The organism is Lactobacillus leichmannii (assembly GCF_024701915.1).
In the GTDB taxonomy this organism is placed as follows: Bacteria; Bacillota; Bacilli; order Lactobacillales; family Lactobacillaceae; genus Lactobacillus; species Lactobacillus delbrueckii.
In genome coordinates this window covers 1-112,113 of record NZ_QOCY01000018.1, presented here as the reverse complement: position 1 = coordinate 112,113, position 112,113 = coordinate 1, and the positions used below count along the sequence as shown (strand labels likewise).

The window sequence follows — 112,113 nt, the reverse complement described above, 5'->3', positions numbered from 1 at the left end:
AAAATAAACAATGTCCCCGAACCTGCGCAGCTTGAACTGATCGTTGTTGACATTACGCAAATAAACGATCAAGCTGGTCCGGCTAGCAATCTCCTGATCAGCTAATTCTTGGTTAATACTCATCCTCTGCTTGCACCTCCTGTCTGATTTTTTCTTCCGCGGTAACATTTAAGACCAGGCCGATCGCTGCCGACAAGACCCAGAGTGAGGAACCCCCGTAAGAGATAAAGGGCAGGGTTACCCCGGTGATCGGCATGAGGCCTAAGACCGCGCCAACATTAAATAAAGTCTGGAAAAAGATAATCGCGGTCACCCCGAAGCAGATCAAGGTGGAGTACTGGGACTGGGCCTTGACCCCCCGCTCCATGATCAAAATCATCAGGTAAAAAAGCAGGCCCAAGACTACTAATGCGCCAAGAGAGCCAACTTCTTCGGCAATGATCGACAAAATAAAGTCGGTGTAAGGTTCCGGCAGATAGCCCCGCTTCTGGATACTGTTGCCCAGGCCTAAGCCAAAAAGGCCCCCGTTATGGATAGCATAATATGAATTGACCAGCTGGGCCCCTTCATTGGCAGCCGTCTTAAATGGGTGCAGGAAGGCAATAAAACGCTTGTAGACGTAAACATCCTGCAAGAAGCTCGGGTTCCAGGCCACGATCAAGCTGAAGCCCCCGACCACCAGAACGGTGATGCCGATGATACTCAAGAGGACGTAGCCGGTCGGGATCCCGGAAACTGAATACATGATCAGGACCAGGCAAAAAAGGATGGCTGTCCCCCCGAAGTCAGGTTCGATCAAAACCAGGATCATTAGTACACCCGCGATGATTGCCGTAGGCAAAAGCTGGGAGATGATATGTCCGCGCACTAACCGCCCGTCGGCCTTAGCCAGCATCCGGGCCAGATACAAAGTCAAGACCAGCTTGGCTAATTCCAAGGGCTGGATGTTGATTGGGCCCAGGTTGATCCAGCCCTTGGCCCCGTTGACCGCCTGGCCAAAGAGGCGGACATAGACCAATAAGTCGGCCACAATTACCAGCAGCCACAAGAGCAGCTTGCCCCGCCTTAAGTAGTCCAGGTTGATGCTGTAGCAGACCAGGCAGATCAATACCCCGAAAAAGGCGTAGAGCAGCTGCTTTTGCCCGTAAACCGTAGCCTTGAAGCCGTGGATCAGCAGGATTTCTGAACTGGCCGAATAGACCGCGATCACCCCGATCGTCATTAAAAGCAAGTAGACGATGAAGATCCGGTAGTCGAAATATTGGAATGTCTCTTTTATTTTGGCGGCCGTGGCAGCACCTTTATTTTTCTTCACGTTTTTCCCCTTCTAAAAATAATCGTCGCTTTTCATTATAAAACAAAAAAGCCCCTCCTCCTATAAGTAGGGGGGAGAGACTTACCAAAAAACTAACAATTAGTTGGTCTTGGCCTTCTTCTTGTCAAACTTTTGCCGTTCTGAAGTGTTCAAGATCTTCTTCCGCAGGCGCAGGCTTTCTGGAGTTACTTCACAGTATTCGTCATCGTTCAAGAATTCGATTGATTCTTCCAGAGTCAAAGTCTTTGGCGTTCTGATGGCCGCAGCGTGGTCCTTACCGGAAGCACGGGTGTTGGTTAGGTTCTTGCCCTTGGTTACGTTAACAGCGATGTCACGGTCACGGGAAGATACACCAACGATCATCCCTTCGTAAACTTGCACGCCGGCACCGATGAAGAGCTGGCCGCGTTGTTCAACTGACTGCAGGGAGTAAGTAGTTGACTGCCCCTGGTTGATGGAAACCAAAGCACCGTTGCGCCGGCCTGGGTTCCAGTTCTTAACGACTGGCTTGTATTCGCTGAAAGTGTGGTTCATGATCCCGTAACCACCAGTTGCGGACATGAATTCGTTGTTGTAGCCGATCAAGCCACGGGAAGGAACTGAGAATTCCAACCGGGTCTGGCCGTTGCCCTTGGAAACCATGTTCTGCATTTCACCCTTGCGTTGGGACAAGCCGTCGATAACTGAGCCAACATATTCGTCCGGCACGTCAACTTGGACAGCTTCATATGGTTCGCACATTTGCCCGTCAACTTCCCGGTAGATAACCTTTGGCCGGGACAGTTGCAGTTCGAAGCCTTCCCGGCGCATTTCTTCAACCAGGATGGACAAGTGCAGTTCCCCACGGCCTGAAACAGTCCAGGCGTTTAATTGGTCAGTTGGTTCAACCTTCAGGGAAACGTCAGTCCGGGTTTGCCGCAAAAGCCGTTCTTCCAGCTTGGCTGGAGTAACCTGGCTGCCTTCCCGGCCAGCAAATGGTGAGTCGTTGGCCACGAAGTCCATTTGCAGAGTCGGCGGGTCAATCCGCAGAATTGGCAAGGCTTCTGGTTTTTCCTTGGAAGCAATGGTTTCACCGACGAAGATGTCGTTGATCCCACTGATGGCGATAATGTCGCCTGCCTTGGCTTCCTTGATTTCGTTTCTCTTCAAACCGAAGTAACCAAAGAGCTTGGTCACGCGGAAGTTTTGCTTGGAGCCGTCAAGCTTCATGACAGTAACTTCGTCGCCGACCTTGATCTTGCCCCGGTAAACGCGACCGACGCCGATCCGGCCAACGTAGTCGTCCCAATCAAGCATGGTAATTTGGAACTGCAAAGGTTCGTCTTCGTTGTCAAGTGGAGCCGGAATGGCCTTGATGACCGTGTCGAAGACCGGGTCCATGGTTTCTTCCTGGTCAGCCGGGTCGTCTGAGTAGCTGGAAGTACCATTCAAGGCAGAAGCGTAAACAACTGGGAATTCAAGCTGTTCGTCGTTGGCGCCAAGTTCGATGAAGAGTTCCAGAACTTCATCCAGAACTTCAGCTGGACGGGAACCAGGACGGTCGATCTTGTTCACGACAACAACTGGCTTAACGCCGGCTTCCAGCGCCTTTTGCAAAACAAAGCGGGTCTGCGGCATTGGGCCTTCGTAAGCGTCGACCAGAAGCAGGACACCGTCAACCATGTGCATGATCCGTTCAACTTCCCCACCGAAGTCGGCGTGGCCTGGGGTGTCCAGGATGTTGATGGTCGTGCCCTTGTAGCTGACCGCGGTGTTCTTTGACAGAATCGTGATCCCACGTTCACGTTCAATGGCGTTGGAGTCCATTGCCCGGTCTTCCAGGTTCATGTGTTCTGGTAAAGTGTCTGACTGCTTAAGCAGCTGGTTAACCAGGGTAGTCTTACCGTGGTCGACGTGCGCGATGATCGCGATGTCTCTGATGTTTTCTCTTCTCTTTTGATCTGCCAAAAATGTTTCCTCCCCGTTCCTCATAAAAAGAACTGTGACAAAAGCACAGTTCCCTTTAGCCTTAGATAGCAGGCTGGCCGAAGTAATGTTTATACTTTTTTTACAATCATCTATTGTACAACCACTCTTGGGCCTGGTCAACAAATTTGCTTTAGTTTACATAAGCTTTTCAGAGAATGTTTAACCATAGCAGGCCTTTTTGTGGTAAAAATATATTAGCGATTATTTTAAAAGGAGAACCCACATTGATCTTAATGAAAGATATTGTCCGCGACGGGGATCCCGTTTTGCGGCAAGTTGCGCAAAAATTGACTTTTCCCTTGTCAGACCACTACCGCAAGCTGGCCGATGACATGATGGAATACCTGGTAAACTCACAAGATCCAAAGATTGCCGCCAAGCACCAGCTCCGCGCCGGGGTCGGTCTGGCTGCCCCGCAGGTTGGTGAGGGCGTGTCTATGGCTGCCCTGCTTGTGCCAGACGACAAGGGTGAAATCATCTTTAAGGAAGTTTACGTTAACCCGGAAATCATTTCTGAATCCGTCCGCAAGACCTGCCTGGGCGAAGGCGAAGGCTGCCTAAGCGTTGACAAGGTCATCGACGGCTACGTTCCGCGGCCAAACAAGGTTACGGTTCACTACTGGACCGTTGACGGCGAGGAAAAGACCATCCGCCTCAAGGGCTACCCAGCCATCGTCTCCGGCCACGAAATCGACCACTTGAACGGACACCTCTTCTACGACCGGATCAACAAGGAAAACCCATTTGCCCTGGATGAAGACACCATCGTCATCTACTAGGCTCAATAGTCCAAGCCATCCCGCTTCGTCCTGGCTTGGGCTTTTTTGCCTCCTTAGATCAAGTATGTTTCTATACTTGCTTTTCTAATTATGCTAAACTTTAATTAGCTATTGAGTATTTTTGGCAAAATTTCTCAAACAGAGATCAAATTACAATTAAACAATAAGGAGATTTTTTATGATCTACAAAGTTTTATATCAAAAGGACAAGATCGTTAACCCACGCAGAGAAACGACCCAGACTCTCTACATGGAAGCCGACAACGTTGTCCAAGCCAGAGCCCTCGTTGAACAAAACACCCCCTACAACATTGAGCTCATCCAAGAATTAACCGGCAACTCCTTGAAGTACGAACAAGAACACGCCGACTTCAAGCTGACTGCCTTTGGACAAACTAACAGTGAAGATTAAGCAAAACGAAGTAGCCGTTTTCGCGATCGGGGGATTACACGAAATCGGCCGTAACATGTACTGTGTCCAGTACCAAGACGAAATCGTCATCATGGACTGCGGCATCAAGTTCCCGGAAGATGATCTGCTGGGGATCAACTATGTTATCTCCGACTACTCTTACTTGGTCAAGAACCGGGAGAAGATCAAGGCCCTGGTTGTCAGCCACGGCCACGAAGACCACATCGGCGGGATTCCCTTCCTGCTGGAAAAGATTCCGGAAATTCCAGTCTACGCCACGCCTTTTGCCCTGGCCTTGATCAAGAGCAAGTGTGAAGAACACGGGATCCTGGACCGGACCGAGCTGCATGAAGAGCACGAAGACACGGTTTTGACTTTTGACAAGCTGAAAGTGACCTTCTTCAGAACCACCCACTCAATCCCCGACACTTTGGGGATTGCCGTCCACACTCCGCTGGGCGCGGTCGTCTTTACTGGCGACTTTAAGTTCGACTTGACCCCGGTCATGAACCAGCCGGCCCCTAACTTCCAGAGAATGGCCCATCTGGGCGAAGAAGGCGTTTTGGCCCTCTTGAGTGACTCAACCAACGCCGAAGTGCCGCAGTTTACCAAGTCTGAACGCTTCGTTGCCAGCTCTTTGCACAACATCATCACCGGCATTAAAGGCCGGATCATCTTTGCCACTTTCGCTTCCAACCTTTACCGGGTGTCAACCGCCATTCAAGCCGCGATCGACACCGGCCGCAAGGTGGCGATTTTTGGCCGGAGCATGGAGAACGGGATCCAAAACGGGATCGACCTGGGCTATCTGGATGTGCCGGAAGGCTTGATTGTCGATGCTGAAGCAATCAACTCCCTGCCGCCGGAAAAGGTCATGCTCCTCTGTACCGGTTCCCAGGGTGAACCCCTGGCTGCTCTCTCCCGGATTGCCAACGGCACCCACCGGCAGATCAAGTTGAAGCCGCATGACACTGTGATCTTCTCTTCCAACCCGATTCCAGGCAACACCCTGAGCGTTAACCAGCTGATCAACAAGCTGATGGAAGGCGGGGCCAACGTGGTCCACGGCCGGGTCAACAATGTCCACACTTCCGGCCACGGCGGCCAGGAAGAACTGAAGCTGATGGTCGAACTGACCAAGCCGAAGTACATGATCCCGGTGCACGGTGAATACCGGATGCAGGTTGTCCACGCCCACCTGGCCCAGCAAGCGGGCGTACCGGCAGAGAACACCTTCGTCTTGAAGAACGGTGAAGTGGTCTGCTTCAGCCCTGAAGGGGCCAGAATCGCCGGCGACATCCACGTCAAGGACGTCTTCGTCGACACTTCCGGTGCTGCTGATGTCGGCAACATCGTGGTCCGCGACCGGCAGATCCTGTCTGAAGAAGGGCTGGTAGTAGCCGTAGCCACGGTTGACTACAAGCACAAGCAGGTTTTGGCAGGCCCTGACATCCTCAGCCGGGGCTTTGTCTACATGCGTGAATCCCAGGACTTGATCAACGCGGCCCAGAAGCTCGTCTACCATGTCTTGAAGACGGAAATGGCCAAGAGCGACAAGCCTAAGGACAGCGAAATCCGCAAGGCGATCATCGAGAGCCTGCAGGACTTCCTATACTCCCGGACTGAAAGACGGCCAATGATTCTGCCAATGCTGGTCGAAAAGAAATAAAGCTTGATAGCAAAAAAGAACTCCTTCCGGAGTTCTTTTTTTATTGCTTGAAGAGGTCATTAAAAGCCTCGCTCATGGTCGGGTGGGTGTAGATCTGGTCACGCAGGAAGCTGTAAGGCAGCTTGGCCTTCATGGCCAGGGCGATCTGGTTGATCAGTTCATGGGATTCCAGGCCATACAGGCTGGCCCCCAGGATCTGCCCGCTTGCCGGGTCAACCAGGGCCTTGAACAAGCCCCGGCTGTCCTTGGCGACTTTGGCCTTGGGAATGGCGGCAACTGGCAGCTTGAAGAGCTGGTAGTCAAGCCCAGCCTTTTGGGCGGCTTTTTCATTAAGGCCAACAGCTGACAGAGGCGGGGTGATGAAGACGCTGGTCGGCAGGATTTGCCGGTCACTGACTCTTCGCTTGTCTTCGCCAAAAAGCTGGTCCTTGACAATTCTGAAGTCATCCAGGGAGACATAGGTAAATTGCGGTCCGCCCTTGACATCGCCCAGGGCCCAGACCTGGTCAGCACTTGTTCTTAAGCGATCATCAACCTTGATATTGCCCCGGTCGTCAGTTTCAATCCCGGCTGCTGGCAAATTAAGATCAGCCGTGTTGGCCCGCCGGCCGGCAGCGACCAAGACTTTGTCAGCAGCAGCCGTCAATTTTTCTTCGCCTAATTTGTAGTCAATTACGACCTGGTCAGCTTCGTCGCTGACTTTTTCAACATCTGCGCCTAAGATGAATTTAACCCCGGCTCTTTCCAGGTCAGCCTTGACGGCGGCTTTAATATCGTCATCTTCTCTTGGCAAAAATTCCGGGCTATGGTCCAAAACAGTCACCTGGCTGCCATAATTGGCAAACATGCCTGCAAATTCCAGGCCGATGTAACCGGCCCCCAGGATCAAGAGCTCTTTTGGCAGGCTGGTCAAGTCCATGGCCTGGGTGGAATCCAGCCGCTTCTTGCTCTCTTTTAAACCAGGAACAGGCGGCAAGACCGGGCTAGCCCCGGTGTTGATGAAGATCCGGTCGCTCTTAAAAATCTGCTTGCCAGCCGGCCCCGTGACTTCGATTTCTTTTTCGCCAATAAAGCGGGCCTGGCCGTCAAGGACAGTCACCGTCTCTTCTTGCGCCAACATCTGGTAGTTTTTCTCCCGCAACTGGGCCGTCATCTCATTTTTGCCAGCGACTGCTTCCGAAAAATCGCTACCGGCTGCCCCTTCCAAAATCAGGCGCTTGGACGGCAGGCAGGCGATGTTGATGCAGGTGCCCCCGTACATTTTGGCTGACTTTTCCACCAGGAGGACTTCTTCGCCCTGCTGGCCCAGGAACTTGGCCAGGGTCTTGCCCCCCTTGCCAAAACCGATGATGATGTTTTTGACTGTCTTCTTTGTTTCTTTTTCTGTCATTTTTTACCAAACTTTCTCAAAGGTTAACTAACTTTTTGTAAGTTAATTTTAGTATACCCCATTGCCTTCCTTTTGTCAGCACTTTACTTACAAAAAGTAACTTTCTTAATTTTGGGGTGAAAAAGAAAGACCAAGCTAAGTGGTCTTTCTGTCAAAAACTTTATTAAGTTAGGCTCCTGGCCCCTTGGTCCGGACGATTTCCGCCAGATTCTTGCATCCCTGAACCAGGTCCTCCATGCCGACCATGGGGGAAATCTCCGCCCGGCTGATCCGGGCCCCGGTCAAGATGTAGTCTTCGGCTTTTTCTTCTTTATCCAGAGTATTCTCTGTAGAGTCACTACTCTCTTGCTTACTTTGTTCTTCTGGCTTAAAGCGGTCCTTCAAGAGCCAAACCAGGTTGGTCCGCCGCTCATTGCCCTTGACCCGCATGGCCTGGGCAAAAGCCTGCTCTTCTCCGACCATGACCAGCTTCTGGGAAGCCCGAGTGATGGCCGTATACAAAAGATTGCGCTTGAGCATGATATAGTTCTGCATGGTTAAGCAGAGAATGACCAAAGGAAATTCTGACCCCTGGGACTTGTGGATGGTGATGGCATAAGCCCGGGTCAGGTTATTCAAGTCTGCCTGCGTGTAAGCCACTTCTTTGCCGTCAAAATTGACCAAAAGCTTGACTTCGTCATCCTCGTCTTCCAGCATTTCCGGGTCAACGGCCACGACCTTTCCAATCTCGCCGTTGTAGATCCCCCGCTCCGGGTCATTTTGCAGCTGCAGGACCCGGTCATGCAGGCGGAAGTTCTCACCATGGGCCTCAACTGCTTTATCATTGCCCTTTTCCGGGTTGATCACCCGCTGAAGGGTGTCATTCAAACTGTTGATCCCCCCGTCGCCCCGGTACATAGCCCCTAGAACCTGGATGTCGTCAGCCGCAAAGCCACTCTTTAAGGCTGCCTGGGTGATCTGCTCGACGGCGCTAGGCACGGCATGGGGCTGGCAAGGAATAAAGGAGTAGCTGGCCGTCTTTTGCAAGAGAACAGCCGGGTTGGCTCCTTCGTTGACCGCGTGGGCCAGGGGAATGATCGTTGAATCGTCCTTTTGCCGGTGGACCACCTGCAACTGGCAGGTCGGAATGAAGTCCGCCTCGATCAAGTCAGCGAAAACCTTCCCCGCCCCGACGGATGGCAATTGGTCCTTGTCACCGACAAAGACCAGGTGGTGAACATTGCTGATGGAGCTGAGCAGCTTTTCAAAGAGGTAGATGTCGACCATGGACATTTCGTCGACGATCAAGATCTCCCCTTCCAAATCATTCAGCTCCATTTCCTCGCTGTTGTCGATCCCCAGGCCCAAGAGGCGGTGGATGGTCTTGGCGGGATAGCCGGTGACTTCCCCCATCCGCTTGGCTGCCCGGCCGGTTGGCGCGGCCAGGAGAATCGCTTCTTCAGCTTCTTCTTCGTCCATGTCGACCAGGTCCTTTAAGACCAGCAAGATCCCGTCAATGATGGTCGTCTTCCCGCTCCCGGGTCCCCCAGTCAGGATGGAGACCGGACTGGTTACCGCGTTTTTGATGGCCTGCTTTTGCTCAGGGTCATAGCTGATCCCCAGCTTCCTTTCGGCCCGCTTGATGGCCTGGTCCAAGTCCTTTTCCCGGTAGTCCGCTTCCTTGCCCTTGGCTAAAAGGTCTTCCAGGTCGGTCACGATCTCGCTTTCCACTTGAAATGGGGCCAGCAGGCTGGCCCGGCCTCTTTCCACGACGACCTTCTTCTTGTCCTGCAGGTCGTTAACTGCTTCTGCCAGGCGGTCAAAATTTATATTTGTCAGTTCCTTGGCGGCTGGCAAAAGTTCTTCCAGTTCCAGGTAGGTTTCCCCCTCCATGGTCAAGGCCTGGAGCAAAACCGCCAGGATACTGCCATCAGCCCGCTCCAGACTGTCAAGGGCAATTCCAAAGCCAATTCCCAAGTGGTCGGCCTGCTTGAAGGAATAGCCGGTCACTTCGCCTAAAGGCAGGTAGGGATCGGCCTGCAGTTTTTTCAAGGTCTGGTCATGGTACTTCTGGTAAAGGCGGCCGGCCACCTTGCGGGGAATCCCGTAACTGGCCAAAGTCATAGCCAGGTCGTCAAAGGAATCCATCTGGGCCAGGCCGGACAAGAGGCTGTCTTTTTGCTTTTGGGAAAGATCCAGCTTGGCGATCAAGGCTGGATCAGCCTGCAAGCTCTTTAAGCCCCCGCTGCCCAGCTGGTCAACGATTTTTTCCGCAGTCTTGGGCCCGATGCCAGGGAACTTGTCAGAAGACAGGTACTTGACCACCCCGCCAGTCTCTTTCGGCAGGGCCGGCTGGCAGCCAGTCGCTTGAAACTGCAAGCCGTACTTGGGGTGGGTGACCAAGTCACCGGTAAAGTTGTATTCCTGGCCAAGCTCCAGGTCCCCGAAGGTCCCCGTCACCTTGATTTCATCATCGTCATAACCGGCCAGAGGCTGACTTACGGCGACTAGCAAGATCTTGTACATGTTTTGCGCGTTTTCATAAATAACGCTCTTTACTTCACCGCTAAACTCGGTCATTTCCCGCTCCTTATTATTCTTTCCCAGCCCCTGCCTTTCCCTGGCTCAGCAGCTTCAGCAGGGACTCATACTGGTCTTTGGCTTTTTGGTAATATTTGGGATCCTGCTTTTTAGACTTGGCAAAAAATTCTTCCGCCTGCTCCCGGTCCTGGCTGAAATAAGTGAGGCCCAGCAAAAAGTTCAGCTTGCTGCTTCTCTGCCCTTCAGCAATTTCCAGGTAGCTGGCCCGGGCTGCTTCCAGCTCTCCTAAAGCCAGCCAGATGTCCCCGATGAGCTCTTTTACCCGGTCGTCACTTTCTTTGATCGACAGGGCATAAGCCAGGGCCTTCTGGCTCTGGCCCAGCTTGAGGTAGACCAGGGCCTTTTGGTACATGGTCATGTCATCATCCGGAATCTGGGCCAAGCGGGCCAGGGCCTGATCAAAGTCGCCCAGGGCGTAGTCACAAACCGCCAGGTCATAGACCAAGGCCTGGGGATCTTCCGCGATCCCCCGGGCCTTGGTCAAGAGCTCCCGGGCTTGCTCAGCGCTGCCCTGGTCCAGGAGGTAAGTGGCCAGCTGCAGGTAGTTGGCAGTTTCCCGGGGATTATGGTCGATTTTCTCAATCAAGGCATGAATCGCCTGGTCGACTTTTCCTTCTTCATAAAGCTGATTGATCTTCTGATCCATTACAAACCATCCGTTTCTGACATCTTGTGCTCTAAAGGAGTAACGTCTGACCACTTGACCAGCTTGAAGGCAGGGCCCTTTTCCTGGCTTGCCAAGACTGAAACACTGGTATTGTAGATAACCCCGTTTTGTCTGAGATTGGCCAGGTCATAGCCTAAAAGCGCCCCCATGATGGCTGATAGAACTGCCCCGTGGCTGACCACCAGGACCTTGTCGCTGTCTTTGGGGTATTTTTCGGCCATTTCCCGGCCGAAATCCAGCCCCCTGGCCATGGCATGCTCATAGCTTTCCCCCTCTACGACAGTATTGTCGTATTTGTCCGGGTGATGCCAAAAATTGTCGATTTCCTGGGGATAGAGCTTTTCCGCCTCAGCGTACTTCATTCCTTCTAGCTTGCCCAGGTTCATTTCCCGCAAACGTTCATCGATGTGTAAGGGCAGGCGGATCCCGGCCACGCCAATCAGCCCTTGGGCAGTCATTCTCGCCCGGTCCAGGGGGCTGGCGTAAACCGCCTTAAAATGCTTCCCTTGTAAATAACGTCCCAGCTTCTCAATGTCGGCCAAACTTTCCGGCAATAATTTTGAATCGCCTTGCCCGCCCTGGAAACGCTGCTCCAGGTTCCACTGTGTCTTGCCATGTCTTACAAAATATATTTCCATGATTTTTATCGCCTCTCGTAACTATCACTATTTATTATAGCAAAAGACGGCCCCGCTAAACACGAACAAGGCCAAGTCCGCCGGGACTTGGCCTTGCCGTTAAACTAATTGCAGCTTTTTGTCATCCTTGAAGGCAGCGTCAATGTTTCCGCCGCCCAGGCATTCCTCGCCATTATATAAAACCAAAGCCTGGCCCGGGGTAACTGCCCGGGCTGGCTCGTCAAAGTAGACATCAGCAGTCTTGCTGGCTGCGTGGTACTTGACCGTAACGCCAACATCGCACTGCCGGTAGCGGAACTTGGCGGTTGCCTTGAATTCCGTGTCCTCCTCAGGGTTGCCGGTAAAGAAAGTCATGCCGGAAGCCTGCAGGCGGTCAGCGTAAAGGCGGGGGCTGTCATAGCCCTGCTCCACGATCAGCTGGTTCTTTTCCAGGTCCTTGCCCACGACAAACCAGGGAGCGGTTGACTCCTTGGTTGAACCCAGGCCCAGGCCCTGCCGCTGACCGATCGTATAGTACATGAGACCGGCATGATGACCGACAACCTTCCCGTCCGGGGTTACCATGTCCCCGCCTTGGGCTGGCAGGAATTCGCTGAGGAAGTGCTTGAAGTTTCTTTCCCCAATGAAGCAGATGCCAGTTGAGTCCTTCTTCTTGGCGTTGACCAGGCCGGCTTCTTCGGCAATCCGCCGCACTTCCGGCTTGGTCAGGTCTTGCAGGGGGAACATGACCCGCTTGATCTGCTCTTGGGTCAATTGACTCAGGAAGTAAGTCTGGTCCTTGTTGCCGTCCTTTGGCCGCATCATGTGGGTTACCCCGTTTTCATCGACCATGGTCTTGGCATAGTGGCCCATGGCCAGGTAGTCCGCGTCCAGGTCCAGGGCATATTCCAGGAAGGACTTGAACTTGATTTCGGTGTTACACATGATGTCGGGGTTAGGCGTGCGCCCAGCCTTGTATTCCTTCAAAAAGTACTGGAAGACCCGCTCCCAGTATTCTTTTTCGAAGTTGATCGAATAGTAAGGGATGCCGATCTTGTCGGCTACCTTTTTGACGTCTTCGTAGTCTTCAGTTGCCGTGCAGACACCATCATCATTGGTGTCGTCCCAGTTCTTCATAAAAACGCCGACGACGTCGTAGCCCTGCTGCTTGAGCAAGAGGGCCGAAACTGAGGAGTCAACCCCGCCGCTCATGCCGACAACGACTCTGATCTTGCTATTGTCAACCATTAAATCAATCCTTCACTTCGCTTAAAATCTTCCGCTCCTCCAGGTCCTTCAAGATGTAGTCCAAAAGTTCAACCGTCGGAGCCAGCTGCTTGTTTTTAAAAATGTTTACCTTCTTCAGGCCGCTTGGATCCGTAACGACCATAGTCAAGCTGGTCAAGTCGCTCTTGATGGTCATCTTCAGCTTGGTCGTCGCGTTGTAAGGCGATTCGTTGTAAAGCGGGTGCTCATAGACAAAGTTGCCCCGGGGGGTCTTCTGGAAGCCGGCGTCAATCAACGCATACAGCTTCACGTCTGGGTTAAGCATAAACTTCCGCTTGTCGCCATTGATCATCACAGTATTAGCCATAAAGTAAAACCTCGCTTATTAATTGTAAGTACATTCCCTTGAAAAAGCAACTATTTAGTCTTCCCGCTTCCGGTCTTGCAGCTTGCGGGCCACCTTCACCAGGGCAGCCGCGAAAGCTTCCACTTCTTCAACCGTGTTGTAGCGGCCAAAAGAAATCCTGATCGATTCGCTGACCTTTGGTGAATCCTGGCCAAACATGGCCGTCAAAACGTGGGACGGGGTCAGGCTGCCGGCCGTGCAGGCCGACCCGCCTGAAACAGCGAAGCCAGCCAGGTCCAGGTTGGCCAAAAGGACATAAGTGGACAAACCGTTTAAACGGAGATTCAAGACATGGTGGGAAACCAAACCGGTCAAGGGGCTGTTGACCTCATAGGCCACCCCGCTCTCATCCAGCCGGCTCAAGATGATTTTCTGGAAATCAGTGTATTTGGCCTGCAGGTCAGCCTTGCTTTCTGCCTGAACTTCCGCTACAGCCTGGCCAAAGCCGGCAATCCCCGGCACGTTTTCCGTACCAGCCCGCCGCTTCAGTTCCTGGTCGCCGCCGTAAATCCGGTTTGGCAGACGGATCCCGTCTCTTTCATACAGGAAGCCCAGGAATTTCGGCCCGTTGATCTTGTGGGCTGAAGTCGACATAAAGTCGATTTCCATTTCTTTCACGTCCAGGTCAATGTTGCCCAGGCCCTGGACAGCGTCAACATGGAAGAAGGCCTGGCTGTCTTTGACGATTTGGCCGATATCCTTGAGGGGGTTGATGCTGCCGACTTCGTTGTTGACAGCCATGACTGAGACCAGAATCGTGTCTGGTCTGATGGCCTCGCGGAGCTGGTCAAGGGAAATATGCCCGTCTCTGTCCACGTCCAGGTAGGTCACCTCATAGCCCAGCTCCTCCAGGTGCTGCATGGACTTTAAAACTGATTCATGTTCGATCTTGGTCGTAATCAAGTGCCGGCCAACTGCTTTTTGCATTTCCGCCACGCCAAAAATTACCGTATTGTTGCTTTCAGAACCGCCGGAGGTAAAAATAATCTCCTGGTCTTTGGCATTGATTGCCTGGGCGATGGTGTGCCGGGCCGTTTCCATGCTGTTGCGGGCCTTCCGGCCCAGGGTGTGGGTGCTGGAGGCATTGCCGAAGTCATTGGCCATTTCATCCGTGATCACGTCAATGACGGTCGGTGACATGGGCGTGGTTGCCGCGTTGTCAAGATATACCTGCTTCATTAAAAATCATTCTCCCTTAAGTATTCCACGATCAGTTCTGCCGCCTGGGCACCGACCTTTCTGACAAAGGCTGCAAAATCGTTGTCAGCATCTTCATCCCCATTGTCGGAGATGGCCCGCAAGGCGATCAGCGGAACGTTAAAGTGGTAGGCCACTTGGGCAAAGGCTGCCCCCTCCATTTCCACGCACAGGGCGGTTGGGAAATTGCCCAGAATTTCGTCTTTTTGTGCCTGAGAGGAGATGAAGGAATCCCCGGTCACGACCAAGCCTTCCTTGTAGGCCACGCCCTTTTTGCCCAAAAAGTCCTTGAACTTGTCTCTTTCCGCGCAGTCCAGCTTAAAGCGGGCCGGTTCCTGCGGGATCTGTCCTTCGACATAGTTGCCCGCTGAAGTGTTGTGGGCATCGTGGTAGGCGAATTCGCTTGGTAAAACCAGGTCCATCCGCTGAACTTCTTTTTGCAAGGACCCTGCCGACCCGGTCATGATGACCAGGTCGATCTTTTCCTTGGCCAGGAGGCTGGTCAGGTTCATGGCCGCCTGGACCTTGCCGATCCCGGTCAAGCCCAGGTAAAGATCGTTGCCGGCAACGGAAAAATGTTCGAATTCCGTTGAACCGAACATTTCTTTTTTACCTGAGGAAAAGTATTGATGATAAAATTCAGCTTCTTCAGCCATTGGAACAACGATTGCAATTTTCATCGGTAATCCTCAATTCAGTTTAAAATTTCAATAAAATCACCCAAACCAGGATGATCAAGAGGCACACGACCAGGATAGCAAAATTCAGCCTTTTTTTCAGCCTTTCTGCCTTTAAGGTCTTCTGGTCCTGGTCCTGCTTAAAAGCAGGAAAAGCAGCTGAATCAGCTGCTTCCTGTCTATTTGCCTTTTCTGCTTGCTCTGCCTGGCGGCGGCGGTAATCGGAACGTTTTTCTGTCATAGTCTAACCTTCTGAACCGGTCAGCAGCATGTTTTCCCATACGGAAATAGCATAAATGGTCTTTGCGTCGACAATTTTGCCCTCTGTCAACAGGTTCTTTAACTCTTCAAGGCTGTACCATTCTGCCGTCAAAAATTCATCCTCGTCCAGGTCCAGTTTGTTAGCCACTGGGCTGAGCGTGTCACAGTAGAAAAGGTGCAGCTTTTCATTGGAAAATCCCGGTGAAGTGTAGAATTCGGCAACCTTTTCCCAGTATTCGGCTTTCAGGCCGCCTTCTTCATTTAACTCCCGCTTCATTGCATCCAAGGGACTCACGTCGCTAGCATCAATCATTCCAGCTGGAATTTCGAGAGTCAGTTGCTTGATCGCTTCCCGCCATTGCGTAACCAGGAGCATCTTCTTTTCATCGTTGATGCAGATGGCCGCGGCAGCAGGCCGGTGGTCGACCAGCTCTCTGGAGGCGGTTTTCCCGTTTGGCAGCATCACGGTTTCAACATGCAGGTTGATGAAGCCGCCGTGGAAAGCCTCCTTCGTTGAAATTTCAGTTTCCTTTAAATCCATATGTCATTCCTTTGCTTAGTCTTTGGCCAAGTAAACGTTGATGCACTGCAGTCCGTGTTTACCCTGGGCAAGCTGGTATCTCACCCGCTGGCCGACTTCAAGCCTCTTATAGCCCTCCTCCTTGATGGCAGTATAAAAGACAAAATATAATTTGTGATTTTGGTCGTCTTCGATAAAGCCGAAACTTGCTTTTTCGGCAAATTGTTTTACAAGTCCGGTTCGCATTAGTCTTCCAGGCCTTCTTCAAGTATTTCCGGGTGGTCGCCGGCCACGATAGATGCGCAGCGGCCGCACAGCTGCGGCAAACGGCTGTCAGCGCCCAGGTCAGTCCGATACATCCGGCAGCGTAGGCAGACTTCGCCTTCGGCCCGGCGGACAAGTACGCTGGCCTGGTCAAATTGCTTGGCTTCAGCCGGTACTTCCCCTTGGCCCATGACCAGGTTGGACACGATCAAGATTTCCCGGAAGTCTTCCCCAGCCAGCTTGTCCAAGGCAGCCTTGGCTGCTTCGCCTGGGTAAACCGTTACGCTGGCTTCAAAGGACTTCCCGATCAGCTTTTGGTCCCGGGCTTCTTCCAGAGCCTTCAAAACATCGTCGCGGAGCTTCATGAATTCGCCCCAGCTTTCCTTCAAGTCGTCAGCGTCAGCGTAGTCTTCGATTTCAGGGAAGTTGGACAGGTAGACGTCTTCTTCCTTTTCCTTCAAGTAGCCCCAAACTTCGCCCATGGTGTGCGGCAAAATTGGTGCCAGGATCTTGGCCAGCTTGACAGCGGCATCGTAGATCACCGTCTGCATTGACCGGCGGGCGTGGCTGTCCTTGCCTTCGATGTAAAGGACATCCTTGGCAAAGTCCAGGTAGAAGGCGGACAGGTCGTTGGTGATGAACTTGAAGACCAGCTTGTAGACGTCAGCGAAGTCATACTTGTCGTAGTTGACAATGCTTTCGGCAACTAAGTCGTTAAGCTTGACTTCCAGGTACTGGTCGATCTTGCGCAGGTCCTTGTAAGCTACCCGGTCCTTTTCCGGATCAAAGTCAGCCGTGTTGGCCAGCATGTAGCGGAAGGTGTTTCTGATCTTCCGGTAGCCTTCTGAAACCTGGCGCAGGATGTCCATTGACACGCCGACGTCGCCGGAAGCGTCAACGGAAGCAACCCAGAGGCGGATGATTTCGGCCCCCATTTGCTTGATGACATCGTTAGGAGCGATCGTGTTACCCAATGACTTGGACATCTTCCGTCCTTGCCCGTCCAAAGTAAAGCCTTGAGACAGGACTGACTTGTAAGGAGATACCCCGTTGGTAGCCACGCTGGTGATCAAACTGGAGTTGAACCAGCCCCGGTATTGGTCACTGCCTTCCAGGTACATGGAAGTCGGGTAGTGAACGTCTCTGCCCAGAGCCTGGACCCCGCTCCAGGATGACCCGGAGTCAAACCAAACGTCCAGGATGTCAGTTTCCTTGGTGAACTTGCCATTTGGTGAGTGTTCTGAAGTAAAGCCTTCTGGCAAAAGTTCTTCAACCGGGTGGGTGAACCAGGCGTTGGAGCCTTCCTTGGCAAAGAGGTCAGCCACGTGTTCGATGGTTTCATGCGTCACGATGGCGGTGCCGTCTTCAGCGTAGAAGATTGGCAAAGGCACGCCCCAGGCACGTTGGCGGGAAATCACCCAATCGCCCCGGTCCTTGATCATGTTGTAAAGGCGGGTCTTGCCCCAGGCCGGGTAGAAGGTGGTCTTTTCAATCTGGTCCAGGATCTGGTCTCTGAACTTGGAGATTGAGGCAAACCATTGCGTGGTTGCCCGGTAGACTACCGGCTTCTTGGTCCGCCAGTCGTGAGCGGCGGAGTGGACAAAGGTGCTGTAGTGCAAAAGGTTGCCGGCAGCCGTCAGCTTGTCCTTGACGATTTCGTTGGTGTCAGTGTAGAACTTGCCCACCAGGTCCGGGTCAGGGATTTCTTCAGTGAAGCAGCCCTTGTTGTCCATTGGGGACAAAACGTCAAAGCCGTAGCGCATGGCAGTGTTGTAGTCGTCTTCACCAAAGCCGGAAGCGGTGTGGACCAGGCCGGTACCATCATCGTCAGTAACGTAGACAGCTTCCATCAAAAGGCTGTCGCGGCCTTCGATGTAAGGGTGCTTGGCCACCATGTATTCCATGTCCGTCCCCTTAAGGTGCTGAACAGTCTTGTAGCTGTCCCAGCCCAAGATTTCGGCTACGGCACTCAAGCGGTCAGTACCGACAACGTAACGGCGGTCGCCAACTTCAACAACTGAGTAGTCAAACTTCGGGTTAACGGCAATCCCTTGGTTGGAAGGAATAGTCCATGGCGTGGTCGTCCAGATCAGGAAGTAGGTGTTTTCTTCACTCAGCTTGCCCTTGCCGTCCTTGACCGGGAAGGAAATGTAAATTGATGGTGATTCCACGTCGTGGTATTCGACTTCGGCTTCCGCCAAAGTTGATTCACTGGACCAGGACCAGTAAACCGGCTTCTTGCCTTGGTAGATGTAGCCATTTTCGTACATCTTGCCGAAGATCCGGATTTCTGCGGCTTCAAATTCCGGCAAAAGGGTGATGTAAGGGTGGTCCCAGTCGCCCATAACGCCCAGGCGCTTGAAGTCGGTCCGCTGCTTTTCAACCTGCTCCATGGCAAACTTCCGGCACAATTCCCGGTAAGCAGCCCGGTCCATGGTCTTGCGGTCAACGCCCTGCTTGGTCAATTGCTGCTCAATTGGCAGGCCGTGGGTATCCCAGCCCGGAACGTAAGGAGCGTAGTAGCCTTCCATGTTCTTGCTCCGGACGATGATGTCCTTGGTGATCTTGTTCAAGGCGTGGCCCATGTGAATGTTGCCGTTGGCAAATGGAGGTCCGTCGTGAAGGTCAAATCTTTCATGGCCTTCGTTAAGCTTCAAGCGTCTTTCATAAAACTTCTGGTCTTCCCAGTTCTTTTCCCATTCTGCTTCCCGCTTGGGCAGGTTGCCCCGCATTGGGAACTTGGTCTTGCCCAGGTTCAGCGTATCCTTAACTCGCATATAAAAAATCCTTTCGCTAAAATAAAAAGCCTCATCCTAAAATAGGACGAGACTATCGTGGTACCACCTAAATTGAGCCCCGAAGAGCCCCACTCCTGCTGGCTTATCGTGCCGGCCCCCGCTCAGACCAATCGGCAGCTGATCGCTCGCCGGCTTGTGTTAATCTTCCACCATCATTAACTCGCTAAGGTCGCCTTTAAGCAGGACTGTCAGTCTGATTTATTAATCGTAATTATGTAAGAGATAAAAAACAATAAAAAAGTTCTCTATCTACAGTAAAAGAGTTTAAGGCATCAACCAGCCCTTTGTCAAATATTTATTGCCTTTTTGCTGGCCAAAACTGGCCTTCCACCCGCAGGCGGCCTTTTTTGCTGGGCTGGACAGACAAGAGCTTGACCCGGCCAAAGCGGCGCAGGCTCAAGATGTCGCCAACTTTCAGCAGGCTTTCACCTTTTTCTTCTTCATGCCAGTTTAAGCGGACCTCGCCGGCCTCCAGGGCCTCTTTAACCTGGCTGCGGGACTTATTGCTTAGAGCCGCTAAAACCGCGTCCAGGCGCATGGAGGAAGCTACAGCGGTAATGATCTCGGAATTGTCTTCTGCTTCCAGGCGGTCTTTTAAGGGCTTCTCTTCCAGGCGGACCTTGACTGGCCCCATCCGGTCGATTTGACTGGCAAAAAAGCCAGCCAGTTCTTTTTCCGCGAAAAACTGCCACCGGCCTTGCCCGTCCGTGATGATGTCGCCAAAAGTATCTGTTTTTACCCCGGAATTGGCCAGGCTGCCCAGAATCTGGCTGTGGCGGAGACTGGCAAATTTTTGCGGGTATTCAATTTCAAAAAGCTGAACGTGGTAGTCATCTGGGCGCAGGTTCTCCCATTCCAGGCTGATGTAGAGCCGGCACTTTTCCGCTTCTTCATAGCCGCCAAAAGCCTGCACGATGGCTTCCTCGCCGGCGATCGTCTCCATGATCTGCCTTTGCCGGGGGTCCAGGAAGTCCGTCAAAAAGGCCTGGCCGGTAAACAAGAGGCGATTAAAAAGACCAACAAATTGGTCAATTGTTGGTCTTTCTTCAATTGCAAAATATGGGTAAAAGCTGCTGGCCTGGCGCTTGTCCATCACAGGAAGATCCTCCCTAAAATGCTAAAGAGCCAGCCCAAGGCAACGCTTTGGACAAAGTAGATCACAAACAGTGCAATCATTGGTGAAATGTCGATGCCAGTCGCGTAGATCAAGCGCAGGATCGGCCCCTGCCGGAAAAGGTTGACGAAGGGGTTGACGATCCGGTCGATCCAGCGGCCGGCCGCTGATTCGCTGATGGCCGGAATCCAAGACATAAAGGCATCAATAATGATCAAGAGGCTGTAAGCTTCACAGATGAAGTAGAGCAGCCGGTACAAAAAAACCAAAAATGTTTGCATTAACCTAAAGTATCTTTCTTATCAAGCAGTTCAGTGATCTTGCCGTCAGTTTCAAACTTCGGCGGAGTAGCCAGGAAGATCTTGTCGCCGACGCGCTGGATTTCACCATTGAGGGCGTAAACTGTCCCGGTGATGAAGTCGACTACCCGACGGGCAGAAGCGTCGTCCATCCGGCTGAAGTTGATGATGATCGCCCTTTGGTTGAGCAGGTTCTGGGCTACTTCCTTAGCGTCAGAATATACCCGCGGTTCGTAAAGGACGATCTTGCTTGGCCCGCTGCCAGCCTGGCCGGCCTTAATGGACACGACATTGCTGTCACGGCTGTTAGTTGGCCGGTTGCTATTTTGCATTTCTTCTTGTTCGTCGTAATGTTCCTCGTAGGCGTCTCTTTCCTCATAGGAATCGTTGTCGCCGAAGCCGAAAAAGTCCTTAAATTTGTTGTTCATTTACTCTGCCTCCTTTACCGGTCCCGGCGGTGCTTGAAGAACGGAATATCGTCGTCATCATCGTCGTCGTAATCGGTGTTGATGTCAATTTGGGAAATGGCGCTGCTTGGGTCAGCATCCGAAGCCGCTTCCTTTTCTTCAGCCTGCCGCTTTTGTTCTTCCGGGTTTTGCCGTCTTGAGTAGTCATCGTCGTTGAGGCCCCAAACGCTGATCGGGTCCATCATGGCTGGCTTCTCTTCCTTGACCGGGCTGGTCGGCTTAGCTGCTTCAGCTTGAACTGGCGCTTCTTGTACTGGAGCAGCTGGAGCAGCTTCTTCCGGAGTCAAGATCTTAGGCGCAGCTGGCTTTTCTCTAGGCGCACTCACTTGGTGGCCGCGGCCTGGCAATTGCTTGGAAGCAGCTGCTTCAGCTTCGTCATCAATCCCGGTAGCGATCACCGTAACCACGACTTCATCGCCCAGGTTAGGGTTGATGGCCGTACCGAAGATGATGTTGACATCTTCGCCGGCAGCCGTTGAAACGATTTCTGAAGCATCCTGAGCTTCAAACAGGGTCAAGTCCGGACCGCCAGTGATGTTCAAGAGGACCTGCTTGGCCCCGTCGATGGAAACTTCCAAAAGCGGTGAGGAAATCGCCATCTTGGTTGCTTCCACCGTCCGGTTTTCGCCGCTGGCCCGGCCGATCCCCATCAAGGCTGCCCCCTGGTTTTCCATGACCGTCTTGACGTCAGCAAAGTCCAGGTTCACGTAGTCAGTTGAAGTGATCAAGTCGGAAATGCCCTGGACACCCTGCTTGAGGACGTTGTCGGCTTCCTTGAATGCTTCCATCATCGGTGTCTTCTTGTCAACGATTTCCAAAAGCCGGTTGTTGGCAACGATGACCAGGGTGTCAACGTATTCCTTCAGCTTGGCAATTCCCTCAGCGGCGTTCTTGGACCGCTTAGGGCCTTCAAAGCTGAATGGACGGGTAACCACCCCAACCGTCAAAGCACCGGTTTCCCGGGCAATTTTGGCGATTACCGGGGCTGCCCCGGTACCAGTACCACCGCCCATGCCGGCAGTGATGAAAATCATGTCAGCACCCTTAAGTGCGTCTTCAATCGTTTCTTCGCTTTCTTCAGCGGCCTTTTGCCCGGTTTCAGGATGTGAACCTGCCCCCAAGCCCCTGGTCAGTTTCGGCCCCAGCTGAATCTTAACTTCAGCGTTGTTGCTGTTCAAAGCCTGTACATCAGTGTTGGCCGCGATAAAAGAGACGCCTTGAACGCCGTCTTCAATCATCCGGTTGACGGCATTGCCGCCTGCCCCGCCAACACCAATTACTTTGATAACTGCGTTGTTGTTGTCATCTGAATCAAAAGTAAAATCCAAAGCCATCTACGTTTACCACCCTTAATCAAAGAACTTTCTGAGAAATGCAGCTAAGCCCTTGTTTTTATTTTCGTTATTATTAGTCTTTTCTTCATGCCGGGTTTCAGTGTCTACTTCCCCATCAAGCTTAGTCTTATTATAAGCTAATTCAGTATTATTTTCAGCTTTCTTCGTCACTCTTTTAGCATTTTTTTGACTATTTCCGGCACTGGTCGGCCGCTCGTTTGAAGCAAGAGCTGAATCATGATAAATCACGGTGTTGGCCAGGTAGCCGATATCGCTTAGGTTGTTGGCATAGTTGACGATCCCGTAGGCCACTGAATAAACCGGATTGCGCAGGCCAATCTGGGCTGGCTGGTAGATCTTGGCCTTAACGTCATAGTCAGCCGCTACCAGGTCATCAATCCCGGCCAAAAGAGCGCTGCCCCCGGTAATAATAACCCCGGCCGGCAAAGACAGGGCATCATGGTTGTAAAGGCCCCGGCCCACCCGGCGCAGGATCTGCTGCAGACGGGCATTGATGATCTCACTGAGATACTTCTCGCTGACCAGGTTGTTTTCGTCCTTGCCTACAGCCTTGACCGCGAATTTTTCATTTTCTGAAGCCAGGTCCGGGTCGGCATAGCCATAATCCCGCTTCAAAGCTTCAGCATCGCTCATTGTCGTTGACAAAACCACGGAAATGTCGTGGGTAATGTCGGCCGCCCCCTTCAAGTCGACGGTAGCGTACTTGATCTGGCCATCGCGGATGACCGTGGCGGTCGTGCTGCCGCCGCCCATGTCCAGCAGAATTGCCCCGAAGGTTCTCTCTGCCTCATCCAGGGCTACGCTGGAAAAAGCCATCGGTGCCGGAACAAAGAAGTTGTTCTGGATGTCAGCGTGCTTTAAGACCGTGTTGATGTTGTGAATCTCCGCTGACGGCGCCGTCATTACCAGCCCCTGGACGAGAAGGGAGCGGGCAATCATGGTCCGCGGGTCGTCAACGTCCTTTTCCCCGTCGATCAAAAAGCGGCTGGGGAAGAAGGCCACTACCTGCCGGTCCTTTTTCTTGGCAGCCTTGGTAGCCGCGTACATGACCCGCTGGACGTCTTCATTAGCTACTTCCTTGCCGGAATCAGAAATATTGACCAGGCCGGTTGTACTTTCCAGCTGCAGCATGCTGACTGGCAAGGCAGTCACTACCCGGTTGATCTTGCTATTGGTCTTCTCGCTGACCTGCTGGATAGCGTTTTTGACAGATTCAGCAACTTGATCGATATCAACGATCTTGCCATGCCGCATCCCCCGCGTAGGAGCGGCAACTGCCCCGTAAACCTGCAGCTCTTGATGAGCGGCGTCGGCAACAACGACTTTGATGCTCGTGGTCCCAATGTCCAAACCAACTAACAAAGTTGAATTATCCAAGTTTCCTTACCCCAATTCTAATATATAGATAATATCATAATTATTTAAAGATACAAAATTAAGACAAGCCGTAAGCCTTTTTTTCCGCGCTAGTCAAAGGGCGGGTAAAGGCACCGACTTCCATGTCAATGACACTGTTGGTTGTCAAATCCTGTTTAATCGAGTTATAGTACTTAACCTTGGATTTTATCGTCTCAGTGTTGCCGATTATCACATTGCCATCTTTCATGACCAGAACCATCTGGGTTTTGCGCCTGGTATTGCCAGACAGCATCTTGACTTGCTTTTTGAAATATTCAGGAAAAGAGTTAAAAATTTTAAGGTTGGTCTTCAAGGCCACCTGCTTGCTGTAGCCGATAAAAAGCGGCTTGTCATGGTCGACCTCGCTCCAGGCCAGGCTCTTGGTGCCCAGTTCCCCGTTGGCGAGAATTTTCCGGTAGCTGGACCCGTCTTTAATATAGCCGATCACTTTCCGCTCATGCACCTGCATGTTCAAGGTGTTCAGCCCCTTGACCGATAAAGTGACCGAAGCCACTTCAGGGTATTTAGCGGCCAGCTTCTTGCTGATCTTCTTTTGCCCCCGCAAGGCATCAACGACCTTGTCAGAAGCCTTGATCTGGGCTACTTCAACCATGCTTTTGCCATCTAGGTCATCAGCTCCGAGCACCCTGACCGTTGATACGTCGGCTAAAGGCGAGACGTAGTAGGTTAAAAAAGCGATAGCCAAAAGGCAGACGGCCATGATCGAACCCAGCCGGGTAAGCAGGCCCCGCCGGCGTTCTTTCTTAAGCGAAGTAAGCTGGCTCGACAATTTGCGCGTTTCCTGCCCCTGTCCAGGTTCGTGGCGTAAGAATTTAGAGAGCTCCTCTTCTGGGTCTCTGCGGGTTATCCGTTTGCGAGCCATTGCTTCCTCCTAATCGTTTATTATCAGTTCTTCTTGGCAATTTCCTTCATGACCTTGATGACCTGGTCAGATGCATCGGGCACGCCCAAGGCCTTGGAAGCCTGCCGCATTTTTTCGGCATAGCTCTGGTCCAAAAGCAGGTGGTCAATGGAGGACACGAAGGTGTTTTCGTTCAGATCATCTTCCGCAATCACCAAAGCCGCCCCGGCCTTTTCCAGGTCCATGGCATTCTTCATCTGGTGGTTGTGGGTCACGTTAGGACTGGGAATCAAGATGACTGGCACGCCCAAGGCCGTGAACTCAGCCAGGCTGGTTGCCCCGGACCGAGAAACAACGCAGGTCATTTCCGGCAAAAGGCCCGGCATGTTGGCGATATACGGCACGACCTTGATGGAGTCGCCGTAGTCAACATCAGCCAGCTTTTTCTCAATCGCGTCATAGTAGTAAGTCCCGGTTGCCCAGATCACTTGGTAAGGCTTCTTCTTCAGCTCCATCAAAGACTTGAGCATGACCCGGTTGATGGCCAAGGCGCCCCGTGAACCCCCGAAGACCAGGACAGTCGGAATCTGGGGGTTAAGGCCCAAATCGCCTGCCAGGTCAACTGGCTTGGCATTTAAGCTCAAAACCTGCTGGGAACGCGGGTTGCCGGTCTTGACCAGCTTCTTTTTTTCCGAAAATTCCTTGGCCGCGTCGTCAAAAGTATAGCAGATCTTGTCCACGTAGTGGCCTAAGAACTTGTTGGCCACCCCGACCACGGAGTTGGACTCGTGGATCATGGTCGGAATCTTCATCTTGCTGGCTTCGTAGACAATCGCCCCGCTGACGTAGCCGCCAGTGCCCAGGACAACGTCCGGCTGAAAGTCAGCCAAAATTTCCTTGGCCCGCTTAGTCGCCTTTAAAAAGAGATGGATGGTCTTAACATTGTTCAACAGGTGCTTTCTGTCAAAGCCTTGGATGTCGATGGTCTTAAAGTTGACCCCGGCGGCAGGCACGATCTTGGATTCCAGCCCCTTCTTGGTGCCGACGAACAAAATCTCATCGTCTTGGCAAATGCCTTCTTCCTTCAGGCGTTCAATCAAGGCCATGATGGGATAAATGTGGCCGCCAGTGCCGCCACCAGAAAAAATAACTCTCATTTTATTTCTCTTCCAATTCTTTTACATACTTGACAAAATATTCGCCGCGTTCTTCAAAGGTCTTGAACTGGTCCCAGGAAGCGCAGGCCGGTGAAAAGAGCAGGACGTCGCCGGCTTCAGCCAGCTTGGATGCTGCCTTAACCCCTTCGTGCAGGTTGTCAACGACCACGATGGTCTTGATTCCGGCCTTTCTGGCCGCGTCCGCCAGCAGGTAACGGGTTTCCCCGTAAGTTACGATGGCCTTGACGTGCTTTTTAAGCAGATCAACCAGGGAATCAAAGACAAAGCCCCGGTCCAGGCCCCCGGCCAAAAGGACTTCCGGCTGCTTGAAGGACTGGATGGCCACGGTGGCTGCTTCAATGTTGGTTGACTTGGAGTCATTGTAGACCTTGACCCCGTCAAGGGTGGTCACGTACTGCAGGCGGTGTTCAGCCCCGGTGAAGGTGGACAAAACGGCCGCGATGTCGTCCTTGCCCGCCCCCATCAGGCTGCTGATGCCGATGGCAACCAGGGAGTTTTGCAAATTGTGGATCCCCGGCAGCTTGATGTCGGCAATCTTCATCATCTTTTCTTCGCCATGCATCAAGTAGTCCTGGCCAATGTAGAAGTCTGCAGCTGGATCATTTTCACTGAAGGTCAGAATCTTGGCCTTAGTTGCCTTTTCTTCTCTAGTCAGGATATCCTTTTGGTCAAAGTTGGCCAGGAAGTAGTCGCTGGCCTTTTGGAAGCGGCCAACGTTCAGCTTGGCGTCAACATAGTTATCAAAAGTCTTGTGGTAGTCCAGGTGGACATTGTTATAGATGTCAACGATGGCGGCTACCTTTGGCTCAATGTCGGTTACCCCCATCAGCTGGAAGCTGGACATTTCCACGACCAGCAGGTCGTCTGGGCCGGCCTGGTTTAAAACTACTTCAGAAATCGGCCAGCCGATGTTGCCGACCGCGTAAGCGTGGTGGCCCTGCTTTTGCAGGTAGTGATCCATGATCTGCTGGGTCAGCATGACCGTGGTGGTCTTGCCGTTTGAACCAGTGACGCAGACATAAGGCGACTCACTGGCGCTTAAAGCAACTTCAGGTTCAGTGATGATCGGAACCCCTTTTTCGCTGGCCTTAGCCACCATCGGGTTCTCGTAAGGGATGCCGGGGTTTTTAACCAGGTAGTCAAACTTTTCTTGGTCAAACAGGTCAACCGGGTGGCTGCCGCCAATTACTCTGACGCCCAGGTCAGCTAACTGCTTAGCCTTCGGGTCAGCAGCCAAGTCGGCCTTGTCGTTTAAAGTCAAACGCGCGCCCAGCTTAAGGAGCAGCTTGCTGACCGCAAAGCCGCTCCGGCCCAGACCTAAAACAAGAATGTTTTTACCAGCATATTTATCGATTTCTTTCATCGTTAATTATCCCCAAATCATCAAGTAAATTCCGCTGCCAACCAGCCCGACCAGCCAGAAGACCAGGTCGACCTTCCATTCAGACCAGCCCAGCATTTCAAAGTGGTGGTGGATTGGCGTCATCTTAAAAATCCGCTTGCCAGTCGTCTTAAATGAGGCAACCTGCAAGATAACGCTGGCCGTTTCGCAGACAAAGACAATCCCGACCAACAGCAAGGACCATGGCCGGCCCAAAAAGATGCTGACTGCCGCCAAACCGCCCCCGAGGGCCAGGGAACCGGCATCCCCCATGAAAATCTTGGCCGGCTTGTGGTTGAACATGAAGAAGGCTGCCAGGCCCCCCATTACCGCCATACAGAAGACCAGAACGCCGAAGTTCTGGCTCTTAAAGGCCAGCCAGGCGTAAGTGCTGTAAGCGATAAAGGACAGACCGGTTGCCAGGCCGTCCAGACCATCAGACAGGTTGACGGCATTTGAAAAGCCAACCAGCCAGAAGACTTCAAACAAGGTAAAGAGGGCCACGTTCTTGACCACCCCGGCAAAAGGCAGGTAAAGAGGGAAGTCAAAGTTGTCACTGGCTGCCAGCAAAACGATACCAGCAGCAGCGACGAGCAGCTGCAGGGCCATTTTTTGCCAGGCTCTCAGGCCCAGGTTCCGCTTGAAAAACAGCTTCAAGCCGTCATCCAAAAAGCCGATGATCCCGTAGCCCAAAAGGGCAACTAACAAAATCCAGACTGTCTTAGACAGCTGGCCCTTGTAAGCACAGATGGCAACCGTTGCGACCGCGGCTGAAAGCACGAAGACCGTGCCCCCCATGGTCGGGGTTCCCGACTTCTTTTCATGCCATTTCGGCCCTTCATCCCGGATCTGCTGGCCTTCGTCGTGGCTTCTCATCCAGATGATCAGCCATGGCAAAAGCAAGGCGCTCAGTACCAGTGAAATCATAAAAGCAATCAAACTTGCTTGCATCGATCTATTACTCCTTTAACTCTACTTTCAATTTCGTCCCTGATTTAACTACCGTCCCCTGGGCCAGGCTCTGTGACTTGACCTTGCCGCTGCCTGACAGCTGCAGCTTGATGCCAGCCAGGGAGGCGTAGGCCTCAATCTGGCTTTCACTCCAGCCGGTCAAATCCGGCAGGCTGATCTTGCCGCTAGTCAAGGCAAAGACGGTGCTGCCAACGGATACCGTTTCACCGGCCCCTGCCTTTTGGCTGAGGACCTTGGAACCAGTCCCCAGACGAACCAGGGAAAGACCATTTAAGGTCGCGGCCTTTTTCGCCTTGGCATAGGTCATGCCGGTAAACTTCGGCACCTTGACCACGGCCGAAGCTGACTTGTCCCCCTTGTTCAAAAGAACCAGCCGGCTCATCATCGGCTTAAAGATCTGGGCCAGGATGGTTTCGGCCCCGCTGCCCAGCTTGCTTGGCTGCTTCATGGTCAAATAGATGCAGTAGCGGGGATTGGCAGTTGGGGTAATCCCCACGACTGAGAAGACATAGTCCCGGTCCCCGGTCATGTAGCCGCCGGTTGACTTGGCAATCTGAGCCGTCCCGGTCTTGATCCCGAAGTCCTTCCCCTTCATGTAGTAGATGTGGCCGGTCCCGATTTCCTTGTCCAAAACCTTCTTCATGTTCTGCATGACTACTTTTCTGGTCTGGGCAGTAAAAATCTTCTTGCCAACCTTCTGGACCTTGTAGCTCTTGATTGTCTTGCCCGAAGAATCGGTGATTTTTTCCACCAGTTGCGGCTTAACCATCTGCCCGTTGTTGGCCAGGGCACTGTAAACCTGCATCATCTGCATGACATTGACCGTGACCCCTTGGCCAAAGGAAGTTACCGCCTGGTCAACCGGACTTGAGAAGGACAAGCTGCCGGAAACTTCACCTGGCAGGGTAATCCCGGTCTTGTGGGTGATGCGGAACATCTTGAGGTACTTGCGCCAGAGCTTGGCTCCGATCTTCTTTTCCAGGTAGACCATCCCGACATTGCTGGAGCGCGGGAAGGCCTGGGAGAACGGGATCGTCCCCCAGCCGGACTTCTGCCAGTCATAGATAGTGGAGCCGGAAACGGTGATTGACCCTGACCGGTAGTAGGACTTAGGGTTGTAGTTGCCGCTGTTGACCGCGGCGGCCAGAGACAGGATCTTGAAAACAGAACCCGGCTCATAGCTGGACTGGACCAGGAGGTTGCTGCCGGCCTTGCTGATTCCAGCCTTGGTCTGAGAGTTGAAGGTCGGCCGCTGGGAGGCTGCCAGGATCTTCCCTGTCTTCAAGTCCTCAATGACCGCTGTCATAGCTTTCGGCTTGTAGTTCTTCTGCACCTTGCTCATATAGGTTTCTAGGGCGCTCTGGAGCTGGGAGTCAATCGTCAAATATAGATTGTCCCCGTCTTTAGCCGCCTTATAGGAGTGGGATCCGCTTGGCAGCTGGTTTTCTGAAGAGTCGACCATGCTGGTCTCATAGCCGTTGGTCCCCTTGAGGATCTTATTGAAGTAGGCTTCAAGCCCGGTCACCCCTTCCAGTTCCGTCGTCTGCGTCTTGGAATTGGTTTGAGAAACCGTATAGCCGACCACGTTAGAGGCGAAAACCCCGTTTGGATACAAGCGCGACGGCGTTTCCATGAACTTAATCCCGGTCAGGTGCATGGCCTGGATCTTCTTTTTCTCAGTCAGGGTCAGACCGGACCCGGCTGTCCCGAACTGAACCTGGAAGGTGTTTTTATTTTTCGGGTTCAGATACTTGAGGATTTTTGCCTTGGAAAGGGGCAAAACCGTGGCCAGCTTATCAGCCGTTTTCTCCTTGTCTTGAACATAGAGTGGTTTCTTCTTGGAGTCAACATAAGTCTTGTCCAAAATCGCGTAGACCGTGTAGGTGTGGGAATCCTGGGCAATGATCAAGCCGTTCTTGTCATAAATCGTGCCCCGGTTAGCGGTCAATACGGTGTTGCGGCGGTAGATCGCGGCAGTTCTCTTGCTGATGTCCTGGCCATCAATCGTTTTTGAAATCGACAAATAAAGCATGCGGCCGGCAAAAAAAAGAAAAACCAAAGCAACGACTAGCTCTAGAATTCTCCCAACTGTAAAGCGATAGCCGTGTGCTCTGGATTTTATTTTTCTTAAATTAGTGGTCTTCTTCATTAGCGAATTGTCCTAATGTTATTTTCACGCAACTTCAGTCCTTGACTTTGGGCGATCTTGTTCAGGCGGGTATTTGATGACAGCTCACCGATTTCCTGCTGCAAGTCAGCTGTTGCGTTCTTTTGCTTGGTAATTGATTCCTTGACGTTGGTCAGCTGCCGCTGGGCGTAAGTCGCCGAAACGCTAGCCGACACGTTCAAGGTAATCAAGGCAACTGCCCCAAGCAGGCCCAAGACTGCCAGCAGCTTTTCAAAAGCTGAGTATGACACCTTCTGCGGATCAACCACCAAACGAGGACTTTTCCGGGCTTCCTCTTCTGGTTCGTAATTGTATTTTCTAACTGTGTTTCCAGCCATTGTGGTCCTCTTTATAACTTCTCTGCTACTCTTAACTTTGCACTGTGTGATCGGTTGTTTTCCGCCAGTTCTTCCTCGCTGGCCGTAATCGGCTTGCGGTTGACCAGGCGTAAAGTTGGCTTGATCCCCTCGGGCACAACCGGCATCCCGCGGGGAATTTCAACTTCTGAATACTTCTTGAAGGTCTGCTTGACGATCTTGTCTTCCAAAGACTGGAAGGTGATGACGGAGATCCGGCCGCCGGGATTGAGCAGGCTGATGGCTTCTTCCAAAGATGCCCGCAAAACGTCCAGCTCGTGGTTGACTTCCACCCGGATGGCCTGGAAGCTCTTCTTGGCTGGGTGGCCGCCGCTGCGGCGGGCTGCTGCCGGAATTGCTTCCTTAATGATCTCCACTAACTCAAAAGTAGTTTCAATCGGCTTGACCCGTCTTCTTTCAACGATCTTTCTGGCGATCTGCCGGGAAAACTTCTCATCGCCGTAGCGGTAAAGGACGTCAGCCAGCTGCTTTTGGTCATACTGGTTGACCAGCTGGTAAGCATCAAAGTCCTGGCTCTGGTCCATCCGCATGTCCAGCCTTGCGTCAAAACGGTAGGAAAAACCACGTTCAGCCTGGTCCAATTGCGGAGATGAAACACCCAAGTCGTAGTAGATGCCGTCAATGCCGCTAATCCCCAGCTTGGCCAGCTCCTCTTTTAAGTGGCTGAAGTTGTTGTGAACCAGCTGCAGGCGGGGCTGGCTGTCTTCTTTTAAAAAGGCAGCAAAATTGCTCTGGGCGGTGTCAATCGCGTACTGGTCCTGGTCGAAACCGATTAGATTTCCTTTGTCCAGCTTACTAAGCAGGTATCTTGCATGCCCGCCCCCGCCGAAGGTGGCATCCACATATGTGCCGCCGCTTTGTGGGGCCAGGTTGTCGATTGTTTCGTGCAATAACACGCTAGTATGCTTAAATTCCATCTTTATAACTCGATATCGTCCAAATCTTCCGCAATTTCATCATAACTTTCGTTGGCTTCGTCAGAATACTCTTCCCAGCGCTCCTTAGCCCAGATTTCAATCCGGTTGGAGACGCCGACAATGACGCATTCCTTGACCAGGCCGGCGTGCTTCTTCAAGGTGGGGGACAAGTTGATTCTCCCCTGCCTGTCGAATTCGCCTTCCATAGCGCCGGAATAAAACATCCGGGTAAAGCTCCGCGCGTTCTTCTTCGTCAAGGGAAGCTTGGCCAGTTTGGCCTCGATCTTGGCCCATTCCGTCAAAGGATAGCCAAAAATGCAGCCTTCCATGCCCCGGGTCAAAACCATGGCTGGCCCAATCTGTTCACGCAGCTTGGCCGGGATAATCAAACGGCCTTTGGCGTCCAAATTGTGCTGGTATTCGCCCATGAACATGGCAGGCTCCTCCCTTCTGTTAACAATTTACCACAAATCCCCACTTTAAACCACAATATCTGAAAAGCACAAGCAGATTTCCGAAAAAATTAAAAAACTGCCAGCCGCGCTAAGCGGCTGACAGTAATTTGTCAGATCATAACGACCAAAAGCAATCCGCAATACCAAAAGAAACTGCAGGCATCCAGGTAGGACCAGAACTGGCGGAACATCTTCCCTAAGGAAATGTTCTTGTTGATCATGGCCCATCTGATGGCGGCCAGCAATATCAATATGAAGTAAAGCAAAAAGCCGGCCGGTAAAAAGGATGGCACGCCCTTTAAGTTGGTCATCAGCTGGCAGGCGTAGATCAAAAAGAAAGGCATGACGTCATAGCCTTTAAAGGCGGCTTTAGGCCAGATCAGGTTGACCAGGTAGGCGCAAGCCAGGCCAAAGGCCGGCAATAAGAATATCATCAGCATAATTTTCCTCCATCTGCTAGCTAGTTTAGCACATTTTTATTTTTCTCTTAAAGTGCAGCAAGGAAATTGCAAATCGCCGCCAAAAAGGTTATAATCACTCTCATATAGGAGGCTTCTATGGCACGTAAAAAGAAAAAGTCAACATTTCAAAAAATTGAGAATTTCATGATAGTCTTGATGGCTTTGATCACGCTCTTTGGCGTGGCAGCCTCTGTTCTTTACTACTTAACTGCCCAATAAATCTGCAATACGCTCAAAAGCGGTCAGCTTCACGCTGGCCGCTTTTTTATTGCTCATTAATACCGGTAATTGTCCAGGTCAACCAGGAAAGGATAAGATCTGGCCAGCTTGGCCCAAAGCCAGTAAGTTGCCAGGCTGATCCCGGTCGTCCATCCGGCCGTGTATAAGAGGCTGAAGCCGATGGCCTTCAAGGTCAAATCAGTCCAGCCGATCAAACGGAAAACCAGCCAGGTGTAAAGGCAGCTGACGGTAATGGCCACGATGTTGCCCAGCAGGCGGAAAACGAAGAGTTCTGGAAAGACCCGGGCATACCAGCGGCCAAAAGCCGACAGGGCCGGCAGGATAAAGGTGTAGATCCCGATGATCCCCCAGAAGTAGAGGTCGGCAACTACCCCGACCGCCAGGGCCAGCCAGATTTCCTTCTCGTTTCTTTCGTCTTCATAGGCGATGATCAAAACGGCGATTGGCAGGAGCAAGAACCCCGCCCGGCCGTGCTGGTAAGTCAAGGCCGGCTGCAGGTAAACGGACAGGGTCCCCTCCATAACTAGAGCCAGGTAAAGGGCGATGGCCAAAACCCATTGCTTGAAAATCCGCATTAGCCAGCCACGCTCCTTTTGACGACCGTTACCACGGACGCGTCGCTCAAATTGCCGGCCGGCTTGATCTTGATCAAGTCAGACAGGCCAAAGCTGTCCTTGGTGGTTTCCGCCACCGTCCCGATCAAAAGCCCCTTCGGTGAAGTCCCGCCTAGGCCGCTGGTGTAAACCTTGGTTCCCTTCTTCAGCTTGCTTGAGCTGGAGGCCTGGGTAAAGGTCAAAGTGCCGTTTGACTGGACGGTGATGATCCCGTGCAAAACCTTGCCCGTGTCTGTCGTGGCTTGCACGGCAAAACGGTTGGCTGAGCTGTCAGTCGTGGTGATCAGTTCTACCTTGCTGGTGGCCGCGTCGACTTCCAGGATCCGGCCAATCACGCCGCCGCCGGACATGACCGCCATGTCCTTCTTCAAGCCGGAGCTCTTGCCCTTGTCAATGGTCAAGACTTCTGACCAGCTGTCGCTGGAGCGGGAAATTACTGAAGCAGTCGTGGTCGTGTAGCCGGTCAAGGTCTTTTTAATTCCAGCGGCAGCTTTCAGCTGCTTGTTTTCCTTTTCCAGGGCAGCATTTCTGGCTTCGACCTGGGCCAGCTCAGCCACCTTCTTTTTTAAGTGACTGTTTTCATCAGCCGCGTTCTGCAAGTCCTTGACGCTGTCAATTCCGTCAGTAAACCAGGAAACCGGCACGCTCACGATTCTTGAGCCCACGGAGACGATGTCATTGCCCAGGCGCTGGATCAAAAGCGGCGCGCTCAGGTTGTTTCTCAGCATCACCGTTGAGCCCAGCAGGGCTGCCAAAACCGCCACGGTCCCGAAAGCCGCCAGCATTTTTCTGTTTTGAAAAAAATTCTTCATAAACACCCATCCAATATAAAAACCGGCTCGGAGGCCGGTTTTCTTATTTCTTATCTGCTAGTCTTCCGCATTACGTCCAGGTGCTTCAAAGATTCACCGGTACCGATTGCTACACAGTCAAGCGGATCTTGAGCGATGAAGACAGGCACCTTGGTCGCGTCAGAGATGACTTCTGGCAAGTTCTTGAGCAGGGCACCACCACCGGTCAGGACGATACCATGGTCAATTACGTCTGCGGCAATTTCAGGAGAAGTCAATTCCAAGGTTTCCTTGATCGCAACAATGATGTCTTGAACAACGTCTTGAATAGCAGTTGCAACGTCAACGGCACTGATTTCCAATGACTTTGGCAAGCCTGACACCAGGTCCCGGCCGCGGATGGTCTTTGATTCGATTTCCTTGGCTGCTTCAACAGAAGCTGAACCAATTTGGATCTTGATGTCTTCAGCGGTTCTTTCACCGATCAGCAAGTTGTACTTACTGTGCACAAAGTTGGTGATTGCTTGGTTGAACTTGTCACCAGCCTGGCGAATGGAAGTTGAAGAAACAATCCCGCCCAGGGAAATAGTGGCTACGTCAGTCGTACCACCACCAATGTCAACGACCATGGAACCAGTTGGTTCCATAACCGGCAAACCGGCACCAACAGCTGCGGCGAATGGTTCTTCAATCACGTAAGCTTCTCTGGCCCCTGCCACCCGGGCAGCTTCGATAACAGCGCGCTTTTCAACTTCAGTAACGCCTGAAGGCACGCAGATCATGACTGAAGGCTTGGAATTGCCGACCGTCTTGCCCATAAAGTACTTAAGCATAGCCGCGGTCGTGTCATAGTCAGCGATAACCCCGTCCTTCATCGGGCGGATAGCCACGATTGAGCCTGGAGTTCTGCCGATCATTTCCTTGGCTTCTGAACCTACTGCAATAACTTCGCCAGTCTTGGTATTCTTGGCAACAACTGAAGGTTCACGCAAAACGATGCCTTTGCCTTCAACGTAGACCAGGGTGTTGGCGGTACCCAGGTCAATACCGATATTCTTTGAACCTAATCCAAACACGGATATCTCTCCTTATTTACTCGCTTAATCTTGCTTAATTATAGCATAATACCCGTGAAAGTCATGGATTGGCGGAAAATTAAGCTAATTTTAAAACAATTCCCGCTCCCGCAGGCTCAAATATTCACCCCCGCCGATGATGAAGTGGTCCAAAAAGGTGATCTTCATGATCTTGCTGGCTTTTTTCAAGCCCTTGGTCAATTCCAGGTCATTGTCTGACGGGGTCAGCGCCCCGCTGGGATGGTTGTGGGCCACGATGATGCTGGCGCAGCCGTAGACCACCGCCCAGCGGAAGATTTCTCTGGGGTGAACCCAGGACCGGTCCAGGGTGCCTTGGAAAAGCATTTTTTCCCCCAGGAGATTCTGCTGCTGGTCAAAATAGAGGACCCAGAACTGCTCCTGCTTTTGCCCCAGCAGTTTATTAGCCAGGTAGTTGCCAATCTTAGAGCTGCTGGCCCAGTCAGAGCTGCGCCGCATGTCAGTCCGCCGCAATCGGTCCATGGCCACCTCGATGGTCAAGGCCAGATCATTGGGGCAGTCCGGTCCTGACGTGTAGTCCAAGATGTCCTTGAAGCTGGCAATGTGCTTTTGATCCAGTAGCTGCAACAGGTCTTCCAGACTCTGGCAGGGCAGCTGGTCAAAGAGCAGCTTGAGCAGGTCGCGGTCACTTTCAACATAATAGTAGTTTTGCGTAGTTTCGGTCATTTGCATTTCCTCCTTATTTTTACGCTCTACTACTAATTACGCCAAAAACTAAGAAATTTTTTTCAAAAAGTCAAAAAAGTCTGGGCAAATCAGCTGGGCTCTGGCCCGGTCTTCGGCTGAAGCGGGCTTGATGTCGGGAATCATGACGCAGTCAATCCCAGCATTTTCCGCCGCTTCGACCCCCATGCTGGAGTCTTCAAAGATCAAGAGCTGGTCTTTACCCAGGCCGCTGCGCTCTTGGGCAGCCAGATAGAGGTCCGGGAAAGGCTTGGACCGGAGCTTTTTCTCAGCAACTTCGTCATGGGTGACGATAAAGTCAAAGCTGTTCCGGCAGCCGGTCACCCAGAGATTGTGGTCAACCACGCTCTTATAGTTGTTGCTGGCGATCCCGACGGTTAAGCCCAGGTCATTAAAGTGCTCCAGAGCCTCCTTGACCCCGGCCTTCAGCTTCAGCTTGCCCTGGTCGGTCCATTCCCAGACCAGGTCGTCGGTCCGCTTTACAAAAGCCTGGCGGACCTCATCGCTTGGAAAATATTTTTCATAAAAGGCATCCATGGCCTTGACGCTGGCTCCAACCAGGTCCAGGTAAGCATCATCGCTGATGCCCAGCTTGTATTCCCGGGCGGCCTGGATATTGGCCTGCCAGTAGAGCTCTTCGGAGTTGACCAGGAGGCCGTCCATGTCAAAAATGACCCCCTGCTTGTCCGCCTTTAAACCTGCAACACGCATATTTTCCCCCTTCATGCTCAGGCACTCTGCAGAAGCTGCAAGACCGCGCTGACCAAGTAAAATGAACCCGTAACCAAGATCAAGTCCCGGTCTCCAGCTTCCGCCATCACTTGCTTTAATGCCTGGCCCAAATCGCCCTCATAGGCAAATTTTTCCTGGACCCAGGCCGGGAAGTCAGCTTTTTTAGCTGCCCGCGGGTAAGCCAGGCTGGTCAAGGTGACTTTTTCATTTTTCAGCAGAGTCAGAAAGTCACTCAAGTCCTTGTCCTTCATCATGCCAGCTAAGACCAAAAGCCGGCCGCCTTTATCCTTGGCCAGGCGGCGGGCATATGGCAAAAGTTCGCTTCCAGCCTGGACATTGTGGGCCCCATCCAGTAAAAAGCTGCATCCCGCCTTTTCCAGGCGTTGGTAGCGGCCAGGAACCGCGGTCTGGGTTAAGGCGGCTTCAGCTGCCTTTTCACTTAAAGTAAGCGGCAAAAGGGCAAAAGCCGCCAAGGCCATGGCCGCGTCTTTAGCTTCTGGCCGGGGCCAGGCCGGCAACTGGTAATTTTGCCCGGCAACTGCAAGCTCATAGCCTGCTTTTTCTTCCTTGACCTGGAAGTCCCGGCCCAGCCAGTAAGAAGGACTAGCTGATTTAGTTATTTTTTCTTCAACGATTCCCTTTACGCTGGCTGGGATGTCACCGAGGATGACCGGGACAGCCGGCTTGATGATCCCGCTCTTTTCTTTGGCAATATCAGCCAAAGTCGGTCCGATGATCTGCTCATGGTCAAGGCCGATAGTGGTAATCAAGCTGACTACTGGCGTCATCACATTGGTCTTGTCATGCTCGGCCCCGATGCCGACTTCAATAACCGCGTAATCACATTTTTGCTTGGCAAAAAAGAGGAAGGCCATGGCAACTTCATATTCAAAGGTCACCAGGGCAAAATCTGCCTCTTCTTCCCGCAAGTGGCCGACTGCGGCTTCAACTTCATTTGCCACTTCCAGCAGGTCCTCATCCGCGATTGCCTGCCCGTTCAGCTGGATCCGCTCGTTAAAGCGGATGATAAAGGGCGAAACAAAAAGGCCAGTCTGCTGACCGGCCTTTTGGAGCAGATTGCTCAGGTAATATGCAGTTGAGCCCTTGCCGTTGGTTCCAGTAATGTGGCAGCACTTGACCTTGTCCTGGGGATCCCCCAGAGCCTTGAGCACCCTTTTGACATAGGTCAGGTCGCTCTTTTCGTGCAAGCGCGGCAAATGATAGAGGTAAGCGGTAAGTTCATTAACTGTCCTAAATTTCACGTCTTTAACGACTTTCTTTCAATTCCTTGATGCGGTCGCGCACGCCGGCCAGCTGGCTTTCATATTCGGCCAGCTTGCCCTTTTCCTTTTCAACCACGGCAGCTGGCGCGTGGTCAACAAAGCCCTTGTTGGCCAGCTTCTTGCTTGCCCGGTCAACTTCAGCTTCCAGGCGGGCTTCTTCCTTGCCCATCTTGGCGATTTCTTCGTCCAGGTCAACCAGTTCTGACAGTGGAACGAAGATCTGGGCCCCGGCGATCACAGCCGTCTTAGCTAACTTCGGCGCCTTGATCTTGCCGGAGATTTCCAGCTTCTTCGGGTGCAGGAAGTTTTCCACGTATTCCATGTTGTCCCGCAGAATTGCTTCATTCTTTTCGTCATCCAGCTGGATCAAGATGTCGATGGCGCTGGACATTGGAGCGTTCACTTCCATCCGGATGGTCCGGACAGCCTTGATGATTTCGATCAAGAAGGCCATGTCTTCGTCAGCCTTGGCATTGTCAAACTCAGCGTGGGCTTCCGGGTAAGCAGCGGTCATGATGGACTTGCCTTCATGCGGCATGGACAGCCAGAGCTTTTCCGTCACGAATGGCATGATTGGGTGGATCAGGCGGAGAATCTGGTCCAGAATCCAGGTCAAGTTGGCCTGCTTTCTGGCCTTCAGTTCTGCGTCGTCGCCGTAGAGGGCAACCTTGGAGATTTCGATGTACCAGTCACAGAAGTCGTTCCAGATGAAGTTGTACATTTCCCGGCCGGCTTCCCCGAATTGGAATTCGTCAAAGAGGCGGTTAGTTTCCTTAACGGTGTGGTTCAAGCGGTCAAAAATCCAGGCGTCAGCCAGGTCAAACTTGCTGGTATCTGGCTTTTGGGCTGGCTTGGCATCTTCCGGCAGGTTCATGATGACGAAACGGCTGGCATTCCAGAGCTTGTTGATAAAGTTCCAGGCAGCGTCCATCTTGGTGTAGCTGAAGCGGGTGTCCTGGCCAGGCGCGGTCCCGTTCAACAGGAACCAGCGCAAAGCGTCAGCGCCGTACTTGTCGATGACGTCCATTGGGTCGATCCCGTTGCCTAGGGACTTGGACATCTTCCGCCCCTGCTCGTCTCTGATCAAGCCGTGCAAAACGACATTGTCAAATGGCCGCTCGCCGGTGAAGTGCAAGCTTTGGAAGATCATCCGGGAAACCCAGAAGAAGATGATGTCGTAGCCAGTTACCAGGGCGTTGGTTGGGAAGTAGCGCTTGAAGTCAGCTGAGTCTTCATCCGGCCAGCCCAAAGTTGAGAATGGCCAGAGGGCACTGGAGAACCAGGTGTCCAAAACGTCCTGGTCCTGGTCCCAATTTTCAATGTCTGCTGGCGCTTCTTCACCGACGTACATTTCCCCGGTCTGCTTGTTGTACCAGGCAGGAATCCGGTGGCCCCACCAGAGCTGGCGGGAGATGACCCAGTCGTGGACGTTTTCCATCCACCGCTCCAAAGTGCCTTCAAAGCGGTCAGGCACGAAGTTAACTCTGCCTTCACCCTTTTGATTTTCCAAAACCTTGTCAGCCAGTGGCTTCATCTTGACGAACCATTGGGTGGACAGGCGGGGTTCAACTTGCACGCCGGAGCGTTCAGAGTGGCCAACTGAGTGAACGATTGGTTCAACCTTGATCAAGTAGCCTTCAGCCTTGAGGTCTTCAACCAGCTGCTTACGGCAGTCAAAGCGGTCCATGCCGGCGTACTTGCCCGCCTTGTCGTTCATGGTCCCGTCATCGTTCATCACGTTGATCCGCGGCAGGTCATGCCGGTTGCCAACTTCAAAGTCGTTCGGGTCGTGGGCGGGAGTGATCTTCACCAAACCGGTCCCGAATTCCGGGTCGACGTGTTGGTCTTCAATGATCGGGATTTCCCGGCCAACCAGCGGCAGAATTAGCTTCTTGCCCACCAGGTCCTTGTAGCGTTCATCCCCTGGGGCAACAGCCACGGCCGTGTCACCAAACATGGTTTCCGGCCGGGTAGTAGCAATTTCCACGCTGCCAGAGCCGTCAGCCAGCGGGTAGTTGATGTGGTAGAAGGCCCCTTGGTCATCCTGGTGGACAACTTCGATGTCAGACAAAGCCGTCCGCAGCTTCGGGTCCCAGTTGATGATATATTCGCCCCGGTAGATCAAGCCTTCATTATAGAGCTGAACGAAAACCCGGCGGACAGCCTTGGACAGGCCCTTGTCAAGAGTGAAGCGTTCCCGGCTGTAGTCCAGGGACAGACCCAGCTTTTGCCACTGGCTCTTGATGATGTTGGCGTATTCGTCCTTCCATTCCCAGACCTTTTCCACGAAGTTTTCCCGGCCCAGGTCATAGCGGCTGACCCCTTGTTCACGCAGGCGGGCTTCAACCTTGGCCTGGGTGGCGATGCCGGCGTGGTCCATGCCTGGCAGGTAAAGGGTGTCGTAGCCCTGCATCCGCTTGTAGCGGATCAAGGTATCTTGAATTGCCGTGTCCCAGGCGTGGCCCAGGTGCAGCTTGCCAGTAACGTTTGGCGGCGGGATAACGATTGAGTAAGGCTTGGCCTTCTTGTCACCGGACGGCTTGAACAAGTCCTCGTCCAGCCATTCTTGATAGCGGCCAGCTTCAACCTCTTGCGGGTTGTATTTTGGTGCTAATTCTGTCATAAATTTCCTCCAAAAAAAAGTCCCAGACAAGTAAATGTCTAGGACGATATATAACCGCGGTACCACCTAAATTGAGCATAATGCTCCGCTTAAACGCGGTAACGGCGCGGGTACCGGACCGGCTTACTCCTGGTTCAGCCGGCCAGCGAATCAAGCTACCAGGCGCCTTCCGGTCTCTCAGCTTAAATGACCTTTCTCTGTCATGAAGCGCCACCTCTTGATCTTGGCTTTGTCACAAAGTATAGCATAATTTTTTCAGCCATTAAAGGGCAACTTGCTTTAAGGCCGCCAGCTCTTCTTCTGTCAAAGGCCGGTAAGAGCCAGGAGCTAAATCAGCCGGCAAAGTCAAAGGCCCCATGCTCAGCCGCTTAAGCTTTAAGACCTTCATCCCCTGGGAGGCAAACATCCGCTTGACCTGGTGGTATTTGCCTTCGGTAATGGTGATCTCGATTTCTGACTGCTCCTGGTCCTTGTCTTGCCGCAAGATCTTCAGCTGGCCCGGCTTTAATTCCGTTCCATCTTTTAAAGTGAGGCCCGCCGCAATTGCCTTGGCCGTTTCTTCGTCGGCTACTCCGGCCAAAAGCGCGTAATAGGTCTTAGGCACATGGTATTCCGGAGCCAGGAGCTGGTGGGCCAATTGGCCGTCATTGGTCAAAAGCAAGAGGCCGGTCGTGTCCTTGTCCAAGCGGCCCACTGGAGCGATTTTCTGATAACGGTCCTGGTCTTTTAGCAGGTCCAGGACGGTCTTTTGCCGGGAGTCTTCTGTTGCCGACAAGACGCCAGCTGGCTTATTGAGCAAAAAGTAGTGGTATTGCTGGTAGATAACTGCCTGGCCATTAACCAGAACTTCCGCATCCTCTTTCACCTTCTGCTTGGCTGACCGGCAGACCTTCCCGTTGACCGTCACCTGGCCGGCCTTAATGATCTCATGAACCTGGGACCTGGAGCCCACCTTCATGTTGGCCAAAAATTTGTCCAGGCGCAGCATTAAAGCAGGTCCGCGTCTTCTTCAGCCAGGTCGTCAAGGAAGCTCTGGCCCGGGTAGATCGGAGTAACCTTGACCCCGGCTAAGGCCCGCTCAATCAAGCCGTCAACGTCCAGGCGGCTTTCATATTCCCGGGCCTTGTCGATCTTTGGCTTGGTCTTTGGCCGCGGCGGGGCAAAGATGGTGCAGCAGTCTTCAAATGGCTGGATGGACAAGTCAAAGGTCCCGATTTCTTCGGCCTTGGCGATGATTTCAGTCTTGTCCATGGTGGCAACTGGCCGCAATACTGGAGTGGTCGTCACGTCATTGATGGCTGCCATGGATTCCAAGGTTTGGGAAGCCACCTGGCCAACTGATTCCCCGTTGAAGATGGCCAAAGCGTGCCGCTTTTCCCTGATAATATCGGCCAGACGCAGCATGAAGCGGCGCTGAACAGTCATCAAGTAGCCCTCAGGCAGCTTTTCCTTGATCGTTTCCTGGATTTCAGCAAAAGGTACTTCGATGAAGTTGATCCGGCCGCTGTACTTGGCCAGAACGCTGGTCAGTTCCTTGGCCTTGGCCAGGGCCTTTTCAGAAGTGTACGGCGGTGAGAAGAAGTGGACCATTTCGATGTTCACGCCCCGCTTCATGGCCAGGTAGGAAGCTACCGGAGAGTCGATCCCGCCGGACAGCATCATCACTGCCTTGCCGGCCGTGCCAACTGGCATCCCGCCTGCCCCATGCAGAAGCTGGTTGGAGATGTAGGCTCCGTCCTGGCGGATTTCCAAAAGCAGGACCATGTCCGGGTGCTTCATTTCCGCCTGCAGGCCTTCCATGTGGTTATAAAGGTAGTCAGCCACCATTTGGGTCAATTGGTTAGTGTCGTAGATAAACTTGTGGTCGCTTCTTCTGGTATTGACCTTGAAGGTCATGCCGGCCTTGTAAGTTGCCTGCATCAGTTCCAGGGCAGTTTTTTCAATGGCTTCCAGGCTCTTTTCAGTCTTGATGACTGGGGAATAGGTCTGGATCCCGAAAACGACCTTTAAGCGGTCATTGACCGGCTCAAAAGGGGTCCCGTTCAAAAGGATGTGCATCCGGTCGTGGTGGGTCTGGATCTTCAGATCCGGGAAGTCGTGCAAAACCTTCTGGACATTGCTGGCAAGACGGTTGATAAAGTCCTTCCGGTTCTTGCCCTTGGTGGACAGTTCGCCGTAGCGAATCATGATTTCTGTGTATTGCAAATTTATTCTCCTAAGTGGTTGATCTTGGCAAAGTGCTGGTAAATCTCGTCAAAAGCCGCGATGAATTCGTCTGCTTCTTCTAAAGTATTGCTTTCGTCAAAGCTAAGCCGGACGGCACTGGTGGCGATCGCATCTGGCGTCTTCATCGCCACCAAAGTGCTGGCTTCGTCCGCCTTCTTTGAGGCGCAGGCAGAAGTGGTGGAAATGTAGATGTCCTGGTCTTCCAAAGTGTGGACCAGGGTCTCGCCCCGGATCCCCTCTAAAGCAAAGCAGAGGATGTGGGGGGCAAAGTTTGCCTTCAAAGGAGAGAAGATATGGATGCCCGGCTTACCTGTCAAGTACTTGCTGATCTTTTCCTTAATGGCGTATTCTCTGTCCGCCTTTTCCTTTTCGTCCGTCAAAAGCAAGCGGGCTGCCTTGGCCATGGCCGCGATGGCTGCCAGGTTTTCCGTCCCGCTTCTCAAGCCCTTCTCCTGGCCGCCGCCTTCACACAAAGGCATCAGCATCCGGCCGCGCTTTTTGTACAAAATGCCGATACCGCGCGGGCCATGGAACTTGTGGGAAGAAAAGCTCATCATGTCGACCCGGGAGGTGAAGACCTGGTCCCAGATCCCCTTGCCCAGAGCCTGGACATTATCAACATGGAAGTGGATGTTCGGGTAGTCTGCCAGGATTTCAGAAATTTCCTTGATCGGCTGGATGGTCCCGATTTCGTTATTGACGCCCATAATGGAGACCAAGGTCGTATCCTTGTCCAAGGCCGCTTTCAAGTCTTCCGGATTAACCCGGCCTTCCTTGTCAACTGGCAGGCGGGTAACCCGGAAGCCCAGGTTTTCCAGTTCGGTAAAAGTATTAGCCACTGAGGCATGCTCAACGGATGAGGTAATGATGTGCTTGCCAAATTCCCGCTTGGCCCAGGCCGTCCCCTTGATGGCCGTGTTGTTGGATTCCGTCCCGCCGGAAGTAAAGTAGATCTCGTCGGTATTTACTCCCAGCAAGTCTGCAACCTGCTTGCGGGAAGCTTCCAGCAGGCCATGGGCCCGGTCACCCAGCTTGTGCAGGCTGGAAGGGTTGCCCCAGATCTTGGTCACCACCTGGCTGTAGGTCTCTAATGCTTCAGGCGCCATCTTGGTCGTGGCACTGTTGTCAAAATAAATCACGCTTCTTGCTCCTTAAAAAAGCAGCCATTTTAATGACCGCTTAATTACAAATGATATTCTATTTTAGTCCAAAATCCGCTTGGATTCAATCAATAAGTTCTTTTTGCTCTTGATAATAGGCATTTTCAATCCGCTGGTAGCTGCCTGGCTCAGCCCGCTCCACCGCCGTGGCGATCGTGTCCAGGGCATCCTTGTAGTTGTAGTCCCGGTCATACAGCTTCATGGCATTTCTGCGGGCCCGGACGACAGTTTCATTGTCCAGGAACTTGTTGGAATACTGCATGGTCAGTTCAAAAAGATTGGCTGAACTGATAATGTCTTCCGCTTCTCTTTGCAGGCGATCAACGTCATCTGAGATTTGCACCAGTTCTTCAGAGATCTTCTCCATGTTGATCCGGACCTGGTTGAGCTCCCCGCTGGTCTTGCTGATTTCATTAATGACCAGGGTGTACATTTGCAAAAAACCTTCCGGAATCCCCGGCAGATTCTGCCGGCTGAGGTGGCGGTAAACCAAAGAGACCTGCTGCTTGAATTCCTTGATTGACCGCTGAGCCACTTCTTCCGCCTCATAGAGGCCGTCAACTGCTTCCGACAATTCCTGCTGGCGCTTGCCAATCTCCTGCAGGCGGCCCAGGATCTTGATCCAGTCGTCCTGGACTTCAGAGTAGACGGCCCGGCCGTCAGCGATCCGCTGGCTGGCCCGGATGTAGTCAGAATCCATCTTGTGGACTTCTCTTTCAAGCTCCCGGCTTTCGTCCAGTTCCCCGTGGGTCAGTTCATAGCTTTCGTCGATATGGCGCAGTTTCTTGATCAGCTGCTGGCTGACGGTCTGCTGGTGAGTCAAGAGCCGCTGCAGCTTGTCCTGGTTCTTTTCCACAAAAGGCCGGGCCTTGTATTCTTTCTCCAGGATTCCGTAGAGGGTCTTGATTTCCTTTTCGACCTTCTTCATCCCCTTGCTGGTCTCTTCTAAGTCCAGCTGGGCCAAAGCCGCCAGGGACCGGTCGATCTGGTCGTTGCTTTTCCTGATTTCCAGCATAACGTCCAGGCTGCCGAAGCCGTACTTGGCATCCCGCATTTCCTTATAGCCAGCCGCGATTTCATCCAGCTGGTCAGCAAAAACGGTCTGCAGGTCGTGCTGATCCTCTTTAACTTCTGGCAGCTTGGTCTTTAAGGCCGTGAGGTCCGCCCGGATCTTTGACAAGACCCGCTTAGCCTCGACATGGTCGCCCTGGGCTGACAGATTCTTGGCCTGGGCAAAATCTTCCTCCATGGCTGACAGGCGGTTTTCGATTTCTTCCAGGGCCACGCTGTAGTCAAAGGAATCGGCCAGAATTTCTTTGCGGATTTCCCGGTAGCTCTGCATCAATTCGTCATATTGGGCCTTGTTTTCCCGGTTTGATTCCAAAAGCTGGGTGAAGACGTCGGATGAATTCTTGACATCTTCAGAAACAGAGTCAACCAGTTCTCTGGCCTGCTTAATGCTTTGGTGGGACTTGACCAGGCGGTAGCGGGCATTTTCGTCCGCCCCGTCTTCAATCAAGCGCTGGATTTCCGGAAAAAGCTCAGCCGCCTTCTGGTAGCTCTTCTTCCAGGTATTGAGGGTAGCCAGGCTTTCCCCAGCCAGTTCCATTTGGTCCAGCTTGCCAATCGCCCGCTCCAGGTGCAGGTCTTCCATATTGCCCAGCTCATTATCGAGCTCTTCAATATCGCGCAATTGCCGGCGGTTGATCAAAAGCATGGCCATGACCACTACGATGATCGTGATAATTAAAGTGATGAGTAGTAGAGATTGTGTTGATGACATATCTTTCTCCTCCGAACTAAAGTTAATTATACCAAACTAGCCCCCGAAACATTTCTACTTTGCCAGACTTTCTGCGTTTTTTTCTTGCTTTCCGGGCCTAAAGCCCTTATAATGGTCAACGTGTAAAATATTTGCAGCCGTAAGCGACAAGAACGTCAACATCCCGGGACGTTTAGTGAACGAGTAACCCACGCTGCACGGGCGAAAATGTAAACTCGGGATGCACGAATGTTGAGCTTATATTGTGATTATTTTACTCCAACAATTTTTATTGTTTTTATTGGAGGAATTTTTATATGTCAAGATACACTGGTCCAAGTTGGAAGCGGTCAAGAAGATTGGGTATTTCTTTGTCAGGCACTGGCAAGGAACTTGCTCGTCGTTCATACGTTCCAGGTCAACACGGTCCTAACCACCGCGGCCGTCTTTCAGAATACGGCATGCAATTGCACGAAAAGCAAAAGCTGCGCTGGATGTTCGGTTTGAGCGAACGCCAATTCCGTACTTTGTTTGTCCGCGCCGGTAAGATCCGTGAAGGCCAACACGGTATCAACTTCATGATCTTGCTTGAACGTCGTTTGGACAACGTTGTTTACCGTCTCGGCTTGGCTACTACCCGTGAACAAGCCCGTCAATTGGTAAACCACGGCCACATCACTGTTGATGGCAAGCGCGTTGACATTCCTTCATACGAAGTTAAAGTTGGTCAAACCATTAGCTTGAAGGAAAAGTCAAAGAACCTGCAACAAGTTAAGGACGCTTTGGAAGCTGTTGCTTCACGTCCATCATTTGTTTCATTTGACGAAGACAAGATGGAAGGTCAATTGGTTCGCTTCCCAGAACGTGACGAAATGGAACCAGAAATTGACGAAGCCCTGGTTGTTGAATACTACAACAAGTTGCTGTAATATCAATTCGGCTTCAAAGTCTTTCCCAGTTTTGGGAAAGGCTTTTTTCTTGCCCAAAAAGTTCAGTTATAATATGCTTTAGAGCCAGAAAAAGACAGTATTAATTTTTAGAAAGGATCAAGCCATGACTGAAGATTTAACCAAAAGAGTCGAAAACGCCGCGAATGGCATTACTCCGCAGACCAGGCCCGATGAGCGGCGGCGCTTTTTGGGTTCTTTAAGGGAGCGGGTTTTCGTGCGCATGACCATCAAGGACTGTGAAGACGCCAAGTTGACCAAACTCTTCATGGACCACTTTGCCGACTACAAGGGCTACACCATTTTGATCAACGCCAACACCCCCAACCCGACCTTTGTCGGCCAGATTGAAAGCCGGGCCAGCAAGGAGCAGGTTCCCTTCTGCCTGGTCAATGACGAAAGTGCCAGAAAAGGCGATGATGATTCCGCCATCCTGGTCGTCAGCAAGGAGGCCATCAACCGGATGCGGATCGAATTGACCCAGGTCTACGCCCCGCCCCTGCCGGCTGAGAAATTGCCTGCTCCAAAGAAAAAGGGCTTTTTGGCCAGATTCTTCGGGGGCAATAAATGAAGCCCTTAGCCTACCGGATGCGGCCCCAGTCCATCGACCAGGTCGTCGGCCAGCAGCACCTGGTCGGTCCTAAGAAGATCATCCGCCGGATGGTTGAGGCCCGGCAGCTCTCGTCCATGATCCTGTACGGCCCGCCCGGCATTGGCAAGACCAGCATCGCCAGCGCGATTGCTGGCAGTAGCAAGTATGCCTTCCGCCAGCTCAACGCGGCGACTGACGGGCAAAAGGAACTCTCCCAGGTCGCCGCTGAAGGCAAGATGAGCGGGACGGTCGTTCTGCTGCTGGATGAAATTCACCGGCTCAACAAGGTCAAGCAGGACTTTCTTTTGCCGCTGCTTGAATCCGGCCAGGTGATTATGATCGGGGCAACCACGGAAAATCCCTACCTGGCCATCTCCCCGGCCATCCGGTCCCGCTGCCAGATTTTTGAACTAAAGCCGTTGACTGAGGAAGAGATCCTGACGGCTGTTGACCGAGCCCTAACCGATGAAGAAAGAGGTCTGGGCAAATACCATGCCAAGCTGACGAAAGAAGCAGGAGAATTTTTGGCGCAAAAGGGCAACGGAGACCTGCGGGCCACTTTAAACAGCCTGGAGCTGGCAGTCCTGTCGACCAAGCAGGAACTGGAAGCTGAGGGCAAAGATGCCTTCTCCTTCACGGTCACCCTGGATGACATGGCGGATTCCTTGCAAATGAAGATCCAGAACTTTGACGCTGACGGGGACGGCCACTACGACCTCTTATCCGCCTTTCAAAAGTCCATCCGGGGCTCAGATACTGACGCGGGCCTGCACTACCTGGGCCGGCTTCTAGAATCAGGTGACCTGGTCTCAATCTGCCGCCGCCTCAGCGTGATTGCCTACGAAGACATCGGCCTGGCCAATCCCCCGGCCTGTGAGCGGGCTATTTTGGCCGTACAGGCGGCCCAGCAGCTGGGCCTGCCGGAAGCCCGGATCCCCCTGGCCAACGCTGTTATCGAGCTCTGCTTGTCTCCTAAGAGCAATTCTGCGATGACGGCCATTGACGCGGCTTTAGCCGACATCCGCCAAAGCAATGTCGGCCAGATTCCCGACCAGTTGAAAGACGCCCACTACAAGGGGGCCAGCAAGCTGGGCCACGGGACTGGCTACCTCTACCCCCACGACTATCCGGGCGACTGGGTGGCCCAGGCTTATCTGCCTGACCGCATGCAAGGCAAGCAGTATTTTGCCCCTAAGGGCGAGAGCAAATTTGAAGCGGCTTTTAAGAGCCAGTACCAGCGCCTGCATGACCTGCAGAAAGCAGGCCTTAAGGGTAAATGAAAGCGCTATAATTTTACTTGACAAAGGCTGCTGGGTTCTATATTATAATAAGTGATCTGAGTTGATCGTCAGAAAGCTTATTTGTAATTAGTTGACCGATCAAACTTAAGGACGTGGTGGCCTGTCAGTAACTACTGAATCGGAATGCTGCTCACGCAGAATCCATATTCACTGCGCGACGGGCCGGATTTTGTGAATTCTTTACGGGATCAACAGCGCCATTTATGCTTTGGTCAACTCGGATTTTCTTAGACAATAACAGCGGTCCTTCGGGCCGCTTCTTTTGTTTATTCCTGCCACTAGCTTACTCAGTGTGTTTTCACTTCCTGTGAAAACTAGAAAGTTTAACCGATGCTCTACATCCGTATTTTCATGATTATTTTTATCGCCTGCCTGCTGCTGACCGCCTGGTACCTCTGGCACCGGAGAAACGGCGCCTTCCTGGTCTTCGACGTCTCCAGCTCCCCGGAGCTCCATAGCTTGATGACCATCTGCTCGTGGACGCTCCTGGCGATCAGCGTCTTGGGAATCGTCCTGCTCTTCTTTGACAACAAGTATCTCAACTTGATCACCCTCTTTTTAGGCTCAGCGACGATTTTTATCTTCGCCCTCCTGCTTTCGCAAAACAATCAGTAAATTTATTAAAATGCTTTCATTTTTTTGGTAAAATAGAGACAGGAAGAGGTGGCAAAAATGACTAAACAATACCAATACAAACATATCCAAGTTGCCGTTGACGGTTCCAAGGAAGCTGACCTGGCTTTCAAGAAGGCCGTAACGGTTGCCAAGCACATGAACGCCAGCCTGGAAATTCTCCACGTTATCGACACGCGGTCCTTCCAGAACGTTTCCAGCTTTGACTCAGCCATGGTTGAGCAGGTTTCCAACGACGCCAAGAAGAAGATGGAAAAGTACTACCAGTCTGCCCAAGACAGCGGCGTCAAGGAAGTCCACTACTCCATCGAATTCGGCTCACCAAAGGCCATCATCAGCCGGGAATTCCCGAAGAAGCATGACATCGACCTGATCGTCATCGGCGCGACCGGCTTGAACGCCGTTGAACGCCTGCTCATCGGCAGCGTGACTGAATACGTCACCAGAACTGCTGACTGCGACATCCTGGTCGTTCGGCACAACAAGGCTGGCTTGGACTAAGTCCAGTAAAATAAATAAAACCGCCCCGGTCGATTGACCGAGGCGGTTTTCGTATGCTCTCAAAAATTCAGTTAAAAGTCGCCAGCCGTGCTAAACATGTAGTCCTTATTGTGCCACTTCATCGAGAGGATCAAGCCAATCCCGATCATATTCCCGATCAAAGCTGACCCACCCTGTGAAACAAATGGCAGGGGCACCCCGGTAAGGGGCAGTAAATCAATGCTCATGCCGATATTTTCAAAGACGTGGAACAAAATCATCATAATAATCCCTGTGGACACATATGAATAGAAGGCGTTCTTGGTCGAGAAAGTGATCTTGACCATCTGCACGATCAAGACGAAGTAAATTCCGATCAAGGCCACCCCGCCGACAAAGCCGAAGCTTTCGCCGACCACGGAGAAGATCATGTCTGAGTTCCGGACTGGCACGTAGACTTTGATATTGTTAAAGCCATTGCCAAAAATCTGCCCGGACCCGATCGCCTTCATGCTCTGCCAGAGCTGGTAGGCGCTGTTGGAGTTGTCCCCTGACGGGTCACTCCAGGACTTGATTCTTTCCAGCTGATAGGTCTTGAAGTAGTGGCGCAGAATCGTCTGCCCTTCACTGGTAAAGACCAGGAGGATGACAGCGACGCCCACGACCACCATGAGCAGAAAGACCGGGATGATGATTTTCCAGGAAATCCCTGAAACCAGGAGAATCCCCGCGGTAATCGCGACAAAGACCAGGGTGGTCCCAAAGTCAGGCTGCAGCATAAGCAGCATGGCCACCGGCAGGAACCAGGCCATGACCTTGCCGATCAAGAGCCAGTCATTTCTGAGGTTGTGGGCATAGCGCGCATTGTGCTCTCTGACGACCCGGGCCAGCTGCAAGATAAAGGCCGGCTTCATGACTTCTGAGGGCTGGAAGCTGACAGGTCCGACGACGAACCAGCTCTTGGCCCCGCTGCTGGCAGCCGTTGTCCGGTCATACAGGAAGAGGACCGCGACCAGCATGAGTATCCCCAAGCCATACAGATAGGGGGCCAGCTTAAAGATCTGCTCGGCGTCAAAGCGGACGATGAAGGCCACCATCAGCCAGGAAACCGTGTACCAGACAATCTGCATGGCCACTGTTCTAGTTGGCGTCCCATAGGTCGAGTCATTGACTGACGCGTTGTAAATTGAATAGAAACTGACGAATGACAGCAAGACCACGGGAATGATAACTCCCCAGGCGATGCGGTCATACCATTTGCTTTCTTCTTGAACTTTTGCCATTAACTATCACTTTATTCGTAAAAATTATTTTTCGTGCAAGGTGAAGTAGGCCAGCAGATCGTTGATGCCGGCATCAATGCTCTTGGCAAACATCACGTTCTTGGACTTGCTGCTGGTTACCCGGAACTTGCCGTCAACCTGCTCGATCAAGCCGATCTGGCGCTTCTTTGGAATGACTACTTCCCAAGTCGGTACCCGGCGGCCAGACAGTTCGTTGACCTCGATCCCGATGTTTTCTTGATTTCTTGACATATTCCCTCCTCGTTAGTGACTGTGGAATTTTCTGGCAATAATTTCGTCCTCATATTCTTCTGGGTGGGGATTGCGCAAAAGGGTAAACTTGTCCGGTACTGGATCCACCCCGCCGCGGTTAAAAGGATTGCAGCGCAGGATCCTTGCCAGGCCCATCAGCAGTCCCAAAAGCGGACCATGCTTTTCCAAAGCAGTGATCATATAGCTGGAGCAGGTCGGGTAGAAACGGCAGCTGTCCGGCAAAATTGGTGAGATTGCCCGCTGGTAAAAGCGGACTAGAAGAATCATTATTTGACGCATTATTAGTGACGTTCGTGCTTTTCAATATGCTGCAGCAGGATGCCAGTGCCCAAAGCAACTGATTCAAGCGGTGATTCAGCAATCAAAACCGGAACCTGCAGGCTGTCGGCAATCAGCTTGTCGATGTTCTTCAGCAAGGCGCCACCACCGGTGATCATAATCCCGCGGTCGATGATGTCAGCGGACAATTCCGGCAGCGTTTCCTGCAGAACCTGCTTGGTAGTGTCAATGATGCTTTGCAGGCCCTCTTGCAGGGCCTCAGTTACTTCAGAGCTGTTTACCTTGATCTGCTTTGGCAGGCCGTCAATCGTGTCGCGGCCGCGGACATTCATGCTTGCGTCCGGGTCTGGATCAGTAGCGGTACCAATTTCAATCTTGATGGCTTCCGCCGTCCGCATCCCGATCAAGAGCTGGTGGTTAGCCTTGATGTAGTTGACGATGGCCTGGTTCATCCGGTCCCCGGCATAGCGCAGGGACTTGGAAGTCACGATTTCGCCCATGGACAGGATGGCGATGTCAGTCGTCCCCCCGCCGATGTCGATGACCATGTTACCTTGCGGCTTGAAAATGTCCAGGCCGGCACCAACGGCAGCTACCTTTGGCTCATAGTCCAGGTAGACCTTGCCGCCGCCTGACTTTTCCGCGGCTTGGATGATGGCCTTTTGCTCAATTGAAGTTACGCCAGTCGGGGCGCAGACCAGAATGTTCGGCTTGCTCATGAAGCCCTTGACGTTCAGCTTCTCAATAAAGTAGCTCAGCATGGCTTCAGTAATGTCGAAATCAGCAATTACCCCGTCCTTCAAAGGCCGGATAACGCGGATGTTGCCAGGAGTACGGCCAACCATTTCATAAGCTTCAGTGCCGACAGCGACCACCTTGTTGGTGTTCGTATCCACGGCAACAACAGATGGCTCGTCGATCACAATGCCCTTGCCGGAAACGTTGATCAAAACGTTCGCGGTCCCCAAATCAATACCAATATCTTTTGACACGTCTATTTCCTCCATAACATATTAATTTTAATTGTACCATAAAAGCGCTCTGTATAGCGGCTTCCGCTTAGCTTTAACCTATTCTTTAAAACAGGTTAGACAATTGTAATGAAGTATCTATCAAGGCGATCAAAAATTGGCCGACCGTATAGCCCAGGGCAATCGCCGTAAAAATCAAGAAGACCTGGGCTTCAAATACCCGGCTGGTCCGAATGATTTTCTCAATTCTGACGGCTTTGATCGCCTGAAAGGCTAAGGCAATGCAAACAAAGTAGATCACCAAGCTGATGATTGCGTGAATTCCAAGTTGTCTCATAATAAAATCTACCATAAAAAAAGAGCGGAATAAATCCGCTCTTTTCCCTTATTTCTGCAGCTCGTCGTAAACGTGAATCCGGTTTACAGCCCGCCGCAAAGCAATTTGAGCCCGCTCCAATAACTGCTCGTCGTGCTTTTCCTTGGCTTCCTTGATGAGCGCCTCGGCCCGCTGCTTGGCAGCTTCAGCCCGACTGAGGTCAATGTTGCGCGCGCGTTCTGCGTTGTCAGCAATAATCGTTGCCACATTGTTGGCGAATTCGATGATCCCCCCGCTGACGGCGATGTGATCAACCTTGTGGTCGACATCGGCGCCGCGTTGAACCCGGACTTCACCAATTGTCAGCGGAGTTAAAATCGGCAGGTGGTTGTACAAAATCTGCCGGTCGCCGTCAATAGCCCGCATTGAGACGGAGCTGCCACGGTGAGAATAGATTAACCCGTTTGGCGTAACGATATTGATCTTAAACAGTTTCTCTGCTTCTGCCATGATGCATCAACCTACTTTTCTAATAAGGCTTTTGCTTCCGGATCGCTTGGGGTAACCCCCATCTTTTGCGCCTTCTTCAAAACGTCTTCGATCGGGCCAACGCCTCTGAAGGCATCTTCAGGCAAGTCGTCAAGATGGCCGTCGAGGATCATCTTGAAGCCCTTGATCGTTTCCTTGATTGGAACGTATGAGCCTGGAACGCCGGTAAAGACTTCGGCAACGAAGAAGTTTTGTGACAGGAAGAACTGAATCCTACGTGCCCGGGCAACGATCAGCTTTTCTTCATCTGACAATTCATCCATACCCAAAACGGAGATGATGTCTTGCAGTTCGCGGTAACGTTGCAGGATGTGCTGAACCCGGGTCGCAACGTCGTAGTGTTCCTGGCCGACAACTTCAGGGTCCAGGGCACTGGAAGTTGATTCAAGTGGGTCAACGGCCGGGTAGATACCTTGTTCTACCAGGCTACGTTCCAAGTTGGTCGTCGCGTCCAGGTGGGCGAAAGTAGTCGCTGGCGCAGGGTCAGTGTAGTCGTCGGCTGGAACGTAAACGGCTTGGATAGAGGTGATTGACCCCTTCTTAGTGGAAGTGATTCTTTCTTGCAATTGACCCATTTCCGTTGCCAAAGTTGGCTGGTAACCAACGGCACTAGGGATCCGGCCCAGCAAGGCAGAAACTTCAGAACCGGCCTGGGTAAACCGGAAGATATTGTCGATGAAGAGCAGCACGTCCTGGCCTTCAACGTCTCTGAAGTATTCAGCGATCGTCAAACCGGTCAAAGCGACCCGCATTCTGGCACCAGGCGGCTCGTTCATCTGCCCGAAGACCATGGCGGTCTTGTCTAAAACGCCAGATGCCTTCATTTCGAAGTAAAGGTCGTTACCTTCACGGGTTCTTTCCCCGACACCGGTGAAGACGGAAATACCGTTGTGTTCCTGGGCAATGTTGTGAATCAATTCCTGGATGATCGTGGTCTTGCCGACCCCGGCACCACCGAAAAGACCGACCTTACCACCACGAAGATATGGTTCCAACAAGTCGATAACTTTGATCCCGGTTTCCAGGATTTCACGGCTAGTAGTTAATTCATCATACTTAGGTGCTTCTTTGTGGATCCCGGAGCGAGGGTGGTCAGCTGGAAATTCTGAACCACCATCAATCGGTTGACCTAAAACGTTGAAGACCCGGCCCAAGGTATCCGGACCAACTGGCACGGAAATTGAGCTCCCAGTATCTTCAACCTTCATCCCACGACGAAGGCCATCGGTAGATTCCATCGCGATGCAGCGCAAAACGCCATCGCCTTGTTCAAGAGTAACTTCAAGGATAATCGAGTCGTCGTCTGACTTGATAACCTTCAAGGCATTGTTGATGTCTGGCAGGTCTTTGCCAATTGGAAACTTGACGTCGACAACAGGGCCGATTACTTGAACGATTTCACCTTGACTCAAACTTCTACCTCCTTTTCTCTTATTCAAGTGCATTCGCACCACTGACGATTTCAGTCAATTCAGTAGTGATTTGTGCTTGTCTTGCACGGTTCATTTGCAAACTAAGACTAGAAACAAGGTCCTTGGCATTGTCCGTGGCACTCTTCATGGCCGTCATAGAACTTGCGTGTTCGGCGGTCTTGGCGTCCAAAATGGCGCCATAGATTTCCGCCCGCGCGAATTGCGGCAGTAAGGTTGCCAAAACGCTGTCAATGTCAGGGGCAACTTCGAATTCAATCTTCTTGCTTTCCTTGGCTTCCATGGTCCCGATGTCAAGGTCGACGATCGGCAGCATCTTTTCGGCCCGGAAGGCTGAGGACAAAGAATTCACGTGGTGGGTGTAGCAAACATACAGTTCGTCATAAACGCCGTTCAAGTACATCTTGATCGCCGTTGAGACGATTGGCAGGGTTTCCTTGAAGGTTGGCACGTCTGAAACGCCGCCTTTTTCGTAGACAACGTTCAGGTTGTTCTTCTTGAAGAACTGGGAGCCAACGCTGCCGACTGACAGGATCTTGGACTCTCTGCCCTGCAGCTTGTCGTCAGCTACCAGGCTCATCATCTGCTTGATGACTGAGCTGTTGTAGGAGCCGACCAGACCACGGTCACCAGTAACTACCAGGTAGCCCACGGAGTGAATTTCCTCACGGGGCTTGATCATGTCAGAAATGATCCCTACCCCAAAGACATCATCGTAGTCGATGGAGTCAATGTTGTCTTGCGTCAGGCGGTAATTAGCCTTGTTCAAGTGGTCGATCACGCTGGCACTCATCAGCCGGGACACGGTTTGGTGCAGCAGCTGGTTGTATTCCTGGTAGCCCTTGTCTCTTTTTTCAGTCTGATTCAGTTTAGCTGCTGAAACCATGTGCATGGCTTCAGTAATCTTACTCGTTTGCTTGACAGAAGCAATTCTCTTCTTCAATTCAAGTAAAGATGCAGGCATAGTCTACCTCCTATTTGTTACTTGATGAAAAGCTGGATGCAAATTGTTGAAGAGCTTCTTGAAGCTTGTTTTCATCTGGCAATTTGCCAGTTGACTTGATTTCAGCTAACAGATCAGCATGGTTGGCGTCAAAGTCGGTGTAAAGTTCTTGTTCAAAGCGAGCAATATCATCGACTGGCACCGCGTCCATAAAGCCATGGGTCAAAGCGTAAAGCAGGACAACCTGCTTTTCAACGGCAACCAGCTTGTGCAGCGGCTGCTTCAATACTTCGACGGTCCGCCGGCCGCGGGCCAGCTTGGCTTGCGTTGCCTGGTCCAGGTCACTGCCGAACTGGGCAAAGCTTTCCAGTTCCCGGTATGAAGCCAGGTCGGTCCGCAAAGTACCAGCAACCTTCTTCATGGCTGGGATCTGCGCGGCCCCGCCGACACGGGAAACAGAAGCCCCGGCGTCGATGGCTGGGCGCGTACCGGAGAAGAACAGGTCACTTTGCAAGAAGATCTGTCCGTCAGTGATGGAAATAACGTTGGTTGGAATGTAGGCGGAGATGTCCCCGGCTTCAGTCTGAATGAATGGCAGGGCAGTCAATGAGCCGCCGCCCAGTTCCTTGCTCAGCTTGGCACTCCGTTCCAACAAACGTGAGTGCAGGTAGAAGACGTCACCTGGGTAGGCTTCACGGCCAGGTGGCCGGCGAAGCAGCAGGGAAAGTTCACGGTAGGCAACCGCCTGCTTGGACAAGTCGTCAAAGACAACCAGGACGTCCTTGCCGGCGTACATGAATTCTTCCCCCATCGCGGTCCCGGAATATGGCGCGATGTAAAGCATTGGTGCCGGTTCTGAAGGACCAGCTTCAACCACGATGGTGTAGTCCATCGCCCCAAGCTTCTTCAAGGTTTCAACTTGTGCTCTGACAGTTGATTCCTTTTGACCAATTGAGACGTAAATACAAATTACGTCCTGCCCTTTTTGGTTCAAAATGGTGTCGATCGCTAAACTGGTCTTACCAGTCTTACGGTCACCAATGACCAGCTCACGCTGACCACGGCCAATTGGCACCAACGCATCAATGGCCTTAATACCAGTTTGCAAAGGCTGGTTAACTGACTGACGCTGCATAACGCCTGGCGCCTTTGACTCGATTGGCCGAGTCTTGTCAGTCTTGATTTCGCCTAAGCCGTCAACTGGCTGGCCAAGTGGATTCACAACCCGGCCAATCAAAGCATCCCCAACTGGAACTTCCATAATCCGGCCAGTTCGCTTCACGCGGTCGCCTTCACGGATGTCGTCAAACTTGCCCAGAATGATGATACCGACATCATTGCTTTCCAAGTTTTGGGCGATACCGTAGGCACCATTGTCGAACTGCAAAAGCTCACTTGACAAGACATTGTTCAAGCCGTGAGCGCGGGCGATACCATCGCCGACGTAAGTTACGACACCGACTTCCTCGATGTCCAGCTTATCGTCGTAGTGTTCAAGTTGCTGCTTGATTAAAGAGCTGATTTCTTCCGCTTTAATGCTCAATGGTTTCACCTCTTTATAATACTTACTTTGTTAACATGGCGCGGATTTTCTCCAATCGATGCTTTACTGAGCCATCGATCACGCGGCCTTCAACCTCAAGGACCACGCCGCCGATAATTTCTGGATCAACTTCATTTTCAAGATGAAGTGCCTGCAAGCCATATTTCTTGGCATAGCTGTCCGCAAGGCGCTGCAGCTGATCTTCATCTGGCTTCAATGCAGTCTTAGCGACACCCGTTCCGATGTGGTTGGCAGCATTGTACAGGTGAATGTAGTAGTCAATGATGTCAACCAAGTTGTCAAAACGATCATAGCTAAGCAAGAAGTTTAAAACTTCTTGAAGCTCTGCAGAAAAGCCCTGTTCAACCGCCGTCAAAAGACTTTCCTTTTGCTTGGCGTCCAAAACAGGATTGCTCAGAACCTGGACAAAACGGGGCTCTGCTTGAACTGCCTTCTTCAATTCAGTCAGTTCGCTGTACATGAGCTCAGTCTTGCCGCTGTCTTTGGCAAAATCAAAGATCGCTGTTCCGTAGCGTCTTGCCGTTTCTTCTCTACTTAAGGCCATTAATCGTTCAACCCCTTAATGAACTGATCAACTAAATCTTTTTGATCAGCAGCAGATAAGTTCTTAGCAATTACCTTTTCCGCAATCGTCACAGAAAGATCAGCAACTTCGTCGCGGGCTTCGTTCAAGGCGTCAGTCTTAGCTTGCGCTGCGTCAGCCTTGGCCTTTTCCCGGATAGCGGAAGCTTCAGCGTTGGCTTCGCTGACGATTTGCTTGCCGATCTTTTGCGCATTACTCTTGGCATCAGAGAGGATCTGGGTTGCTTCTTGTCTTGAATTCTTCAAGGCTGCTTCCCGTTCATTGGCCAAAATTTCAGCCTTCTTGCGGTCGCTAGCAGCTTGATCCAAGTCATCAATGACTTTCTGACGGCGCTTCTCCATCATGTCCTTTACCGGGCCCCAGGCATAATGCTTGACGGCCAGCAAAAGGATACTGAATACTATTAAATACCAAAGGGTATTAATGATTGAGATTTCAGCGCCGGCGAATACTGGTTGAAATTCCATCAACAATCCTTCTCTCTCAATTTAGTAACTAATGTAATTTAACGACTGGTTAATTACAGGAACAAAATCAAGAAAGCGATAACGATAGCCAGGATTGGAACGGCTTCGATCAAACCAACACCGATGAACATAGTTGCTCTCAAGTTACCAGCACTTTCTGGTTGGCGGGCGATGCTTTCGATCGTATTTGAGATAACCTTACCGTTCCCCCATGAAGCAGCCAAAGCAGCCATACCAGCAACAAGTGCAGCAGCTAAATCCTTTAAACCTGTAGTCATAATAAAACCTCCGAAAAATTATTCTTGTGTAACCTTCTTGCCAATATAAACCATAGAAAGGGTTACAAAAACATACGCCTGGATAGAGCCAATGAAGACAGAGAAACCTTGCCAGATCATTGCGAGCGGCGCAGCCAGGATTCTGGTTACAATCCCCATGCTTGGCCCCAGCTGGTTCCCGATCAGGGTCAGCAGGACTTCACCCGCAAAGATATTACCGTAGAGACGCAGCGATAACGTCAAGAAGTTGGTAAATTCTTCAATGATGTTAATCGGCAAAAGAAAACCGACAGGACGTGCATAGTTCTGCAGGTAGCCCTTCGTGCCAAATTTCTGAATCCCGAAGGTAAATGACAGAAGCAAGGTCATCATCGCGAACGACATCGTCGTCACTGGATCAGCAGTTGGTGATTTGATGACCATATAGTCACCGACTTTCACTTCCAAGAACAACCCTAGTTGATTCATGCAGAAGATGAAAAGGAACAAAACAAAGGCGTAAAGAGACAGATGTTTTTGCGCAGCCGGGTCTTCGACGTTATCCTTGACAATCCCGTCGGTAAAATCGATCAGGTATTCCAGGACATTTTGTTTCTTGTTCGGTTTCATTTCAACTTTACGTGAAAGAGCGTAACAAATGGCAAAAACCACAATTGCCATCAAGGTCGAACCGATAATGCCGACCAAGTCGACATTCAGTCCGGTACCGTTAATATTGAAGACAAGTGATTTCTCCAATTCTTCGTGACCTCCCTTCTTGTGTTGAATTCTTCGAACACGTCATCTATTGTACACCAATAAAAATTAATTGGAACTTTTGCAATCGCTTTTATAGCGACTTTTTTAATTATTTAGTCCCAAAGATCCGGTCACCTGCATCCCCTAAACCTGGGAAGATGTAGCCGTTTGGCAGCAGCTTGTCGTCAAGGGCAGCCGCGTAAATGTCAACGTCCGGGTGTTCATCTTGCACCGCCTTGACGCCTTCCGGCGCAGCAACCAGGACGGCCAGCTTAATGTCGGTCACGCCCCGCTTCTTCAAAGCTTCGATAGCCAGGTTGGCGGAACCGCCAGTAGCCAACATCGGGTCAACGACCAGGCATTCACGTTCAGTAACATCCTTAGGAACCTTGAAGAAGTATTCTACCGGCTTCAAGGTTTCTTCGTCGCGGTACATGCCAACGACGCCGACCTTGGCTGACGGAATCATTTCCAAAACCCCGTTGACCATGCCCATGCCGGCACGCAGGATCGGCACGATAGTCAATTTCTTGCCGGCCAGTTCCTTTTGCACCGTCTTGCCCATTGGCGTTTCGATTTCAACGTCTTGCAAAGGCAGGTCGCGGGTGATTTCGTAGGTCATCAAACCGGCGATTTCGCCAACGATTCTCCGAAATTCATTTGATCCAGTTTCCTTGCGGCGAATGATCGTCAGCTTGTGCTGAATCAATGGATGGTTTAACACAGTGAACTTTCCCATATAGTTCCTCCATTCAAAAATACCATGTCGTCTCTATTATAAATAAAAAAAGAAATGGTTTAAAGCAATTTCTTTTTTTAAAACATGAAATCGTCCAGATTAGACATGATGACCGCCGGCAGCCTTGTTTAAACGGTTCATGTAGGCCAGACTTTCCTCACCCTGGTCAAAGCCCTCTACATAAATACTTTTAATTTCTGGCCGGTCGTCAAAATAGCGCAGGCCGGCAAACAGGTTGTGGTCAGCCTCCGTCAGATTTTTGCCTAAATTGAACTTATTTTCCTCAGGTACAGGTAAGTTTTCCAAAAGGTCACTAGTTGCCATGACTCCGCAGGAAACATCCAGGTCCAGCTTAGCAAAAGTTTCCGCCTGGTCGACCACGTAAACCTGGGCACTTGGCGCGTAGTGGCGGTATTTCATCCCTGGCGCCTTCGGCACGTCCTTGTCACTTACCTGGCCCCGGTTGATCAAAACTTCTTCGCCCAAGACCTGGCTGATCTCTTCTGGCGTAATCTTGCCCGGCCGCAAAACAACTGCTGGGTTAACCGACAGGTCAACGATGGTTGATTCCAGGCCCACTTCAGTCTCGCCGCCATCAACGATTCCAGCGATCTTGCCCTTTAAGTCGTGGTAGACGTGCTGGGCCGTGGTTGGGCTCGGCTTAGTCGAGGTGTTGGCGGAAGGCCCGACGATCGGGTAGCCAAGCTTGGCGATCAAGTCATGAGTCAGCTGGTCATCCGGGCAGCGGAAGGCAACCGTTGGCAGGCCCCCGGTTGCAGATTCCGGCAGGGCCCCTTCTTTAGATAAAAGCAGGATGGTCAAGGGACCTGGCCAAAAGTGCTTGATCAACTTCTCCGCCCGCTCCGGCACTTCCTTAGCGTAAGGGCGCATCATGGCTTCGTCAGCCACGGTCACGATCAAGGGGTTGTCGCTAGGCCGACCTTTGGCCGCGTAGACCTTTTTGACTGAATCGTCCCGGGTGGCCAAAGCCCCCAGGCCATAGACAGTTTCAGTCGGAAAGGCAACTAATTCCCCTTTCCTAAGCAGGCTGACTGCTTCATCCAATTGTTCCCGTTTAAAAATCTTGGTTTCCATTATTTCTTCCACTCCCCAAACAGCATCCGCGGCTTGCCGGCCATGTCCCGGCGGAATTCCACCTTAAAGTCCGGCAATTTTTCGGCAAACAGGGCCTTCAGCTCATCTTCCTCGCTAAAGCCGAATTCCATGAAGAAGCGGCCGCCCGAGTTTAAGTGGTCTCTAACTTCTTCAGCGAACTTACGGTAAAAGGCCAGGCCATCCTGGCCGCCAAACAGGGCTTCTTCCGGCTCATTGGCCAGAACGCCCTTGTCCATCACGTTCTTCTCGCTGGGCTTGATATAAGGCGGGTTGGAAATGATCAAGTCAAACTTACCCAGGCCCAGCAAAACATTGGCCTTGCGGGTGGTTACGTCCAGGCCGTAGTCCAAAAAGTTCTCTTCACTGATTCTGAGCGGGGTGTCCTTAACGTCACTGGCGTAAAAATGCAGGTCCTTGATCCCCTTGCTTTCAGCTTCCTTGGCCAGGGCCACCGTAATATTGCCTGACCCAGTCCCCAGGTCAAGGACAGTGTCGCCGTCTTGTAAGTGCGCTAGGGCCCATTCAACCAGTTCCTCAGTTTCAAAGCGGGGAATAAGCACGCCTTTGGCCACCCGCAAGCGGTAGCCTAAAAACCAGGCATAGCCCAGGATATACTGGGGTGAGTCCCCTTTAGCCAGGCGCTTCATGTCCTTTCTGGCCTGCTTGACTTCAGCGTCAGACAATTCCATGTCTTGCTTAAGCTGAAACTGGCTTGGCGTCAGGCCCAGCCGCTCAGCCAAAAGAAAGTCGATTTCCTCGCTCCGTGCGCTTTCAGCCAGTTCACTGGCCTCAATCCGCATTTCTCGTAAACTCTTATGCATTTTCTGCCAGCTCCTCTAATTGCTTGGTTTGGTAGTAAACCGTCAAAGCATCGATGACTTCGTCCAGTTCCCCGTTCATGATCCGGTCCAATTTGTTCAAAGTGAGGCCGATCCGGTGGTCAGTCACCCGGTTTTGCGGGTAGTTGTAGGTTCTGATTCTTTCTGACCGGTCACCGGTGCCGACCGCGTTCTTCCGCTTGGCGTCGTACTTGTCCCGGTTCTGGCTTTCGTAGTAGTCGTAAACCCGGGACTTCAAAATTTCCATAGCCTTGGCCCGGTTTTGCTGCTGGGACCGCTGGTCCTGCATGGCAACCACGATACCGGTTGGCAAGTGGGTCATTCTGACGGCACTGGAAGTCTTGTTGATGTGCTGACCGCCCGCACCGGATGACCGGTAGACGTCCACCCGGATTTCCTTTGGATCAAGGTCAATGTCAACCTGTTCATATTCTGGCATGACGGCAACGGTAGCAGTTGAAGTGTGCACCCGGCCGGCTGATTCAGTTACTGGGATCCGCTGCACCCGGTGGGCCCCGTTTTCATATTTCAGCTTGGAGTAGACCTTGTTACCAGTAATCATGATAGCCACCCGCTTGTAGCCGCCAACTTCAGTTTGTTCGCTGTCGACGATAGAAACTTTCCAGCCCTGGTTTTCCGCGTACTTTTCATACATCCGCAGCAGGTCGCCCGCGAACAGGGAAGCTTCATCCCCGCCGGCTGCCCCCCGGATTTCCATGATGATGTCCTTGTCATCGTTAGGGTCCTTTGGCAGCATCAAGATCTTGATTTCATCTTCCAGCTGGCTGATTTCATCTTCCAGCTCAGAGTTTTCCATCTTGGCCATTTCAACCAGCTCAGGGTCTGAACCGTCAGCGATGATTTCCTTGTTGCCGGCAATTTCTTCCTTGTCGGCCTTGAACTTGCGGAACTTCTGCACGACTTCCCGCATGTCAGCTTCTTCCTTGGTAATTTCCATGTAGCGCTTGGTATCAGCGATGACTTCCGGGTCGGCCATCATTTCCTGAATTTCTTCATAGCGCACTTCCAAGCTTTCCAGCTGTGCCATTACATTATCCATTTAATCAATCCTTCCAATAAAAACTAGTCTCTTGCCTGATCGGGGTGGAAATAGTGGAAGCGGCAGACCGGGTAGTAAGCCTCGTCGCCGCCAATCTGCACCTGCTCACCCTCATAGACGGGCAAACCGTCCTTGTAGCGCAGGGCCATGGTTGCCTTGTGCCCGCAAAAGTGGCAAATTGTCTTCATCTCTTCTATTTTATCAGCATAAAGCAAAAGATACTCACTGCCTTCAAAAAGATGGTTCTGAAAATCATTCTTCAGGCCAAAGGCCATCACCGGAATGTGCAAGTCGTCCACGACCCGGGCACACTGGATGACCTGGGCCTTTTTTAAGAACTGGGCCTCATCGATCAAGACCGCCGCTAAGGGGTGGCCGTCAGACTCCTGCTCTTGCTGGTTCAAAGCCGTGATATAGTCAAAGAGGTCCAGGTCCGGCTCAATCGGCTGGGCGCTGCGGCTGAGCCCGATCCGGGAAGCCACCACGCCGCGGCCGGACCGGGTGTCAACGCTGCTAGTCAATAAAGCCACCTTGCGTCCTTGAATCTCGTAGTTGTGGGCAACCTTCAAGATTTCAATCGTCTTGCCGCTGCCCATCGCTCCGTATTCGAAAAAAAACTGTGCCATATTCTCCACCTTTGTATTAATCTCGCTCAAATAAGTATAGTGTATTTTGCAAAAGTTTAAAAGCTACGCATTTTAGCCGCTAAACTTTCCGTCTTATGGTAAGATTTATCATAGTTTTAATGCAGAATAGGAAGTTAATCATGAGTTTTAAATCCAACATCGCAACTTTTGCCGGCAAGTCCTCTTACTGGTTCCTGCACAATGTCTTAAAGGGCGGGACCAGCTTTCCCGGCAAGCTAGCCATGAAGCTTGACCCAGATGTCCTTGAGCAACTGGGCAAGGACTACGAGACCATTATCGTTACGGGGACCAACGGCAAGACCATGACCACGGCCCTCATCACCCAGACCTTGAAAGAAAAATACGGCGATATTTTGACCAACCCATCCGGGTCCAACATGGCCCAGGGGATCGTAACTGCCTTTTTGGCTCATGGCCAGAAAAAAAGCAGCCGGAAACTGGCCGTTTTGGAAGTCGATGAAGCCAACGTCAAGGCCGTAACCCAGTTGGTCCACCCCAAGGCCTTTGTTCTGACCAACATTTTCAGAGACCAGATGGACCGCTACGGGGAGATCTACACGACCTATGAAAAGATCGTCGCCGGCATCAAGCTGGCGCCAGATGCAACCATCATCGCTAACGGGGACGCCAGCATCTTCTCTTCAGTCGACCTGCCGAATCCAAAAGTCTTTTTTGGCTTTGAAACTGACCAGGACAAACCGCAAAATGACTTCAAGGCTGACGTCAACACTGACGGGGTACTCTGCCCTAAGTGCGAGCATATCCTGCACTACCACGCAATTTCCTATGCCAACCTGGGTGACTTCTTCTGCCCGAACTGCGGCTACAAGCGGCCGGATTTGACCTACAAGCTGGAAGAAATCAGCGAGCAGACCCCGAGCCGGATCAAGTTTACCATTGAAGGCAAGGAATTCGCCATCAACATCGGCGGCACCTACAATATCTACAATGCCCTGGCCGCCTTTGCCTGCGCCAGAGAATTCGGCGTTTCCGCCAATGAAATCGCGGCGGCTTTTGCCAAAAACAAGCGGATCTTCGGTCGCCAGGAACTGATTCACTACCAGGGCAAGCAGATCAACATCATCTTGGTCAAGAACCCGGTTGGCTTAAACGAAGTCCTCAGCCTCCTGGACACGGAAAAGAACCACTACAGCCTGGCTGCCCTCTTAAACGCCCACCACGCTGACGGCATCGACACCAGCTGGATCTGGGACGGGAACTTTGAAAGCCTGGACCGGGACAAGATCGACCAGGTCATCGTCGGCGGCGAGCGGCACAAGGACATGGCCTTCCGCCTGGAAGTTGCCGGTTTTGACCCGGACAAGATGATCATTGAAAGCGACTTTGACCAGCTGTTGGCCGCTTTTGCAAAGGCGCCGACTGACAAGATCTACATTCTCTCAACCTACACGGCCATGCTGCACCTGCGGCAGGTCTTTGCCGACAAGGGCGTCTTGAAGAGAAGAATCAACTAGCATACGCAAAGCAAGTAAGTAAAAGAGTAAATAAAAATCCCGCGGTCAGCCGCGGGATTTTTTAAATTGCCGTAGTTAAGACGGCGACTACGTTGATCAAGGCAACCAAGCCGGCAAAAAAGGCAACCGCCTTGTATGTCGCGTTCTTGCTAAAGGCAAAAAGCAGGCCCTCGATTAGGGCCACGGCAAATGCCGTGATAGCGGTGATGGCATAATAAGGCGACATCCGGCTGTTAAAACGGCCCAGGATGATGATGACCAGGCCGTAGACGGCTAAAAGCAGCCAGCCCTTTTGCTTATTGCTTAATTTCATGTGATTTTGCTCCTCTTTCTAGCTAGCGGTTTTCCTGCAAAAAAGCGTTGATGATCCGGCTGCGCATAGTCAAAAAGATCTGATTGTGCCGAGAAGGGTGAACCCGGTTGGTCAAAAGAATCAAGCCGGACTGCTTGACCTGGTCAAACAAGACCAAAGTGCCGGTAAAACCGGTGTGGTAGATGATGGGATAGTTTTCCTTAGGGTCAAAGACCAGGTTCCAGCCCCAGGACCGGGCTTTTAAACCCGCCGGAGTCTTGACCTGGTAGAGATCTTGGATTGTTTCTTTCTTTAATGGCAAAATGTCACTGACCCCCATATAGCCCTGGCCCATTTTGACCAGGTCGCTGACGGTACTAAACAGGCCAGCTGACCCGCACCGCCGGCCTAATTGCTGGCCCTTGGGGTCATGAACGAAGCCTTGAATGACCTGGCCGTCAACTAGTTCCGTTGGCACGCACTCCTCTTTTGGCGGAGCAAAAGTCGTTTCAGTCAAGCCAGCTGGCTGGAAGATCCGCTCGCTGGCCAGGTCCTGGACTGCTTTGCCCGTGATCCGCTCTAAAACCAGGCCTAAAAGGACGAAGTTGGTGTCTGCATAGCGGACCACCCGGTTAAACTCGCTGGTCACTGGCAAGCCCACGATCGCCCTCATTAATTCCGGGCCGGACAAGGCATTCCGGTTTTCGATCCAGCCCCGGATGCCAGATGTGTGGGTCAAAAGGTGGCTTAGGCGGACCCGGCCGTCCTTAAATTCCGGCACGTATTTTTGCAAGGGGTCAGCAAAGTCGACCTTTCCCTCTTCCCTCAGCTGCAAGAAAGCAGCCGTCGTGGCCAAAACCTTGCTGCAGCTGGCCAAGTCATAGTAGGCAAAAGGGCTCAGCTGGCTTTTAGCCGGATAAATGCTGGCAAAGCCCAAAGTCGAGGCAAAGACCTGGTCACCTTTTAAGAGTGCGTAGTTGACTCCAGGAACAATTCTTTCAGAAACCATGCTTTCAATCAGCAGCTGGGTTTTAGGAAAATTAAGCAAGCGGTGACTCCTTTCTAAAAGGCCCGTACGGGCAATTAGCTATATTATACGGCAGTTTTCAGCCTTTCCAAGCTAGCCTGAAAAAATTTTAGACTTTTTTTGCCGAGAGCCTTGACTTTTTCTTGCAAAGAAAGCATAATAATGAATGTCGGTAATTCGAACACAAACTTCACCCGTTGGTCAAGTGGTTAAGACGCTACCCTCTCAAGGTGGAGTCATGAGTTCAATTCTCGTACGGGTGATTTACTGCGATGTAGCCAAATTGGTAAGGCAGTGGACTCTGAATCCATAATGTTCCGGTTCGAGCCCGGACATCGCAATAATACCGAAAGGCAAGCTCCTCTGGAGCTTGCCTTTTTTCTTCTTTTCAAATCACATTACTTAGTCACATAGGCTTCCTTAAAGTTCCACTCGCTCCGCTTGCAGATCCAGCCCTTGGCATTTGACCGGATCAGCCAGGCATCGTCCTCATAGTAAAGCGGGATGACCCCGGTATCGTCAAGCAGGATGCTTTCCGCCTCACTCATATCCTTGAGCCGCTTTTCCTGGTTATTGGTGTTCTTGGAAGCAGCAATCAGCTTGTCATACTGGCTGTTTTTCCAGGAGCCATAGTTGGAACTGTTCTTGCTGGTCAGAAGTTCCAGGAAGGAAATCGGGTCAGCGAAGTCAGCGATCCAGTCTGACCCGCAGATCTGGAACTCGCAGTTTTCCCGCCGGGCCAGGCGGGTCTTGAAGGGAACACTGGTGACCGTCAATTTCAGCCCTGGCAGCTGGGTTTCCAGCATGCTCTGCAGGGCCTCGCCGGTCTTCTTACCCCCGTCGCTGTCACTGGTCCGCAGCTTCAAGATCAAGCTGGACTTGCCGAGTTCACTCAGGCCCTTTTGCCAGTACTCCTTGGCCTTGCTTGGCTGTGTAAGTATTGGCCACCTGGTTGTTGCCGCCTAAAATCCGGATCAGGTTCTCCCGGTTGATGGCCAGGGAGATGGCCTTGCGGATGTTGCTGTTGGCCAGGTTCGGGTTCTTTTCGTTAAGTTCCAGATAGTAGGTCCCCCGTTGGAGAGGCTATAGTAGTTCTTCTTGCCCTTGAACTGCTTGGTCAAATTGGAGTCCAGGCCCAGGGCATCTATTTTGTTTGACTGGTAGAGGTTGTAGGCGATAGTCGCCGTCTTGTTGACCGTGAAGCTGATCTGGTCAAGCTTGACGCTCTGCTTGTCCCCGTATTTCTTGACGTCTTTTTCCTCCTGCGGGAAAAAGACTGGGAAGGCCATTAGGTCCTTAAAATAGGCCATCCGCTTCTCTAAAGTGACGACCAGCTTATACTTGCCCTCGGCCTTGATCCCCAGGCTGGAAACCGGCTTTTTGCCGTTTTGGATGGCATCGGCGTTCTTGATCCCGGAAAAAAGATACTAGTACTCGGCCTCAGTCTTGGGATTGACGGTCCGCCGCCAGGAGTAGACAAAGTCTTGGGCAGTTACGAGCGTGCCATCATTCCACTTGGACTTGCGCAAGTTGAAAGTATAAATCAGCCCGTCCTTGGAAACCTGGGCGCTAGTGGCCAGGCCCGGACTTTGCCCGTCCTTGCTGTTTCTGTAGAGCCCTTCCATTGAATTGATCATCTGGCTGAAGCTGACCACGTCCGTGGCCTTGGACGGGTCCATCGTGATGATTTCCCCGCCGACTGACCAGTTCAAATCCTGCTCCTTTTGACTGCTCTCCTGCTTGCTGCAGGCTGTTAACGTTAAAGCAGCTAAAGCAAGTCCGGTCAAGGCAATTTTTCTTGATGGCATCTTCCTTTACCCCCTCTTACTAAAGCGGTAACATAGGCAATACTCTCTTTGCTCCCCTTAAATTGCAGCACTTAATGTATTTTTTATCATCTTTGGCCCAAAAAATATCAAATTGAACAAAAAAGAGCAAGATCCGCGGATCTTGCTCTTCTTAGTTTCATTTACGAAAGATTACAGGCGGCTTGCCAGTTCGTCGTGCAAGTCTTCGTAGCCCGGCTTGTTCAAAAGACCGAACATGTTGCGCTTGTAAGCTTCAACCCCTGGCTGGTTGAATGGGTTGATCCCGTTCAAGTAGCCGGAGATAGCAACTGACAGTTCGAACCAGTAGATCAAGTAGCCCAAAGTGTGTTCGCTTTGGTCAGCGATGTTGACAGTCATAACTGGAACCCCGCCGTCAGTGTGGGCCAAAACAACGCCTTCGTAAGCCCGGTCGTTGACATAGTTCATGTTCTTGCCGGCCAGGAAGTTCAGTTGGTCAAGGTTGCTTTCGTCGTTTGGAATTTCTACGTCAGCCCGTGGGCTAGCAACGCGGACAACAGTTTCCATCAAGTTCCGGCGGCCTTCTTGGATGTATTGGCCAAGTGAGTGCAGGTCAGTGGTGAAGTTAGCACTTGACGGGTAGATGCCCTTTTGGTCCTTGCCTTCTGATTCACCCATCAATTGCTTCCACCATTCACCAAACATTCTGATGCTTGGTTCGTAGTTTTCCAAAAGTTCAGTGGTGTAGCCCTTGCGGTAAAGGATGTTTCTCAAGGCAGCGTATTGGTAAGGTGAGTCCTTGCTTACGTCAGGGTCAGTGTAAGCAGCCCGGGCGTCAGCGGCACCTTGCATCAAGGCGTCGATGTCGCAGCCGGCAGCAGCGATTGGCAAAAGGCCAACAGCTGACAACACGCTGAAACGGCCGCCGACGTCATCTGGAACTACGAATTCTTCGTAGCCTTCAGCGTCAGCTTCGGTCTTCAAGGCACCCTTTTGGCGGTCAGTGGTTGCGTAAATACGCTTGGCTGCTTCTTCCTTGCCGTACTTTTCAATCAACTTGGCCTTCAAAACCCGGAAGGCAACTGAAGGTTCAGTGGTGGTACCGGACTTGGAGATGATGTTCAAGGAGAAGTCCTTGTCGCCCAGCCAGTTGATCAAGTCTGACAAGTAAGTGCCTGACAGACTGTTACCGCAGAAGACAACCTTAGGATAATCGCTCTTTTCAGCCATGTAGAATGATGAGTTCAAGAATTCAATGGCTGCTTGGGCACCCAAGTATGAGCCGCCGATCCCGATCCCGATCAAAACGTCAGAGTCGCTTTGGATCTTCTTGGCTGCCTTCTTGATGCGGGCGAATTCATCCTTGTCATAGTCAACTGGCAGGTCCAGCCAGCCGCGGAAGTCTTTGCCGGCACCAGTGCCTTCGCGCAATTCCTTGTCAGCGGCGTTAACCATTGCTTGCATTTCCTTCAGTTCGTTTTCGTGAACAAAAGGAGTCAATTTACTACTGTCAAAACTTACTACACTATTCATTGATTTATGCTTCCTCACTAGAAAATGTTAAATAAATCATTCACAAGATAATAATATCATTGTTGCCCTTTCATTGCTAGTCTTTATTGGGATTTTTTACACAAATTTGACCTAGCAAAAAGTAGAGCCCGTAGCCCAGCAGGACCCCGCAGGCATTGAAGAAGACGTCGTCAATGTCGCTGACCCCTGTCATGAGCAAAAACTGCAGGATCTCGATCGTCACCGATGACAAGACCCCCAGGAAAAAGACCCGGCCAAAGCAACGCTTGACTTGCAGCAGATTGGGCAGCAGGGCCCCGAAGGGCATGAAGGCTAAAATATTGCCCATAGAGTTATAGTAAAAGTCGACCTTGCTCTGGGCATAGACTAATTTCCAGGTATTCTTCATGAAGACCAGGTTGATATTGCTGAGCGGACGCGTCCAATGGAAATTCAGTTCCCAAGGGAAGTAGGATGACCTGAAGGTCGTTAGCATCAGCACCAGGAGAAAGTAAAAGGCGAAGAGCCAGAGGCCGAATTCTGACCAGAGCCCGCGTCTTTTACGGACAGCCAAAAGCCAGATGACCCGGACCAGGGCGAAGAGCAGGAAGTAAAAAATTGTCTTGTCCAGGCCCTGCAAGGTTAACTTGATCAAGGCAAAGTGATTGATCCGGGTGGCGTACTGGCTGGCTAAATAATTGTATAAAGGTGCTAAAAACAACATGCTCGCTTGGTCCAATCTACTAAGGTCTGCTTACATTATACAAGCTTTTTTGGGGGAAGAATTTTAAGAAAGCAATAACTCTGGGGAAATATTTGTCTATTTTTGCCACAACCTTTAAAATTAAGACAGTAATAAAAGGAGAAAGACATTGAAACACAGCAAATTTCTCGGCAAATTTCAAAGCCGGACTGGCTTTTTGGCCCTCCTGGTCATCTGCTACTGGCTGAAATACCTCTTTGTCGCCTACTGCGACTTAAATCTAGGCCTGGCCAATCCCCTCCAGCACATCATCATGTGGTTCAGCCCCCTGGGCATGAGCATCATTTTGATCAGCCTGGGCTTTTACTTTTCCAAGCCTCTGGCCTCCTACATTGCCATGCTGGCCCTCGATTTCGCCAACACGGCGCTTTTATTTGCCAACGTCCTTTACTACCGGCAGTTCACCGACTTCATTACCGTCAAGACCATGGCCAACCTCAGCAAGGTTTCCCAGGGTCTGGGCAAGTCCAGCGCGGCCCTTTTAGCGCCTAGCGACATTTTTATCTGGCTGGATCTGATCGTCATCGTCATCCTGCTGGCGGTAAAAGTAATCAAGATCGACCAGCGGTCATACGGCTTTTCCAGGACTTTTGCCATTACGTCCTTCGGCTTCTTCGTTTTGGGCCTCAACATGATGGTGGCTGAATGCAACCGGCCCCGCCTGCTCAAGAACACTTTTGACCGGACTTACGTGGTCAAGTACCTGGGCATTGACACCTTCACGGTTTATGACGCTATTAAGAACGAATCCAGCTCGACCGTAACCAAGAATGCTTCGACCAGTGAATTGAACAAGATCATCAACTTTACCCAGCAGAATTACGCCCCAGCTAATTCCGAATACTTCGGGGCGGAAAAAGGGGAAAACGTGATCATCATCCACCTGGAGAGCTTCCAGCAGTTTTTGATCGGGATGAAGGTCAACGGCAAGGAGGTTACTCCCTTCCTTAATTCCTTCTACAAAAACAAGCACACCCTGTCTTACAGCAACTTCTACCACCAGGTTGGCCTGGGGAGAACCAGTGACGCGGAAAATATGCTGGAAACCAGCACCTACGGGATCTCTGACGGGTCACTCTTCACTTCATTAGGCTCCAGCAACACCTTCCAGGCTGCCCCGCAAATCTTGCGGGCAAACAGCAACTACACCTCTGCCGTCTTCCACGGCAATGTCGGCAGCTTCTGGAACCGGAATGACGTTTACAAGAATATGGGCTACAACTACTTCTTTGACAAGAACTACTTCAGTCAGGAAAGCGGGGACAGCTCCGGCTACGGGCTTAAGGACAAGCTCTTTTTTGCCGAAAGCGTCAAGTACCTGGAAAGAATGCAGCAGCCCTTCTATGCCAAGTTCATCACAGTCACCAACCACACGCCTTTTGAACTGGCCACGGCTGACCAGGATCCAAACTTCAAGACCAGCTCAACCAGTGACGTGACGATTAATAATTACTTTTTGACCGCCCACTACCTGGACCAGGCCTTGAAGGAATTTTTCACTTACTTGAAAAAATCCGGTCTCTATGAGAAGTCGATGATCATCATTTACGGGGACCACTACGGCTTGAGCAATGAAGAGTACACCACCCTGGCGCCTTTGATCGGCAAGGAGCCGAATGACTGGTCCAGCTACAACACCGCCCAGATGCAAAAGGTACCTTTCATGATCCACGCTTCCAATTTAAAGGGCGGGATCAAGTCAACCCTGGCTGGTGAAATCGACGTCTTGCCGACCATCCTCCACCTGCTGGGCATCTCCAGCAAGCAATATGTCCAGTTCGGCACGGACATGCTGTCAGCTAAGCACAAGCAAATTGTCGTCTTCAGAAATGGGACGGTAATCAGTCCAAAATACGTCTTGATCGGGGGCAAGACCAGCAAGGGCAATCTCTATGACGCCAGCGGCAAACTTTTGACCAAGCTGACCAAAAAGCAAAAAGCCGAAGTCAAGAAGCTGGCTGCTTATGGCAAAAACTCCCTGGCCTACTCAGACACCCTCAACAATAAGAACCTGCTCCGCTATTACACGCCAAAGGGCTTCAGCCCGGTCATCCCGAGCGATTACAACTACAGCACCAACTACCAGCAGATGATGGACCTGATTGAGCAGTTAGGCAAGCAGTCAACCGCCCTCATCAGCCAAAAGGGCGACACCAGCAAGCTTTACAAGACCGATGCCAGCCAGCTGTCCAAGCGGCAAAGCGAGATCACCCAGATCCCGGAAAGCGTCCTGTCCTCATCCAGCTCCATGAATGAGAGAATGACTTCAAGTTCATCCAGCTCTAATGCAAGTTCCAGCTCAAGTAAAGCCAGCAGCAAGAAAACTAAATAGAAGAAGCAAAAAAGCTTACCGGCAGCAGCCGGTAAGCTTTTTTAGTCGCTATTCTTTATCTTTGGACTCTTTCTTGTCCTTCTTGTTATAGTGCTTCTCATGCCCCTGGTCAAAGAGGGTTATCATGAAGGTTGAGCCTTCATGCGGCTTGGAAATAACCTTGATTTCCCCGCCGTGCTGGCGGACCAAAGAGAGGACAATCGACAAGCCCAGGCCGGATTCACCGGTACCGCCGTAGCGGGCCCGGGCCGGGTCAGCCTTGTAGAAGCGTTCGAAGATATACTTGCTCTGCTCCTGGGTCATCCCGATCCCGGTATCCTGGACGCTGAAGGTCGCCCCATGCTGTAAGCGCCGGCCCCTGAGCGTAATCGTCCCGTTATTGGTAAACTGGATGGCGTTCTGGGTCAAGTTGACCAGCATCTGCTTGAAGCGGTCCTGGTCAGCATAAACCGGCAAATCTTCCGGAGCGTCAAGGATAATCTTGTCTCCGTTCTTAGCCGCGTTCTGAGTCAGCTGCTGCTGAACGTCGTTCATGATCGTCCGGGCATTGAACTGGGACTTCATCATCTGGATCTTCCCGCTTCTGATCTTTTCGTAGTCCAGGTTTTCGTTGACCAGGCGGATCAAGCGCTTGGTTTCCCGGCTCATGAGGTCAATGGACTCTGGAATTGATTCTTCTGGGATGGCATCATACTTCATCCCTTCCAAAAGGCCATTAATCGTCGTTAGAGGCGTCCGCATTTCGTGGGCCACATCTTGCATGAACTGGTCCCGCCGCTCTTCCTGGGCCTTGACTTTTTCATTTGAGGCCTTCAGAGACCGGACCATTTCATTGAAGTTTTCGGCCAGGTCGTCGATTTCATCGGCATGGCGGTGGTCAACCTGGACGTCCAGGTCACCGTCAGCAACCTTGCGGGCAGCCAGGGAGAGCTTCTTAATCCGGCCAGTTTGGTAGTAGGCCAGAATAAAGCTCAAGATCAAGCTGACCGCGAAGGTGATCACCAGGGCTCTGGCCAGGTTTGCCTTGGCTTGACTCACGGTCTGCAGGACATCCTTGACCCGGGAACCGATCATGATGGCCCCGACGACCTTCTTATTTGACCCGGATCCTTGGACCTGGGGAACCACGACCCAGGTATAGCTTTCAGCGGCAAAAAGGCGGTTGCTCCGCTTTCTTAAGCCATAGTGCTTTACCCGGCCCTGGACTTTCGGGGCAAGGTCCCGCTGCTCGCTGCTGTGGTCGTCCTTGATCTGGACCACCTTCCCCTTTTTCAGCATCGATTTGGCTGACTTCTTCAAGATGTCGTAGCCGCCAAGGGGATAAGTCGTCTTAAAGTTCTTGTCCATCAAAAACAGTTTAAGATTTTCATCCCGCATGACGAAGGAAAACTTCTGCAGGAAATCCGCAGAAAAAACCGGCGGTGAATTCTTGCTCTGCGTCTTTTTAGAATACAGCTGCAGGGTTGAAAGATTCTCGGCATAACTTTCCAAGCGCGTATAGTTGCTTTGATAGGCCTGTTCCTTCTGGTAGTTGATTGTTGAAAAGCCAATGATCATGACCGAGGTTAAAATGACTATCAAAAAACTCAGAATATGCTGATAAATCAGTTTCATGCGTTAACCTGTGAATCGTCAAACTTGTAGCCCACGCCCCAGACGGTTTGAATAATCTGCGGGCCGGACTTTTCCAGCTTCTGGCGCAGCTTCTTGATGTGAGCGTCAACAGTTCTTTCTTCACCGAAGTATTCATAGCCCCAGACAAGTTCCAGGAGCTGTTCCCGGGAGAAGACCTGCTTTGGCTTCTGGGCCATGGTGTAGAGCAGGTCGAATTCCTTTGGCGTCAAGCCTTCAACCCGGTTTTCGTCAAAGTAGACTTCCCGCCGGCTCTTGGAGATCCGGATGTGGTTGGTTTCCAAGTCGAAGTCGTTGCTTGGGATGTTCTTCGGCAGGTTTCTTGGCTGCCCTTCCAGCATTACCCGCCGGTGCAGGGCCTTGATTCTGGCGATCAAGGCCATCGGGCTGAATGGCTTGGTTACGTAGTCATCAGCCCCGACACCCAGGCCGAGAACCTGGTCAGATTCGCTGTCGCGGGCCGTCACCATAATAATCGGCACAGTTTCAGAAATCCGGCGGATTTCCTTGGCCACTTGAATCCCGTCCTTCTTTGGCAGGTTCAAGTCCAAAGTGATGATGTCAAAGTCCCGCGGGTGAGTTTGGAAAATTTCGACTGCTTCTTCACCGTCGTAGGCGGAAACTTGTTCCCAGCCTTCCTTCTTGAAGAACAATTCCATCATTTGTGAAACTGACTTGTCATCTTCTACCATTAAGATCTTCATGTTTTAACCCCTTACCGAAAAATTGTGCAATCCGCACTATATTATAATCGTAGCAAAAAAGTATCAAAAGCCGCCAATCATTCTGTGAAAAAGACTTGAAACTTAACTCACAAGTTTGGGGCTAATTGACTAAATTATATAGTTTTTCACTTAATTTCTACAAGAAAAAAGTTTGCTTTTAATCATCGCCGCTAGTCAAGAATTTGTAAACCGCCCAGGCAAAAAGTGCTGTTGGCAGCAGGCCTGGGAAAAGGTCGACCTTGAGCTTGGTCCTGCTCTTGTCATTGACTTTTTGGCAGCTATAAGCTCCTAGCAAAAATTCTTTGAGTTTCATAGTTGACCTCCCGCACTAAAAAGTGTACTTACAGTCAAAACAATAGCTTCTATTCTTTTAATTATACTCTTGATTCCTTTGCGATTTATTGCATTTGTTATTTTATTCCAGTGGCCATCTTCGGAAAATCATTTTCATTTCTCCCCCTTTAGTTACACCTTATAAACACTTATCTCTTATACTATACCGCTCTTTCCAGCTTATCATTGCATATATTGGAGAATTCTTTCATTTTGGAAGATAAAAATGGTTCAGTATAAATTCTTGTGTAAATAGAAAATAGGCAACAAAAAAAGAAGGGTTGTCCCTTACAATGTTAATAACGACAAAAACACAGGGGCCCTTCTTACTATGAATTATACAGAACTGTCAGTTGCTACTCAAGATGTTATGCCTAACAAAGGTGTCTTATTCTTTAAATCAGGTCTTTCCGACTTTATTCAAGTTGGCGAGCCAATTCAAAATGAAGATGGATTAACCTTTGTAGGAAAGCTAGATGAGTGTGGTGATACTTTCTGTCCTAATTGCTCAAGAAAGCTAGTTAAAAATGGGTCTTTAAAATCTACTCTTAAGCACGTCGCTATTGGTGGAATACACACCAATATCAGAGTGTCCTATGCACGTTTTCGTTGTCTTAACATTGATTGCCAATTCAACACTAGAAGCCAGTCTATCCCTTTTAAAGCTGATGGTTATCGCATCACCAAACCTTTAAAAGAATACACTGAGAAACTGTTAAGCTATGGCCTTACTCTAAAGGCAGTGGCTTGGCTTACTGGCTTGGACAAGATGACTGTAAAGTCAATTCACAAGTCTCTTCTGCTGTCTAAATTTACAACTGATGGCAAGACACTCATAAAACCTGAAAGGCAGGCAAAATACTTAGCCATTGATGAGTTTAAGCTCCACGATGGCCATAAGTACGCCACCGCAATCATCATAGACTGGGAAACAGGGTATATTCTCTACTTAGCCCATGGCAAGAAGAAAGCCGTTGTTTTCGAGTTTATGGATCATGTTGGCGATGAGTGGATGTCAAAAGTTGAGGCGGTGGCTTGCGACATGAATTCAGACTTCGAAGAAGCTTTTAAAGGGCGCTACCCCAAGCTAGACATCGTCTATGATCGCTTCCACATTATCAAGAATTTCAACGATAAAGTGGTTTCAGAGATCCGAAAAGATGAACAAAGACGGCTGGCTGAGGAAGGCTCTCCAGAAGCTGCTAAGTTGCTTAAGAATTCACGTTACATCTTGATGTCTAAAAGATCCACATTAGTCCAGAAGGACGAGGACGCCCGCAAAGACAAGCTAGTGTCTACTGCTGGTGAAATATTCAATACACCGGAAATAAAGGCTCATGGTGGTAATGAAGTCTGGTATGACGAGCTATTGGAAGAAAACAAGCTCTTCTTCACAATAGATCTCGTTAAAGACCTGCTAGATCAAGCATACAACTCACATGACGAAGTAGAAATGTGCGTCAGACTAGAAGAGATCATAGATATCTGTAAGGCAACTAAAAATAGTCACTTTATTTGGTTTGCGCGTCTCTTATACCGCCATTTGAGAGGGATATACACGTTTGCCAAATACGGGATATCAACTGGCAAACTTGAGGGTATTAACAATAAGATCAAGACCGAGAGACGTAAAGGGTATGGGTATCCAGATGATGAATACTTCTTCCTGCGGTTAATGGAACTATCGCGGAAAGCTTCCTAAGTCTCTCAGTCATTTACACAAGTTTTTATACTGAACCATAAAAATTCCACAAAAAAGACGCGTGCATCAATCACACGCGCCTTCTTTAGACAGATGGAGATGAGGGGAATTGAACCCCTGTCCAAACGCATCCCGTCACTGGTCTCTACGATCATAGTCATATTATTTAAACTTCACCGCGGCAAAACGCCATATGACAGGGCCAAACAGCCACGGCTAACCTGTTAGTCTCTTCTCGCTTATTCAGGTGTGATAAGCAAGCGTATCCCGTAAGGTTGATACCGCAAGACCGCCACGGGCAGGCAGTCTATTGGCAGCTGGGCTGAACTAAGCAGCTACAGCGTATGAGTTTTCGTTTGCAGTTAATTTAAACTGTTTAACGTTTTAACGTAGACGTAACCTACGAATCGCAACCAGCGCGGGTCTGCGCCTGTCGAATCCCAAAACATCCCCAAAATAGAGAACATGATCATTTTAGCAAAAAATGACCATATCCTCAAATATTCTGCTTAAAAACTTTTACTTAAGCTTGGCCAAACGGACAACGTCACGTTCGATCATCAATTCTTCGTCAGTTGGAATAATCAAACCAGCCAGCTTGGAATCTTCCTTGGTGATGAAGCCTTCATTAGCAGCCTTGTTAGCTGCGTCGTCAAAGTCAACGCCCATGAAGGACAGTGACTTCATGACCCCTTCACGAACTTCATCATCGTGTTCGCCGATCCCGGCAGTGAAGACAACCGCGTCTGCCCCACCCATTTCAGCAATGTAAGAGCCAACGTAGCGGACTACCCGGTTGATGAAGACAGCATCAGCCAGCTTGGCGCGCTTGTCATCACTGTTTCTGATGTCCCGCATGTCGCTGGAGATACCGGAGAGGCCCAAAAGGCCTGACTTGTGGTTCAAAATGTCGATCATTTCATTGAAGTCAGTGATGCCTTCCTTCTTCATGATGTACTGCAGAACTGACGGGTCAACGTCACCTGACCGGGTCCCCATGGTTACCCCAGCCAAAGGTGAGAAGCCCATGGAAGTGTCGTAGCACTTGCCATCCTTAACCGCAGTAACTGAAGCGCCTGAACCCAGGTGGCAGACAACCAGCTTAAGGTCCTTGAGGTCCTTGCCCAGCAATTCAGCCGCCTTGCCGGAAACGTAGCGGACAGAAGTGCCGTGGGCGCCGTACTTGCGGGCCTTATACTTCTCGTAATATTCGTATGGCAAGGAGTAGATGTAGTGTACTTCATCCATTGACTGGTGGAAGGAAGTGTCAAAGACGCCGACTTGCGGCACGTCCGGCAGGATGTTCATGAAGGCTTGAATGCCGTGGCCTTCTGCCGGGTTGTGCAGAGGAGCGTAGTTAGTCAAGTCAAAAACCTTGTGGATGTTGTCCTTGTCGATGATTGCTGAGTCTGGGAACAATTCCCCGCCGTTCACGATCCGGTGGCCAACGCCGACAATTTCCTTGACGTCCGCAATAACGCCATATTCTTTCAGCCAGTCAAGCAGGGTTTGCACGGCTACTTCCTGGTTTGGCAAGTCAACTTCGGCTTCATGCTTGGTCCCATCAGCCAACTTCATTGAAAAGGTTGAACCATCGATACCTATACGGTCGCCCAGCCCGGAAGCTAAGACACTCTCATCAGCTAATGAGAACAGCTTATACTTAAATGAAGATGAACCAGAGTTGATTGCTAAAATCTTATCCATTATTAAAAAACCCCTTTTACTCACTTCACAAACTTAATTATCTTTCTTAGTATACCACTCGTTCAGTTTAATATTAAGGGCTACCAAAGATTCTTCCTTCTTCAGATTTTCAAGCTTTGTGAGCAAAACTTCCTTCGGCGGCTTGCTTTGGCCGTGGTTTTGGAAGATAAGGATACTTTTTTGACTTATCTTGCTTTGGAATAAGCTGCTCGGCAATTGCACGATCGCCTGCAGGTAGACCTTGCTGGCCAGCCAGGGCATAAAGTCAGCCCCAACCGTACCAGTCAGCATGTTCTGCGGGACCAAAAGGAAGGCAAAGCCGTCTTCAGCCAGGTTCTTGACGATCTGCTCAACGAAGAGGACGTGCGCGTAGGCGTGCCCCTCCTTGGTCCGGAGGTCAAAGTTCTTGGCATTGTCGTCGTTAGCGTAAAAGCCGATCGGCAGGTCGCTGACCACTACGTCTGGCTTGACAGGCCAGCCGGTCAGGGCATCCTGGCAGTAGAAGTCGGCCTTTAACCCCGCCAAGTGGGCGGCCACGTCGGCCAAGTTGAGCATTTCTTCATCATTATCCAGGCCAAACAGGTCAAAGCGGTCTTCTGAATGATTCTGGGCAGCCAGCTGCTGGTCAACAGAAAAGAGCAGGTTGCCGCTGCCCACTGCCGGGTCCAGCAGGACTTGCTTTCTCTTAGGCAGGAGCTTGTCCATAAATAGGGTCAAGACCGTGGCTAAAAGCGGCGGAGTCGGCATCTGGTTGGCATCCCGGCCGTCATCGTTGACGGCCTTAAGGACTAGGAGGCCATAGACCTGTTCTTTCTGGGCCTTGGACCAGTTCTTGTAGTCTAAAGCCGCGTAGCGTTCTTCAAGCTCAGCCACCGTCTTTTGGTCCGGGGCTCCCATTTCCACGCGGATTTCCCCGCTTTCTAGGTTGTCAAAAGTTTCCACCAAGGCATCAGCCAGGGGCACGTTCAAGGCTTCTTGCAGGCATTCGACTGCTTCCAGAGTCTGCCCAAACAGTTCTTCAATTCTATTCATGACTTAGTCCACCCTTCTTTGCAATACATACCAATTCTAATGATTTACAAGGAAGGGTGCAAGAAATTTCACCCGCCCCAGAGATAATTTGCCAGCAGCTGGTTGATCTTAATAACATGCTGATAAGCATCCAGGTAACTGTCAATCAGCAAAATTGTCGTGGCTAGCAGCAGCACGCTGGTCAGCAGGGCGCTCCCCCTTTGCTGGTTTAGCCTGGTCTGTTTTCTGATCTTCAGTCTTTTTCTCAGCCTCCTTTTCTTTTTCCGGTGCCTTGTCGACTTTAAAATACAAAATTGACCTTTTCCCCTTTTCATTGATATGGACCTCCATCAAGCCATCCCTGGCCGCGAACGTTGCTCCCCAGATTGGCAGCAGGGTCATGTTGCCGCCGTCTGATCCGGATCTTCTGACCCGAAGATTATTTCCGCCATTGTCCATTTCCAGAACGTAGCCAGCTTTGTCTATCTTTTCTTCCCCCTTCTTGTCTTTCTTTTTCTCTTCTTTGATAAACATGATCTTCAAAGGATTGGAATTCTCCAGATCAATATAGGTCCGCTGGCTGTCCTTTTTCAAAAACTTGGCGAACTGGACATAAGAGAAGACCAGTTCATTAGGATCGTGCCGGTCTTTTTCAAAGAGGGTAAAAAGCTTAAGGCTAGAGGACAAAAGAGACAGGCAAATCACCGTCACCAAGAGGGCGACCATGGTCTCCAGCAAGCTGAAAGCCTTACTTCTGGCAAATCTTCTGCTGGGTTTCATCATACAGGTCTCCTTTGCCGGTCAAGACATACTCATGGTCCCTGACCTTGACCCGCTTGACCGGGCACTCCTTCAGCATCCGGTAGGCCAGGGCCTGGTTGGCCCGCTGGCTTGACTCTTGCTCTAGTTTCTTTAGTCCGCTGAGGCAGGTCACCATGGCGGTTAGCGCAATACAGACGATGGCCAAAGCGACTACCGCCTCCAGGGCCAAAAAGCCTTCCTGTTTACTTTTCATTGATCTTCCCCCACGACAGCAAAAAGGTATATGCTTTCTCATACTCTTTTTTCCCCTGATCATTTTTTATGATTCTCAGCGTGAAGGCCTGGCTGGTGGTTCCGTCGCTGCTGATTGTCCAGCCTGATGTATTGTTAAAGTTGGTATAAACCGTAACTCCATCTGGAATCTTGAGGCTCTCATGCCGGCCGTCTTGAATGACTTCCAGCTTGCCCTGGCTGCTTTGGTTGTAGATCACGACCTTTTTTCCCGTAATGGCGGCACTTCTGATTTTCTCTTGAAAGAGTCCCGCCGCCTGCCGGCAGAAGCGGTCAAAATTGATCTTGTCCTCAAAGCCTTGAAAGCTCATCTCCCCGATACCCAGCAGCATCCCCGCGATAGCCAAGGTTATCACCGTCTCCAGCAGGCTGAAGGCCTTCTGCCTCATTCTCCGCCCTTGGCGAAGTCACCGATTGCCAGCTTCTTATCCTCAGCCTGCTCCTCCTGCTTTTGCGTCAAGTAGTGGGCATCCACCATTTCCTGGAAAGAGGCCGGCTTCTTGCCCGTATTTTCTTCATATAGCTCCACCTGGGTCTGAATGGTCGTGGTAAAAGCATCGTTAGTCCGCTTATCGGCATGGTCCTTTTGTGCCAGCAAATTTGGCGAGATCAAAAGAACCAAAGTCGCGATAATTGCGACCACGATCACCATTTCAATTAAAGTAAAAGCCCGCTGGCGCTTTGGCCAAAACCGTCTTAAATGTTTCATTTCCTTTTTTCCTCCGCAAAACTAAAGCTGCTGCATACTGTCGTAAATCGGCAAAAGCAGCTTTAAATACATTCCAATAATGCACAGGCCGATCAAGATAAAGCAGACCGGCTGCACGTTGACAATTAGCTTGGACAGCTTCTGGCGCAGGCGGTTGAACAAAAGCCGGGACAAAAGCAGGCACTGCCGGCTCAGTTCCTCCCGTTCACTGCCCGCCTGCAGCAGCATCAAGAGGTCCTGGCTCAAAAATGGCTCCTTCTGGATAACCTCTTCCACTTTCTTGCCCCGCAGAATCGCGTCTCTTGCCCGCCGGCCCACTTCTTCTTGCAGTGACCCCGGCGCCTGCCGGCAGGCAAAGTCACACATCTGCTGCAGGGAAAAGCCGCTGGCCAAAAGCATGCCCAGGTCATAAGAGATCAAATACTGGCCATACAAGGCCACCACTGGCCCGAAAACCGGCCAGGCCAGTAGCTTTTTAAAAGACTGGTAGTCCTGCTTCTTCATGTAAGCTGCCGCGATAACGACTAACATGATGACCAAAACCAGCAAAAAGACTAAAATCAGCAAGAGCAGGTCCCCCTGCTTAGCGGAACTGCCAGCAAATTCTACCGACAAAAAGTTCTGCATAAAGATCAAAATCAAGGTCATCATCCCTGCCAAAACGATCGGGTAGGACAGTTCCCCCTCCAGCTTCTTGACCTGTTCATTCTTCATCCGCCCCAAAAGGGCCAGCTGGGCCAGGGATTCATCTAGCCGCCCTTGGCTAAGTGCCATGTCCAGCTGAGTCACCGTCGTCTTGTTAAAGCCCAGGCCCGCCAAAAGCTGACTCAGTTCTTCTCCCTGCCGCATTTTTTCATCCAGCCGGGCCAGCTGCTTTTTCCGCTGGGGCCAAAGCAGGGGCAAGAGCTGCAAGCTCTTGGTCAAGGAAAAGCCGTTTTTTAAACAGTTGGCCAAAAAGGCCAAGAGCTCCACCTGCTCACTCTGCTTCAGCTTAGCCGCCTTTATATTGCCTTGCCACATCCGCGCTTATCTCTCCTTTCTCCACCAGCCTGCTTAAGTTTTCCTCCCAAGCCGCGAAATTTCCTCTGACGGATTGCCCCAGAGCCGCCAGCAAGTCCTCCCGGCTGGCCAAGTCCAGCAGGCAGGCTGGCCCCTTTTCCCCTGGCAGCAGGCGCTGGTAGGAAACCGCCGTCAAGCAGTTGACCAGTTCATTATTTTTAACCCCCAGGCTCTCCAAGCGGGAAATGGTTTGGTAGGTACTTTTGGCATGCACTGTGGCTAAAACCAGGTGGCCGCTTAATGCCGCGTCAACCGCTAAATGGGCCGTCTCTTCATCACGGATTTCACCGATGATTAAGACATCCGGCCGGTGACGAAGAGCCGCCTTTAAAAGGCTGGCATAGCTGATCCCGGCCCCGGCATTGACTTGGGCTTGAAAAAAGCTCTCCTCATACACTTCCACCGGATCTTCAATCGTCATCACCATTTTCGTCTGGCTGAGCTTTCTGGCCAGTTCATACATGGTCGTGGTCTTACCCGACCCAGTCGGCCCGCTGGTCACGATCATCCCCCGCAGCCAGCAAAGGCCCACCAGGTCCCTGAACTGGTCCGGGAAAAAGTACCGGCTCTCCCCCAAAGCATAGATGATCCGGATGACCAATGAGTCCTCCCCCCGGTAATCACCCACGCTGGAGAGTCGGAGCCAGTAGTCCTGCCCCGCCAAATTGACAGCCATGCTGCCGACCTGGGGGCGGCGGTGTTCGGCAATATCCATTTCAGCTTGGTACTTAAACCAGTTGATCAGTTCATTTCCCGCCTCCCGGGTCAGGGACGGCCTTTCCTCCAGATCCCCGGCCCGCAGACTAAGTTTATAGCTGCCCTTTTTCGGCAGGAAAAAGATGTCACTGGCCCGGATCCTAACTGCTTCTTCCAGCATTTGCCGGGCTTTATCTGCAACTTCCACAAGGTCCTCCTTTCTTTTTTCCTCCTCCACTTACTAGTACGCCAAAAGTGGCGATTTTTTTCTGAGAAGGCAAAATTTTTCCAAAAAATCGTAAAAGAGCATAAAAAAACGCGGCTTTCCACAGAAAGTCGCGTTTTGTATAGTTTATTTACAGCTTAATTATTCTTCTTCGTCAGCTGCAGCGGTGTAAACGTTGGAAACGTCATCGTCGTCTTCCAAAGCGTCAACCAGCTTTTCGAATTGTTCCTTCTTGTCTGCTGGAACTGGAGTGGTGTTTTGCGGCACCATAGTCAGTTCAGAAACTGCCAGCTGGTAGCCGGCCTTTTCCAAAGCATCGCGGACAGCAGTGAAGCTCTTGGCGTCAGTGTAGATTTCGTAAGCGTCGTCGCTGGTTTGCAGGTCGTCGCCGCCGGCTTCCATGACGTCCATCAGCATTTGGTCTTCATCCGCGTCAGTAGTTGACCGGTCGATTACAATGTAGCCCTTGCGGTCGAACATGTAGGCAACTGACCCAGTAGCACCAAGGCTGCCGCCGTTACGGGTGAAGGCCAGGCGTACGGATGAGGCAGTCCGGTTCTTGTTGTCAGTCAAGGCTTCAACAAGGATGGCAACACCACCCGGTGCGTAACCTTCGTAAGTTACTTCATCGTAGTGTTCGTCTGAGTTGCCTTCAGCCTTCTTGATGGCCCGTTGGATGTTGTCCTTTGGCATGTTGGCAGCCCGTGCCTTGTCCATGACCAAACGCAAGCTTGGATTACCTGAAGGGTCAGGACCACCACTCTTTGCAGCCATGTAAATTTCACGGGAGAGCTTTTGGAAAACCTTCCCTCTCTTAGCGTCTTGCGCATTCTTGCGGCCTTGAATATTGTGCCATTTTGAATGTCCTGACATTTAGGATCCTTCTTTCTGTAATTAATATAATCAACTTTTTTATAATAACTCAGGAAGGGCAGAAATTCAACGGTTTCAGCCCCTAAATGGCCGACTTTTTTCGCTCCCTGCCCTGCTTGACTTGATAAAAAATCACCGCCAAAACAATGGCCAGCAAGGCCCCGCTGGCATCCAGCATCACGTCATGCACGCTGGGGGTCCGGTCCCCGGTCAGGAACTGGTGGAACTCATCCATGGCCGCGAAGGCAAAGGCACTGGCCCAGACAAAGAGGGGGCCGGTCCATTTGATAACGAAATCTCTTCTTAAGCCCAAATAGGCAAAAAGGCCATAGAAGAAGTAGCTGGTAAAGTGGGCCAGTTTCCGGACCACGAACTGGGTGAAGCCAGCTGACCCGTCAGTCTTGACATTGTGCCAGACCCCGCCGTAATAGATATTGAGCCGGTGGATTAAATCTTCCAGCCAGCCCAGGTAGGTATGGATAAAACCGGCCTTCATCTTCTGCTCATGGTAGGTCATCGAGCTTGAGATGAAGAGCATGACCAAGACAGCCAGGGCCAGGAGAAGGTAAATCTTTTCTCTTTTGCTAAACTTAAAATCATTCATGTAGTTTATTTTACCATTATTTTCGTCATTCTTATTGACTTTTGGCTATTTTTCCCGTATTCTAATATGATTTGCAGGCAAGCTGCAGATCTTGAAAGGAAAAGACATGAAGAAAACACACAGACAGTTAATTATCTGGCCAATTTTGCTTTTGACCACTCTCTTTTTAGCCGGCTGCGCCAAGGATGAACAAAGTTCCAAGAGCCAGATCAAGATTGTAACTTCGACCAACATTTACGCCGACATCGCGCAAAACATCGTCGGCAAGTATGGTAAGGCTACCGCCTTGATCGCCAACGGCAACTCTGACCCCCATGACTATGAGCCGACGACCAATGCGGCCAAGACGGTGGCTGACGCTGACATCATCGTTGCCAACGGGATGGGCTATGACAGCTGGATGGGCAACCTGGCCGCCTCTAATGGCAAGAAAGCCGTCAAGGTCGGGGAAGACTTGATGCAGCTGGATTCCAGCGCCAACCCCCACATCTGGTACAACTTAAATATGCCGAAAAAGTACGTCGCCTACCTGGTCAAGAAGCTCAGCAAGCTTGACAAAAAGCACGCCAGCTACTACCAGTCCCAGGGCAAGAAGTATTTGCAGAAGATCGCCAAGATCGAAAAAGTTGCTGACGGAATCAAGGGCAGCAAGGCCAAGCCGGTCTTTGTCAGCGAGCCGGTTTTTGACTACGCTTTAGAGCGGACCGGCTTCAAGATCGGCAACAAGAACTTTGAAGAAGCCACTGAAAAGGAAACCGACCCGAGCGCGGCCGTGATCGCCCAGATGAATGAAGCCATCAAGAAAAAGCAGATCACCTTCTTCGTCAACAACACCCAGGCCAGCTCCGACACGGTCAAGTCCTTCGTCAAGAAGGCCAAGAAGCAAGGCATCCCAATCGTGGAAGTCCGCGAAACCATGCCAAACAAGGTCAGCTATGCCGACTGGATGCTGGCCAACTACCAGAAGCTGGCTAAGTTCGGCGACTAAAAGAAAAAGAGAATAAAGAAAAAGCACTTAACAAGTGCAAATTAAAACGGTGGTTGAGCCTTAGCTCAGTCACCGTTTTTTGTGCTTAATCTTGTAAAAATTCCTTCAAGGCCGCCAATTGCCGCTTGGCATCCCTCACGCCGACTCGGTAGACCGCCTTAAGGCGGTTGGGATCCTTCTCCATGGCGCTGACGCCGATGTCCTGGCTGGGCCGGAAGACAAAGAGGCGGCCGGCTGCTTCCTCTTTGGCGATATAAGCCAGGCAGGCATTATATTCCACATGCCGCTGCCTTAGGCGCGCCACGACAGCCGGGTACTTTTTCAAGATCCGGTCAACGACTGGCTGCAAACGCGATGGTTCTTTTTGATAGCCAGCCGGCTGGGTCAAAATGACCACTGCCTTGTCATAGCCCTTGTCCAAAAGAAAACGGACCGGGATGGAGTCGCTGACGCCCCCGTCCCAGTATGCGTGGCCCCCGATTTTAACCGGCCGGGCGAAAACGGGAATCGAGGCTGAAGCCCGGATCCAGACCACGTCCCGCCCCTTGCCGGTAGTCAATTTGTGGTAGGCCGGCTGGGCCGTCTCCACATCCGTTGCCACGCACCAGAAGTCCATAGGGTTTCTGGCAAAAGCCGCGGTGTCAAAAGGATCCAGTACTTCCGGCAGGGTATAGTAGCAAAAGTCCGCCCCGTAGAGATCCCCGGTTTTGAGCCAGGACCGCCAACTCTTAAACTGGGGCCGGCTGCCATAGCGGAGGTTATAGCGTAAAACCCTCCCGGGCTGCAGGGACTTGTAGTTGCAGCCAAAGGTCACTCCGGCTGAAACGCCAACTGCCCCGTCAAACTTGATCCCATATTTCATGAGGACGTCCGTCACCCCGGCCGTGTACAGGCCCCGCATGGCGCCGCCCTCCATCACTAAACCCTTCTTCATGCCATCCCCCTTATGCCTACTTGCCCCAGTGCTCCTTGATAAACTGGGCCCGGCCGCCGGCTTCTTCAGCCGCGTAGCGGTCTGGATGCTTTAAATAGAACTGCTGGTGGTAGTCTTCAGCCGCGTAAAAAGGCGCTGCCGGTTCGATCTTGGTCACGATCGGATCATCAAAGCGGCCGCTTTCCGCCAGTTCCTGCTTGGACTTTTCCGCTGCTGCCTTCTGCTCTGGTGAATTGTAAAAAATCACCGGCCGGTAGTTGTCCCCCCGGTCCTGGAACTGGCCGCTGGCGTCAGTCGGGTCCGTTACCTGCCAGTAGTAGCCTAGCAAGTCCTCATAAGACATGAGGTCCGGGTCAAAGACGATCTTGACCGCCTCCGTGTGGCCAGTCGTATGGCTGCAGACTTGTTCATAAGTCGGATTAGGCACGTGCCCGCCCGTGTAGCCCGCCGTGACGCTCTCAATACCTGGCAAAGTATCAAAAGGGGCCACCATGCACCAGAAGCAGCCGCCCGCGAAAATCGCGCTGTCTAATTTTTTCTCCATAAAATCACCTCGTCAAATTTAACTTGTCTTTCATTGTACTCCAAAGAAAACAGATAGGAAATCTTCTGCTCAGAAAATATTCGCCCAGGAACCGCTATCATGGTTAAAAGGCTTTTTTTCTCCTTATAAGCACTGTAAAATAGATTTTGCTTTAAAAAAGCTTAATAATTGCTAGATTGGAGATGGAAATGGTATCGCTAAACAAGTCCCCGGGCCTGGCTTCTTGTTAGTACACTTTGTTTAACAGGAAGGATTTTTTATGGACGAATTAGATAAAAAGGGAAATTATATTTCCTGGCAGACTTTAGCCATGATGGCCTTTGTCACGGTCATCGGGCTGGAAGACATCATGTACAACTTCCAAAACCAAGGGATGGCGGTCATCACCTCCTGGGTTTTGATGATGTTCCTTTACGTGGTTCCTTACGCTTTGATCGTTGGCCACTTAGGTTCAGTTTTCAACCATGAAGGTGGCGGACTCTCCTCTTGGGTCAGAGCCACTGACGGTGAATTTTTAGGCTACTTCACGGCCTGGACCTACTGGGCCGCTTCGATTCCTTACGTGGTCGACACGGCCAACTGCCTCTTGGTTGACGTTGGCTGGGGGTTGACTGGAACTGACGAGTTTGAGGACCCGAAATTCCTCTCAACGGCCATGTTTACGGCCATCACCTTTGTCATTTTTATCCTTTTGACCCTGCTGGAACACAAATTCTCCAAATCAATGGAAGTCTTGTCCAACATCGGGGGCTGGGCCATGTTCATCATGACCATCCTCTTCGTGCTTCTGGCCTTTTCCGGCCTGGCCAAGTCCGGCGGCAAGACCGCGACGCCATTTACCTGGAAGACCATCATCCCCAAGTTTGACCTTAAATACTTCTCAACCGTGGGAATGCTGATCTATGCCGTCAACGGGTCTGAGCTGGTCGCCCCATACGTGACCCGGATGAAGGACCCCAAGCGGGAATTCCCTAAGGCCATGATCGCCCTGGCCCTCATGACCTGCTTTTTGACCATCTTCGGCTCAATTGCCCTGGGCATCTACATCGATGCCAACCACATGCCAAACGACTTGAAGATGAACGGTGAATACTACGTCTTCGGCGCCATGGGCAAGCAATTCGGCGTGGGCAAGCTCTTTGTCTACATCTACGCCTGGGCCTCCTTCTTCTACAATGTGGCCCTCTTGTCCGTCCTTTTGGACGCCATGACCAGAATGCTGATCTCCGACACCGGGGACAAGTACATGCCGAAGTTCCTCAAGAAGACCAACAAGGACGGCCTGCCGATCAACGGCTACATTCTGACTGTCTTTTTGAGCGGCTTCATCATGGTTCTGGGGATTTTCCTGCCAGACATGAACGACATCTTCAACTGGCTTTTGAACTTGAACGGGATCATCTCTCCGGCCGTTACCTGCTGGATTTTCTACTCCTTCATGAAGGTCCGAGGCAAAAACTCCTCCAAGTACCCGTCAGTTTACCGCTACATTAAAAACGACACCTTCGCCTGGTGGGTCGGCTTTGCCCTCCTGGCCGTCACGGCTGTCGCTACGGTCTTAGGCTTCATGCCGCAAGACGTCAAGGAAGGCAGCTGGGTTTGGTGGTATGAACTCTCCATCAACATCGTGGCCTGCCTGGTCTTGATCGGCCTGGGCGGGATCTTCCCAGGCATCCGCAGAAGAGAAGAAGAATACGGCCTGGCCTTTGACAAGCAGCAATGGACCTGGATGATTGCCCTGGTTTTGGGCTCAATCGTCTTCAATGTCTGGCTGGGCGGGAGCACTATCAAGCTGCGGGCCCTCTACATTGTCATTGAATCAGTCATTGCCCTCTTGGCTGTCTGGCTGATTGGCCGCCGCCTGCCAAAAGGGGCAAAAGCCAGCAAGTAAAGGCAATAACGGCTAAAAAACAATATACAATATTTTTAAACCAAAAAGGCCTGCACGCGCGTGCAGGCCTTTTTCTCTGACTTATTTTAGTAAACTGGCCGGACATAACCCGCCGTTTCCGGCTGGGAGATGCCAACGCTGGCCTGGGAGTACTGGCTTGGATCAGCCATGATCTTTAAGACCAGGTCAGCCACGCTGGCTCTTGAAACAGAGGTGCCGACGAACTCGTCATAGCGGCCAGTCAAGGAGTACTTGACATCTAGCCAGTCGGTCAAGGCAGGCATTCTGATCAAGGTGTAGTCCAGGTCAGCTTCTTCCAGGCGGTGGGCAGCCTCTCTGGCTGGCAAAAAGCGGCCGGAACCCACCCATTCATCAACCCAGGTGCCGAATTCCCCAGGAATTTCATAGTAAAGGCCGGCCAGGCTTAATTCGATAACCCGGTCAAAGCCGTTTTCCTGGCTTGCCTTGACCAGGTTCTTGCTAATCACCGTGAACTTCTTGTCATCAACCTTGCCCAAGAAGACCAGGTCAGCATCCTTGGTAACTGCCAGGATCTTGTCCAGGTCCGTTGCCGCTCCTTCAGTCAGCTTGATCCGGTCGCCCTTTGCCAGGTCGGCCAAAAGTTCCGGCCGCTGGGTCAAAAGCTCCAGCTCCACATCGCTGAACTGGGGGTCAGCCAGCAAGTGCTTGATGACCAGGCGGGAGATCCGGCCGGTCGGGTGCAAAATAACATACTTTTTCATAAACAAATCCTTACTATTGCCATAAGCAATTAAAAATTTTCTTACAACTTACACCCTTAATTGTACTCGCTTTAAGCGTTTTCGTAAATTCCTCGCCTAAAGCTGGTCTAACAGGCCTCGGCAGCCCCGGCTGATCTCTTGGAAGGCCAGGTCAAAGTCATTTGTATACCAGGGATCATCAATGTCAGCATAGCTACCAGCAAATTGGAGCAACTTGTACTGCTTTCTTTCCGGGTCACCCCCGCAGATCTGGTTCATGGCCATGAAGTTTTCACTGTCCATGGCGATCAAGTAGTCATACTTGTCATAGTCTTCCCGGGTCAAAAGCCGGGCCCGGTGCTGGCTAAATGGCACCCCGTTTTTGGCCAGTTCTCGCTGGGCCCGGGGGTCCATTGGATTGCCAACTCCACCAATGATTTCATCGCCGGTCACGGCCGCGGAAGCAACTTCGACCTGGTCAGTCTTGCCGGCTTCAGCCAGGAGCTGCTTCATGATGAATTCGGCCATTGGCGACCGGCAAATGTTGCCATGGCATAAAAACAAAATTTTTTGCATTTTTGTCACCTTTCCCTAAAGTGTAAGAAATATTATAGCATGCAGCTTTTTTAAAGAAAAAAGAGACGCCTTGGCGTCCCCTTCTTAATCTTGCTTAGCAGCCGCGTAGAGCTCGGATTTCCGCTCATTTAAAGCCTGTTCCAGCTGCGCGTTGATGGTCATAATCAGTAAAAATGGCAAGAGCACCATGACCGGGTAGGTAAACAGGCACCAGACATGGTAGTGGCCAAAAAGCACCGTCAGCTGCATCTCTTCCTGCATATGCAAGACGGCAAATAAAATCGAGGCCACTGAGTAGTAACCCAGGCTGCGCTTGAACGCGCTGGTCAAAGGCGCGAAGATGGAAAAAAGCAGCAGGGTCAAGCCCATGACGACAGAAACGATGCCCAGCCCCACCCGGAGGGCATTCTTTCTGACATAGTTGGCCAGAAAAGCCCCGTCATTGCCCAGGCTGCAGGCGGTAAGCTTGCCAGCCGGCTGGTAAAAGCCCTTCAAAGCTGTCCTGGTTCCGGCCCCAGAAGCTGACGATGCCTAAAGCAAGCATAATTAAGGCCATGATCAGCGAATAAAACATGGTACGGTTATTTTTTTCATCACTAAACCTCTTCCTCTTTGCTCCAGCATCAACGGTAGCGCTTGTGCGATTTGTAAAAGTCGTTTTTCTGCCGCCGCATCTTCCGGTCGGCTCTCTCAACTGCTTCCCGCAAATAATGGGAGTCCGGGCACCATTCAGCACCAATTGAGATCGATGGGCTGGCCGGCTAGGTTAAAGCTTTCTCAAAAGCAGCACAATGACTTTCGAATTCCGTCTGGCTGCTCTGGTCATCCAAAACCACGAACTCATCCCCGCCGACCCGGTAGACATAGTCGCGGCCAAAAGCCTGGCTGATCAAGTTTCCGGACGCAATCAGCATTTTATCCCCGGCATCATGACCCAGTTCATCATTGGCCTTTTTCAAGCCGTTCAAGTCCATGAAGGCCACGCCCACCGTTCTTGAAGTCTGGGACTTCTGGTAGAAGTTCAGCTTGGCCAGGTAAGGGTGGCGGTCATTCAGCTTGGTCAAGACATCAGTATCTCTTTGCTCTTCCAAATTTTTGCCGGTTACCTTGGCTCCAACGAAGTCGGCCGTCAGTTCAATCAAGTCATTTAAATCCAGGTTCAAGGCCGGGTTGAGGTTTTCAACAGCTACCAGGCCTCTCAATTCCCCTCTTTCGTAGAATGGTGCCAGCAAACCGTTGTTTAACTGGTAGTCATCCCCATAGCAGGCCACGATTTGCGGAAAAGATGCCGCGATTGCTTGAGGATCGGTCAAAAACAAACTGTCCTCATTAAACAAATCCAGCTTGCTTAAGCTAACTGTTGCCTTTGCAAGACTGATTGCCTGCTGCTTGGCTGAGAATTCAGCGACTCCTGGCCGCTGCCAGCTATGAGTGCTTCTGGCCACATCTCCATGGATTTCCATTAGAGTGACCCAGTCTGCTTCCAGGTCCTGGTCCAGCAGCTGTTTAAGCTCAGCCGCCGGCAGGCCATAGAGCTCACACAGGCCCTTAGACACGGCTATGGCTTTAATCTGCTTATTTTTTGATTGATAAAGTGCTATTGGTGCTTCGCTCTGCGCGATTTTAGCCAGCTCAGCCTGCTTCGCTCTTTTTTTCATAAAACCACTCCTAATAAACACGGTTTGCCTGCAAACTGGCAAAAATCTTTAAGCATAAATTAATTTGTATTTAAAGCTGCAGAGGTAGGTTGGTGTTACCCCATTAGTTGTTATAACAGAGCAAGCTGGGACTGCTTTCCTATAAGAAAATGCGGGGCTTTTCCCAGCATGAAAAAAGCCAAGACTAGCCGCCTTGACTCTTAACATAGTTTTTTAATTATTATTCGCTTCTTTATTCTTATTAGCCTTTCCCTTCGCCCGATAACGGCAAACATCCAGATAAAAAAGGTAGCCGGCCAGGGCTAGGGCCAGAAGAAAGCCGGCCCAGCTGCCCCAAGAATAGGTGAACAGCATCTTGGAGTAAACTTCCTTTTGGACCATTTCCGTCAAGGTATGGGCAATAAAGACCTGGAAGCCAAAGGCACTGGCCGCTCCCAGCACAAAAGGCAGCCAGGACCAGTAACGGTTGAAGAGGAGCAGGACCACGCCCAGCAAGTAAAGGACGCAGATGATCCACAAGGAGAGCTGGTAGATTTGCGTAATCTGCTGCAATTCCCCTTCATGCACCTTCAGTTCACTGTTGACCAAATAGAGGATCAAGTCATCCATAAAAAGCTGGACCTTGTTCTTGGCTGGCAGCTTTAAATCGCTGGACTGCAGGCGCTTGTTTTGCCGGTAGCGGGAAACCAGCCGGTAGAGGCTGAGATGGGACTCGCTAATCTCCACCTTGTCTGGCAATTGGTCAACCAGGTCCTGCTTCAGGCCCGATTCTACCGCGGCTTTGGCCGCGATCGACATGGCGCTGCCATCGCTTTGGTTGGCAAAAGTGTCGATCAAACTGGACGCATAGTCCTTGACCTCATACATTTTAAAAGTGACAGGGCTGCTCAAAAGAGCGACCAGGGAAATTATGGCTGCCAGGCTGCACAGGCTCTTGCGCAGAATCAGTTGACTTTTTTTCATAGCAGGCTTCCAAGATAATATCCGCAAGTTAAAAGGACCGCCCCGCCCAAATAGCTGGCCAGCAAATAGCGCTTGAGGACGTGCTTTTGCCCGTTATCAGCCAAAGAGACAATTTCCGTGTTCAAAGTGGAAAAAGTCGTGTAGCCGCCCAAGACGCCGGTGCCCAAGAAGGCATAGACGCTAGCCGGCAGCCGCAAGGCAAAGGCCAGGCCCAGGAAAAAGGCCCCTGTCAGATTGATCAAAAGAGTCGGCCGAGGACAGGCCGTCCCCTGCATCCAGTGCTTCTTGCCATAACTGGTCAAAGCATAGCGGACCACAGACCCCAGGCTGGCGCCGAATCCAACCGCGAAAATCATCTTGTTACCCCCTTTCCAAAAGTTTGCCCGCGGCGAAGTTAGCCGCCTGCTTGCCCGCCCAGGCAAAGAGGAAGCCAGCCGCGATCGTGCCGGTAAAGTAAAGCAAAGCTCCGAAATTTTGCCCGCCAAGCAGCAGCTTGAAGGCATCCAGGTTGAAGCTGGAGAAAGTCGTAAAGGCTCCCACGAAGCCCGTCCCCAGGCCTGTGGTCAGCCAGGCTCGGCTATTAGACGTTCTCAGGAAAAAGTAGGTCAGGAAGGCCAGGAGGAAGCAGCCCAAAAGGTTGGCAATCACCGTCCCGTAAAAGGAAAGTGCTTCCGTTAAGCCATAGCGGGCCAGACCGCCCCAAAAGGCAAAAAAAGCCACGCTGAGATAATTTTTTACTGTATCCATTATTTACCTCTCTTTGTCTATTCCTAGATCGTTAATTAACGCACTAATTATAAGATTACATCAGAGAGCGCTTCAAAAGCAAACAAAAAATAGAAGCACCAGCCTGGCACTTCTATTTAAAGCCTTATTCCATTATTTCATAATTGCTCTATCAGTTTTTGCCCGCCCCGGCGATCTTAGTCCAGTTCAACATTAATGATGACAGCAAGACTGAGACGGAGCTGAAGGCCATGGCCAAAGCGGCCAGTTCCGGGCTGAGGCTGACCCCGATAAAGGAGAAGAGGCCGGCCGCGACCGGAATCCCGATCAAATTGTAGATCAAGGCCCAGAAAAGGTTCAGCTTGATCCGCGTGAAGGTCTGCTTGGACAAGTCAAGCGCCCGCAAAACCCCGGTCAAGTCGCTAGTCATCAAGACGATGCCGCCGGCTTCCTTGGCCACGTCGGTCCCGCTGCCCATGGCAATGCCAACATCGGCTAGTGACAAGGCCGGCGCGTCATTAATGCCGTCGCCGACAAAGGCCACGGGCCCTGCTTCTTGCAATTTGGCCAAGCGGTCAGCTTTTTCCCCGGGCAAAAGTCCCGCTTCGACCTGGTCAATGCCCAGCTGGCGGCCGATTTTTTCCGCCAGCTGCTGGTTGTCGCCAGTTAACATGACCGTCTTGATCCCCCGGCTTTTAAGCTCGCTGAGGACGGCCTTTGCTTCTGGGCGGGGAGCATCCTGCAGGGCCAGGAGGCCAATGACGGCGGAATCTTTTTGGACATAAACCACCGTCTTGCCGGCTTCCGCCAAGCCTTCTGCCTGCTGGCGCCAAGCATCTGGGGCGCTGACGTAGTCAGCCCGGCCCACCTTAACTAAGTGACCAGCTACCTTGCCTTCTACCCCCTTGCCTTCTTCAGCCGAAAAATCGCTGACTGGCAAGAGAGGCTGGCCGCCCTTTTTAGCGCTGGTCACAATGGCCTGGGCCAAAGGGTGTTCTGAATTGGCTTCCAGACTGGCCGCCAGGCTAAGGCTTGCTTTATCCCCCACCTGATCCACCAGCTGGGGCTGGCCGACCGTTAACGTCCCGGTCTTGTCAAAAACAATAGTCTTGATTTTCGCGGCTGCTTCCAGGATTTCCCCGTCCTTGATCAAAACCCCCATCCGGGCGCTGCGGCCGCTGGCCACCATCAAAGCTGTCGGGGTAGCTAAACCTAAGGCACACGGGCAGGCGATCACGATGACGGAAACTGCGTAGAGCATGGCTTTAACCGGGCCCACGGGACTGAAGACATCCCAAATAGCAAAGGTCAGGATGCTGACGATCAATACCGCCGGCACGAAGTAGTTAGCCACCTTATCAGTCAGTTTTTGGATCGGGGCCCGGGAGTTCTGGGCCTGCTTGACCACTTTGACGATCTGGGCCAGCATGGTCTCTTCCCCGACCTGCTCAGCCACCATCAAAAAGCTGCCGCTGCCGTTGATGGTTGCCCCGATCACCCTGTCACCGGGCTTTTTCGCGACTGGCATGCTCTCCCCAGTCACCATGGCTTCATTGACGCTGCTTTGCCCGGATACAAGCCGGCCGTCAACCGGTACCTTGCCGCCCGGCCGCACTTTGATTATGTCGCCGGCCTTGACTTGGTCCAAGGGAAGCTTAACAAAGTCTTCTCCCCGCTTGACCTCAGCTTCACTGGCCTGGAGTTCCAGTAACTTATTCAAAGAAGCTGCTGCCCGGTCATGCATTTTTTCTTCCAGGGCATCCCCTAGCAAGACAAAAATCAAGATAAAAGCCGCGCTTTCAAAGTAGACCGGCCGGCCAGTGAAGTAGGCAAAAAGACTGTAGACATAAGTCACGCTAGTGCCGATGGCGATTAGGCTGTTCATGTTGGCCTGGTGGCGTTTCAAAGCTGCCCAGGCGCTTTGAATGTAAGGTCCTGCCCCAATTAGCATGATCAAGCTGGTGGCGATCAGCGAATAGGTCTTGATCCCTGGCAGCATGATTCCCCAGATCATCAACAGCATCTGGGCCAGCATGGGCAGGGCCAAAAACAGGGACAGCCAAAAGCGGCGCCAATTAGTCAATTTCATTATCTAACCACAATCTTCCCATGAAACATGTCCATGCCGCAGGCATAGTCGATCTCCCCGGTCTTGTCGGTCGGGATCTGGACCTTGGCTAGCTTTTCCTTGCTTAGGTCCTTGTCAACGCCTAAAGAAGAAAAGACCACATGGCTGAGGCAGGCCGTCTTGTCTTCCATCTTAAAAGTTACTTCTGCCGGCACGCCCTGCTTTAAGTAGAGCACTTCCGGCTCATAGCCGCCCTTGACGACTACCTGCCCTTCCTGGCGGCCATTGGCCAGATCCGCCTGCTGGCTGCTCTTTTGGAAATTGCCGAAAAACCACCAGATGATCAAGCCGATCAAAGCGGCCGCGGCCAAAATTACTAATCCATTAACTAACATTCCCGTTCACCTTCCATATGCTCACAAGTACTTAAACAATTGCAACCAACTTTTTCCGGAGCCGTCTTCGCCTTTTCAGCCGCCTTTTTGGCAATCGCTTCAAGGTCGCTTCTGCTTAAAGGCAGGTCATCCAGTAGCCGGAGGAGCATCTCCCCCTTGTGCATATCGCACATTGCGGCAAACTCGGCCGTCAAGCTCTCCTGCATCGCTTCGCTTTCATCTTTAGCCGCCCGGTATACGAAGCGGTGACCTTGCCGGTCAACTAGTAAAAAGTCCTTCTTTTCCAAGCGCCGCAGCAGGGTCTTGACCGTTGACGGGCTCCAGGCACATTTTGCCGCTAATTGCTCAATAATCTCGCTGCTATTGGCCTGGCCCAGGGTCCAGACGACCCGCATAACCTGCCATTCCGCGTCTGAAATCCGGCAATCTTCGTTCATTTCCTTCCTCCTCTCCTCATTTACATCTGTAACCTTTACAAAGACTATTTTACAGCATAGTTTACATTTGTCAACAATCTACTCTTGTTTTTCTTCCCGGTAGCCGCCGCCAAAAAAAGTCTTGGCCGCCTGCCGGCGGGCCAGCATCCAGGCCTCGTTGCCCCGCTTGGGGTAAGCGGAGCTGGCCAAAATGACCAGGGCGCGCCCATTTTCAAGGTCCAGGCCTAATCCCGGACCGGTAAAGCCGCTATGCCAGAGAAAGCGGCAGCCCTTTTGCCAGCGGATCCAGGCCAGGGTCCGCTCAAAGCAGTCATAGTCAAACAGGCCAGCCACAAGCGGACTAGCTGTCGTTAGGTAAAAGGAGCTGAAGCGGGCCAGGTCATCTAGAGTGGAAAAGAGACCGGCATGGCCGGCCAATCCGCCCATTTGCCAGGCGGTTTCGTCATGGACGTTCCCCCAGACCTGCCCTCTCTCCTTAGTTATTTCTGTTTTGACAAAGTTGTCCCTTTTGCCCTTAAGCAAGAAACCAGTCTCCCGCATCCCCAAAGGGGCAAAAATCTCCTCCCGCAAAAAGCTGCTCAAGTCCTGCCCGCTGACCTGCTCTAAAATTTTGCCCAAGATAATGAAGTTGAGGTCGGAATATATTGACTCCTGGCCAGGTAAAAAAAGAGGCTTAGTGGCTAAAACCGCCTCCCAGACTTCCCCCGGGCTTTGGTATTGCCAGACATCATCCAAGTCCGCCGGCAGGCCGCTGGTGTGCAGGAGCAGGTCCTTTACTGTAACAGCTGAACAAGCCGCCGGGAAAAAGTCTCCCACCCGGTCCTTCAGGCTGATTTTCCCTGCAGCCATTTCCTTAAAAATCCCGCTGGCCGTCCCCACCACCTTGGTCAAGGAGGCCAGGTCATAGAATTGCCCCGGCTCAGCCTGGCCCAAGTAGTGCCGGCTGACCCCACCCTGGTCAACCAAAGCATAAGAGACGCCCTTTACGGTCTTTTGCCGGATTGCCCCCTCAAAAATTCCGGTGATTTTTTCTTCAATTTCTGCCGTAGTCATTTTTCCTCCTGAAAAAGAAAAAAGGCAGATCCGTAGATCTGTCCTCTTCGCTTATAAAACTAATTTCCGCAGGGCCTTGGCGATCCCGTCGCGCTCGTTGGTCTCGGTGACGTAGTCAGCCAGGTCCTTGATCTCGTCGATGGCATTACCCATGGCCACCCGCTTGAAGTCAGGGATTTCAAACATGGACCGGTCATTGCCCTGGTCACCGAAGATCATGACTTCACTGTTCGACAGGCCCAGTCTTGAGGCCAATTCGCTAACCGCGTAGCCCTTTGAAGCGGCCAGTGACCCGACTTCAACGACTTCCGGCCAGCTGCGGACAACTGCGTAGGACTGGAAGAACCAGTCCGGCAGCCGGTTCCAAAGGCGGTCGACCTGGTCCGGGTCATCGCACTGGTAGACTGCCTTGGCAAAGGTAAAGTCCTTCTTGAAGTCGCTTCTGTCTTGAATCCAGAGCTGGTTCTTGGTTTCCGCCCCGTCAATCTGCAGGCGGATGGAAATCTTCTTGTCCAAAGTGTAAAAACGGTCCGGAGTTTCAAAGTCCAGGTTGACGTCGCTGAGCCGCTGCATGTGCAGGAGGGTGTTGAAGTCGCCAAAGTCCAGATCATGACTGATCAGGACCCGGCCGTCTAAGTTCTGCACTACCGCCCCGTTGAAGAGGATCGCGTACTCTTCACTGCCGCTTAAACCTAATTCTTCCGCGTAGCCCTTGATGCCCGACAAGGGCCGGCCAGAAGTCAGCACAATCTTGATCCCGGCTGCTTTCGCTTCCTGCAAGGCCTTGTAGGTCCCGGGCAGAATCGTCTTGCTGTCAGTTAGCAGGGTGCCATCTAAGTCGATGGCCAGCATTTTAATCGCCATATTTTCCTCCTATGTAGTCCAAAGCCTGTTCTTACTTAATTATTGCAAAATTTTTTCCGCAAAAAAGGAAAGGAAAGCTCAATTTGAACTTTCCTTCTTCTCAGCTTTACAGCTTTTTAACTTGCTTTTTTATTCGCCCATTTCCGTCGTAACGACCTTGACGATCCGGTCAACGTATTCCTGGGTGATTTCCTGGGTCGGGCCTTCAGCCATAACCCGGAGCAGCTCCTGGGTACCTGAAGGACGGACCAGGACCCGACCGTCGCCAGCCATGTCCTTTTCAACGGAGTCAATCGCGTCAACTACTGCCTGGTGGTTCTTCCAGCTGTTCTTGTCCTTAACTGGAACGTTGACCAAAACTTGCGGGTATTCCTTGAAGTCAGCCAAAAGTTCAGTTAAAGACTTGCCAGTCTTCTTCATGACCAGCATCAGATGGATACCGGTCAGCATACCGTCACCAGTGTTGTGGTAGTCGTTGATGATCACGTGGCCGGATTGTTCCCCGCCCAGGCTGTAGCCGTTGGCCCGCATTTCTTCAGATACGTAGCGGTCACCGACTTGGGTGCGGACATTCTTGATACCCCGGCGCTCAAGAGCCTTGGTGAAGCCCAGATTGCTCATGACGGTCGTCACGATCGTGTCCTTCTTCAAGCGGCCATGGTCAGCCAGGTAAGAGCCAATCACGTACATGATGTGGTCGCCGTCGACTTCATTGCCGTTTTCGTCAACCGCGATGCAGCGGTCGGCATCCCCGTCAAAGGCCAGGCCCAGTTGGGCACCTTGCTTGACAACTTCTTCTTGCAGGCGGGCAGTGTGGGTAGCTCCGCAGTGGTCGTTGATGTTGAGCCCGTTCGGGTGGGTTGAAATAGTGGTAAAGTCAACATCCAGGTCGGCAAACAAACGGGAGATGAAGGAGCTGGCTGCCCCGTTGGCCCCGTCGATTACGACTTTGATCCCGCTCAAGTCTTCCGGAATAGTGTTTTCCAAGAATTGGATGTACTTGTTGCTGCCATCGCGGAAGTCGGTTACCGTGCCCAGGCCCTCTGCTGATGGCCGCGGCAGCATGTCCTGCTTAGCATCGATCAGTTCTTCGATTTCTTCTTCCTTGGCGTCAGACAGCTTCAAGCCATCGCTGCCGAAGAACTTGATCCCGTTGTCTTCAACCGGGTTGTGGGAAGCAGAAATCTGCACGCCGGCATCTGCCCCTTGGGCCTGTACCAGGTAGGACAGGCCAGGTGTGGTCATGACCCCGCATTCCAAAACTTCAATGCCGACTGACAAAAGGCCTGAAATCAAGGCGTGTTCCAGCATTTCACCAGAAATCCGGGTGTCTCTTGAAACCAGAACCCGGGCCTGGCCGCCGTCTTTCTTTTCCTTGGTCAGCACGTAGCCGCCCATCCGGCCCAGTTTAAAGGCCATTTCCGGGGTCAAAACCTTGTTCGCTTCACCGCGGACACCGTCAGTACCAAAATATTTAAGCATGTTGCAAAGAACCTTTCTTTTTTCTAGTTGTTCGAATCGCTGACTTCGATCTGGACGTCCACGCTGCCTGGTGAAATCCAGGCAACCCCGCTTGGAACTGGTAGGCGGAAGGACTTGGTGACCGAAGACTTGATATCAGTCAGATCAACATCCAAAGTCAGGGAACTGATCTTTCTCAGGGCTTCCTTTTGCCCATAGAGGGTAACTTTTTCCTCTTTGACAGTCAAGGAGTAAACTTTCTTGCTTGAGCCATGGCTGGCATTCAGCTTCAGTTTAACCGTCTTCTTAGAGACCGACAAAGGCAGGGTTACCCGGGCCGTTGCCGGACTGATCACCACGTTGAGCTGGTGGCCCTTGGCATCGTATGCGGCTAGAAGAACGTTCCGCCGCACTGTCTCGGTGCTGCCGTTTGGCACGACTAGCTGGGCCTGCACGTGGTCGATCGCTTTTACTTCGCTCTGGGCCCCAGTGACTTCAACCGTCTCCGGGCTGACTGTCGGCGTGCCGATGTCATAGCCTTGAGCAACAGCATTCTTATTATAACCTATTTGGACCGGCAAGGTGCGGGACTTTCGCTTTTGGATGTTGACTCTCACGCTTTTCTGCGGCAGCTTGTAGGAAACCTGGCTGGGCAAGCCGCTAACCTTAATTGGCACCTGGTGGCTGCCAACCCCCAGCTTGCTCAAGTCAATGTAGACCCGGAAGTTCTGGGTGTTAACGGCGGAAGTAACCAGGGCATTCGGTCCTTCTAGAGTCACCTTGACCTTGGATGGGTAGCCGGTGACGTAGTACTTGTCAGTGTCTACTGACACTTGCAAGGCCATCTTCAAGCTCTGCTTAGTGCTTGCCGTTTCTTGCACCTTGGTTTGGTTGTTGGTATTAACCTGGGTGTTGTCAACGAAGGCAACCAAGACGATGGCTAAGAGCAGGGAAAAAAGCTTATAGAACCATTTTTGCTCAATCAATTTGTGCATTATTTATCCCCCCAGTTCCAGATGCCCCGGGCCAGGCGGATTGGCCATGGCTGCTTCTTCTTTTCTTCAGTGACCAGTTCAGCCCGCAAGTACTTGAGGTATTCCTGCTGGCTGAGGTCAACCATGAACTGGCCGTTTCTGGTGATAGTCACCCCGCCCGTTTCTTCAGAAACGACCACGGTGATGGCGTCGGTTACTTCAGAGATCCCGACGGCTGCCCGGTGTCTGGTCCCCAGGCTCTTGGGAATCATGGCATTGTCAGACAGGGGCAGGTAGGCGGAAGCCACCTGGACCCGGTTGTTCTTGATGATGACCGCCCCGTCGTGCAAAGGTGTGTTGGGGATGAAGATATTGATCAGCAATTCCCCGGTAACCAGGGCATCGAGCTTGATCCCGGTTTCCACGTATTCTTCCAGACCGGTCTTTTGTTCCAAAGTAATCAAGGCCCCGATCCGGCGCTTGGACATGTATTGGATCGCCTTGTCCAGCTCCCTGACTAGCTTCTCCTGCTGCTCGCGCTTGCTGTTTTCTGAATCAGAAAACAGGGAGACCCGGCCCAGGCGCTCCAGCCCCCGGCGGATTTCCGGCTGGAAGATGACGATAATCCCGATGACTGACCAGGAAACGATCTGGTCCAAAATAAAAGTAACGGTCGTCAGCTGGGCCCAGCCGGCCAAGACCCGGGCCGCCATGATCAAAATGATCCCATTGGCCAGCTGGACAGCCTTGGTCCCCTTGATCAAATGGGTCAGGTGGTAGATGAAATACCAGGTGATCAAGACGTCCAGGACCACCGACAAGGTATGCCAGGTCCACAGACTTGCAAAATCAAACTGCATGAAATTTTCTCTTTCTAAAATTTTCTGTCAGCTAGTTACGGGCATACATCTTGAACTCCAGGAAGAGGTCATTGTATTCCTGCACCTTGCTGCTTGGTAGATCCCGATAAACTTCCAAATTCTTGACCGTCGACATTGGCGGGTAAAATTGCTTGTCTTCCCGGACGGACTTAGGCAGGAGCTTTTGCGCCGCGGTATTCGGGGTCGAGTAGCCGATGTATTCGGCGTTTTGGGCCGCGTTCTTGGGCTCTAGCATGAAGTTGATGAACTTATAAGCGGCTTCCTTGTTCTTGCAAGTCTTCGGGATAACGATATTGTCAAACCACAAGTTGGACCCTTGGGCCGGCACCACGTAATGGATGTGGGAGTCCTGGTCCATCATCGTCGCGGCTTCCCCGGAATAGGTAACCCCGATCCAGGCCTCATTTTGCACCATGTACATCTTCAGCTCGTCAGCCACGATTGCCTTGACGTTCTTGCCGATCTTGTCTAGCTTGGCCTTGGCGACCTTAAGGTGGGCAGAGTTAGTGTCGTTCATGGAGTAGCCCATGGAAACCAGGGACATGCCCATGATATCGCGTGCTGAGTCAACCAGCAGGATCTGCCCTTGGTACTTTTTCTTCCAGAGGTCATTCCAGCTCTTGATCTCGCCCTTTTTGACATAGCGGTCGTTGTAGACAATCCCCAGGGTTCCCCAGAAGTAAGGCACTGAGTACTCGTTTTTCTCATCAAAGGACTTGTGCAAAAATTCCTTGCCGATGTACTTGAAATTACTCAAGCGGCTGGTATCGATCCTGTCCAAAAGATTGTCCCGGCGCAGCTTGGTGATCATGTAATCCGACGGCACGGCTAAATCATAGGCTGTCCCGCCCTGCTTGATCTTAGTATACATGGCTTCGTTTGAGTCAAAAGTCTCATAGATGACATGGTAGCCCGTCTGCTTTTCAAACTTGGTAATCAAATCCGGGTCGATATAGTCCCCCCAGTTGTAAATGATCAAGTCTTTCTTACTTGAGGCAGAGCCGCCGCTGGAGCTGTCCAGCTGCTGGGCGCCCAGGTAAAGGCCCAAGCTGACCAAAAGGATGGCCAGGGCCGCGGATAGGATTTTTTTCATCGCAGAAGCCCTCCCAGCTTATTAGCCTTCTTGCCCTGCCGCTTGGTCAAGAAGTAGTAGACCCCGACCAAAAGGAGGACAAAGAAGAAGATGATTGTGCTTAAAGCATTCACTTCCAGGTCGATCCCCTGCCGGGCCCGGGAATAGATCTCAACGGACAAGGTGGTAAAGCCGTTCCCGGTCACGAAGAAGGTAACCGCGAAGTCGTCCAAAGAGTAAGTCAGGGCCATGAAGAAGCCTGACAGGATCCCCGGCGTAAGGGCCGGCAGGAGGACCTGGCTGAAGACCTGGTAATTGTTAGCCCCCAGGTCCCGGGCCGCGTCGATCAGGGAGTTGTCCATTTCCTTCAGCTTAGGCAGGACCATCAAGACCACGATCGGCACCGAAAAGGCGATGTGGCTGAGCAAGACGGAGGCAAAGCCCAGGCTGAAGCCCAGGGCGGTAAAAAGAATCAAGAAGCTGGCCCCGATAACAACGTCGGGCGACACGATCAAGATATTGTTAAAAGAGAGCAGGATCTTGCGGTAGCCCTCCTTACTGCGCTGGATGGCAATGGCCCCAAAAGTCCCCAGGACGGTTGCCGCCAGGCTGGACAAAAGAGCCAGCATGATCGTCTCCAGCAAGATAGCCAAAAGGCGCTTGTCAGCAAACAAGGTCTGGTAGTGCTCCCAGGTAAAATGGCGGAAGTGGTCCATGCTGGAGCCGCTGGAGAAAGAAAAGTAGATCAGGTAAAAAATCGGCAGGTAGAGGATCAGCAGCACCAGGCCAAAGTATACCCTGCCCCAAATGGTCTTTTTCATAATTCAATTTCCTTCTTGTGCTGCTTGCGTGAAGTCAGCAGCATTACAATCAACATCAAGGCGATCAGGATAACCCCGATCGTTGCCCCCATATTCCAGTTCATCGTTGTCAAGAAATACTCTTCAACCGCCGTCCCCAGGGTGATCACCCGGTTGCCCCCGATCAAGCGGGTCAACATGAAGAGAGACAGAGACGGGATGAAGATAGCCTGGATGCCCGATTCAACGCCTGGCCAGGACAAGGGCCAGATCACGTAGCGGAAGGTCTGCCAGAAGCTGGCTCCCAGGTCTGAGCTGGCACTTAAAAGAGCGGGGTCAATTTCCTTCAGCGAGTTGTAGATGGGCATGACCATGAAGGGAATTTCGATATAAGTCGCCACGAAAATAAAGGCGAAGTCGGTAAACATGATCCCAACCGGGCCGATGCCGAAGAGGCCCAGGAACTGGTTGACCATCCCGCTCCGGGAAAAAATCCCGATGAAGGCGTAAGCCTTAAGCAAAAGGTTGATCCAAGTCGGCAAAATGATCAGCATCAGCCAGAACTGCTGGTTTTTCAGCCTGGTCAAAGCCAGGGCTGCCGGATAAGAGACCAGCAGGCAGAAAAAGGTGATCAAGAGGGCATACCAAAAGGAATTGGCCATCATCCGCAAAAAGGTGTCGCCAGAGAAAAAGGCGGCGAAGTTTTGCAGGGTCAGATGACTGTGGGCATCAGTCAGTGAATAGCCCAGAATCAAGACCAGGGGGGCGATGACGAAGAGGCCGATCCACAGCAGGTAAGGCAAAAAAAATAAAAGCCGGTTCTTTTTCATGGCTAGTCCTCACCTTCATAAGTTTCCAGGCGGGCGTCGAATTCTTCTTCGGTTTCGCCCAGCCGCATGACGTGGATGTCTTCCGGGTCAAAGAAGATGCCGACTTCCTGGCCGATCTGGACCCCGTTGGTGGAATGAATCAGCCATTCAAAGCCGTCCTGGCCGATGGCCTTGATTTCAAAGTGGTCGCCCAGGAAAAGCTGGCTCTGCACCGTTACCATGAGCTTGCCAGCAGCTGGAGCCGTAATATCCAAATCTTCTGGCCGCAAAACGACTTCGACTTTTTCCCCCGGGGTGATCCCGGCGTCGGCACATTCAAAGTCCTTGCCGGCAAATTCCACGGCAAAGTCCCGGATCATCCGGCCGGATAAAATGTTGGAGTCCCCGATAAAGCGAGCAACGAAGTCGTTGACCGGCTCATGGCCAGGGCTTCTTCCTGATCGTGGGTGACAAAAATAAAGGTGATGCCCAGCTTCTTCTGAATGGCCCGGAGTTCAAACTGCATTTCTTTTCGCAGGCGCTTGTCCAAAGCTGACAGGCATTCATCCAAAAGCAGCACCTTAGGTTCATTGATGATCGCCCGGGCGATCGCCACCCGCTGCTGCTGGCCCCCGGAGAGTTCGGAAATTTCCCGGTTGGCGTAGCCGTCCAGGCGGACGGTGTGGAGGGCATCCTTGACCTTTTCCCGGATTTCGCTTTCCGGCCGCCGGCGCAGCTTCAAGGCAAAAGCAACATTTTCATAGACATTCAAGTGCGGAAAAAGAGCGTAATTCTGAAAAACCGTATTGATATGCCGTTTTGAGGCGTCAAGATTGGTGATGTCCTGACCGTCAAAATAAACCTTGCCAGCTGACGCTTCCGTAAAGCCGGCAATGATCCGCAAAATCGTTGTTTTACCCGAGCCTGATGGCCCCAGCAAAGAGTAGAATTTGCCGGACTCAAGCTCAAGGTTGATGTCCTTCAAGGCTACAAAGCCATCATCATACTGCTTGGTGATGTGATCTAACTTAATAATTTCCATTTGCCGTTCCCATTTTTCTTTTTCTCTTAATCCTAAGCCATTATTCTTCGCCAATTATGCGGACTTCCGTCTGCAAAGCAATACCATCCTTTTCCTTGATCGTCTTTTGGATATAGTGGATCAAATTGAGGTAGTCGGTTGCCGTGGCCCCGCCCTTGTTGACAATAAAGCCTGCGTGCTTGGTTGACACCTGGGCCCCGCCGATCTGCTTGCCCTGCAGGCCGGCCTTGATGAGCATCGGGCCGACAAAGTGGCCGGTCGGCCGCTTGAAGACTGAACCGCAGGACGGGTATTCCAGGGGCTGCTTGTAGCTTCTGAGCGCGTTCAAGTAGTTCATCTGGTCCAAAATAGTTGCCTTATCACCGGCCTTTAAGGCAAAAGTTGCCGCGATGACGATCTCGTCATTTTCCTGCAAAAGGGAATGCCGGTAGGAAAAATGCAGCTCAGCGTTCGTGTAGGTCTTGACCTCACCGTCTCTGGTGACGACCGTGGCGCTTTCCAGGCAGTCTTTAGTTTCACCGCCGTAAGCCCCGGCATTCATGAAGACCGCCCCGCCGACTGAGCCGGGGATGCCCGCGGCAAATTCCAGGCCGGACAGGCCGGCTTCCCCAGCCGCGAAGGAAGTATCGATGATTCTGGCCCCGGCTTGGGCGTGGACCTTGTCAGCTTCAACCTTGATCTCTTTCATTTCCTTTAAAATGATCACCAGGCCCTTGATCCCCTTGTCCCGGATAATCAAGTTGGACGCGTTGCCGATCACCGTAATTGGCAGCTGATCCTCCTTGGCCGCGGCCAAGAGTTCTTTCAATTCTGCCAAAGTCTTGGGGAAGGCCAGGTATTCTGCCGGTCCCCCGGTTTGGGTAAAAGTATAGCGGCTCAAAGGAATGTTTTCTTGCAAATTAAGTCCTTGCGCTTTTAAGTCATACAGCTTCAATTAAAATTGCCTCCTCTAAATCTTCCTTTTGATATTTTACCGCATTCACGCTGTGTTATACTAGCTTGGATCAAGTTTGCTTGTCTTAATTTGACTTACGCGCAACATGGAGGCTTTTGCTTATGATGAATTTCGTTGCCATGGACTTTGAAACTGCCAACCAGCACCCGGCCAGCGCCTGCTCTTTGGCCTTGGTTTTAGTGCGGGAGAGCAAGATTATCGACCGCTTTTACACGGTCATCAACCCCCAGATGGCTTTTGACGCCCAGCAGGTCAAGGTCCACGACATTACGGCTGAAGACGTGGCGGGAGCCCCGACCATGGCCGAGGTCTGGCCCAAGATCCAGCCCCTTTTTCAGCCGGGGATGCTGGTGGCGGCCCACAATGCCCGCTTTGACTGCAATGTAATGAAGCAGTCCCTGGCCCGCTACGGAATTGCCGAGCCCCACTACCTGGTTTTAGACAGCCTCAAGGTCAGCCGGGAATTGGAGCCGGGCCTGGATAACTACCAGCTCAACACTGTCTCTGACCTTTTGGGCGTGGAGCTTTGGCACCACCACAATGCCTTAAGCGACAGCGAAGCCTGCGCCGGTATCCTCTTAAAAGAGGAGGAGAAGCGGGGCAGCGAGCTTTTGAAAAAGTTTGTCTACCAAGTCTAGGCAAAAAATGGATCAGTAGCAAGCTGATCCATTTTTCTCTTGTTTTTACTTCTGCTTTTGTTTTTTGCTTTACTGCTTTTCCTGGTAGAGGCGGCAGGCGTTTTCTGCCCAGGCAGCTGCTCTTTGCCCATGCGGGATGAGCTCAAGCAAGCGCTTGGTTGAATCCCAGGAATCGTCCACCCGGGTCAAAACCAGCTCTAAAAAGTCACTGGGCAGGTCAGCCTGGATCACCTGGGGCCATTCGATGATGACCACGCCTTCTTCAGCCAGGTAGTCATTTAAGTCGATTGAAGCCAAGTCATCGCCTTCCAGCCGGTAAAAATCCATGTGAAAAAGGGGCAGCTTCCCTTCCCGGTATTCCCGGACCAGGGTAAAGGTCGGGCTCTTGACTGGCCGCTTAATCCCCAGAGCCCGGCCGAAGCCCTGGGTCAGCGTGGTCTTGCCGGCCCCCAGGTCCCCTTTTAAGAGCAAAAGGTCATGGGGCTGGGCGCTTTGGGCCAAGGAGGCGCCAAAGGCCTGCATGTCAGAAGCGGAATTGATTGCTAATTCTGTCATCGCTTTCTTTCTACCCTTCCATAACGGCTTGAGCCGCCGTCAAAATCCCGATCTTGTAGACGTCATCAGCACTGCAGCCCCGGGAGAGGTCGTTGACCGGCTTGGCAATCCCCTGCAAAACCGGCCCAATGGCCGTAAAGTTGCCCAGGCGCTGGGTAATCTTGTAGGCAATGTTGCCTGACTGCAGTTCCGGGAAGATAAAGACATTAGCCCGGCCGCCAACGGCTGAACCAGGTGCCTTAAGTTCAGCAACTGCTGGCACGAAGGCCGCGTCAAACTGCAAATCGCCGTCTGCCGGGATGTCCGGGTACTTTTCCTTGAACAGCTTGGCCGCTTCTGCCACCTTGTCTACCTGCGGGCCCTTGGCTGAGCCGTGGGTTGAGAAGCTGAGGAAGGCCACCTTGGGGTCAATCCCGATCATCTTGGCCGTAGCAGCTGACTGGGCCGCGAATTCAACCAGCTGGTCGCTGGTCGGGTCGATGGAAATCGCGCAGTCAGCAAAGACATACTTTTCTTCCCCTCTTTCCATGATGAAGGAACCGGAAATCCGGTGCATCCCCGGCTTGGTCTTCAAAATGAAGAGGGCTGGCCGGACCGTGTCGGCCGTTGAGTGAGCCGCCCCGGACACCATCCCGTCGGCCTGGCCGGTGTAAACCAGCATGGTCCCGTAGAAGTTGGCGTCGCGCAAGGCAGCTTCCGCTTCTTCCATGGTCTGGAAGTGCTTGCCCCCGGCCATCCGTTCGTGGAACTTTTCCACCATCTCGCCAAAGTCCGTGCTGTTTTGGTAGTCCACGATTTCGATCCCGGTCATGTCCAAGCCGGCTTTTTCCGCCAAAGCCAGGACCTGGTCCTTTTGCCCCAGGACGATCGGTTCAATCAGGTCATCTTGCTTTAAGCGGCTGACCGCCGTCAGGATCCTCGGGTCCTCCCCTTCCGGGAAAACAATCCGCTGCTTGTCTTTTTGCTTAATCAATTGCTTTAATTGTTCAAAAACTTCCATCAATAATCTCCTCAAAAAAATCATGCTTCCGGGTTAGGCGGCAATTGCCAGTCGACCGGAGCCCGGCCAAATTCCTTTAAGGCCGCGTTGCATCTTGAAAATGGCCGGGAGCCAAAGAAGCCGCGGTTGGCCGAAAAAGGACTCGGGTGGGCTGACTTGATAATGACATTCTTGTCCTGGTCGATCAAGGGTATCTTATTTTGGGCAAAGCGGCCCCACAGGATAAAGACTACCTGCCCCCGCTCGCTCAAGGCCTTAATAGCGGCGTCTGTCACCATTTCCCAGCCCTTGCCCTGGTGGCCGTTAGCCTGGCCATATGGCACGGTCAAAACGGCGTTGAGCAAGAGAACGCCCTGGTCGGCCCAGCGTTTAAGGTAGCCGTGGTTGACCGGCTGGGCCCCAACATCGTCATAGAGCTCCTTATAGACATTGCGCAAGGATGGTGGCAGGGGCGTGCCCGGCATGACAGAAAAACTCATGCCGTTAGCCTGGCCAGGATTGTGGTAGGGGTCCTGGCCCAAAATGACAACCTTGGTGTCTTTAAAAGGGGTCAGCTTGAAGGCCGTAAAGATATGGTACATGTCCGGGTAGATCTGCCTGGTCTGGTATTCTTTTTTCAAAAAATCATGCAGCTTGTGATATTCATCACTTTCAAAAACCGGGGTAAGCACCTGGTCCCAATCATTTCCAATAAATTGTTTCATCTGTAATTCACCTTAGTCAATCTTACCATGATTGCCTCTTGATTTAAAGGAACTAGTGAAATAATTCACGACAATTTTTTTCAAATAAAGAAACACTTTGTAGTAATCAAACTTCCTCCTTTATGTTATTATGAAATCGATAACAACAAGGAGGAAATAACATGATTAAACTGATCGCCTGTGACTTGGACGGGACCCTGCTGAACTCTTCTATGGAAATTTCTGACGCCAATGTTCAAGCCATTAAACGCGCCCAAGAAAACGGCATCGAATTCATGGTGGCCAGCGGCCGGGCACCCCATGAATCCCAGCCAATGCTTAAAGAATACGGGATAGACTGCGGCTTTATTAACTTAAACGGGGGCTTGGTCTTTGACACGGCCGGCAACTTGATCGTCAAGAATCCCTTGAAGCTGGAAACTGCCAAGAAGATCTGCCGCCTGCTCAAGAAGGAAGGCTTTTACTTCGAACTGGTTACCAGCAACCACGTCTACTCAGAAGACTTGAGCCAGCGGATTACCAACGTGGCCCACTTAATGGTGGAACTGAACCCAATGCTGACCTTCAAGGAGGCTGTTTTGGTTTCAGCCAGCAAGCCGGCCATCGTCAGCATCAAGCAGGTGCCAAGCTATGAGGACTTGATGGACGAACCTGGCACGGAAGTAATGAAGATCTTGGTCTTTGACTCCCGGGGCCAATACGCCTTCACCGACGTCATCAAGAAAATTGAAGAGATCGACAAGGTTTCCATCACTTCCAGCGCGGCCGACAATATCGAAATCAACGCCGCCGGCGCCCAAAAGGGCCGGTCCCTGCTGGACTACGCGGCGGCCAAGGGCATCAAGCGCGAAGAAATCGCAGCTATCGGCGACAACCTGAACGATGAAAGCATGATCCAGGCTGCCGGCACCGGCGTGGCCATGGGCAATGCCATTCCGCAAATCAAGACGATTGCCAGCTTCGTCACCAAGAGCAACAATGAAGACGGGGTAGCCTGGGCTATCGACAAGATCCTTGCCGACAATCAAAAAGAGCAGGACCAATGATTTACACCCTTTACCTAACCCAGGAAGGCCACACGGGCCAGATTCCAATCACCGATGAGGAGGGCAAGCCCTTTGGCTCCATCCGCGGCCGGCTGGACAATCCCAACCACACCCTTTACCTGCTGGACACCAGCGGTAATGAGATCGGCCGCCTGTTCAGCGATGGCACCGGCTTGATCGCTTCTTACACCCTTGATGTGGTTCACCACTCCCTGGTCCACGTCAAGAAGGTCAACAGCCCCCAGACCAACTTGTTCTACATTACCCGGCTCAACTACTGGGTCAATGGCAGCATCAAGCAGGGCAGCTATTCCTTCCGGGACGGTTTTAAGAAGGTGGCTTCCGTTGACACCGTGGTATCCGACAAGGGGGTGACCTTGACCTGCCAGATCAGCCGGGAGGAAGATACCCCCTTTATTCTGCTGATCGCGGTCCTTTTCACCCAGTGGCACGTCACCCCGCTCAAGCTGCCGGACCTTTTTCCAAATCTCAACCGGCGGCAGACCAGCACGGCCAGCTTCTTCAAACTTCTTTTACCATATGGTCGTAAACACGGTCGCCAATAGTCATTGAATTAGTTGTTTTGAAACCCTTGCGCAAGTATAATTGCTGTGCGCGAGGGTTTTCTAGATCTACGTTTAAACTGACCTTCTTGTAGCCGTGCTTCTTGGCCAGTTTCGGGGCCAGTTCCATTAAGCGGCTGGCAATCCCCTTCCCCCAGTCCCGCGGAGAGACAGCTAAGGCATCGATATACCATTCCCCCTTCTGGGCTTCCTTATCGGTAAAGATATCGGTGGTCATTGGCAGGCCGACCTTGGCCATTTCTTTTCTGAGCACCACGTCAATAATTCCCTGGGCCTTGTCCGGGTACATGCAGATCATCCCCCGGACCCGGTCGTTTTCGTCAGTCTCAACCCAGATCCGGTTGTAGGAATAACGGTAGTTTTCCGAGATGAAACCCAGCCGCATCAAGTCGTAGAACTGGCTCTCCGGCAGGCGGTTGATGGTATCCATGTCCATCTCGTCAAAAATCTGGTTTAAAATCGGGTAAACCGCTTCAAAGTCGCTTTTTCTTGCCTTACGGATCATTTCGTCTTTTTTCTCCTTTTCCTTGTTATTTTTCTATATAAATTGTTTTCCTACAATTCATGTTACTATAGTCAGGAGAAAAAAGACAATTAAGCGTCCTTTCCGAGCAAACAAAAAGTTCCTAACAGTCAATCTACTCACGTACTTAACCATTAGGAACTTCTTCTATCTTCAATTGTCGACTGCATCTTATGGTGGTCTCAGTCCTTTCCCGAGCCTAATTTAGTTATGCTCTGCGAATTTAAGCTAAACTTTCTATTGGAGTATCTGATGTGACCCCCAAAATTGGGACAAATTAATATTAAGCCGTTAAGGTTGTTAAAACATGATTCCGATATTCAA

At 51.7% G+C, this 112,113-nt stretch carries 117 protein-coding genes, 2 tRNA genes, 1 other RNA gene and 2 pseudogenes (1 of these 122 only partly in view); 19 read left to right on the top strand and 103 right to left on the bottom strand.

Annotated elements, in window-relative coordinates:
• The 3 genes from DS743_RS01700 to typA all read right to left on the bottom strand — a co-directional run.
• On the bottom strand, window positions 1-123 hold the start of the coding sequence (locus DS743_RS01700) for a YlbG family protein (protein WP_002879092.1). The gene continues 219 nt to the left of window position 1, outside the view; 123 of the gene's 342 nt are visible here — the first part of the coding sequence; its start codon is at window positions 121-123; its stop codon lies beyond the left edge, outside the window.
• The gene (locus DS743_RS01695) at window positions 113-1,315 is read right to left on the bottom strand and encodes an FtsW/RodA/SpoVE family cell cycle protein (protein ID WP_080730890.1); all 1,203 of its coding nucleotides are present in this window, start codon (window positions 1,313-1,315) and stop codon (window positions 113-115) included. Before DS743_RS01695 ends, DS743_RS01700 begins: the two co-directional genes overlap by 11 nt.
• A gap of 99 nt (window positions 1,316-1,414) precedes the next feature.
• Window positions 1,415-3,286 carry a translational GTPase TypA gene (gene typA, locus DS743_RS01690; RefSeq protein ID WP_035183493.1) on the bottom strand — a complete coding sequence of 624 codons (1,872 nt, stop codon included), beginning with the start codon at window positions 3,284-3,286 and terminating at the stop codon, window positions 1,415-1,417.
• Between the two features lie 221 nt (window positions 3,287-3,507).
• Between typA and def the strand changes: the two genes are divergently transcribed.
• The 3 genes from def to rnjA all read left to right on the top strand — a co-directional run bounded on the left by def (window position 3,508) and on the right by rnjA (window position 6,143).
• A complete protein-coding gene (gene def / locus DS743_RS01685) occupies window positions 3,508-4,062 on the top strand; it encodes a peptide deformylase (protein ID WP_002879096.1) in 555 nt (184 codons plus the stop codon).
• Window positions 4,063-4,240: 178 nt separating this feature from the next.
• Complete coding sequence (locus DS743_RS01680) at window positions 4,241-4,474, top strand: DNA-dependent RNA polymerase subunit epsilon (protein WP_003617492.1); 234 nt, start codon at window positions 4,241-4,243, stop codon at window positions 4,472-4,474.
• Window positions 4,464-6,143, top strand: coding sequence for a ribonuclease J1 (gene rnjA / locus DS743_RS01675; protein WP_035183495.1), 1,680 nt, complete (start codon window positions 4,464-4,466; stop codon window positions 6,141-6,143). The genes DS743_RS01680 and rnjA overlap by 11 nt, the downstream gene beginning before the upstream one ends.
• Before the next feature lie 40 nt (window positions 6,144-6,183).
• On the opposite strand, the gene DS743_RS01670 is transcribed toward rnjA, so the two are convergent.
• From DS743_RS01670 to DS743_RS01545, 26 genes are all read right to left on the bottom strand, one after another.
• Window positions 6,184-7,533 carry an FAD-dependent oxidoreductase gene (locus tag DS743_RS01670; RefSeq protein ID WP_003611409.1) on the bottom strand — a complete coding sequence of 450 codons (1,350 nt, stop codon included), beginning with the start codon at window positions 7,531-7,533 and terminating at the stop codon, window positions 6,184-6,186.
• 168 nt (window positions 7,534-7,701) lie between these two features.
• A complete protein-coding gene (gene recD2 / locus DS743_RS01665; protein ID WP_035183496.1) occupies window positions 7,702-10,092 on the bottom strand; it encodes an SF1B family DNA helicase RecD2 in 2,391 nt (796 codons plus the stop codon).
• 13 nt (window positions 10,093-10,105) lie between these two features.
• Window positions 10,106-10,759 carry a tetratricopeptide repeat protein gene (locus tag DS743_RS01660; RefSeq protein ID WP_002879102.1) on the bottom strand — a complete coding sequence of 218 codons (654 nt, stop codon included), beginning with the start codon at window positions 10,757-10,759 and terminating at the stop codon, window positions 10,106-10,108.
• A complete protein-coding gene (locus tag DS743_RS01655) occupies window positions 10,759-11,418 on the bottom strand; it encodes a histidine phosphatase family protein (RefSeq protein WP_258945800.1) in 660 nt (219 codons plus the stop codon). The genes DS743_RS01660 and DS743_RS01655 overlap by 1 nt, the downstream gene beginning before the upstream one ends.
• 99 nt (window positions 11,419-11,517) lie before the next feature.
• Window positions 11,518-12,645 carry a tRNA 2-thiouridine(34) synthase MnmA gene (gene mnmA, locus DS743_RS01650; protein WP_003617483.1) on the bottom strand — a complete coding sequence of 376 codons (1,128 nt, stop codon included), beginning with the start codon at window positions 12,643-12,645 and terminating at the stop codon, window positions 11,518-11,520.
• A 4-nt stretch (window positions 12,646-12,649) separates the two neighbouring features.
• Window positions 12,650-12,991 (bottom strand): DUF1831 domain-containing protein, encoded by a 342-nt coding sequence (locus DS743_RS01645; RefSeq protein ID WP_003617482.1) that lies wholly within the window; start codon window positions 12,989-12,991, stop codon window positions 12,650-12,652.
• Between the two features lie 54 nt (window positions 12,992-13,045).
• Window positions 13,046-14,209, bottom strand: a complete 1,164-nt coding sequence (locus tag DS743_RS01640) for a cysteine desulfurase family protein (RefSeq protein WP_035183498.1) — start codon at window positions 14,207-14,209, stop codon at window positions 13,046-13,048.
• On the bottom strand, window positions 14,209-14,907 hold the full coding sequence (locus DS743_RS01635) for a 5'-methylthioadenosine/adenosylhomocysteine nucleosidase (protein ID WP_003617480.1): 699 nt from the start codon (window positions 14,905-14,907) through the stop codon (window positions 14,209-14,211). The genes DS743_RS01640 and DS743_RS01635 overlap by 1 nt, the downstream gene beginning before the upstream one ends.
• Window positions 14,908-14,926: 19 nt before the next feature.
• Window positions 14,927-15,145, bottom strand: coding sequence for a hypothetical protein (locus DS743_RS01630; protein ID WP_003617478.1), 219 nt, complete (start codon window positions 15,143-15,145; stop codon window positions 14,927-14,929).
• A 3-nt stretch (window positions 15,146-15,148) separates the two neighbouring features.
• On the bottom strand, window positions 15,149-15,706 hold the full coding sequence (locus tag DS743_RS01625) for an NUDIX hydrolase (protein ID WP_002879120.1): 558 nt from the start codon (window positions 15,704-15,706) through the stop codon (window positions 15,149-15,151).
• Window positions 15,707-15,721: 15 nt separating this feature from the next.
• The gene (locus DS743_RS01620) at window positions 15,722-15,931 is read right to left on the bottom strand and encodes a cold-shock protein (RefSeq protein ID WP_002879123.1); all 210 of its coding nucleotides are present in this window, start codon (window positions 15,929-15,931) and stop codon (window positions 15,722-15,724) included.
• Window positions 15,931-18,726, bottom strand: a complete 2,796-nt coding sequence (ileS, locus tag DS743_RS01615; protein ID WP_035183503.1) for an isoleucine--tRNA ligase — start codon at window positions 18,724-18,726, stop codon at window positions 15,931-15,933. Before ileS ends, DS743_RS01620 begins: the two co-directional genes overlap by 1 nt.
• A gap of 316 nt (window positions 18,727-19,042) precedes the next feature.
• A complete protein-coding gene (locus DS743_RS01610; protein WP_035183505.1) occupies window positions 19,043-19,840 on the bottom strand; it encodes a YlmH family RNA-binding protein in 798 nt (265 codons plus the stop codon).
• The gene (locus DS743_RS01605; protein ID WP_002879126.1) at window positions 19,840-20,142 is read right to left on the bottom strand and encodes a YggT family protein; all 303 of its coding nucleotides are present in this window, start codon (window positions 20,140-20,142) and stop codon (window positions 19,840-19,842) included. The genes DS743_RS01610 and DS743_RS01605 overlap by 1 nt, the downstream gene beginning before the upstream one ends.
• Window positions 20,142-20,588, bottom strand: a complete 447-nt coding sequence (locus DS743_RS01600) for a cell division protein SepF (RefSeq protein ID WP_003617471.1) — start codon at window positions 20,586-20,588, stop codon at window positions 20,142-20,144. The genes DS743_RS01605 and DS743_RS01600 overlap by 1 nt, the downstream gene beginning before the upstream one ends.
• A gap of 14 nt (window positions 20,589-20,602) precedes the next feature.
• Window positions 20,603-21,961 carry a cell division protein FtsZ gene (ftsZ, locus tag DS743_RS01595; protein ID WP_013439340.1) on the bottom strand — a complete coding sequence of 453 codons (1,359 nt, stop codon included), beginning with the start codon at window positions 21,959-21,961 and terminating at the stop codon, window positions 20,603-20,605.
• Window positions 21,962-21,976: 15 nt separating this feature from the next.
• Window positions 21,977-23,359, bottom strand: a complete 1,383-nt coding sequence (gene ftsA, locus DS743_RS01590; protein WP_035183507.1) for a cell division protein FtsA — start codon at window positions 23,357-23,359, stop codon at window positions 21,977-21,979.
• Window positions 23,360-23,417: 58 nt separating this feature from the next.
• On the bottom strand, window positions 23,418-24,263 hold the full coding sequence (locus tag DS743_RS01585; protein ID WP_072544220.1) for a cell division protein FtsQ/DivIB: 846 nt from the start codon (window positions 24,261-24,263) through the stop codon (window positions 23,418-23,420).
• A gap of 23 nt (window positions 24,264-24,286) precedes the next feature.
• A complete protein-coding gene (gene murG, locus DS743_RS01580) occupies window positions 24,287-25,399 on the bottom strand; it encodes an undecaprenyldiphospho-muramoylpentapeptide beta-N-acetylglucosaminyltransferase (protein WP_035161873.1) in 1,113 nt (370 codons plus the stop codon).
• A gap of 1 nt (window position 25,400) precedes the next feature.
• The gene (murD, locus tag DS743_RS01575) at window positions 25,401-26,783 is read right to left on the bottom strand and encodes a UDP-N-acetylmuramoyl-L-alanine--D-glutamate ligase (RefSeq protein ID WP_035183512.1); all 1,383 of its coding nucleotides are present in this window, start codon (window positions 26,781-26,783) and stop codon (window positions 25,401-25,403) included.
• A gap of 6 nt (window positions 26,784-26,789) precedes the next feature.
• On the bottom strand, window positions 26,790-27,752 hold the full coding sequence (mraY, locus tag DS743_RS01570; protein WP_035183514.1) for a phospho-N-acetylmuramoyl-pentapeptide-transferase: 963 nt from the start codon (window positions 27,750-27,752) through the stop codon (window positions 26,790-26,792).
• Window positions 27,753-27,759: 7 nt separating this feature from the next.
• Entirely contained in the window at window positions 27,760-29,922 is a 2,163-nt protein-coding gene (locus DS743_RS01565; protein ID WP_035183517.1) for a PASTA domain-containing penicillin-binding protein, read from the bottom strand.
• Window positions 29,922-30,278, bottom strand: a complete 357-nt coding sequence (gene ftsL, locus DS743_RS01560) for a cell division protein FtsL (RefSeq protein ID WP_003617453.1) — start codon at window positions 30,276-30,278, stop codon at window positions 29,922-29,924. The genes DS743_RS01565 and ftsL overlap by 1 nt, the downstream gene beginning before the upstream one ends.
• Window positions 30,279-30,289: 11 nt before the next feature.
• Window positions 30,290-31,234, bottom strand: coding sequence for a 16S rRNA (cytosine(1402)-N(4))-methyltransferase RsmH (gene rsmH, locus DS743_RS01555; RefSeq protein WP_002879139.1), 945 nt, complete (start codon window positions 31,232-31,234; stop codon window positions 30,290-30,292).
• Window positions 31,235-31,236: 2 nt separating this feature from the next.
• On the bottom strand, window positions 31,237-31,668 hold the full coding sequence (gene mraZ, locus DS743_RS01550) for a division/cell wall cluster transcriptional repressor MraZ (RefSeq protein ID WP_003617448.1): 432 nt from the start codon (window positions 31,666-31,668) through the stop codon (window positions 31,237-31,239).
• 131 nt (window positions 31,669-31,799) lie between these two features.
• Window positions 31,800-32,129, bottom strand: a complete 330-nt coding sequence (locus DS743_RS01545; RefSeq protein ID WP_004560519.1) for a DUF3397 domain-containing protein — start codon at window positions 32,127-32,129, stop codon at window positions 31,800-31,802.
• 117 nt (window positions 32,130-32,246) lie between these two features.
• Here DS743_RS01545 and DS743_RS01540 point away from each other — a divergent pair, with 117 nt between their 5' ends.
• Entirely contained in the window at window positions 32,247-32,369 is a 123-nt protein-coding gene (locus DS743_RS01540; protein ID WP_003617443.1) for a DUF4044 domain-containing protein, read from the top strand.
• A gap of 56 nt (window positions 32,370-32,425) precedes the next feature.
• Here DS743_RS01540 and mreD read toward each other — a convergent pair whose 3' ends face one another.
• The 11 genes from mreD to ezrA form a co-directional block, all read right to left on the bottom strand.
• Window positions 32,426-32,965 carry a rod shape-determining protein MreD gene (mreD, locus tag DS743_RS01535; protein WP_035183519.1) on the bottom strand — a complete coding sequence of 180 codons (540 nt, stop codon included), beginning with the start codon at window positions 32,963-32,965 and terminating at the stop codon, window positions 32,426-32,428.
• On the bottom strand, window positions 32,965-33,816 hold the full coding sequence (mreC, locus tag DS743_RS01530; protein WP_016396347.1) for a rod shape-determining protein MreC: 852 nt from the start codon (window positions 33,814-33,816) through the stop codon (window positions 32,965-32,967). The genes mreD and mreC overlap by 1 nt, the downstream gene beginning before the upstream one ends.
• A gap of 50 nt (window positions 33,817-33,866) precedes the next feature.
• A complete protein-coding gene (locus DS743_RS01525) occupies window positions 33,867-34,871 on the bottom strand; it encodes a rod shape-determining protein (RefSeq protein ID WP_002879146.1) in 1,005 nt (334 codons plus the stop codon).
• A 90-nt stretch (window positions 34,872-34,961) separates the two neighbouring features.
• Entirely contained in the window at window positions 34,962-35,576 is a 615-nt protein-coding gene (locus tag DS743_RS01520; protein WP_016396348.1) for a JAB domain-containing protein, read from the bottom strand.
• 48 nt (window positions 35,577-35,624) lie between these two features.
• Window positions 35,625-36,320, bottom strand: a complete 696-nt coding sequence (locus DS743_RS01515; RefSeq protein WP_080730891.1) for an HAD family hydrolase — start codon at window positions 36,318-36,320, stop codon at window positions 35,625-35,627.
• A gap of 2 nt (window positions 36,321-36,322) precedes the next feature.
• Complete coding sequence (locus tag DS743_RS01510) at window positions 36,323-37,588, bottom strand: bifunctional folylpolyglutamate synthase/dihydrofolate synthase (protein WP_072544221.1); 1,266 nt, start codon at window positions 37,586-37,588, stop codon at window positions 36,323-36,325.
• Between the two features lie 4 nt (window positions 37,589-37,592).
• On the bottom strand, window positions 37,593-40,232 hold the full coding sequence (locus tag DS743_RS01505) for a valine--tRNA ligase (RefSeq protein ID WP_035183523.1): 2,640 nt from the start codon (window positions 40,230-40,232) through the stop codon (window positions 37,593-37,595).
• A 262-nt stretch (window positions 40,233-40,494) separates the two neighbouring features.
• Window positions 40,495-41,220, bottom strand: a complete 726-nt coding sequence (locus DS743_RS01500) for a pseudouridine synthase (protein ID WP_035161860.1) — start codon at window positions 41,218-41,220, stop codon at window positions 40,495-40,497.
• Window positions 41,220-42,437, bottom strand: coding sequence for a tRNA uracil 4-sulfurtransferase ThiI (thiI, locus tag DS743_RS01495; protein ID WP_003617425.1), 1,218 nt, complete (start codon window positions 42,435-42,437; stop codon window positions 41,220-41,222). The genes DS743_RS01500 and thiI overlap by 1 nt, the downstream gene beginning before the upstream one ends.
• A gap of 2 nt (window positions 42,438-42,439) precedes the next feature.
• Window positions 42,440-43,597, bottom strand: coding sequence for a cysteine desulfurase family protein (locus tag DS743_RS01490; RefSeq protein ID WP_035161858.1), 1,158 nt, complete (start codon window positions 43,595-43,597; stop codon window positions 42,440-42,442).
• A gap of 85 nt (window positions 43,598-43,682) precedes the next feature.
• Window positions 43,683-45,401, bottom strand: a complete 1,719-nt coding sequence (gene ezrA / locus DS743_RS01485; RefSeq protein WP_013439322.1) for a septation ring formation regulator EzrA — start codon at window positions 45,399-45,401, stop codon at window positions 43,683-43,685.
• 296 nt (window positions 45,402-45,697) lie between these two features.
• On the opposite strand from ezrA, the gene rpsD reads away from it, so the two are divergent.
• From rpsD to DS743_RS01460, 5 genes are all read left to right on the top strand, one after another.
• Window positions 45,698-46,309: a 30S ribosomal protein S4 gene (gene rpsD, locus DS743_RS01480; protein WP_013439321.1), complete on the top strand. Its 612-nt coding sequence runs from the start codon at window positions 45,698-45,700 to the stop codon at window positions 46,307-46,309.
• Window positions 46,310-46,433: 124 nt separating this feature from the next.
• The gene (locus tag DS743_RS01475; protein ID WP_013439320.1) at window positions 46,434-46,898 is read left to right on the top strand and encodes a YueI family protein; all 465 of its coding nucleotides are present in this window, start codon (window positions 46,434-46,436) and stop codon (window positions 46,896-46,898) included.
• On the top strand, window positions 46,895-48,199 hold the full coding sequence (locus DS743_RS01470) for a replication-associated recombination protein A (RefSeq protein ID WP_035161853.1): 1,305 nt from the start codon (window positions 46,895-46,897) through the stop codon (window positions 48,197-48,199). The genes DS743_RS01475 and DS743_RS01470 overlap by 4 nt, the downstream gene beginning before the upstream one ends.
• Window positions 48,200-48,550: 351 nt before the next feature.
• Complete coding sequence (locus DS743_RS01465) at window positions 48,551-48,835, top strand: hypothetical protein (RefSeq protein ID WP_003619118.1); 285 nt, start codon at window positions 48,551-48,553, stop codon at window positions 48,833-48,835.
• A gap of 57 nt (window positions 48,836-48,892) precedes the next feature.
• Window positions 48,893-49,354, top strand: coding sequence for a universal stress protein (locus tag DS743_RS01460; protein ID WP_013439316.1), 462 nt, complete (start codon window positions 48,893-48,895; stop codon window positions 49,352-49,354).
• Window positions 49,355-49,425: 71 nt separating this feature from the next.
• Here the strand turns inward: DS743_RS01460 and DS743_RS01455 are convergent, their stop codons facing one another.
• The 18 genes from DS743_RS01455 to DS743_RS01370 all read right to left on the bottom strand — a co-directional run bounded on the left by DS743_RS01455 (window position 49,426) and on the right by DS743_RS01370 (window position 63,387).
• Complete coding sequence (locus DS743_RS01455) at window positions 49,426-50,616, bottom strand: FtsW/RodA/SpoVE family cell cycle protein (RefSeq protein WP_013439315.1); 1,191 nt, start codon at window positions 50,614-50,616, stop codon at window positions 49,426-49,428.
• Between the two features lie 24 nt (window positions 50,617-50,640).
• On the bottom strand, window positions 50,641-50,868 hold the full coding sequence (locus tag DS743_RS01450) for a DUF2969 domain-containing protein (protein ID WP_035183528.1): 228 nt from the start codon (window positions 50,866-50,868) through the stop codon (window positions 50,641-50,643).
• A 12-nt stretch (window positions 50,869-50,880) separates the two neighbouring features.
• Entirely contained in the window at window positions 50,881-51,168 is a 288-nt protein-coding gene (gene yidD / locus DS743_RS01445; RefSeq protein WP_003617406.1) for a membrane protein insertion efficiency factor YidD, read from the bottom strand.
• Window positions 51,169-51,170: 2 nt separating this feature from the next.
• Window positions 51,171-52,160: a rod shape-determining protein gene (locus DS743_RS01440; protein WP_035183530.1), complete on the bottom strand. Its 990-nt coding sequence runs from the start codon at window positions 52,158-52,160 to the stop codon at window positions 51,171-51,173.
• Window positions 52,161-52,245: 85 nt separating this feature from the next.
• Window positions 52,246-52,476 carry a DUF1146 family protein gene (locus DS743_RS01435; protein ID WP_004560494.1) on the bottom strand — a complete coding sequence of 77 codons (231 nt, stop codon included), beginning with the start codon at window positions 52,474-52,476 and terminating at the stop codon, window positions 52,246-52,248.
• Window positions 52,477-52,524: 48 nt separating this feature from the next.
• Window positions 52,525-52,965: a F0F1 ATP synthase subunit epsilon gene (locus DS743_RS01430; protein WP_035183532.1), complete on the bottom strand. Its 441-nt coding sequence runs from the start codon at window positions 52,963-52,965 to the stop codon at window positions 52,525-52,527.
• A gap of 11 nt (window positions 52,966-52,976) precedes the next feature.
• Window positions 52,977-54,449: a F0F1 ATP synthase subunit beta gene (atpD, locus tag DS743_RS01425; RefSeq protein ID WP_277986513.1), complete on the bottom strand. Its 1,473-nt coding sequence runs from the start codon at window positions 54,447-54,449 to the stop codon at window positions 52,977-52,979.
• Window positions 54,436-55,398 carry a F0F1 ATP synthase subunit gamma gene (locus DS743_RS01420; RefSeq protein WP_035183537.1) on the bottom strand — a complete coding sequence of 321 codons (963 nt, stop codon included), beginning with the start codon at window positions 55,396-55,398 and terminating at the stop codon, window positions 54,436-54,438. Before DS743_RS01420 ends, atpD begins: the two co-directional genes overlap by 14 nt.
• Before the next feature lie 10 nt (window positions 55,399-55,408).
• Window positions 55,409-56,920, bottom strand: a complete 1,512-nt coding sequence (atpA, locus tag DS743_RS01415; RefSeq protein ID WP_002880068.1) for a F0F1 ATP synthase subunit alpha — start codon at window positions 56,918-56,920, stop codon at window positions 55,409-55,411.
• Window positions 56,921-56,942: 22 nt separating this feature from the next.
• A complete protein-coding gene (gene atpH / locus DS743_RS01410) occupies window positions 56,943-57,485 on the bottom strand; it encodes an ATP synthase F1 subunit delta (RefSeq protein ID WP_002880067.1) in 543 nt (180 codons plus the stop codon).
• Window positions 57,485-57,991 carry a F0F1 ATP synthase subunit B gene (gene atpF / locus DS743_RS01405; protein ID WP_035183542.1) on the bottom strand — a complete coding sequence of 169 codons (507 nt, stop codon included), beginning with the start codon at window positions 57,989-57,991 and terminating at the stop codon, window positions 57,485-57,487. The genes atpH and atpF overlap by 1 nt, the downstream gene beginning before the upstream one ends.
• 53 nt (window positions 57,992-58,044) lie before the next feature.
• Window positions 58,045-58,269 (bottom strand): F0F1 ATP synthase subunit C, encoded by a 225-nt coding sequence (atpE, locus tag DS743_RS01400; RefSeq protein WP_035183545.1) that lies wholly within the window; start codon window positions 58,267-58,269, stop codon window positions 58,045-58,047.
• A gap of 18 nt (window positions 58,270-58,287) precedes the next feature.
• The gene (gene atpB, locus DS743_RS01395) at window positions 58,288-59,007 is read right to left on the bottom strand and encodes a F0F1 ATP synthase subunit A (RefSeq protein WP_003613585.1); all 720 of its coding nucleotides are present in this window, start codon (window positions 59,005-59,007) and stop codon (window positions 58,288-58,290) included.
• Between the two features lie 109 nt (window positions 59,008-59,116).
• Window positions 59,117-59,746 carry a uracil phosphoribosyltransferase gene (upp, locus tag DS743_RS01390; RefSeq protein ID WP_002880062.1) on the bottom strand — a complete coding sequence of 210 codons (630 nt, stop codon included), beginning with the start codon at window positions 59,744-59,746 and terminating at the stop codon, window positions 59,117-59,119.
• Window positions 59,747-59,845: 99 nt separating this feature from the next.
• Window positions 59,846-60,841 (bottom strand): L-threonylcarbamoyladenylate synthase, encoded by a 996-nt coding sequence (locus tag DS743_RS01385; RefSeq protein ID WP_035183548.1) that lies wholly within the window; start codon window positions 60,839-60,841, stop codon window positions 59,846-59,848.
• A complete protein-coding gene (gene prmC / locus DS743_RS01380; RefSeq protein WP_003613581.1) occupies window positions 60,841-61,683 on the bottom strand; it encodes a peptide chain release factor N(5)-glutamine methyltransferase in 843 nt (280 codons plus the stop codon). The genes DS743_RS01385 and prmC overlap by 1 nt, the downstream gene beginning before the upstream one ends.
• A complete protein-coding gene (prfA, locus tag DS743_RS01375; RefSeq protein ID WP_072544222.1) occupies window positions 61,676-62,761 on the bottom strand; it encodes a peptide chain release factor 1 in 1,086 nt (361 codons plus the stop codon). The genes prmC and prfA overlap by 8 nt, the downstream gene beginning before the upstream one ends.
• A 23-nt stretch (window positions 62,762-62,784) precedes the next feature.
• Complete coding sequence (locus tag DS743_RS01370; RefSeq protein ID WP_013439306.1) at window positions 62,785-63,387, bottom strand: thymidine kinase; 603 nt, start codon at window positions 63,385-63,387, stop codon at window positions 62,785-62,787.
• A gap of 140 nt (window positions 63,388-63,527) precedes the next feature.
• Between DS743_RS01370 and DS743_RS01365 the strand changes: the two genes are divergently transcribed.
• A complete protein-coding gene (locus DS743_RS01365; protein WP_035183551.1) occupies window positions 63,528-64,883 on the top strand; it encodes a Mur ligase family protein in 1,356 nt (451 codons plus the stop codon).
• Window positions 64,884-64,944: 61 nt separating this feature from the next.
• Here the strand turns inward: DS743_RS01365 and DS743_RS01360 are convergent, their stop codons facing one another.
• Both DS743_RS01360 and DS743_RS01355 read right to left on the bottom strand, forming a co-directional pair.
• Window positions 64,945-65,196, bottom strand: coding sequence for a hypothetical protein (locus tag DS743_RS01360; protein ID WP_002880053.1), 252 nt, complete (start codon window positions 65,194-65,196; stop codon window positions 64,945-64,947).
• Between the two features lie 22 nt (window positions 65,197-65,218).
• Window positions 65,219-66,223 (bottom strand): serine hydrolase domain-containing protein, encoded by a 1,005-nt coding sequence (locus tag DS743_RS01355; RefSeq protein ID WP_035183552.1) that lies wholly within the window; start codon window positions 66,221-66,223, stop codon window positions 65,219-65,221.
• A gap of 170 nt (window positions 66,224-66,393) precedes the next feature.
• Between DS743_RS01355 and DS743_RS01350 the strand changes: the two genes are divergently transcribed.
• Both DS743_RS01350 and DS743_RS01345 read left to right on the top strand, forming a co-directional pair.
• Window positions 66,394-66,465, top strand: a tRNA-Glu gene (locus tag DS743_RS01350).
• 5 nt (window positions 66,466-66,470) lie between these two features.
• Window positions 66,471-66,543 (top strand) — tRNA-Gln (locus DS743_RS01345).
• 57 nt (window positions 66,544-66,600) lie between these two features.
• On the opposite strand, the pseudogene DS743_RS01340 reads toward DS743_RS01345, so the two are convergent.
• From DS743_RS01340 to DS743_RS01330, 3 genes and pseudogenes are all read right to left on the bottom strand, one after another.
• Window positions 66,601-68,010: pseudogene (locus tag DS743_RS01340) on the bottom strand (peptide ABC transporter substrate-binding protein).
• A gap of 171 nt (window positions 68,011-68,181) precedes the next feature.
• Complete coding sequence (locus DS743_RS01335; protein WP_003617377.1) at window positions 68,182-69,522, bottom strand: glucose-6-phosphate isomerase; 1,341 nt, start codon at window positions 69,520-69,522, stop codon at window positions 68,182-68,184.
• Between the two features lie 76 nt (window positions 69,523-69,598).
• Complete coding sequence (locus DS743_RS01330; RefSeq protein WP_002880047.1) at window positions 69,599-70,225, bottom strand: VanZ family protein; 627 nt, start codon at window positions 70,223-70,225, stop codon at window positions 69,599-69,601.
• A gap of 148 nt (window positions 70,226-70,373) precedes the next feature.
• On the opposite strand from DS743_RS01330, the gene DS743_RS01325 reads away from it, so the two are divergent.
• A complete protein-coding gene (locus tag DS743_RS01325; protein WP_035183553.1) occupies window positions 70,374-72,596 on the top strand; it encodes an LTA synthase family protein in 2,223 nt (740 codons plus the stop codon).
• A gap of 48 nt (window positions 72,597-72,644) precedes the next feature.
• Here the strand turns inward: DS743_RS01325 and DS743_RS01320 are convergent, their stop codons facing one another.
• From DS743_RS01320 to DS743_RS01310, 3 genes are all read right to left on the bottom strand, one after another.
• On the bottom strand, window positions 72,645-74,210 hold the full coding sequence (locus tag DS743_RS01320) for a sensor histidine kinase (RefSeq protein WP_258945799.1): 1,566 nt from the start codon (window positions 74,208-74,210) through the stop codon (window positions 72,645-72,647).
• Window positions 74,207-74,932, bottom strand: coding sequence for a response regulator transcription factor (locus DS743_RS01315; protein ID WP_013439295.1), 726 nt, complete (start codon window positions 74,930-74,932; stop codon window positions 74,207-74,209). Before DS743_RS01315 ends, DS743_RS01320 begins: the two co-directional genes overlap by 4 nt.
• A gap of 178 nt (window positions 74,933-75,110) precedes the next feature.
• Window positions 75,111-75,266: a hypothetical protein gene (locus DS743_RS01310; protein WP_003617369.1), complete on the bottom strand. Its 156-nt coding sequence runs from the start codon at window positions 75,264-75,266 to the stop codon at window positions 75,111-75,113.
• A gap of 351 nt (window positions 75,267-75,617) precedes the next feature.
• Between DS743_RS01310 and DS743_RS01305 the strand changes: the two genes are divergently transcribed.
• On the top strand, window positions 75,618-76,988 hold the full coding sequence (locus tag DS743_RS01305; RefSeq protein WP_035183556.1) for an ISL3-like element ISLdl1 family transposase: 1,371 nt from the start codon (window positions 75,618-75,620) through the stop codon (window positions 76,986-76,988).
• A 91-nt stretch (window positions 76,989-77,079) separates the two neighbouring features.
• On the opposite strand, the gene ssrA is transcribed toward DS743_RS01305, so the two are convergent.
• The 11 genes from ssrA to DS743_RS01250 form a co-directional block, all read right to left on the bottom strand.
• Window positions 77,080-77,441: a transfer-messenger RNA gene (ssrA, locus tag DS743_RS01300) on the bottom strand.
• Between the two features lie 66 nt (window positions 77,442-77,507).
• The gene (locus DS743_RS01295; RefSeq protein ID WP_003614731.1) at window positions 77,508-78,695 is read right to left on the bottom strand and encodes an acetate/propionate family kinase; all 1,188 of its coding nucleotides are present in this window, start codon (window positions 78,693-78,695) and stop codon (window positions 77,508-77,510) included.
• 33 nt (window positions 78,696-78,728) lie between these two features.
• The gene (locus tag DS743_RS01290) at window positions 78,729-79,727 is read right to left on the bottom strand and encodes a class I SAM-dependent methyltransferase (protein WP_035161822.1); all 999 of its coding nucleotides are present in this window, start codon (window positions 79,725-79,727) and stop codon (window positions 78,729-78,731) included.
• Window positions 79,728-79,868: 141 nt separating this feature from the next.
• A complete protein-coding gene (locus DS743_RS01285) occupies window positions 79,869-80,486 on the bottom strand; it encodes a type IV pilus modification PilV family protein (protein ID WP_051977295.1) in 618 nt (205 codons plus the stop codon).
• Complete coding sequence (locus DS743_RS01280) at window positions 80,455-80,721, bottom strand: type IV pilus modification PilV family protein (RefSeq protein WP_003619058.1); 267 nt, start codon at window positions 80,719-80,721, stop codon at window positions 80,455-80,457. Before DS743_RS01280 ends, DS743_RS01285 begins: the two co-directional genes overlap by 32 nt.
• Entirely contained in the window at window positions 80,711-81,148 is a 438-nt protein-coding gene (locus tag DS743_RS01275; RefSeq protein ID WP_035183559.1) for a pilus assembly FimT family protein, read from the bottom strand. The genes DS743_RS01280 and DS743_RS01275 overlap by 11 nt, the downstream gene beginning before the upstream one ends.
• Window positions 81,145-81,468: a competence type IV pilus major pilin ComGC gene (gene comGC, locus DS743_RS01270; RefSeq protein WP_035183560.1), complete on the bottom strand. Its 324-nt coding sequence runs from the start codon at window positions 81,466-81,468 to the stop codon at window positions 81,145-81,147. Before comGC ends, DS743_RS01275 begins: the two co-directional genes overlap by 4 nt.
• A gap of 21 nt (window positions 81,469-81,489) precedes the next feature.
• On the bottom strand, window positions 81,490-82,488 hold the full coding sequence (locus DS743_RS01265; RefSeq protein ID WP_035183563.1) for a type II secretion system F family protein: 999 nt from the start codon (window positions 82,486-82,488) through the stop codon (window positions 81,490-81,492).
• On the bottom strand, window positions 82,460-83,431 hold the full coding sequence (gene comGA, locus DS743_RS01260) for a competence type IV pilus ATPase ComGA (protein ID WP_035183566.1): 972 nt from the start codon (window positions 83,429-83,431) through the stop codon (window positions 82,460-82,462). The genes DS743_RS01265 and comGA overlap by 29 nt, the downstream gene beginning before the upstream one ends.
• A gap of 159 nt (window positions 83,432-83,590) precedes the next feature.
• Window positions 83,591-84,322 (bottom strand): YebC/PmpR family DNA-binding transcriptional regulator, encoded by a 732-nt coding sequence (locus DS743_RS01255; RefSeq protein ID WP_035183568.1) that lies wholly within the window; start codon window positions 84,320-84,322, stop codon window positions 83,591-83,593.
• An 82-nt stretch (window positions 84,323-84,404) separates the two neighbouring features.
• Window positions 84,405-84,926, bottom strand: coding sequence for a VanZ family protein (locus DS743_RS01250; protein ID WP_025895189.1), 522 nt, complete (start codon window positions 84,924-84,926; stop codon window positions 84,405-84,407).
• 106 nt (window positions 84,927-85,032) lie between these two features.
• On the opposite strand from DS743_RS01250, the gene DS743_RS01245 reads away from it, so the two are divergent.
• Entirely contained in the window at window positions 85,033-85,914 is an 882-nt protein-coding gene (locus tag DS743_RS01245; protein WP_013439285.1) for a metal ABC transporter solute-binding protein, Zn/Mn family, read from the top strand.
• An 85-nt stretch (window positions 85,915-85,999) separates the two neighbouring features.
• On the opposite strand, the gene DS743_RS01240 is transcribed toward DS743_RS01245, so the two are convergent.
• Both DS743_RS01240 and msrA read right to left on the bottom strand, forming a co-directional pair.
• Window positions 86,000-86,848, bottom strand: a complete 849-nt coding sequence (locus DS743_RS01240) for a patatin-like phospholipase family protein (RefSeq protein WP_035183570.1) — start codon at window positions 86,846-86,848, stop codon at window positions 86,000-86,002.
• Between the two features lie 16 nt (window positions 86,849-86,864).
• Window positions 86,865-87,392, bottom strand: a complete 528-nt coding sequence (gene msrA / locus DS743_RS01235) for a peptide-methionine (S)-S-oxide reductase MsrA (RefSeq protein WP_013439283.1) — start codon at window positions 87,390-87,392, stop codon at window positions 86,865-86,867.
• Between the two features lie 259 nt (window positions 87,393-87,651).
• Here msrA and DS743_RS01230 point away from each other — a divergent pair, with 259 nt between their 5' ends.
• On the top strand, window positions 87,652-89,283 hold the full coding sequence (locus DS743_RS01230; RefSeq protein ID WP_035183572.1) for an APC family permease: 1,632 nt from the start codon (window positions 87,652-87,654) through the stop codon (window positions 89,281-89,283).
• An 86-nt stretch (window positions 89,284-89,369) separates the two neighbouring features.
• Here the strand turns inward: DS743_RS01230 and DS743_RS01225 are convergent, their stop codons facing one another.
• The 20 genes and pseudogenes from DS743_RS01225 to murB form a co-directional block, all read right to left on the bottom strand.
• A complete protein-coding gene (locus DS743_RS01225; protein WP_035183575.1) occupies window positions 89,370-90,026 on the bottom strand; it encodes an NAD(P)H-binding protein in 657 nt (218 codons plus the stop codon).
• A 96-nt stretch (window positions 90,027-90,122) separates the two neighbouring features.
• Window positions 90,123-90,581: a low molecular weight protein-tyrosine-phosphatase gene (locus DS743_RS01220; RefSeq protein ID WP_002880020.1), complete on the bottom strand. Its 459-nt coding sequence runs from the start codon at window positions 90,579-90,581 to the stop codon at window positions 90,123-90,125.
• A gap of 84 nt (window positions 90,582-90,665) precedes the next feature.
• A complete protein-coding gene (locus tag DS743_RS01215; protein WP_035183577.1) occupies window positions 90,666-91,076 on the bottom strand; it encodes a DUF2304 domain-containing protein in 411 nt (136 codons plus the stop codon).
• A 266-nt stretch (window positions 91,077-91,342) separates the two neighbouring features.
• Complete coding sequence (locus DS743_RS01210) at window positions 91,343-92,239, bottom strand: GGDEF domain-containing protein (protein ID WP_231128326.1); 897 nt, start codon at window positions 92,237-92,239, stop codon at window positions 91,343-91,345.
• A gap of 213 nt (window positions 92,240-92,452) precedes the next feature.
• On the bottom strand, window positions 92,453-93,202 hold the full coding sequence (locus tag DS743_RS01205; RefSeq protein ID WP_035183579.1) for a hypothetical protein: 750 nt from the start codon (window positions 93,200-93,202) through the stop codon (window positions 92,453-92,455).
• Window positions 93,199-93,558 carry a fluoride efflux transporter CrcB gene (gene crcB / locus DS743_RS01200; RefSeq protein WP_035183582.1) on the bottom strand — a complete coding sequence of 120 codons (360 nt, stop codon included), beginning with the start codon at window positions 93,556-93,558 and terminating at the stop codon, window positions 93,199-93,201. The genes DS743_RS01205 and crcB overlap by 4 nt, the downstream gene beginning before the upstream one ends.
• A 4-nt stretch (window positions 93,559-93,562) precedes the next feature.
• The gene (locus tag DS743_RS01195; protein WP_035183586.1) at window positions 93,563-93,949 is read right to left on the bottom strand and encodes a fluoride efflux transporter FluC; all 387 of its coding nucleotides are present in this window, start codon (window positions 93,947-93,949) and stop codon (window positions 93,563-93,565) included.
• Window positions 93,950-94,100: 151 nt separating this feature from the next.
• Complete coding sequence (locus DS743_RS01190; RefSeq protein WP_035183590.1) at window positions 94,101-96,017, bottom strand: copper-translocating P-type ATPase; 1,917 nt, start codon at window positions 96,015-96,017, stop codon at window positions 94,101-94,103.
• On the bottom strand, window positions 96,017-96,391 hold the full coding sequence (locus DS743_RS01185) for a cupredoxin domain-containing protein (RefSeq protein WP_035183594.1): 375 nt from the start codon (window positions 96,389-96,391) through the stop codon (window positions 96,017-96,019). Before DS743_RS01185 ends, DS743_RS01190 begins: the two co-directional genes overlap by 1 nt.
• On the bottom strand, window positions 96,385-96,828 hold the full coding sequence (locus DS743_RS01180; RefSeq protein WP_002880011.1) for a CopY/TcrY family copper transport repressor: 444 nt from the start codon (window positions 96,826-96,828) through the stop codon (window positions 96,385-96,387). The genes DS743_RS01185 and DS743_RS01180 overlap by 7 nt, the downstream gene beginning before the upstream one ends.
• A gap of 78 nt (window positions 96,829-96,906) precedes the next feature.
• Complete coding sequence (locus DS743_RS01175) at window positions 96,907-97,881, bottom strand: serine hydrolase domain-containing protein (RefSeq protein ID WP_035183597.1); 975 nt, start codon at window positions 97,879-97,881, stop codon at window positions 96,907-96,909.
• 51 nt (window positions 97,882-97,932) lie between these two features.
• Window positions 97,933-98,745 carry a Cof-type HAD-IIB family hydrolase gene (locus DS743_RS01170; protein ID WP_035183600.1) on the bottom strand — a complete coding sequence of 271 codons (813 nt, stop codon included), beginning with the start codon at window positions 98,743-98,745 and terminating at the stop codon, window positions 97,933-97,935.
• Between the two features lie 129 nt (window positions 98,746-98,874).
• Window positions 98,875-100,227, bottom strand: coding sequence for a phosphoglucosamine mutase (gene glmM / locus DS743_RS01165; RefSeq protein WP_003617321.1), 1,353 nt, complete (start codon window positions 100,225-100,227; stop codon window positions 98,875-98,877).
• A gap of 23 nt (window positions 100,228-100,250) precedes the next feature.
• The gene (locus DS743_RS01160) at window positions 100,251-101,201 is read right to left on the bottom strand and encodes a CdaR family protein (protein ID WP_035183603.1); all 951 of its coding nucleotides are present in this window, start codon (window positions 101,199-101,201) and stop codon (window positions 100,251-100,253) included.
• On the bottom strand, window positions 101,201-102,040 hold the full coding sequence (gene cdaA / locus DS743_RS01155) for a diadenylate cyclase CdaA (RefSeq protein ID WP_072544225.1): 840 nt from the start codon (window positions 102,038-102,040) through the stop codon (window positions 101,201-101,203). Before cdaA ends, DS743_RS01160 begins: the two co-directional genes overlap by 1 nt.
• A gap of 31 nt (window positions 102,041-102,071) precedes the next feature.
• Window positions 102,072-103,154, bottom strand: coding sequence for an ABC transporter substrate-binding protein (locus DS743_RS01150; RefSeq protein ID WP_035183607.1), 1,083 nt, complete (start codon window positions 103,152-103,154; stop codon window positions 102,072-102,074).
• The gene (locus tag DS743_RS01145) at window positions 103,151-103,954 is read right to left on the bottom strand and encodes an ABC transporter permease (RefSeq protein WP_035161797.1); all 804 of its coding nucleotides are present in this window, start codon (window positions 103,952-103,954) and stop codon (window positions 103,151-103,153) included. The genes DS743_RS01150 and DS743_RS01145 overlap by 4 nt, the downstream gene beginning before the upstream one ends.
• A complete protein-coding gene (locus DS743_RS01140; protein WP_013439265.1) occupies window positions 103,951-104,763 on the bottom strand; it encodes an ABC transporter permease in 813 nt (270 codons plus the stop codon). The genes DS743_RS01145 and DS743_RS01140 overlap by 4 nt, the downstream gene beginning before the upstream one ends.
• 2 nt (window positions 104,764-104,765) lie before the next feature.
• A pseudogene (locus DS743_RS01135) lies at window positions 104,766-105,784 on the bottom strand (ABC transporter ATP-binding protein).
• Window positions 105,785-105,824: 40 nt separating this feature from the next.
• Window positions 105,825-106,718, bottom strand: a complete 894-nt coding sequence (murB, locus tag DS743_RS01130) for a UDP-N-acetylmuramate dehydrogenase (RefSeq protein WP_002879998.1) — start codon at window positions 106,716-106,718, stop codon at window positions 105,825-105,827.
• Between the two features lie 125 nt (window positions 106,719-106,843).
• On the opposite strand from murB, the gene DS743_RS01125 reads away from it, so the two are divergent.
• The gene (locus tag DS743_RS01125; protein ID WP_002879997.1) at window positions 106,844-107,377 is read left to right on the top strand and encodes a 3'-5' exonuclease; all 534 of its coding nucleotides are present in this window, start codon (window positions 106,844-106,846) and stop codon (window positions 107,375-107,377) included.
• A 69-nt stretch (window positions 107,378-107,446) separates the two neighbouring features.
• Here DS743_RS01125 and tsaE read toward each other — a convergent pair whose 3' ends face one another.
• Genes tsaE through DS743_RS01110 form a run of 3 tightly spaced genes read right to left on the bottom strand, consistent with a single transcriptional unit; the run spans window position 107,447 to window position 109,636 of the window.
• Window positions 107,447-107,932: a tRNA (adenosine(37)-N6)-threonylcarbamoyltransferase complex ATPase subunit type 1 TsaE gene (gene tsaE / locus DS743_RS01120; protein WP_002879996.1), complete on the bottom strand. Its 486-nt coding sequence runs from the start codon at window positions 107,930-107,932 to the stop codon at window positions 107,447-107,449.
• Window positions 107,933-107,942: 10 nt separating this feature from the next.
• Entirely contained in the window at window positions 107,943-108,932 is a 990-nt protein-coding gene (gene pta / locus DS743_RS01115; protein WP_035183612.1) for a phosphate acetyltransferase, read from the bottom strand.
• A 20-nt stretch (window positions 108,933-108,952) separates the two neighbouring features.
• The gene (locus tag DS743_RS01110; protein WP_035183615.1) at window positions 108,953-109,636 is read right to left on the bottom strand and encodes a uracil-DNA glycosylase; all 684 of its coding nucleotides are present in this window, start codon (window positions 109,634-109,636) and stop codon (window positions 108,953-108,955) included.
• A gap of 161 nt (window positions 109,637-109,797) precedes the next feature.
• On the opposite strand from DS743_RS01110, the gene DS743_RS01105 reads away from it, so the two are divergent.
• Both DS743_RS01105 and DS743_RS01100 read left to right on the top strand, forming a co-directional pair.
• The gene (locus DS743_RS01105; RefSeq protein WP_003617309.1) at window positions 109,798-110,682 is read left to right on the top strand and encodes a Cof-type HAD-IIB family hydrolase; all 885 of its coding nucleotides are present in this window, start codon (window positions 109,798-109,800) and stop codon (window positions 110,680-110,682) included.
• Window positions 110,679-111,248 carry an LURP-one-related family protein gene (locus DS743_RS01100; protein WP_035183617.1) on the top strand — a complete coding sequence of 190 codons (570 nt, stop codon included), beginning with the start codon at window positions 110,679-110,681 and terminating at the stop codon, window positions 111,246-111,248. Before DS743_RS01105 ends, DS743_RS01100 begins: the two co-directional genes overlap by 4 nt.
• On the opposite strand, the gene DS743_RS01095 is transcribed toward DS743_RS01100, so the two are convergent.
• Window positions 111,205-111,771 carry a GNAT family N-acetyltransferase gene (locus DS743_RS01095; protein WP_013439260.1) on the bottom strand — a complete coding sequence of 189 codons (567 nt, stop codon included), beginning with the start codon at window positions 111,769-111,771 and terminating at the stop codon, window positions 111,205-111,207. The genes DS743_RS01100 and DS743_RS01095 overlap by 44 nt on opposite strands.
• Window positions 111,772-112,113: the final 342 nt, after the last annotated feature.

Coding starts and splice junctions, on each gene's coding strand:
- DS743_RS01150 (WP_035183607.1), bottom strand. CDS start 103,154: ATGAAAAAAATCCTATCCGCGGCCCTGGCCATCCTTTTGGTCAGCTTG.
- yidD (WP_003617406.1), bottom strand. CDS start 51,168: ATGCGTCAAATAATGATTCTTCTAGTCCGCTTTTACCAGCGGGCAATC.
- cdaA (WP_072544225.1), bottom strand. CDS start 102,040: ATGCAGTTTGATTTTGCAAGTCTGTGGACCTGGCATACCTTGTCGGTG.
- DS743_RS01545 (WP_004560519.1), bottom strand. CDS start 32,129: ATGCTGATGATATTCTTATTGCCGGCCTTTGGCCTGGCTTGCGCCTAC.
- DS743_RS01100 (WP_035183617.1), top strand. CDS start 110,679: ATGATTTACACCCTTTACCTAACCCAGGAAGGCCACACGGGCCAGATT.
- typA (WP_035183493.1), bottom strand. CDS start 3,286: ATGAGGAACGGGGAGGAAACATTTTTGGCAGATCAAAAGAGAAGAGAA.
- ezrA (WP_013439322.1), bottom strand. CDS start 45,401: ATGTCATCAACACAATCTCTACTACTCATCACTTTAATTATCACGATC.
- DS743_RS01180 (WP_002880011.1), bottom strand. CDS start 96,828: ATGAACGAAGATTGCCGGATTTCAGACGCGGAATGGCAGGTTATGCGG.
- DS743_RS01185 (WP_035183594.1), bottom strand. CDS start 96,391: ATGTTAGTTAATGGATTAGTAATTTTGGCCGCGGCCGCTTTGATCGGC.
- DS743_RS01315 (WP_013439295.1), bottom strand. CDS start 74,932: ATGAAGATCTTAATGGTAGAAGATGACAAGTCAGTTTCACAAATGATG.
- atpH (WP_002880067.1), bottom strand. CDS start 57,485: ATGGCCTTAAGTAGAGAAGAAACGGCAAGACGCTACGGAACAGCGATC.
- prfA (WP_072544222.1), bottom strand. CDS start 62,761: ATGGATAATGTAATGGCACAGCTGGAAAGCTTGGAAGTGCGCTATGAA.
- DS743_RS01230 (WP_035183572.1), top strand. CDS start 87,652: ATGGACGAATTAGATAAAAAGGGAAATTATATTTCCTGGCAGACTTTA.
- DS743_RS01145 (WP_035161797.1), bottom strand. CDS start 103,954: ATGAAAAAGACCATTTGGGGCAGGGTATACTTTGGCCTGGTGCTGCTG.
- DS743_RS01280 (WP_003619058.1), bottom strand. CDS start 80,721: ATGAAAAGTAAACAGGAAGGCTTTTTGGCCCTGGAGGCGGTAGTCGCT.
- DS743_RS01205 (WP_035183579.1), bottom strand. CDS start 93,202: ATGAAAAAAAGTCAACTGATTCTGCGCAAGAGCCTGTGCAGCCTGGCA.
- DS743_RS01365 (WP_035183551.1), top strand. CDS start 63,528: ATGAGTTTTAAATCCAACATCGCAACTTTTGCCGGCAAGTCCTCTTAC.
- DS743_RS01450 (WP_035183528.1), bottom strand. CDS start 50,868: ATGTCAAGAAATCAAGAAAACATCGGGATCGAGGTCAACGAACTGTCT.
- mnmA (WP_003617483.1), bottom strand. CDS start 12,645: ATGGTTGACAATAGCAAGATCAGAGTCGTTGTCGGCATGAGCGGCGGG.
- glmM (WP_003617321.1), bottom strand. CDS start 100,227: ATGCTTAAATATTTTGGTACTGACGGTGTCCGCGGTGAAGCGAACAAG.
- DS743_RS01600 (WP_003617471.1), bottom strand. CDS start 20,588: ATGAACAACAAATTTAAGGACTTTTTCGGCTTCGGCGACAACGATTCC.
- DS743_RS01275 (WP_035183559.1), bottom strand. CDS start 81,148: ATGAGGCAGAAGGCCTTCAGCCTGCTGGAGACGGTGATAACCTTGGCT.
- DS743_RS01125 (WP_002879997.1), top strand. CDS start 106,844: ATGAATTTCGTTGCCATGGACTTTGAAACTGCCAACCAGCACCCGGCC.
- mraY (WP_035183514.1), bottom strand. CDS start 27,752: ATGCAAGCAAGTTTGATTGCTTTTATGATTTCACTGGTACTGAGCGCC.
- DS743_RS01420 (WP_035183537.1), bottom strand. CDS start 55,398: ATGCCTGCATCTTTACTTGAATTGAAGAAGAGAATTGCTTCTGTCAAG.
- DS743_RS01105 (WP_003617309.1), top strand. CDS start 109,798: ATGATTAAACTGATCGCCTGTGACTTGGACGGGACCCTGCTGAACTCT.
- DS743_RS01305 (WP_035183556.1), top strand. CDS start 75,618: ATGAATTATACAGAACTGTCAGTTGCTACTCAAGATGTTATGCCTAAC.
- DS743_RS01585 (WP_072544220.1), bottom strand. CDS start 24,263: ATGGCTCGCAAACGGATAACCCGCAGAGACCCAGAAGAGGAGCTCTCT.
- DS743_RS01515 (WP_080730891.1), bottom strand. CDS start 36,320: ATGAAGGGGGAAAATATGCGTGTTGCAGGTTTAAAGGCGGACAAGCAG.
- DS743_RS01465 (WP_003619118.1), top strand. CDS start 48,551: ATGCTCTACATCCGTATTTTCATGATTATTTTTATCGCCTGCCTGCTG.
- DS743_RS01680 (WP_003617492.1), top strand. CDS start 4,241: ATGATCTACAAAGTTTTATATCAAAAGGACAAGATCGTTAACCCACGC.
- DS743_RS01460 (WP_013439316.1), top strand. CDS start 48,893: ATGACTAAACAATACCAATACAAACATATCCAAGTTGCCGTTGACGGT.
- DS743_RS01500 (WP_035161860.1), bottom strand. CDS start 41,220: ATGCTGCGCCTGGACAAATTTTTGGCCAACATGAAGGTGGGCTCCAGG.
- DS743_RS01475 (WP_013439320.1), top strand. CDS start 46,434: ATGACTGAAGATTTAACCAAAAGAGTCGAAAACGCCGCGAATGGCATT.
- DS743_RS01640 (WP_035183498.1), bottom strand. CDS start 14,209: ATGAAGCAGGTATATCTTGACAACGCGGCAACCACGCCCATGTCACCG.
- DS743_RS01630 (WP_003617478.1), bottom strand. CDS start 15,145: ATGACAGAAAAACGTTCCGATTACCGCCGCCGCCAGGCAGAGCAAGCA.
- DS743_RS01430 (WP_035183532.1), bottom strand. CDS start 52,965: ATGGCAGAAGCAGAGAAACTGTTTAAGATCAATATCGTTACGCCAAAC.
- DS743_RS01335 (WP_003617377.1), bottom strand. CDS start 69,522: ATGAATAGTGTAGTAAGTTTTGACAGTAGTAAATTGACTCCTTTTGTT.
- murD (WP_035183512.1), bottom strand. CDS start 26,783: ATGAAAGAAATCGATAAATATGCTGGTAAAAACATTCTTGTTTTAGGT.
- DS743_RS01540 (WP_003617443.1), top strand. CDS start 32,247: ATGGCACGTAAAAAGAAAAAGTCAACATTTCAAAAAATTGAGAATTTC.
- pta (WP_035183612.1), bottom strand. CDS start 108,932: ATGGAAGTTTTTGAACAATTAAAGCAATTGATTAAGCAAAAAGACAAG.
- DS743_RS01605 (WP_002879126.1), bottom strand. CDS start 20,142: ATGCAAACATTTTTGGTTTTTTTGTACCGGCTGCTCTACTTCATCTGT.
- DS743_RS01320 (WP_258945799.1), bottom strand. CDS start 74,210: ATGAAACTGATTTATCAGCATATTCTGAGTTTTTTGATAGTCATTTTA.
- atpF (WP_035183542.1), bottom strand. CDS start 57,991: ATGGAATTTCAACCAGTATTCGCCGGCGCTGAAATCTCAATCATTAAT.
- DS743_RS01160 (WP_035183603.1), bottom strand. CDS start 101,201: ATGCACAAATTGATTGAGCAAAAATGGTTCTATAAGCTTTTTTCCCTG.
- DS743_RS01470 (WP_035161853.1), top strand. CDS start 46,895: ATGAAGCCCTTAGCCTACCGGATGCGGCCCCAGTCCATCGACCAGGTC.
- DS743_RS01245 (WP_013439285.1), top strand. CDS start 85,033: ATGAAGAAAACACACAGACAGTTAATTATCTGGCCAATTTTGCTTTTG.
- DS743_RS01195 (WP_035183586.1), bottom strand. CDS start 93,949: ATGGATACAGTAAAAAATTATCTCAGCGTGGCTTTTTTTGCCTTTTGG.
- DS743_RS01110 (WP_035183615.1), bottom strand. CDS start 109,636: ATGAAACAATTTATTGGAAATGATTGGGACCAGGTGCTTACCCCGGTT.
- DS743_RS01290 (WP_035161822.1), bottom strand. CDS start 79,727: ATGAATAGAATTGAAGAACTGTTTGGGCAGACTCTGGAAGCAGTCGAA.
- DS743_RS01655 (WP_258945800.1), bottom strand. CDS start 11,418: ATGGAAATATATTTTGTAAGACATGGCAAGACACAGTGGAACCTGGAG.
- DS743_RS01505 (WP_035183523.1), bottom strand. CDS start 40,232: ATGACAGAATTAGCACCAAAATACAACCCGCAAGAGGTTGAAGCTGGC.
- DS743_RS01190 (WP_035183590.1), bottom strand. CDS start 96,017: ATGAAATTGACTAATTGGCGCCGCTTTTGGCTGTCCCTGTTTTTGGCC.
- mreC (WP_016396347.1), bottom strand. CDS start 33,816: ATGAAGAATTTTTTTCAAAACAGAAAAATGCTGGCGGCTTTCGGGACC.
- DS743_RS01620 (WP_002879123.1), bottom strand. CDS start 15,931: ATGCGAACCGGACTTGTAAAACAATTTGCCGAAAAAGCAAGTTTCGGC.
- DS743_RS01520 (WP_016396348.1), bottom strand. CDS start 35,576: ATGACCGAAACTACGCAAAACTACTATTATGTTGAAAGTGACCGCGAC.
- rpsD (WP_013439321.1), top strand. CDS start 45,698: ATGTCAAGATACACTGGTCCAAGTTGGAAGCGGTCAAGAAGATTGGGT.
- DS743_RS01220 (WP_002880020.1), bottom strand. CDS start 90,581: ATGCAAAAAATTTTGTTTTTATGCCATGGCAACATTTGCCGGTCGCCA.
- msrA (WP_013439283.1), bottom strand. CDS start 87,392: ATGGAGAAAAAATTAGACAGCGCGATTTTCGCGGGCGGCTGCTTCTGG.
- DS743_RS01225 (WP_035183575.1), bottom strand. CDS start 90,026: ATGAAAAAGTATGTTATTTTGCACCCGACCGGCCGGATCTCCCGCCTG.
- ftsL (WP_003617453.1), bottom strand. CDS start 30,278: ATGGCTGGAAACACAGTTAGAAAATACAATTACGAACCAGAAGAGGAA.
- DS743_RS01210 (WP_231128326.1), bottom strand. CDS start 92,239: ATGAAAAAAAGAGCGAAGCAGGCTGAGCTGGCTAAAATCGCGCAGAGC.
- DS743_RS01095 (WP_013439260.1), bottom strand. CDS start 111,771: ATGATCCGTAAGGCAAGAAAAAGCGACTTTGAAGCGGTTTACCCGATT.
- DS743_RS01645 (WP_003617482.1), bottom strand. CDS start 12,991: ATGGCTAATACTGTGATGATCAATGGCGACAAGCGGAAGTTTATGCTT.
- DS743_RS01565 (WP_035183517.1), bottom strand. CDS start 29,922: ATGAAGAAGACCACTAATTTAAGAAAAATAAAATCCAGAGCACACGGC.
- atpE (WP_035183545.1), bottom strand. CDS start 58,269: ATGACTACAGGTTTAAAGGATTTAGCTGCTGCACTTGTTGCTGGTATG.
- DS743_RS01285 (WP_051977295.1), bottom strand. CDS start 80,486: ATGAAACCCAGCAGAAGATTTGCCAGAAGTAAGGCTTTCAGCTTGCTG.
- DS743_RS01670 (WP_003611409.1), bottom strand. CDS start 7,533: ATGACAGAAAAAGAAACAAAGAAGACAGTCAAAAACATCATCATCGGT.
- DS743_RS01610 (WP_035183505.1), bottom strand. CDS start 19,840: ATGGACAAGCGCCAGGCCAGCAGCTTTTACCCATATTTTGCAATTGAA.
- crcB (WP_035183582.1), bottom strand. CDS start 93,558: ATGATTTTCGCGGTTGGATTCGGCGCCAGCCTGGGGTCTGTGGTCCGC.
- DS743_RS01660 (WP_002879102.1), bottom strand. CDS start 10,759: ATGGATCAGAAGATCAATCAGCTTTATGAAGAAGGAAAAGTCGACCAG.
- upp (WP_002880062.1), bottom strand. CDS start 59,746: ATGGGAAAGTTCACTGTGTTAAACCATCCATTGATTCAGCACAAGCTG.
- ftsZ (WP_013439340.1), bottom strand. CDS start 21,961: ATGGCTTTGGATTTTACTTTTGATTCAGATGACAACAACAACGCAGTT.
- recD2 (WP_035183496.1), bottom strand. CDS start 10,092: ATGACCGAGTTTAGCGGTGAAGTAAAGAGCGTTATTTATGAAAACGCG.
- DS743_RS01250 (WP_025895189.1), bottom strand. CDS start 84,926: ATGAATGATTTTAAGTTTAGCAAAAGAGAAAAGATTTACCTTCTCCTG.
- tsaE (WP_002879996.1), bottom strand. CDS start 107,932: ATGACAGAATTAGCAATCAATTCCGCTTCTGACATGCAGGCCTTTGGC.
- DS743_RS01170 (WP_035183600.1), bottom strand. CDS start 98,745: ATGGCGATTAAAATGCTGGCCATCGACTTAGATGGCACCCTGCTAACT.
- DS743_RS01385 (WP_035183548.1), bottom strand. CDS start 60,841: ATGGAAACCAAGATTTTTAAACGGGAACAATTGGATGAAGCAGTCAGC.
- DS743_RS01435 (WP_004560494.1), bottom strand. CDS start 52,476: ATGAGACAACTTGGAATTCACGCAATCATCAGCTTGGTGATCTACTTT.
- rsmH (WP_002879139.1), bottom strand. CDS start 31,234: ATGGAATTTAAGCATACTAGCGTGTTATTGCACGAAACAATCGACAAC.
- DS743_RS01360 (WP_002880053.1), bottom strand. CDS start 65,196: ATGAAATTAAGCAATAAGCAAAAGGGCTGGCTGCTTTTAGCCGTCTAC.
- DS743_RS01625 (WP_002879120.1), bottom strand. CDS start 15,706: ATGGATTTAAAGGAAACTGAAATTTCAACGAAGGAGGCTTTCCACGGC.
- DS743_RS01265 (WP_035183563.1), bottom strand. CDS start 82,488: ATGTGGCAAGGCAATATAAAGGCGGCTAAGCTGAAGCAGAGTGAGCAG.
- DS743_RS01175 (WP_035183597.1), bottom strand. CDS start 97,881: ATGACTACGGCAGAAATTGAAGAAAAAATCACCGGAATTTTTGAGGGG.
- atpD (WP_277986513.1), bottom strand. CDS start 54,449: ATGCACTTGAATAAGAGAAAAGGAGGTAGAAGTTTGAGTCAAGGTGAA.
- DS743_RS01330 (WP_002880047.1), bottom strand. CDS start 70,225: ATGTTGTTTTTAGCACCTTTATACAATTATTTAGCCAGCCAGTACGCC.
- DS743_RS01140 (WP_013439265.1), bottom strand. CDS start 104,763: ATGAAAAAGAACCGGCTTTTATTTTTTTTGCCTTACCTGCTGTGGATC.
- comGC (WP_035183560.1), bottom strand. CDS start 81,468: ATGAAACATTTAAGACGGTTTTGGCCAAAGCGCCAGCGGGCTTTTACT.
- prmC (WP_003613581.1), bottom strand. CDS start 61,683: ATGCATAAGAGTTTACGAGAAATGCGGATTGAGGCCAGTGAACTGGCT.
- DS743_RS01455 (WP_013439315.1), bottom strand. CDS start 50,616: ATGGCAAAAGTTCAAGAAGAAAGCAAATGGTATGACCGCATCGCCTGG.
- murG (WP_035161873.1), bottom strand. CDS start 25,399: ATGAGAGTTATTTTTTCTGGTGGCGGCACTGGCGGCCACATTTATCCC.
- DS743_RS01255 (WP_035183568.1), bottom strand. CDS start 84,322: ATGTCAGGACATTCAAAATGGCACAATATTCAAGGCCGCAAGAATGCG.
- ileS (WP_035183503.1), bottom strand. CDS start 18,726: ATGCGAGTTAAGGATACGCTGAACCTGGGCAAGACCAAGTTCCCAATG.
- DS743_RS01310 (WP_003617369.1), bottom strand. CDS start 75,266: ATGAAACTCAAAGAATTTTTGCTAGGAGCTTATAGCTGCCAAAAAGTC.
- mreD (WP_035183519.1), bottom strand. CDS start 32,965: ATGCGGATTTTCAAGCAATGGGTTTTGGCCATCGCCCTTTACCTGGCT.
- DS743_RS01370 (WP_013439306.1), bottom strand. CDS start 63,387: ATGGCACAGTTTTTTTTCGAATACGGAGCGATGGGCAGCGGCAAGACG.
- DS743_RS01635 (WP_003617480.1), bottom strand. CDS start 14,907: ATGAAAATTGCAATCGTTGTTCCAATGGCTGAAGAAGCTGAATTTTAT.
- mraZ (WP_003617448.1), bottom strand. CDS start 31,668: ATGTTCATGGGCGAATACCAGCACAATTTGGACGCCAAAGGCCGTTTG.
- DS743_RS01295 (WP_003614731.1), bottom strand. CDS start 78,695: ATGGATAAGATTTTAGCAATCAACTCTGGTTCATCTTCATTTAAGTAT.
- DS743_RS01240 (WP_035183570.1), bottom strand. CDS start 86,848: ATGAAGAAGGGTTTAGTGATGGAGGGCGGCGCCATGCGGGGCCTGTAC.